Raw genomic sequence first — 113,680 nt, forward strand, 5'->3', positions numbered from 1 at the left:
TTTGATGTCTCTGACATCTTTATTGTTTCATTGACAGAATCTTAAATAAGATCCCGCTGGTCGCTTAGCTTTTTGTTTAGTTTTCAAAGGTCAGTTGAACTCATCAATAATGGTGGGCCTGAGTGGACTTGAACCACCGACCTCACGCTTATCAGGCGTGCGCTCTGACCAACTGAGCTACAGGCCCATTATGGAGCGGGTGATGGGAATCGAACCCACGACATCAGCTTGGAAGGCTGAGGTTTTACCACTAAACTACACCCGCAAATATAGTTTTGTCATTTCAAAATTTCACCATGTCTCTTACTCTTCTCGTTCATTCATTAGGAGATGATGCGTCGAGACAACTCGAAGTCATGCCAGTTAAGTTTCGCTCGTGGCTGAGGTTTCACCTCTAAACTACACTCACATATGATATTTGAAATGGTCGGGAAGACAGGATTTGAACCTGCGACCCCTTGGTCCCAAACCAAGTGCTCTGCCAAGCTGAGCTACTTCCCGCTTTTTTTAAAAATGGCGCGCCCGAGAAGATTCGAACTCCTAACCTTCTGATCCGTAGTCAGACGCTCTATCCAGTTGAGCTACGGGCGCAATATATGGTGCGGTCGAGAGGAGTCGAACCTCCACGGGGTTGCCCCCACTAGGCCCTCAACCTAGCGCGTCTGCCGTTCCGCCACGACCGCATATCTTAAAATTATAAGTTAATGTTTTCTGGATGTCAATAAGCTTTTTTATAAACCTTTTAACTCTAGTTAATTATTTCTTCAAATGGTGCGGGTGGAGGGAGTCGAACCCCCACGTCCGAAGACACTAGATCCTAAGTCTAGCGCGTCTGCCAATTCCGCCACACCCGCAAAAAAATGGCGGTCCCGACGGGATTCGAACCCGCGATCTCCTGCGTGACAGGCAGGCATGTTGACCGCTACACTACGGGACCTAACTTTATTCCGTTCTTTTTAAAATGGTGGAGGATGGCGGGCTCGAACCACCGACCCCTTGCTTGTAAGGCAAGTGCTCTCCCAGCTGAGCTAATCCTCCGAAGTTTTGATGTTGTTATTCCTTTGTAGCATCCCTGTTTCTTCCTCTGCAAGTACAATCAATGATGTTCATGCGTCGAAACAACTCGATGCTTTTCCTTAGGTGAATTCGCTCGTAGCTGAGCTAATCCTCCGAAGTTTTGATGTTGTATTTCAATGAAGTCTCCTACTCCTTCATCGACCTTCTTGTTTCTTCTGAACAAAATGATCTACTAGTTAAAACAACGAATCTGGAGTTTTAAATATCGGCAATGGTGACCCGTAGGGGATTCGAACCCCTGTTACCGCCGTGAAAGGGCGGTGTCTTAACCACTTGACCAACGGGCCGATAAAAAAGTTAATCTATGGCGGAGAAGGAGGGATTCGAACCCTCGCGCCGCTTTCGCGACCTACTCCCTTAGCAGGGGAGTCCCTTCAGCCACTTGGGTACTTCTCCTAAATGGCTCCACAGGCAGGATTCGAACCTGCGACCCATCGGTTAACAGCCGATTGCTCTACCACTGAGCTACTGTGGAATGCTCGTCTTCGAATCAGACTTTTTAAATTATAACTCAAACCCAAGTTTCTGTCAACAAGTATTTTTTCGAGCTTTTTCAGCCAATTTCCCTTCGCCTCAACAGCGACTTTTATAATTTATCACACATATATAACAACGTCAACTACTAAAACAATTTTTCTATAAAACCATTCATCATTAGCGCACAATCTCCTCCAACACTAGCTTCAATTGATTTTGACAACGCCCGCAAACAAACTTATTTAAGTTAATCTTTCGCTTTCTTTGATAGCGAGCTGAACATTTTTTGCATTCATAAATGTAGCGCTTAGACGACGAACGTTTTGCCCCTGGCGGCAATTGACAATACCTCGATCCGCCAACTTCATTTAATAACGCCTTAAAATCGGCATCCTTATGGCGGTACCCTTTCCCTGCAATGTGTAAATGATAATGGCAAAGTTCATGTTTAATAATTTTCACGAATTCATCATAACCGAAATACGCCAACTGCTTAGGGTTCAATTCGATGTCGTGGCTATTTAATAAATAGCGCCCCCCTGTCGTTCGCAGTCTTGCATTAAACCTCGCCTCGTGGCGAAAGGGGACACCAAAGTCTTTTATAGATATATCTTCAACGAGCTTTTGTAACTCTCGATTCTCCATTTTTAAGGCGCCCCTTTCAAAAAGGCCATTTACTAAGAAACAAGGACAAACATATTTGCATAACATATGAATATCCATGCCGTACTTTCACCTAAAAGATTAATTCAGTACGTTTGAAGGAGTGAATATCATGCCAACATGGTTAAAGCAACAATTGCGAGAAGCATATTTAAATAAAGACTTGTACCGCATTCGTTTACTTAACCAATGTTGGTTTTATTATCAAAAAATTCATGGCTCCGCTTCATCTAGATCATAGTTACGTCTGGTTCTTGGGTGGTAACATCGTCAAGGCTATCCGCCCTTTTTTCGTTTCTACCTCTTCTACCCACACTGTAACAATCTCCCCTACAGAAACGACTTCCATTGGATGTTTCACAAACCGGTTTGCTAATTTAGAAATGTGAACAAGTCCATCTTGCTTCACGCCAATATCGACAAATGCACCGAAATCGACAACATTACGAACTGTTCCTTGAAGTTCCATCCCAGGTGACAGGTCTTCCATTGAAAGAACGTCTGTTTTCAACAACGGCTTTGGTATATCATCACGGGGATCGCGCTGTGGCTGACCTAGTGCACTAATAATATCTTTGAGTGTCGGCAAACCACAACTGAGTTTTTCAGCTAAAATTCTCTCATCTAATGAAGAAAGTTTATGTTGTAGCTCACTTGTGCCAACCTGATCTACACTCGCCTCAACTTCATTTAATACTTGCTTCGCTAAAGAATAACTCTCAGGGTGAATTGGCGTTTCATCTAAAGGTTGTTCTCCTTCTGGAATTCTTAGAAACCCAACTGCTTGCTCATACGTTTTCGCACCTAGACGCGGAACATCCTTTAATTGACGTCTAGAAGTGAACTTCCCTTCTTCATCGCGTTTTTTCACGATTTGTTTAGCTACGTTTTTTGATAACCCTGAAACATATTGAAGAAGTGACACCGAAGCCGTATTCACATTCACACCGACTTGGTTTACGACCGTTTCTACAACGAAAGTTAACGAATCATTAAGCCAGCTTTGTGATACGTCATGTTGGTACTGACCGACACCCACAGATTTCGGATCAATCTTCACCAATTCAGCTAAAGGATCTTGTAACCTCCGCGCAATTGAAATGGCACTACGTTCTTCCACTTGTAAGTCAGGAAATTCTTCACGACCTAAAGAAGAGGCGGAATAGACACTAGCTCCCGCTTCATTAACGATTAAGTAAAAGACTTCCTCTTCTAGTGATTGGATCGTCTCAGCAATAAATTGCTCCGTCTCCCTAGAAGCAGTCCCATTACCTACCGCAATCACATCTACTCGATGTTTCTGAATAAAACTTTTAACAACCTTGCTTGCCGCTTCTTTTTCGTTACGAGGGGGCGTTGGGTAAATGACCTCAATATCTAACACCTTCCCTGTCTCATCAACAACTGCGAGCTTACAACCCGAACGATACGCAGGGTCCACACCAAGAACAACTTGCTCTTTTAAAGGTGGTTGTAAAAGTAAATTGCGGAGGTTTTCTGAGAAGATCTCGATGGCTTGTTGTTCAGCCTTTTCCGTTAATTCTTTTCGTAACTCCCGTTCAATCGAAGGCTGGATTAACCTTTTATAGGCATCTTCAATTGCCTCATCAATTTCAACTCCAACGATGCTCTCCTTCTCTTGAACAATACGTTTCTTTAATAATTCGGTTATGCGATCTGTCGGGGCGTTGATGGATACACGCAATACCGCTTCCTTTTCACCACGATTTAAAGCAAGGACCCTATGAGGAACAATGGATTTAACAGGCTCTTCATACTCATAATACATTTCATAAATATTTGTATCATCCACTGCGTCCTTCTTCAGATTAGAAGTCATACTTCCAGATTGGTAAGTCATTCTTCTCACTTCTTGACGAAGTTGAGGATCATCAGAGACCCTTTCACTTATAATGTCTTTGGCTCCTTGTACCGCATCTTCAACACGATGCACTTTCTTTTCTTCATCAATATATTTATTTGCTTCTTCCTCCAATGAACCTTCTCTCGGGAACGAGATCATCCAGTCCGCCAAAGGTTCAAGTCCTTTTTCTTTCGCCTTCGTTGCTCGCGTTTGGCGTTTTTGACGATAAGGACGGTATAAATCTTCTACATCTTGCAATTTCGTTGCTTGTTCAATATTTTGCTGTAATTCTTCCGTTAATTTCCCTTGTTCCTCAATGAGACGAAGCACTTCGCTCTTACGTTTCGCCACTTGATTAACGTAGGTCCACATATCGAGAATTTCGCGTAATTGAACTTCATCTAATCCACCCGTTTGCTCTTTACGGTAACGGGCGATAAAAGGAACGGTGTTCCCATCTTCATGGAGTTTCACCGTTTCTCGAACAGCTTTTTCACTGTTCCCTGTTTGCTTTGTTATTTGCTTTATCATTGTCGTTTGTTCTTCCACTGTCGCCATTGCTGGTACGACCCCTTCCAAATTCCAATTTTCGCAACTTGATGTTTTATCACTATTTCACCACTCTATTGTACACAAGCATCGTCTATCCTTCCAACATAACAAAAAAAGACCAGGGGCTCCCTGGTGAAAAGCTAAGAATATTATCGGCTTAGGTACTTAACACTACCACTCATAAACAGAACTTTCCCACCATGACCGTTACATCATCTGCCCCACTAGGCACAGACTCCGTGATCACTTCAACAGTACTTTTAGTGGAGAAAACGGGAGACATCAGCGAATGAATAACAGGATCATATAACATGCCGTCCGAATATAAAATAAAACTCACGTTCGATTCAAACGGAATATATTGAATAGGAATTTGTCGTGGACGCCCAGACAAATAGCCGCGTGTCGAAATCAGATGAGTCCATGCACCAGTTGGCGAATAGAATATACACGTTATATTCCCGATACTACTATATGAGATTTCATTCATTCTATAGTCAATTTTCACGACCATTAGAGCTGCCCCCCTTTCGTTCACAAGGGCTTCATTACACTTCTGCACCAATCGATCAACTTGTAGATTCGAATAGCGAGCAACCACCTCAATCGCCGCCTCTGATGCCTCCCTCGCCTCTCGACCACTTCCTAATCCATCTGCAATCGCACAAATAAAATAGTCTTTCGTTTCATGAACATAATAGGCATCACCACAACAAAGGTTCCCGTTTTTCGCGGCCTGGTGTACAGAGACATCTACATGTTGAAAGGTGTGCGACTGATACATTACAAACACTCCGATGGTTCAACGCGAAGGGACTCGCGCAACTTTTTAAGTGCTCGTCTTTGCAAACGCGATACATGCATTTGCGATATCCCCAAATGTTCTCCCGCTTCTTTTTGGCTATAGTTTTCAAAATATGTATAATAAAGAATTTGCTTTTCTCGCTCATTCAAAACATTAAAGGCTTTCTGTAACAACAACTGTTGGTCTGTTTTTTCAAAACCTTCATCCGTTGCACCTACTAAATCGAGTAATGTAACGGCACTTCCTTCGTCATCGGCTTCAATTGAACGGTCGACCGAGAGCGCTTGATAACTTTTACCCATTTCCATCGTTTCCAGCACTTCTTCTTCAGAAACGCCTATATGCTCAGCAATTTCATCGACTTGTGGAGAGCGTTGCATTTCAACAGTCAACTCTTCTACAGCACCCTTAATTTTTGGACCTAGTTCCTTGATCCTCCTCGGAACGTGAACACTCCACGTTTTATCGCGAATAAATCGTTTAATTTCACCAACGATTGTCGGCACTGCAAACGATTCAAAACTGCGACCATATTCAGGGTCAAAACGGCGAAGGGCCGCGAGCAGCCCGATCATTCCTACTTGGATTAAATCTTCATCATACCTTTGCCCCTTGGAAAATTTCCGTGCTAAAGAGTGAACGAGACCTTCAAATTGTTGAACAAGTTGCGTTTGAACTGCTTCGTCTCCTGTTTCTTGGAATTGACGAATTGCTTCATATAGATCTGGACTATTGCTTCGTTTTTGCTGAGATTCCGTCGTCACTCTGTTCCACCTCACCTCTTTGTAGGAACTTCGTCATCATAATAATGACGCCAGACTCCCCGCATATTTCTACGCGGTCCATCAATGTATCGATAAGGAAAAGCCCGAGACCTCCTTCCTTCATATCGCCAATCGGTTCTTGCGCATCAATCGGACCTAGATCTTTTTTTAGCGCTTCGATATCAAAGCTATTACCTCGATCTGCGACCATCATTTCAATTCGGTCCGAATAAACGCCGCACCCTACTGTCATAAAAGCTTCGGATTCCTCTCCATCATAAGCGTGATTTACGACATTGGTACATGCTTCTGCAACGGCAATTTTAATATCTTCGATGTCGTCATACGTATACCCTACACGATTTGCAACACCAGAAACTGTTAGACGAACAACACCGACATATTCCGGTTTTGCCGGCACTTTCATTTCTATAAAATCAGAAAGTTGTTGTGACATTACGCTTCCTCCCTCTTCCCTTCTTCGATGTCCATTACTTCGTTTAACCCCGTAATATCGAACAGACGGCTCACACGATCATTCAATCCTACTAATTTCAACGAACTGCCATGCTTGTCCGTTGATTTTAAAGCGCCAATAAAGATACCAAGCCCTGTGCTGTCAATATAATCAACCTCAGACAAATCAACGACGACCTTCTCATCTTGCTTTTCCGTTAACGGCAGGAGAGACTCCTTTAATGTAGATGCTGTATATACATCAACTTCCCCTTGTAAAAATACCGTACTCTCATTTTCTCGCTCTTGCACTTGCAGTTCTAGATTCATACTTTCCCTCCTTGACACGTCCATCATTTGCGTCGGTTATCTTTACCCATCGAATACGAGTATTAAACGTGCGTTACATATTGCGTCGTAAAATAAGAAGAGTGAAGTCATCACGCAATTGAAAGCTTTGCAGTCGTTCTAGGTCGCGGTACACATTTTCGACAATTTCTTGAGCAGTCAAATGAGAATACTTTCGAATGAGTGCTGTAATCTGGTCCCTCTCTATAAAGTCATTCCCATAACGGCATTCAGTTACCCCATCAGAAAGAAGAACAATCATGTCATTCAGCTCAACCTCTGCTACGTATTCGTTATATGATGTCTTTTTCGATAACCCAAGTACAAGCCCTTTCGTTTTAAGATCCTCAAATGTATCTGTTTTTGCGCGGTAAAAAAATCCAGGTTCATGCCCAGCACCTGCATAATGAAATTGGTGAACATCCGGGTCGTAAAAGCCATAAACCATCGTGATAAACATATGATTATCAATATTTTGTTCGACGACGCGATTAACATTCTCTAAAAGTGGACCTGGCTGCAAGCGCTGTTCTGGCAAACTATCGATCGCGTATTTAATCATCGACATACAAAGTGCAGCTGGAACCCCTTTACCAATAACGTCAGCAACAGCGACTCCTAAACGGCCATGATCATCAGTCATATAATGATAATAATCACCACTCATTTTTCCTGCAGGAACACTAATCAACCCTAGTTCCACGCCATTTTCATTACTTGGAGGGTCTGAAGGGAGTAAAGACTGTTGCATTTGGGCAGCCACATTTAACTCCGACTCCAATTCACGTTGACGATCACGTAAACTTTGATGCTCCCGATGCGCAAGACCATAGCCCACCATTACTTCTAATAAAACATCAAATGAATCTTCTACGTCATCTGGGACGTACTGGATGATTTCTCGAAAAACAGAAAGGTGCAAGCTAATCATATCTTCTGGTGACATGTCCTGTTCGATCATCTCTTTGCTAAATTGTTGTGCAGAATACAGCGTATGTTCATTTTTGCTTTCTAAATAGTTAGACAACATTTCCTTGTATATTTGATACAGCGAAGATTCTATTTGTTTCATGTGCCCGGCACCTCCTTATTAACGGAGCCACTTTATCGAGATGATCGTTGTTCCTTCCTCTTCTTCAGAATCAATATCAAAATCATCCATTAAACGCTTCACTCCCGGCAATCCCGCACCTAAACCTCCAGATGTAGTGAAGCCATCCTCCATGACACTGCGAACATCTTTAATACCTGGTCCACGGTCCGAGGCGACAACTTTCATTCCTCGTTTTCCAGCTGAGGCGACTTCCTCAATGGATATCTCACCTTGATTAGCATATAAATAAATATTACGGGCAAGTTCAGAAATTGCCGTCGTTATTCTAGCTTGGTCCACAGAACCAAACCCTATTTCCTTTGCTAATTTCCGTCCGGCTTGACGGGCTGCCACAATCCCCCATTCACTATGAATATCTACTCGGGTTTGCACCTGCATGTATCAACCCTCCAGTTCCCGTTGGAGTTTCTCTAACCCCTGCTCTAAATCCAGCGCTGTTGCAACATCTTCCAATGTGATACCCATGTCAATAAGCGTAATAGCTACTGACGGTTGAATGCCTGTTAAAACAACTTTCGCCCCCATTAATTTAGACATATCAACAACATCACCCAACACTTTTGCAATATATGAATCAACCATTTCCACAGATGTTAAATCGATAACAACGCCACGCGAACCTTCTTGGTGAATCTTATTAAGTACATCTTCTTGAAATTGAAGCACCGTTTGATCATCTAGTTCGACTTGAATAGAAATTAATAAATAATCATAGAGTTTTAATATCGGAATTCGCAAAGCTAGTGCCCCCTTTACTTCGACGCTAAATCAACAATTTCACGGTCGGTCATTTTAAGCGCTGTCGCCATTCCTTTTTTCAATGTACTTTTTGTCGAAAACTTGCCTAAATCAATACCTAGGTTAACAACTGTCTGCGCAATCTCAGGTCGAATACCAACGAGAATACATTCGGCGCCTACTAACCGAACCGCTTCCGCCGCTTGAATAATGTGGTGAGCCACCATGGTATCAACAACCGGAACACCTGTTATATCAATAAGAACGACTTGAGCCCTATTCTCAATCACACCCTCTAACAGGTTCTCCATAATCAATTTCGCTCGTTCACTATCGATCGTCCCGATAAGCGGCATAACACAGATCTCATCAAAAACAGGGATAAGCGGAGCTGACAATTCTTTTAATGCCATTTTTTGCGAAAAAACAGTGTTCTCCCACGAACCGCTATAATCACTTACTAGTGCATTGATGAGGTTGTCGATCCAACTTTCAATTTCTTGATAAAACTCAATGTCATAACAGTAGTTATCACCTGTGTTAGACAGCGTTTCCACAGTAATTTGTCGAAAAGACTGCAAGCCACGAGTAATATAATTGAGAGGCCATCCTAGTTGAATCAGACGCTCTGAATACTGACTAATGCGCTCGTATACATCATCAGAACAAAGGTCAACCGTTTCAAAGATTTTATCGACAAATTCACGATTTGTGCTCCGATAAACTGAATCCGAAATATTCTGCAAATAATCTTCGTACCTAAATTGCTCAATCTCTTCTAGCCATTGTTCGACAATTTCATCTTTTTTCTCTAAAATACTTTCTTTAATCGATGGATGCATCCATACTTCCCCCATTTTCTATGCTCGTATCAATATTATTTCACTGATTCCTTCGGATTGCAACGATACTTGTAGACAGTAAAAAACTTGTAATCTTTTCACTTAAAAGTTCACAATTTTTTACTTAAAATGTGTTACTCCGTCTATTTTCCGAATATTCTGTATATTAAACGGAGAATTTTCTACTCCATTTATGCTTTAAACCACCCGAGGTCATACCCGGCATATGAACAGGATTTTTAATTCATCTCTTGCGATCCACCCTAGCATTTTAATTTCTAATAAAACAAAAAAGCTGCTTGGAAAAAGCAACTTTCTGAACGGTCGATCGTATTTCTATTTACAATATCCTAAAAGTCGATCAGCCCTAGGCTGATCATGAGTGCATCATTAACTTTCACCATCATATCGTCATCCAGATGAGTGATTTTATCTGTTAGTCGCTGTTTATCGATCGTCCGAATCTGCTCTAATAAGATGACAGAGTCGCGGTCGAATCCATATCGTTTTGCACTAATTTCAACGTGCGTTGGTAATTTCGCTTTTTGAATTTGTGCAGTAATAGCTGCCACGATTACAGTCGGACTAAATCGATTGCCGATATCATTCTGAATAACTAGAACTGGTCGAACGCCCCCTTGTTCGGAGCCAACAACGGGTGAAAGATCAGCAAAATACACATCACCGCGTTTTACAATCAATGGCCTTACACCCCACTAACTAATCGATCCAAGGTATGCTCGGCCTCCTCCTCGGCAAGAAAGGCTTCCGTTGCAATATTTAAATTAATTTTCGCCATCTCCATGTAACCTTGTTGCATTGTTTCACGAATCTGTTGTTTCTTCTGCTCTCTAAGGTACATTTTTGTCGCTTGTTGAATAATCTCACTTCGCTTTAAATTATCCTCGTTTTCTAACAAACCATCCAAATCATTTAAAACATGTTGTGGTAAACTCACCATGATTCGTTTAGTGTTCTCTTCTGACACAATAACACCTCCAACGAAACTGACAACCCTGAAATTTATCCCAAAACAATCATAGCACTTGCCTACCGGGATTGCAAAGTAACTTAAGCAATCACCATAATAACTTTTCTACAAAAAACGTAAAATTCCTTCAAAAAAAGATAAAACACTAAAAAACATCGTTATCAATCTGAACCATCTTTCCGCCCTTCCATACAGCCCGAGGAACCCGATAGCTAATCATACAAGGGATTTCATAAGTGATTGTACCTAGACGCCTAGCCACTTCTGCTACAGAAATCATGTCTTCTTGCTGTCTTCCAATCAACGTAACTTTTTCGCCAACTTCCACTCTATGTGGTAGTAAGACCATCATTTGATCCATACAAATACGACCGACGATCGGACAACGAACACCATTTACAAGGACTTCACCTTGCGTAGCATTTTCTCGAATCCACCCATCTGCATATCCGATCGGCACAGTTCCAATCCACTCATCCTTTTGTGCTTGATAAGTAGCACCGTAACTAATCGCTTCACCTGCAGATAGTTTTTTAACATGCACGAGACGGCTATGCAGAGAAAATGCCTCGTGTAATTCAAAGGGTAAATGCTCCGCAATTTCATCAGCTGGCGTCAAACCATACATAGATATTCCTACACGAACCATATTATACACTTTATCTAAGTGACGAAGTGCCGTAGCACTGTTGCCTGCGTGTATATATTTTATCGGTTCTGGGTGTTCTTTTTTTAACCAACGCAGCATCCGGTCAAAACGATTCTTCTGTTCATCAGCATACGACGCATCGAGTTCATCCGCAGTCGCAAAGTGTGTATACACACCTTCCAACTGGAAGTTTTTCGAATCGCGTATCCTCTTAACTACAGCATGCCCTTCTTTTTCCGTTCGTATGCCAATTCTAGCCATACCAGTATCAATTTTTAAATGACAATTAATCAAATCGTCGTCTTCTATGACCTTGGATGCTTGATCTAGCCAATCAGCTTGAAAAACAGTCAAAGCAATTGAATATTCAGCTGCGAGTTTTGTATCTTGCGGGCGTATATAACCTAGTACAAGGACAGGGGCTGTAACACCTGTTTTACGTAATGCTAACGCTTCATCTAGTGTTGCTACACCAATATAAGGAACACCTAAACGAAGTGCGACTCGCGCTACATGTTCAGCACCATGGCCATAACCGTTCGCTTTGACAACCGCCATCATTTGCGTTTCATCGGGTAGCCAACTTTGGAAGTTGTGAATATTTTTTTCAACCTCATCCAAATTCACTTCTACCCACGTGTCTCGATAAAAGGGTTGCCTTTCCCCCAACCTTGACGCCTCCTTTGATGAGCCAACCATTCCGTTCTTTTTAAGCGCTATGTTTTATTATCCTTCGCAAAAGTCTTTATGTCAATAAAGGACAAGATGGTAAAATACGGTTCGTTAAAATTCAGTCCAAAAGTATCAAAAATAGAAGGAGGCAGACTCGCCGAACGGAAACCATTCACGAAAGTCTGCCTCTTCAGTCCAAAGGTTATTTTTCTTCCGATCCATATACACTACGAGCGATTGTTGCTAATTCTTCATCGCTTAATGTTTGTGATGCTAAGAAGAAATCTGCCCCTTGGTAAGACCATGAGATCGTTTTGTTATCTCCATCTCTAGATAATGCACCAATCGCGAAACCTAGATCAATAGGATCACCTTCGGAAATATGCATCGGCGTACTCGCATCTACCGCTTGACTTCGCTGTTGTACTAATGTGAAAGAGTCATCTCCATCATAGGACAAAATCACTCGTTCACCATCTTCTGTCTCAATTTCTTGAGACTCTTCTAAGGACGTACCTTGTGGTTGATAAGTTGGATATAAAACATTAAATGGCTCTTCTGAACCTTCTTCAGCTAACGTCGGAATTTCTTCCATGTTCAACTGTGCTCCTGCCATATTACGATCCATATCAAAGTCGGCTTCATTGAATGATGCATCGACTTCAAATCCTTCAAATTCAATTTCCACAAGTACGTCAAGGTCTGGGTCCATCACTTGCACTTTATTAGGCGCTAAGTCTTTTTTATCGAGTGCAATTTCTTGTTGGTTTAAGTTTTTATTTGTATAGTTTGTATTCGTTTGGAAAATGTATTCATCATCTGTTGCTGTAAATGTACGTTCTGGATCGACCAAAATGTCATTAATCAAAGATTCATACAAGTAGACTTGGCTATTATTCTCAGGCCAGTCGCTTTGGAATCGGAAGCTCTTATTCAATGCTGGCGTTAAAACAAACACACCCTCGTCATTACGCAAAATAATTTGTTGTTGGTCTTTTTCTGCATTATTTAGCGCAACACGATAAAATGACGGACTGTCATGCCATACTTCCACGTCGTACGTTTGCGGCTCTTCACCTGTTTCTAACGTCATCTGCGCTTCTGCTTTATAACCTGACATACTTTCAAGACGGTCCTCTAATTCTCCTATGACATCTTCTTGTGTTTTCTCGCCACATCCGGCTAATGTCAATACTGCAACAGCAAGAAACATCACGAAAGTCATCGAACGTTTCATCTGCTCAACCCCTTTGTCTCGATTGGACGACAAAGGAGGGATTCTATTCATCGTGGTCCCTGTTTTAACGAAAGGCATAAGGCCATTCATTAATAAGGTCAGATGCGACCAAACCCATTGGTGAAGCACCACACTCTACCAATTGATCAGCTACATAACCATGGATATACACAGCATTGCAAAGAGCTTCTTGTATTGATTCGTGTTGCAGGCAAAAGGCAAGGATCGCGCCTGTTAAAATATCTCCAGATCCTCCTTTAGCTAACGAAGGGTTTCCCGTCGGATTAATCCACTGCTTACCATCAGGAGCAGTAACGATCGTGTACCTCCCTTTCAACACGAGGTATACACCAAAATCCATGGCAAAAGCTTTTGCGACATGAAAACGGTCCTGCTCAACGTTCTCTACAGTTTCCCCTGTTAACACAGCCATTTCTCCTGGATGAGGAGTCAGTACAACTGGGAACGACGCTTCTTTTAAACGTTCTTTTTCATAAGCCACATTGTGGATTGCATCGGCATCCATAATGACTGGGCCTTGGAACCCTGAGAACATATCGAAAATTGAAAAACGCTGATCACGTCCGATTCCTGGGCCAATAGCTATCCCATCAAATCGATTCGACTCTAGTACAGAAACAACAGAAGACATCCATTCTTCTTGCTCATGCTCATTGGCCAATGGATGAACCATCGCTTCAGGCGCTTGTGAAGCAGCTGCTGTTGCAACAGATAAAGGTGTCGCTAATGTCGTTAAACCCGCTCCCGCTCGTAAGCATGCTCTTGTTGTTAAAATGGGAGCTCCTGGCATCGTACGACTCCCACCTATAATGAGCGCCCGACCAAAGTCCCCTTTATGTGCATGATCTGATCTCTTGGGCAACGAGTTACGCACACGCGTCTCATCCCATAGTTCCCGATGAATGTTCATTTTTTGAAAAGCAGCAGCAGGAATCCCGATATCCAACGTGATCTGTTCTCCGTAGAAAGAAGCGTAAGGAAAATGAAAAGCTGTTAATTTAGGTGCTTGCAAAGTGAAAGTTTTATCTGCTTTCACACCCAAAACTTCTCTTTGCTCATTTTCCGTACTTGACGGTATACCACTAGGAACATCAATAGAGAAAACTTTGGCTTTACTTTCGTTGACAGCTGCGATGACTTCATCATATGGCTTTCTTACCTCACCACGAATTCCTGTTCCTAACAACCCATCAACGATGACATCATAGTGATTGATGTTACGGTAGAAAGTCTCATATTCCTCTTGATACTCGCGAAACTTATAACCACATCGTTGATAAATATTTGCATGGGTTTTCGCAGTTCCACGAATCCGATCAATTGGAGGTATCGTCCATACATCTACAAGATAACCTTTTTCGTTCAGTAATCGCCCGACAACAAAGCCATCTCCTCCATTATTTCCTGCACCAATGAAAACAGCGATCCGATTAGCCTCTTGTACAGATTTTTCTTTTTCCAATGCTAAAAATAACGCTTGCCCTGCATTTTCCATCAACAACTCTTCTTGCAACCCTATCGATTCCATGGTGTAGCGGTCAATTTGGTGCATCTCCTCACCAGTTACCACCTTCATTTGATAGTTCCCTCCTATCCGCAATATCACTATATGAGACTAGCCCATTCAATATGACGAGCCTAGCCCGTTTCATTCTTCAATAATTACTTGAGCGGCTGCATGGCCTGATGTGTGCGTAATTGAAACGTGATAACTTTTATTTTTATAAGCTTGCTTCTTCACTTCTAGAAGGGGTTTACCCGACTCAGAACGTAAAACTTCAATGTCTTGAAAAGATAAAGACGCACCGATTCCACAACCTATTGCTTTCGAACATGCCTCTTTTGCCGCAAACCGGCCTGCTATGTATTCCATCTGCTTTTTTTCTGGCAATTTATCTAAGGATGTTAACTCTTTTTCTGTAAGGATGCGAAACACAAATTTCGGTTGCCGCTTTGTAAGTTTCTGTATACGTTCTATTTCTACGATATCTAAACCAATTCCTACAATCATAAACGGAACTCCTCCACAATTTTTAATTAAATGAATTTCATAATAGATGATGTAAAGATCATTTCGGAACATGGATTGTAATTTTCACTTCAGGCGGACGCTTTCCCAAGGGCTTGTCTTCAGCTAAATTCAGCTCCACAAACCGTCGCTGAATTGGATCTTCAGACTGCGCTGACCCTTTTGGAGTCGCCGCCTTTCGTTTCAATCACCCGTTTCAAAAACGAACGTTAACCTTCGTGAAGTTTGTTAAAACCCTTCATTATGATATTGGTTCAATTAAATGAAATTTAACATTGTTCACAAAACAAGAGCTTATCTTATTGTAGATAAAGTATGCTACAATAAATGGTGATCATTTCTCATATGCTTTTTACATAAAGGATCTTTCCTTAAACTTTGTTGTTTTTGATAAACTCGGTGAAGCGAAAGGTGACGGCACTAGGTTGGCTAAATGCGGTCACGTCGTCGACCATGTGGTTCGCTTGTGGTTGTCGTATCGTTCGCTTGGACATTGATTCCGTTATTTACCTGAAAAAGGCCGATTTTGAGCTTTTTGCGGACATGAGTTCCGCTATTTGCAAAAAAATTCCCTTCATTGCATGCAAAAGAGAAGATTAACGGAACGTATGCCCGGGACCACGAACCACATTTTACTTGATCAGGTTTATTTTAGAGAACAGTCAAATTTTTAAATAAAGGAACCCATCTGAAAGGAGGACTCTCTTTGTTTATTCGTAATGAAAGTTTCGATTCCTACATTCGATCTTACCCGATTGTCACTGGATTAATCGCCATTAACCTCATTTTATATGTTTGGGTTTATTTTTTCCCATGGTTAGGTGGGGACTTCATTCGTGATATGGGGATCGGATTCAATTTTGCTGTCATTATGCTCGATGAATACTGGCGCCTTGTCACTTCTATCTTTTTACATGCTGGTTTAACACATGCTTTATTTAATTCCTTTTCCTTGTTCCTTTTTGGTCCCGCTCTTGAGCAAATGCTAGGAAAAATGAGATTTATTGTTGCATACCTTGGAACGGGAATTTTAGCGAATATTGGAACACTCATCGTTGGAGGCATTGACTATAACCCTCACCTCGGTGCTTCAGGAGCAATCTTCGGCTTATTTGGTATCTATATTTACATGGTACTATTTAGAAAAGATTTAATCGATTCTGCAAATGCACAAATTATTATGACAATCGTCGTTATCGGACTTATTATGACATTTGTTAATCCACGAATTAATATTTATGGCCACTTGTTTGGCTTAATTGCAGGGGCTGCGATTGGACCTATGATTTTATATAAAATTAAGTCCTTCAACCGCTTCCGGCGTCGCCCTGACCCAGATGAAATTGCCTTCGATCCAAACCGTTGGCAGAAAAAAGAAAAACAAAAGCAGTGGTTAAAACGCGCAGGGATCGCACTCGGTATTGTTTTGTTGATCGGCTGGTTAGGCCAGTTGTTCCTATAAGTCTGGAAAAAATTGAGGCCTTGAAAAGAGCCTCTTTTTTATACCTCGATAAAGCCTACAACCGAAATAACTCCCTTTGGAAAATCTCCAAATAAAAAAACAGGCCGAAGGAAAAAACACTTTCCTCACGGCCTGTTATAAAACATAAACCTGTTATTTATTGGCCTAACGCTTCTACAATTGCTTCTACGTTATGCTCCATCATATCAATGTAACTGTATACGCCTGTGCCTTCTTCTCCAAGGGCATCAGAATATATGACTTCTTCAAAGATCGGAACACCTGCGTTTTCAGATACAGTTTCCATGTAATTAGGACTTACAGTCGTTTCGATAAATACATAAGGAATACCGCGCTCAGTCACCATATCAACAAGTCTTGAGATTTGCTGAGGTGTCCCTTCTTCATGAGCATTTAACTCCCAAATTCCCTCTGTCTCAAAACCATAAGCTTCACCAAAGTAAACTAGTGCATCTTCACTAATTGTAATGAAACGGTGCTCTTCTGGGATCTGCTCTGTTTGCTCCTCAATCCATGCATCTAGTTCATTTAATTCCTCTTTAAAGCTTTCTGCATTTTCAGTGAAAGTACTTTCACCTTCTGGGTCTAGTTCAACCAATTCTTCAACAATGTTATCAACATACGTTTTGACTAACGCCGGGTTTAACCAAGCGTGTGGGTCATCTGCATTTCCTTCGGATAATGGAATTGGCGTAATTCCACCAGTCACTTCTGCAGCTGGTGTATCTGTGACATTATCCATCATAGATTCTAACCAAGACTCTAGGCCTAATCCATTAACGAAAAACAAGTCAGAATCCGTCACTTTTTCAAAGTCACTTGGTGTTGGTTCATGCTCTTCAGGTTCTTCTCCTAGCGGTACAATATAATCCACGGTACCGCGGTCACCAACAACTTCATCTACAACATCAGCTAATACGGAGAAACTAGCTGTTAATTCCAATTGTTCTGTCTCACCTTGATTTGCTTCCTGATCATCAGTCTCTTCGGAACAACCCATTAAAATGGACCCTGAGACAAAAAGTAAACCTAGTGCACTAAGTAAAGATTTGCTTTTAAACATCTTGATGTTCTCCTCCCTTAATTTCATATTCAATAAATCTATTTATCTTCTCAGGCAAATTTAAGCTTTGCCTGTTGATAACCTCCTGCACCAACGAATGGCCACACCTTGCTTAGGTGAAAAGAAAAAGGCTAACGTAAACAAAATCGAAGCAACGACAACAATAGATGCTCCAGTAGCGACATCATAAATATATGATAAGTAGACGCCTGTAACAGCTGATACCACACCAAAGAAGGCCGATAGCACCAACATAATATGCAAACGTTCAGTCAGTAGATATGCTGTTGCTCCTGGCGTGATTAACATCGCAACGACTAAGATAATTCCAACTGTATTTAAAGATGCCACTGTAACTAGCGAAAGTACGATCATGAGGATATAGTGAATCACCTTAGTTGGTAAGCCAATCGCTTTAGCCATCGTAGGGTCAAAAGTACTTAATAACAATTGTTTATAGAACAAAATAATCGCTAATAAGACGGCAATGGTAATGCCTAATGTGACCCATAGGTCTGTTCGGGACACTGCCAGCACATTACCAAACAAGATGTGCCAAATATCCACACTCGTGCCGCTGAGCGACGTCACCATAACAATACCAATCGCAAAAGTGGCAGTAAGAAGGATCCCGATCGCAGAGTCATCTTTAATCTTACTGTTTTGACTAATGTAACCTATACCTAATGCCGATAAAGCTCCTGTAGCAACTGCGCCAATAAAGAAACTACTACTCCCTAACATGTAGGATATAACAACACCTGGTAGCACGGCATGGGATATGGCTTCTCCCATTAAAGCCATACCTCTTAAAATAATAAAGCAACCAACAACACCACAGAGTATGCCTACTAAGGCCCCTGCAATCAAAGCATGTTGTAGAAAGGGATACGTACTGACTGCATCAAAAAAGAACCGTATTTCTTCCATCACCCCGTCACCACCATCTTCCCACCTTCATCAGATAGCATGGCGATGTTTCCATTGTAGGCCTCGCTAACCAAATCTGGTTGAAAGACCTTTGCTTTATCACCATAGCCTATAAGTTTTTTATTTAATAACATGAGGCTATCAAAGTATTCCTCAACTTTGCTGAGGTCATGGTGAACAACAAAGATCGTCTTCCCCTCATCTCTTAATTTCCTTAACAAATCAATAATGATATTTTCCGATGACACATCAATACCAGCAAATGGTTCATCCAAGAAGAAAACATCTCCATCCTGTGCCAACGCCCGAGCTAAGAACACACGTTGTTGTTGGCCTCCAGATAGTTCGCCAATTTGACGCTTCCGATATTCGAGCATTCCTACTTGCCTTAAACAATCGAGGGCAATTTCACGCTCTTTTTTTCCTGGTCGTTTCCACCATTTAAGGTGAGGGTAACTTCCCATGACGACAACATCTTCAACCAATACCGGAAAGTCAAAATCAATCATGCTTCGTTGAGGAACATAAGCAATTCGTTTTCTCACTTTAGAAATTGATTGCCCTAAAGCCGTGACTTCACCGTCATTTTTAGAAACCATACCCATAATTGCTTTAATAAGCGTGGATTTGCCGGCACCATTTGGGCCAATAATACCTATTAGCTGTTTAGGACTTGCTTCAAAGGAGATATCCTCAAGTGCGGTATGTCCGTAGTAAGAAACCGATAAATTCTTCACTTGTACCGCTGAATTCATAAATAATCCTCCTCTCCGATTCTGACAAAACATTAGAGCTGCGTATTTTTCTCTGGACAATTGTTTTGCACGAAGGCAACTTTCATTCAAAAAAATTTTCGCAACCATATTAGGCATCGTATTCTTTTGTTTTGTCCACAGTGAATTAATTTTCCCTAGACCAACTTTTGAGTATAAAAAAATGATCTTTCAATCAAAAAACCAAGCACAACCACTTATTTTATATTCACCTATACATATGAATGTGCAGTCATCATTTGTATAACGTAACATTTTTTTACCTAATGCAAAATCTCCTTTTATTATAGAGGGTATGCGCCTTATTTGTCTAGAACATTTATTCATTTTTTCAAAAACCTTAATTTGAATGACTTAGGAAAAAGCACCTTCCTTTAAAAAAAGCCCCCCATCACTCGCAAACCAAATCAACGCTGTCTATCAATTACCTTATTCAATCATTGGCTAATTGTGCACTTTAATTAAAAAATGATGAATAAAGACCTTGGAAGTGGTCATTCTCATACTAAATGAGTGAGGAGATACGGCCGTTGATGTTTTATGTGAAGTAAACAACTGTAAATTTTGAACTAAAGGAAATAAATGTGCAGCAGATAGTATTTATGTCATTAGCCATACTGGAAAAGAAGCAAAAAGACAAGAAGAAACAGATTGTAAAACATTTGATCCTGAGGTTTAATCACTTTCTAAAAGCAGTCCCCAGAGTGACAGCCAATAATAGCAATCACCCAAAATAGTACCAACAACTTGTTGGTACTATTTTTAGTCAATATTAATATTTTTTTAGTAAATACCTCAATGGGATGACAGAAACTAAAATGATGAGCAAAGCTGCCGGTGCAGCTTGATGGTAAATGGATTCTGAAGCTTCCCAGTGAATTCGAACTGCCAGCGTATCAAATCCAGGCGGACGCAACATTAAAGTAGCTGGTAACTCTTTGATAGAACTCACAAATACGAGAGCACCACCTGCTAGAACACCCGGTAAAATCGTCGGAAAGATGACTTTTAACATCACCTTCCATGGAGGATACCCTAGACTTCGTGCAGCTTCATCTATCCTCGGAGAAACAAGGCTTAATGATGCTTCACCAGCTTGAATCGCTTGCGGTAAGAAGCGAACAACAAACGCTAGCGCCACCATCCATAACGTATGGTATAGAAATGGAATATGATTGTTGAAAATAAAAACAAACCCTAAAGCCACAATCACCCCTGGTAGTGCATATCCTGCATAACTCAACTTATCAACAAAACTTGAAATAACAGATGGATAACGAGACTTCAAATAAACAATCGGCATCGCTAATACCATACATAATAAAGCAGCAATACCAGAGACCGTTAAACTATTCCACGCATAACCGAAAAAGTCAGCATCTAATGCCCCACGCTCTATACCAATGATAGACCAATAAACGAGAACGAGAATCGGTAATATCACGGAAATAAGAAAAATAAAGATAACAAATAAAATGGCTAATGGCTTCCATTTTCCAAGAGGTAAAATCTCTGGCTCTCTATAGCTATTTGAGGTCTGATAATAATTGCTTTTTTTCCTTGTTCGTGCCTCAATCCACAATACAATCAGTGTGATAATAATTAATACCAGACTTAAAACGGATGCAGAAGCAATGTCAAAGCTTGAAGTTTGAAAATAAATCGCCGACGTAAATGTAGTATAACGTAGCATTGATACTGCACCAAAATCACCGAGGACATATAATATAATAAGTATAGCCCCCGCCCCAATGGCTGGACGTAAGAACGGTAAGTTCACTTTCCAAAAGATTTGCGACGTTTTAAACCCTTGCGAGCGGGCAATTTCTTCATAATTGCGATTCATTTTTCGTAAGGAAGCACTAGCGATCAAAAACACATATGGATAGGTGAACATCGTTAAAACGAAAAAGGCACCCCAAAATGAATACATATCGATAGGATAACTTCCAAATATACCTCCAAGCAACTGGGTATCCTCCCAAAATTCACGTACCCAACCACTTGGTCCAAAAATGATAATATATGTCATCGCCCCCACATAAGGGGGAATAACGAGTGGTAAAGCTAATAACCATTGCCACATTTTACGCCCTGGTATATTGGTGCGAACAACAATCCATGCTAGCGCCACACCAATCGTTACCGCAAAGGCAGCAACCGAAAAAGTTAGTGACAAAGTATTCCATAATAATCCAGGGATCCTATCATCTAAGAGCCGGAGCCATCGATCTACCCCAGCAAAGGCTGACCTCCAAGCCACATAAATAATAGGTATAGACATAATGGCCGCAATAACAAATCCGAATAAAAGTAGTATGAGCCCTGGCGGATTACCGTTCCATATATTTAGCCAATTCCTTCTCCAGTAACGGAGAAGGGTTGGGGACAATTTCTCCCCAACCTTGGCATTTTGGTCGTTATTTTGATGAGATTTGCGATTGTTGTCATTACTCATTATGCCCTCTCCTAAAGCTCATATATAGTTCTGTCCTATTTAATCTAATATAAGCTAAATGTTATCTTAGATCAAGGTCTAAGCCAGATTGTTCAATTAGGTCTTGTGTATCTTCAAAGTAGTTACCTAGCTCAGTAATCGGCATGTCTTGAACTTTTAAGTCGTCGAAATCAACAATATGAGGTTCTACCTCTTCTGGGTATTCAACACCATATTCAGAGTTAATAAGAAGCTCTAATGATTCTCCAACAAACTCAACTTGGTTTTCAGGCTCTAATAACCATTCCATGAATCCGATCGCGTTCTCTTCGTTAGGTGCTCCACTTACAAGCCCAGCACCTGCAGCATTCGCTACCGTACCCATTTGGTCCTCACCTTGGTCAAGATAAAGGAATCCTACATTGTCCTCTTCTTCTAAGAGTTGCTGATGGAAGTAATAGTTATTTACTAGACCAAATGCATGCTCACCTTGACCTACCAAACGGCGAATATCACTGTGACCTTGTGTAATCGCTGCTGCATTTTCTTGAATAGACTCTACCCATTCAGACGTTTTTTCATCCCCCCACTCATGACGAAGTGCGGAAACGTGACCAGTCATACCACCATTACCACCACGTGTAACCGCATAACCATTTGGAACATCTGCCCATTTTGGATCAAATAAATCTTCACTACTTGTTGGCATTTCATCTTCAGAAATCATATCTTTATTATAAATGAACCCACGCGCACGAGCAGAAACCGCAAAGTATTCATTATCATCTGAACGGAAGTCTTCAGGAATAGAGTCTATTCCATCGAAGTCATAACCTTCCAGTAAGTCTTGGCGCTCAAGGTAACCTAATGCACCTAGGTCATTGGAAATAAACACATCTGCTTGGACATTCCCTGCTTCTTCCTCTATTTGAAGTGGATTCGCACCATGTAAAGCCTGAACTTCCACACCTGTATCTTCTTCATATTTATTAAGGAGTGCGTCTACGAAAGTTTCGTTACGTGCTGAGTATACAACTAATTCACCTGGATCCTGATCTACTGCTTCTTCCTGTTCTGTCTCTTGTGTATCTCCAGAATCTTGCTGGTCTGCGTCGCCAGACTCAGCTTCATCTTGACCACAACCTGCCGCAACAGTCATCGCTAATGCTGACACACCGAATAATGATCGTTTAAGACTTTTTTTCATTTTTTATTTCCCCCTATAGAGTTTTTCATCACTTTGTTGAGAATGATTTTCATTATCATTTACAAGCACACTTTACATCATGTCAGAACCCTCGTCAACGAAATTTAACGAATTTCAAGAAAAAATATTGACAAGTCTGTTGTTTTTTATAATAATTATTAATAAATACATAATAGCAATAAGTTATTTGGGCAAAAAAAGAACTAACCTCTATGAGAGACTAGTTCTCAGGCGTCTATTCAACGAGGGCAACGAGTTCTGGTTTTATATCAAAAGATACTGTTGTTCCGATTTCAATGTCTTGTTCCACAGGTGCATAAATCACCATTGGTTCGTTAGACACCGCATGGTCAGCTTGTAACCGAACAGATAGTTCTTGAAACTCGCCACTGTAAGTGACATGCTCAACCGTGCCACGATACTCGCCCTCTTCTGCCAAGCGACAACCTTCTGGGCGAATAGATAATTTCACAGAACTTGATTCAGATTCTAAGTCTTCTTTCCACTGCTCAGGTAAACATACACGACCAATTTGTGTGTTTATATGTTGTAAATCATCATCCATCACACCACTAAGCAAATTGGTTTTACCGACAAATTGCGCAACAAAACAATTTTTGGGGCAACGATACATTTCCCTTGGTTCTGCGATTTGTTGAATCACACCTTCGTTCATAACAACGACGCGATCAGAGACAGCAAAAGCATCCTTTTGATCGTGTGTGACCATAATCGCAGTCACATTCGCCTTTTTCAAAATACCCATAATTTCAAAACGCATTTTTTCGCGTAAACCTGCGTCAAGGTTACTAAATGGTTCATCCATTAATACAACATGCGGCTCTGGTGCTAAAGCTCGCGCCAAAGCAATACGTTGTTGTTGCCCACCTGACAATTGCGTCGGATATCGATCGGCATATTCAGCTAAACCGACAAGTTCAAGAACTTCTTGGGCTCGTTTCTTTTTCGCTCGCGTACTCCACTTATTTAGTCCGAACATGACATTTTTTAAAATGCTCATGTGTGGGAAAAGCGCATAATCTTGAAACACCATACCGATACCACGCTTCTCTGGAGGAACTGAATAATCATCAGTCACAACTTCCTGATCTCCTATGGAAATCCGCCCTGAGCTCGGCTGCTCAAATCCAGCAATCATACGCAACGTCGTCGTCTTCCCACACCCACTCGGCCCGAGTAACGTGATAATTTCACCTTTTTCGATATTTAGTTGCATCGAATCTACAGCAGGCTTTAAAGACCCTGTAAAAAATTTCGTCATACGGTCAATTTCAATGAAACTCATGAGCGATCCTCCTCACTGAATATCGGGTGGTTCATTTTATTTAGAAACATAATAAATAAATAATTGATAAAAATTAGTTGAGAATGATTTTCATTGTAGTTGGATTATAGCACAGCCCATTTCACATGGTCAATAACACTTGTTTGACAAACGTCAGTATTTTGATAGCGTTTTCTTATTTATGTTAAAAAGAGACCTTTACTTTTAAAGGCCCCGTGGTGGTGTTCATCTTTAACGACTTTTAACGAGTAACTCAACAGCTTCTTTTATTGCATCGTCTGTCTCTTCACCTTTCTCAACTTGCTCGCGAATACACTCTTCTAAGTTTGCGCTAACAACAACACCGATCGCACGATCTAATGCATTTCGTACAGCTGACATTTGGTTGACGACGTCACGACAATCTTTACCTTCATCAACCATTTTCACAATCCCTTTAACTTGTCCTTCGATACGCTTCAGTCTATGTTTAACTTTTTCATCGTATTGATTCATACCAACTTCCCCCTTTCACGTTAACAGTGTGAACTGTCTTATCAACTATTATAATCGCTGTTTTCTAAAGAGAAAAGGAAACGATGTGCTTCAACACCATATAACTTCATTACCACTTTCCTAACATCGTTATTTGATGTTTTTTCTGTGTTGATCACAGTTTTTCTTTTGAGGACCGTCCAGACCTATTTCAAAACGGATTCCATTCGCTTCTTTAGTGACCGTTCGATCTTGCTAGCTCGAGTATTGGATAAGGTAACTTATTTTTCAGTCGGACCTTCCCAATCTGTGATACCGCCTTTGACATTATAGACATTTTCATATCCAGCACCTTTTAAAATATCCGCCGCTTCCATGCTGCGATTTCCACTTCGACAAAACACATAAATCTCTTCTTCAGGTAACTCATGATATGTGTCTTCAAACGTACTTAATGGCATATTCTCCATCCCTGGTACACGCTCTTCAGCAAACTCCCTTTCTTCACGAACATCAATAACCAGTAACGTATCATCATCACTCATTTTTTCTTCAAGTTCGTCTCCAGATAGTTGTTCAACTGCTGACCCATCTTCAGCGTCACATGCTACGATGATTAGTATAAGCATTCCCCACAATAAAACTAACCCCTTCTTCATCTCGCCGACCTCCTTCCCAAAAACGATCATATCAAAAACTGGTTGATCCTATCACAACCAGTTTCTACTCTATCTATATATTATAACCTTTATAATAATTTTTCTCCAAAAAGTGAACCCATTAATTCAACTGCAGCAACCGCGGTTTGATTTCTCACATCTAAGATGGGGTTTACTTCGACAAACTCAGCAGATGTAACCATATTTTGTTCAGCGAGCATCTCCATCGCTAAATGTGTTTCCCGGTAGGAGGTACCACCCAGAACAGCTGTCCCTACCCCTGGTGCATCTTGCGGGTCCAAAGCATCTAAATCTACGCTCAAGTGAACACCATCCGTCCCGCAAGACAAATAGGCAATCGCTTCATTCATCACTTGCGTCATCCCGAGTCGGTCGATCTCATGCATCGTATAAACGTTCATCCCTTTTTCACGTATCAATTGTTTCTCTCCAGCATCTAAAGAACGAGCACCAATAATCACAATATTTTCTGGCTTAATTTTAGGGGCATAACCACCTAGTTCCGCCAATGACTGATGACCTAACCCTAAACTTACTGCTAATGGCATTCCATGAATATTGCCAGATGGCGATGTTTCACCTGTATTTAAATCACCATGAGCATCAAACCAAATTACTCCCAGGTTTTCTCTCTCTTTGGCGACCGCAGCTAATGTACCAATTGCGATGCTATGATCTCCCCCTAACACGAGGGGGAAATCTCCTTGCTCGCCAACACTTCTCACCTTTTCATAAAGAGATTGATTCGCTTTTACTACCACTTTTAAATCTTTTAAATTGCCTTCTTCAATGACATCCAACTTAGAAGGACGACCAATTTCGATATCTCCTCTATCTACAACATCAAAACCTAAAGCTATTAATCTCTCAATGACTCCTGCATAGCGCATCGCACTCGGGCCCATATCGACACCACGTCGATTTTGTCCCAAGTCCATCGGCACACCTATCACGGAAATCCGTTTATTCATACAGTATCCCCCTTTGCCTCTCACAAGCCTTTACATTCTTACTTTGATAACAGCCCTTTTAAAGCAAAACGAACATTTTGCGGTCGCTCTGCAAGTCTGCGCATAAAATAACCGTACCAGTCAGTTCCAAATGGGACGTAAATCCTCATTTTATACCCTTCATCTACGAGTTGTTTTTGATAGTTCGTCCGAAATCCATAAAGCATTTGAAATTCGAACTGATCTTTGGAAATGTCTTTTTCTTTAACGAATTGTTTCACTTGATTAATAATATGATGATCATGTGTGGCGATAGCAGCATAACTACCATTTAATAAATGCGTACGTATAATATTCATAAAGTTCTCATCAACATCTTCTTGTTTCTGATAGGCAACTTGCGGGGATTCATTATAAGCACCTTTAATAAGTCGTAAATTCACACCTCCCAAGCGCCTCACATCGGCTTCAGCCCGATATAAATACGCTTGAATAGCTGTACCTACGTCGTCATGCGATTGCCTTAACTCGTTCAATATATCTAACGTCGCATCAAGATGTGAATAGTCTTCCATATCAATACGTACAAAGTTTTCAAGTTCTTTGGCTATTTGTAAAATATACATCATATTGTCGCGACATAAGTCACGATCGACATCAAGGCCTAACTGCGTAAGTTTCAAAGATAAATTACATTCCAATCCTTCGTCATGAATCGCCTGTAGTATCTTTACGCAATATTCCGCAGAATGTTCCGCTTCCTCTCGACGATGAACGAATTCCCCTAAATGATCCAAGGTCGCATACATACCTTGTTCATTTAACTTTCGAACCGTATTCATAGCCTCTTCCAACGTCTCACCTGCAATCACTTGTTTAGCACCAAGCTTTTGGCCCCAGCGACGAGCATTTTGCTTTAACCATTTACTCTGTGATAAAAATAAGAAAAACTGACGTGAAAGCAATATTCTCCCCCCTTCACCGTTTATATTCAAATTTTTATAGACGGGGAGACGAATTGACGTCTTCCCCCGACTAAAATATAAACACACTTAACGATGAAGAACTTCCCGAATACGCTCGAGTGCCCATTCTAAATCTTCTTCTGAAATGATCAGCGGTGGAGCAAAACGAATGACATTTTCATGTGTTTCTTTACAAAGTAGCCCTTTTTCTTTCAATTGTTCACAATAAGCACGAGCCGGTTCAGTTAGTTCCACACCAATGAATAGTCCTTTTCCACGTACTTCACGAACCTTTGGATGATCAATCTTTCCAAGCTCTGCTTTGAAGTAATCTCCTAGGCGAATAGATCTATCAACTAACTTTTCATCTTCTATTACTTCCAAAGCTGCGACAGCTGTAGCACTTGCTAATGGATTCCCTCCAAATGTCGAACCGTGAGAGCCAGGGTCGAACACACCGAGAATGTCGTCATTGGCAACCACTGCTGAAATCGGCATCACCCCACCACCTAAGGCCTTACCTAAAATATACATGTCAGGGGTAACCCCTTCCCAATCACAAGCAAACATCTTCCCTGAACGCCCCAGTCCAGATTGAATTTCATCAGCTACATAAAGAACATTTTCTTCCTTACATAAGTCGTAAGCTTGCTTTAAAAAGCCTGCTGGCGGAATATTAACACCCGCTTCTCCTTGTATCGGTTCAAAAAGAAACGCAGCTGTATTCGGTGTTATTGCCGCTTTTAATGCATCGATATCACCGTAAGGGACAACTTTAATCCCTGGTAACATTGGACCGAAGCCTCTTTTATACTTTTCATTAGAGGAAAGGGAAACCGCTGTCATTGTACGGCCATGAAAGTTATCTTCACAGACGATGATCTCCGCTTCGTCTCGAGCAACACCTTTTACTTCATATGCCCAGCGGCGAACGGCCTTCACTGCCGTTTCCACCGCTTCGGCACCTGTATTCATAGGAAGAACACGATTTTTATTTGTTAGTTGAACAACTTTTTCATAAAAGCGATTTAATTGATCATTATGAAAAGCCCTCGATGTTAAGGTGATTTTATCTGCCTGCTCTTTTAGGGCTTGAATAATCTTCGGATGCCGATGCCCTTGGTTTAATGCTGAATACGCACTAAGCATATCGATATACTTATTTCCCTCAGGATCTTCAACCCAAGACCCTTCCGCTTTTGAGATCACAATTGGTAACGGTATATAATTTCGCGCGCCATATCGATCGGTTTGCTCAATAATTCGATCAGAAATACTCATGATACCGCTCCTTCTCTATTATGATATGGTCTTCCATTTAAAATTGATCGCTTATCGTTTTCGCTTGCAAGAAGTGCAACAGGTAATCCGGCCCACCAGCCTTTGAATCTGTTCCTGACATATTAAAACCACCAAATGGTTGATAACCTACAATCGCTGCTGTACAACCTCGATTAAAGTACAAGTTGCCGACGTGGAATTCCTCACGTGCTTGCTCTAGATGTGCACGGTTGTTAGAAATGACCGCCCCAGTTAATCCGTAAACGGTGTTGTTTGCGACATCAATAGCCTCATCAAAATCTTTCGCTTTAGAAAATGCAACCACCGGACCAAAGATCTCTTCTTGCATCATACGTGCTTGTGGATCTAAATCTGCAAAGACAGTTGGTTGTACGAAGTATCCTTTAGAAACCTCCCCCTCGCCACCGACCATAAGGCGGCCTTCTTCTTTGCCTAGATCCATATAGCGCATAATCTTGTCATACCCTGCTTGGTCGATCACCGGACCCATGTACGTGTTATAATCTGTCGGATCACCAACTGTAACCTCTTTTGTCTTCGCGACAACTTTATCTAGTAGCTCATCGTATACATCTTCGTGGGCAACGACGCGGGAGCATGCTGAACATTTCTGACCAGAAAAACCGTAAGCTGAGTAAATAATTGCATCTGTCGCTACATCTAAATCTGAGTCGCTATCAACAATAATCGTATCCTTACCACCCATCTCTGCAACGACACGTTTTAGCCAAATTTGCCCTTCTTGTACTTTAGCCGCACGCTCATGTATACGTAAGCCAACTTCCTTTGAGCCTGTGAAATTAATAAAGCGAGTATTAGGGTGATCGACGAGATAGTCACCTACCTCTGAACCACTTCCTGGAATAAAATTCACGACACCAGCTGGCATCCCTGCTTGTTCCAAGACTTCTACAAATTTATAGGAAATCACCGGTGCATTACTTGCTGGTTTCAACAATACTGTATTTCCTGCTACCGCGGGTCCGATCGTTGTCCCTGCCATAATCGCAAATGCTAAGTTCCAAGGGGAAATTGTCACCCCAACACCAAGCGGAATATAACGGAATTCATTATGCTCAATCGGACGGCTATTGATCGGTATTCCATCTTTTAATCGGATCATTTGACGCGCATAATATTCTAAAAAGTCAATCGCTTCCGCTGTGTCGGCATCTGCATCAACCCACGGCTTTCCTACCTCATAAACAAGCCAAGATGAAAATTCATGCTTACGTCGCTTAATCATCGCCGAAGCACGAAATAGCACATTAGCTCGTGCTTCCGGGTCCCATTTACGCCACGTTTTAAACGCCTTGTTTGCCGACTGCATCGCCTTTTCTGCTAATTTTTGATCTGCTTTGGACACTTTTCCAACTACTTCATTCGTTGCTGGGTTTTCAGAAACAATTTTCTCTTCAGTCGTCATTCTTTCTCCACCGATGACGAGTGGATATTCCTTACCTAGTTCCGCCTTAACTTTACGAAGTGCTGTTTCAAACTCCTCACGATTTTGTTTAATTGAAAAGTCTGTAAATGGTTCATGTGTGTAAGTAACAACCATAGACAAAACACTCCTCCCTACAAAATGGAAACGCTTCCAGATTAACGCCCGTCCCTACCGCTAACAGTAGTAAAACAGGCTAACAACTGAGAATTAGTAGGTAAAACTCGCAATGTCGAATACGAGGTGAATACTCACCAATAAAAAAGCTGGTGTTATTAGGAGTTTATGATTCTCTCCTTGTTATAACACCAGCTTTTATCATATTTTAGTATTTTATTTGATCGGTTTCTTCCAAAAACCTACCATCAATGCCGTAACTACTGCTCCAGTTAAAATCGCAATCATATATAAGAGCCAACTACCTTCTACAAATGGTGATACAAACAAACCACCGTGTGGAGCCATTAAACCAATATTAAACAACATTGATAGGGCACCCGCGATAGATGAACCTACGATAATTGAAGGAATCACTCTACCTGGGTCAGCTGCAGCAAACGGAATCGCTCCTTCGGTAATGAATGACGCACCGAGCACATAATTTGTTTTTCCTGCGTCCGCTTCTTCTTTGGTAAATTTACGCTTAAAGACAGTCGTAGCAATCGCCAAACCGAGTGGTGGTACCATTCCACCTGCCATAATCGCAGCGTGAGGACCAAAAGTACCCGCTTCAATCATCGCTAAACCGAAAGCAAAGGCCGTTTTGTTAACAGGACCGCCCATGTCGACAGCCATCATGCCACCGAGAATGAGACCTAGTATCGCCGCATTAGCACCTGTCATGCCACCTAACCAATTCTCAAGTGCCATCATAATCGTACCAATTGGTTCAATAATGATAAAATGCATCGATAAACCTACAATTAAGATACTAAATAACGGATATAAAAGTACGGTTTTAATGCCATCTAAAGATTGAGGGAGATTTTTAAATACGCGCTTTAACCAAAGAACAACGTAACCAGCTAAAAACCCGGCAATAATACCACCCAAAAATCCAGCTTGCATTTCATCAGGACCTGTTGTTGACATGTAACCACCAATCATACCAGGAGCAAAACCTGGACGATCAGCAATACTCATCGCAATAAAACCTGCTAAAACAGCTACCATTAACGCTAATGCGTGTCCACCACCGATGGAACCAAGTGCTTCTGCTAATGGGTGCTCAGATTCGATACCAAACATAAATGATAAGGCAACGAGAATACCGCCACCAACGACGAATGGCAACATGTTTGAAACACCATTCATTAAATGTTTATAAAAGCCTGCACCGCCACTGCTACTCTGTCCTTCTTGCGCCTCTTCTTGATCATTTTCCCCTTGATAAATCGGGGCATCTCCGTTGATTACTTGTTGGATTAACTCTCCTGGACGTTTCATCCCGTCGGTTACTCCACGTTGTAAAACTGTTTTTCCTTTAAATGCAGATAAATCAACTTTCGTATCTGCAGCAACAATGATTCCTTCAGCTTCTGCTATGTCTTGTTCCGTCAAACGGTTTTTGACGCCATCAGATCCGTTCGTTTGAACTTTCAGGTTTACACGCATTTCTTGCCCTTTTTCTTTTAACGCATCAGCTGCCATATACGTATGAGCAATGCCTGTCGGGCAACCAGTGATCGCAAGAACTTTTCTTTCTGCTTGCCCACTTTTCGCCTCGGCACTTGTATGATGCACTCTTTCTTCACTATCAAGTTTTTCCTTTTCTTTCTTGTCTACCGCTTTTAAAATCTCATCCTCTGTTGTTGCTTCTAGCACTTCTTTTCTAAATGATGCATCCATTAGAAGCGTTGACAACCTTGATAATGCTTGTAAATGCGCATCGTTAGCTCCTTCTGGGGCAGCGATCATAAATATAAGGTGCACCGGTTGATTATCTAACGAATCAAAATCAACGCCTTTTTTTGTACGACCTAATGCGATCGTCGCCTCTTTTACAGCACTGGACTTTGCGTGCGGAATCGCTACACCTTCACCCACACCAGTACTACTTTGACTCTCTCGTTCTAAAATGCTGCCTTTAAAAGCGTTATGATCGTCAATTCTTTTCTTTTCAGATAAACAAGTAACCATTTCGTCAATAACTGTTTCTTTCGTTTCACTCTGTAAATCAAGAATGATTGTTTCTTTAAGTAACAGTTCAGTAATTTTCATCCCTCTCACCCTTTCTTACAACGAAGATTTTCTTCTAACATTTACTTGAATTTGTTTCTCTAAGTTTTGGACGTCCTCTGCTTGACAAAGCCCTTGAGAAAAAGCTGTCGCACTCCCTGCTGCTACGGCTTTAATAAAGGCCTTTTGCAAACTATCGGTATTTGACATTCCCGTGAGAAAGCCAGCAACCATTGAGTCACCAGAACCAACGGTATGAATCGGCTGGCCACTTGGGGCCTTAGCTCTTAAAATCTCGTTATCTGATAATAAAATGGCCCCTTGACCTCCCATAGAAATAAGAACGTGCTGAATACTTGATTCCTCTTGTAGTTTTTGACCGTAGTAATAAACGTCTTCTTCATTTTTGATCTCGACATCGTACAATTCGCCTAATTCATGGTGGTTTGGTTTAATAAAATGCGGACTTGCAAGAAGTGATTCTTTTAGTGCATCACCACTAGTATCGATATAAACGAGAATACCCTTGCTCTCAAGACCATTGACGATGTCTCGATAAATCGATGGTGGCAGCGTTTTAGGCACACTTCCCGCTAACACAAGCACATCCCCTGCTTCCAAATCGTTTAACTTATTTAATAAAAGCGTTTGATCCGTGTCGGTAATCGCCGGGGACGGACCATTGATTTCTGTCTCTCTTTGACTTTGTACCTTCATGTTGATACGGGTATCACCTTCGACCCGTACAAAATCAGTGTTAATTTTTTCTTCAGCTAACGCATCGGAAATGTATTTTCCTGTAAACCCACCAGCAAACCCCGTCGCTACACTATTGATGTTCAATCGTTTCAACACTCGCGAAACATTAATTCCTTTACCACCTGGGTACTTTTCATCAGAGCGCGCGCGATTCACTTCACCGACTTGAAGAGAATCAAGATTGACAACATAATCGACTGCTGGGTTAAGTGTCACGGTATATATCATTGTTGAACCACCTTTACTTCTGTAAGTTCTGCTAACTTCTTAAGTTGCTCCTCAGGTGTTGCACTAGATGTCACAACCGTCGCGGATGTCACTGAAACAATTTTTGTAAAAGCGACTTCACCCAATTTTGTGTGATCGACTAAAAAGTAACAATTTCGTGAAAGCGAGTGTGCCGTCGCCTTCACAACTGCTTCTTCAGGGTCTGGTGTTGTAAAGCCCATTTCTGAATGGATCCCATTCGCCCCGAGAAAACAATGATCAAAACGATAAGATGTTAACGTTTCGACAGCTTTCGCACCAACGAGTGCGGACGTCTTTCCTTTGACTTTCCCACCTGTCACATACGTTTCAATTCCTGCTTCGATGAGTTTTGCAACATTGGATACTCCATTTGTCACGACGACGACATCACGCCCTTTAAGATAAGGAATCAATTCCAGTGTCGTCGTTCCAGCATCTAGATATAAACAATCTCCATCCTTGACCAAATCTGCAGCAAATTTTGCAATCGCTTGTTTCTCTTGTTTATTCCTTGTCGTTTTTTCTTCCATTGTTAATTCTTCTTGACCACTTTTTAACAGTGCCGCTCCTCCGTGAATTCGTTTAAGTCGACCGTTCTCTTCCATATCCGTTAAATCACGACGGATCGTTGACTCTGAAGCACCTGTTATTTGAACAAAATCGTGTATAGCTGCTGTCTCTTTTTCCTCTAATACTTCTAAAATCTTTTGTTGCCTCTCGATTGTTAACACGAGAACACCTCCTGTGAACCGCTTACATCATGATCATACAACAAAAATCAATCACAATCAATCATTTTCGGTCATTTAGATTAAAGAAACAGTCACAATCACCACAAAATGATCAAAAACAATCACCCATAAGCTTTAGGATATCCAACCATCTTCCTCTCGACTTCAAAACGTTTGGACAAAAAAACGTCAGGAAATGATATTAGATCATTCCCCGACGCTTCTTCTTTTTTAACGTACTTCCGAAATACACCAGGCTATTATGGCTGTCGAAATATCAACAAAAATTTCCTTTTTTATTTCCTGGGAAACAATATTCGACGTTTGCCCTCATTTATGATGATGAATCGTCAAGCTCTCCCCAATCTGTCTCATGTTTCTCTACGTCTGGCAATTCAAACTCTAAGTCTTGTGTTTTCTCAATGAATTCAAATAAAATCGCTTGTCCGCCACGGAACAACCTTGGGTCATACAACCCTAACACTTCATCATCATCGACAATAACAACAAAAGGAGCCCAATCATAAAGTGTCTCTGCTTCTGGGTTTTCCTCAAATAATAAATCTAAATTCGCTGATTCGTGGCTATCGATCTCCTCTTGTAAAATAGCCTCACCCCAAGCCGTCGTTTGATAGATGTCGACTCGACCGTCAGACTTGCCGACAAAAGTGAAATGCCATGGCTTGAAACTAGCTGCCAATGCTTGTTCGTCATATACATCGCTATAATTTTGATAAATCAGATACCCTTGGGCTGTTTGGATAGCGAAGTGAGCAATGATAAAAATCCATACAATTTTATAAACAACATGCGGCTGTTTTTTTAACCATTTATGTGCAATAAAACCTGCTAACATGATCCCCCAAACGACAAAATCGATAATAGGGATTGTACCAAAGGTGATCCGAACTGATGAAAATGGCTCAAAATAGCCCGTTCCCCAAGCATTAAATAAATCAGTCGTATTATGGATGAAAACCGCTAGCATCCCCATCCAAAAAAGCCGCTTATCTCCGACTCCCCAAATAAATCGGCTTAGCCAATAAATCAATGCAGCCCACACCGGAACCATGAAAATCGAATGGGTGATGCCTCGGTGCCACATCTGATACTGGCCACTTGTATCCCAAAGTTGCGAAATCACATCGATATCAGGAATTTGGCTTCCGACAATGGTTGTAAATAATAACGCTTTTTTTGCATCTTTTGACCATTCATTTTTATTAACAGAACCGTAAAGCGTTAAACCGAAAAGGGTATGTGTTACAGTATCCAACAAATTCACCTCTGTATTGTCTCAATTATGCAAGGATCTCTTAGTGATATTACCATTTCAATCTCAACTCAAACACAAGTTAATCGGGTACTATAAGCAATGTATTTTAAAAAAAAGAGCTGGATACAAAGTATCCACCCCTTCGGTCATAAACTCTACTTGTTCTCAATCTAATCTTGAACTTCCACACAACTAAATCGAAACCTCTAATTACCATGAACAGTGTTTGAATATGTGAAAGTATGTTTATATGTTACCCTAATTCATCTTGTTTAATTTCATCAACAACCCAATTGTCACCATCAAATGTTAACACGTAAATGATATTCACATGACCGAACATTTCATTGTCATGTTCTTGTATTACGTGGTACTCCTCAGTTGAAACTTCTTCGACATCATATGGTTCTTCTTCATTCAACCATATTGGAGCATCCATTGCGAGGATATATAATTCATCACCGTCTTCTTGAAAATACATATCCACATGGCTTTTCGCTAAGTCTTCAGACATAACCGTTGTAAAATGAGACAATAAGTCATCTTTTGACTCGAAACTTGCTACCTTTCCATCTTCACCTGCACGATCAACAATATCCATAAATATGCTTTCATATTCGTCCAAAACTTGCATGACATCATCGACTTCCTTTTCTTGAACCCGTTCTGTTTGTATTCCCATATCTATATCTTCTTCCACCGTTTCGTTGACTTCGCCTGTTTCTTCACTAACTTCTGACTGTTCACTTTCTTCCTCAACATCCATTGTCATCAATTGATCATTATTTATCTCATCTTGCTCTGGGATCATTCCCGGAACAATAATGATACCCAAAATTACCGCGGCTGTTGCGGCCAAACTCGGTATTAACCAAGGAAAGCGCTGTTTACGGCGAGACTTTTGTTTTTCGTCGGTCCTCTGCTGAACTTTGTGAAAGATTTCTGCCTTTGAACGGTGATCCTTTACATCGGGGAATTGGTCAAGTTGTTTCTCTACCCTCTTGTCTGTCCATTTTTCCCGTCGCTTCATCGGCTCACCTCCTTCAATTCTTGGTCATCGTAGTCAGATAAATGTTTTTTCAATTTTTGAATCGCACGGTGTTGCGTCGTTTTCACTTTACTCTCTGTCCACCCAAGCACTTCTGCAGTTTCATTAATTGACAAACCTTGCAAATATCGCAAAACGATAACCTGTTGCTGATCAATACGACAACGACGTAGTTGTTTGTAAACATCTTTCATTTCATCACGTTGTATAACAATTTCTTCAGGTAACGGCTCTGAATCACTCACTTCAAAATCTCGTTCGTGAACATCAAACCATTTGCCTAACCATCTTCGTTTTTGACGATTTTGCTTTCTTATCCAATCAACCGCTACGTGCTTGGCGATCGAATAAAGCCAGGTCTTCTCACTACTCTCCCCTTTAAATTCATCATAAGAGTGGAGGACTTTGATATAGACTTCTTGAACTAATTCTTCCGCTACTTCACGATTGCGAACCATATAAAAAATATATTGGAATAACATTTGGTGATAATGATCATAAATCCGTTCAAACTTTTCATGCACACGAATCCCCCCTCTCCACATTACGTTTGTCGTCTTATCCTTCATTTCGTTACAGAAAAGAGAAGCAATTAACTAAAAAAGGCCCAAACCCAAAATAGTATGGCTCCTAAAAACCCTATGCCTAACAATAGAAATGCTAATTTTGTATTTGAGAGTTTCATTCTCCATTCATCCTTTCCTTATATATATTCATTGCCTCTTGAAACTTTAGTACAAGCATTAGTTGCGAATTTAAAAATATTTTATCTCTTCCATACCTTTAAAAAAAGAGATAAACGAGCCATCATCACAAAACGTTTTGCTCGATGACGCTCATTTACCTCAAAATAATTTCCCTATTACATTTTATGTTTTCGACTGCCTTTCTTCTTCGGGACGATATCAAAGATTTCTCCTGTTTCAAATAAGGAAATTACCTCATCTAGCCATTCATAATAGGCTTGGGCATCAGACAGTTTCCCCAGATCACATTGGATTTTCCCAATAATTTCCGGGTGTTCAACGCGTGCATACAAATCATTGAGCATCTCTTTTGTTTCTTCAATTGCTGACCTATTAAGTTCCGTTGCGTTTCGCCACCTATTAATGAACACATTTGTAAATGATTTATACCAATCTTCATCAGCTTGGTATAAATCTTTTCGAATTCCTTTCTCCCAAGCTCTCTCAACCATATTCGCATCTAATAATGCACGAATCCCAGTACTCATACTTGTCTTACTCATGCCTAGGGCCTCACTCATATCATCAAGCGTCATTGGACCATCTGAAAAGAACATCGTCCCATAAAGGCGACCTACAGATGGAGTGATCCCATATAAATGGACATGATTAGAAAGTTCACTAATAAACCGGTTTCTAGACTCTTCCAATTGTTCCAATTCTGCTCCATAACTACTTTGGCTACGCATTGCGTACCTCCTCAACTTTTTCCCTTTGTTTATGGTAGCAAACCGTAAAAAGGGCTGAAAAGTCAGTCATTATATCGAAATACTGCGTAATTTGGAGCAATTTTTAGAAACTCTTGGGTTATTCTGTACAGTTTTTACTGAACAAACTTTTTTTACGACATATAGAGAATGTACTGTTTGTGTTATCTACACAAAACGGTTTATAGTATAAAAGTGTTAATTGATCGCATCACTTTTTCCTTTTCTTTGTCGAAAACAAGTTTATTTTGACAAAATAAGGGTATTTCATTAGAAGGTAATCAAAAAGATTGAGGTGTCATTACGTGGCAAAACTTAAAGTGGAAAACTTAACTAAAGTCTTTGGTAAACGACCAAAACATGGCTTCAAGTTACTTCAAGATGGTAAAACGAAAAATGAAATCCTTGAAGAAACAGGCATGACAGTTGGTGTCAACCAAGCTAACTTTGAAGTTGAAGATGGGGAAATTTTTGTTATAATGGGACTTTCAGGAAGTGGTAAGTCTACAATTATTCGTATGCTAAATCGTCTGATCGATCCAACTGGAGGAAATGTTTGGGTTGATGGTGAAGACTTAGCTCAAATCAACGACCAACAACTTCGCGAAGTTCGCCGAAAGAAAATGAGTATGGTATTCCAAAAGTTTGGCTTATTTCCTTTCCGAACGATCTTACAAAATGTTGAGTACGGTTTAGAAGTCCAAGGCATTCCTAAAGAAGAACGTTCAGAAAAATGTGTTGAATCTTTAGAGCTTGTAGGACTAAAAGGATATGAAGATAAGTACCCTGATGAATTATCAGGTGGAATGCAGCAACGTGTCGGTCTAGCTCGTGCGTTAGCGAACGATCCTGACATCCTCTTAATGGACGAGGCATTTTCAGCACTTGACCCATTAATTCGAAAAGATATGCAAGATGAGTTACTGGACTTGCAACAAACAATGAAGAAAACAATCGTATTCATCACCCACGACTTAGACGAAGCTCTTCGAATCGGTGATCGAATTACAATTATGAAAGACGGTGCAATCGTTCAAATCGGTACACCTGAAGAAATCTTAACAAGTCCAGAAAATGATTACGTAGAACGATTTGTTGAAGATGTTGACCGCTCTAAAGTATTTACAGCAGAAAACATCATGGTTCGTCCTGAAACGGTTAATGTGGAAAAAGATGGACCACGCGTTGCCTTACAACGTATGCGAGACGAAAATATTTCTAGTATTTTTGTCATTAACCGTAACCGTGAATTAGAAGGAATTGTACATGCGGACGATGTTTCTAAAGCTGTAAAAGAAAATGCGACTAACTTAAAAGAATTGATTCAAACGGACATTCCGCGAGTCGAAAAAGATACACCGATGAACGAATTATTCGATATCGCCTCCACTTCTTCAATTCCTATTGCTGTTGTAGACAACAAGAAGCTTAGAGGGATCATTATTCGAAGTACAGTATTATCGGCATTATCAGGAAGTGAGGTGAACGGCAATGGGGCTAATAAATAGTTTAATCCTTGCCGCTACGTTAGATTGGTTACCAAGAATTCCATTTGGAGACTATGTTGAAGCCTTTGTCGACTGGCTGATAGACAATGCAGCTGGCTTAATCGGAGTTGTAAGATCCCTTATAGAAGTAATGCTCGATACATGGTTATGGGTCTTTGGATTAATCCCGGCAGTTCTTTTCATCCTATTAATTACTGCATTTGCATTTTGGATTTCGAAAAAGAAAAATAGTTATGGATTACCCATATTTGTATTTATCGGTTTGATATTTATTGCAAGTATCGACTATTGGGAATACCTCATTGAGACGCTAGCACTCGTTGTTACTGCAGGTATTATCTCTGTTGTCATCGGGGTTCCACTAGGTATATTAATGTCTAAAAGTAATCTCATGCAGTCAATCATTACACCTATCCTTGACTTCATGCAGACGATGCCGGCATTCGTTTACTTGATTCCTGCCGTTGCCTTCTTCAGTATTGGAATGGTACCAGGTGTTGTGGCTTCAGTTATTTTCGCAATGCCACCGACAGTCCGTTTTGCAAACCTAGGTATTCGCCAAGTACCTACGGAGATTATCGAGGCTTCTGATTCATTCGGATCCACACCTTGGCAAAAACTTTTTAAAGTTCAATTACCTATGGCGAAAGTAACCATTATGGCGGGTATTAACCAAACGATCATGCTCGCATTATCAATGGTTGTTATTGCAGCGATGATCGGTGCTGATGGTCTTGGTCGTGAAGTTTATTATGCAGTAGGACGAAATGATATTTCACAAGGTTTTGAAGCAGGTATTGCGATTGTTATCCTTGCCATTATTTTGGATAGACTTACGCAATCCGTTAATAAATAAGTTTGATACAATAACGTTTTTCCCCCTTTTTTCTTTTATGGATAAAAAGGGAGAACATAGAAAATTTAAACAAGGAGAGGGTCAAATTATGAAACTGAAGAAGTTTGGTGTAGTAACTGGTCTTTCACTCGCTCTTATCGCAGCTGGTTGTGGCGCAGAAGAAGAAGACACAACAGAAATCGATGAAAATGGTGACGAGGATCAAGTAGAGGAAAACGGTGACGGTGAAGAAGAAGCTGGCTCTGACTTCGGAGAAGAAGTAGATTACACAATCACAGGTATCGATGCAGGTGCTGGTGTTACCGCTAGTACTGAAGAAGTCCTTGAAGCATATGACCTCGAAGATTGGAGTTTACAAACTAGTTCCGGCGCTGCAATGACGCAAGCTTTAGGTGACGCGTTTGATAACGAAGAACCTATCATCGTTACTGGTTGGAACCCACACTGGAAATTCGCTGAATACGACTTAAAGTATCTTGAAGATACACAAGGCACTTTCGGTGAAGGTGAAGATATTCAAACATTCGCTCGCCAAGGACTAGAAGAAGATCATCCGGAAGCATTTGAAGTTCTTGACAACTTCTACTGGGAAGGCGAAAACATGAACGAAGTTATGCTTAATATCAACGAGGGTGCTGACGAAGAAGAAGCAGCTCGTGACTGGGTAGACGCTAATGAAGACATGGTTTCTGAATGGACAAATGGCCTTGACGCAGTAGACGGCGAAGAGATCGAGCTCGTATACGTAGCTTGGGATTCTGAAATTGCATCTACAAACGTTGTTGCACAAGTTTTAGAAGATCTTGGCTATGATGTGACGATTACACCACTTGAAGCACCATATATGTTCCAATCTGTAGCAGCAGGTGACGCTGACGGCATGGTTGCTGCGTGGTTACCAATCACTCACGAACACCTTCTAGAAGACTTCGAAGATGACATCGTAAGTCTCGGTGTAAACCTTGAAGGTGCACAAACAGGTCTTGTTGTTCCAGAATATGTGGACATTGATTCCATCGAAGACCTAAAATAATGAATTGCACGAACGGAACGGGTAATCCCGTTCCGTTTTTTTAATCCGATTTCCACTGAGCATAACGATGGAATTTATTATATAAATAAGACAAGCAAAGAAAATTATGCTATTCTTGAAATAGAAATTTGGTTGAAGATGAAAAAATATTTAGATAATAAAGGAAGGGATCGACATGAAGAGCATGAAAGGGTTTATTACAACGTTAAGTTTCTTCATGATTCTTACCGCTTGTGGACAAGGAGATTTGGAAGAAGAAACGACCATTGAAGACGGTAATGAAAGTGAAGAAGTCAATGCTGACAACGATGAAGATAATAATCAAGAAGATGACCAAGCTTCTGAAACAAATGAAGACGAACTAAGTGAAATTGAAAACCTTATCGTTTATTTTGCTGATGATGAACTCATGGATATTTACAAAATGGAAACTGGTGAAACAGTAACAGATGATGAAGGTGGTGCTAAACAAGCTCTTAACCTTTGGATAGATGATGAAAACGAGGTCGCAACGCCAGAAGGATACACGACTTCGCTTCCTGAAGGGGTGAGCGTTCAGTCCGTCTCCTTTGAGGATGACATCGCCGTTGTTTCCTTCTCAGAAGAACTATTAGAAGGAAACTTTGGTTCTGCTCCTGAAGTAGCAATTACCGAACAAATTACCATGATTATGGAACAATTCGGTTACGAGCAAACAAAAATCCTTATCGATGATGAAGAAGTTGAAACCCTTTATGGACATATCGGCCTTGATGAGCCAATTCAAGCCGATTCACAAGATGATTATGATGAGCTTGAACAATAATATTTAACCGTTTGAAGAGGTTGAACGTATGCACATAAGTCATATGTTCAACCTTTTTTGTTCTAGACTTACGACTTACAGTTAACGAGAGATACATTTAGCACCCTTTATTATTTTTCATAAATACGTAAAATCCTATCCATTTCCAGTTTAGAAAATATTATATAATAGATAGATGACGATTAGGAGGGATCATATGTTAACGAAAACGAATCAAACCTTACTCCATTGTTATCCTGGATTAATTGCACTTATAACTGCAAAGCACGAGGATGTTCAAAATGTGATGGCCGCCGGTTGGCATTCCTACATGTCTTTTGACCCACCAATTTACGGTGTCGCAATTGGAGAAGGGCGGTTTACACACGACTTGATTACACAATCCGGGGCGTATGCTGTTAACTTTCTACCAGCTGAAAAAGCGAAAGAAATTGAAGAATCAGGAAAAATGACTGGTGCAGATGGTGATAAGTTAGAAGCACTACAACTTGATTGGCAAGAAAGTGAAAACCTTGGTGTCCCTATTTTAACTGACGCATACGTTGCTTATGAGTGTGAAGTGCGGGACCAAAATACATATGGCGATCACGATTGGTTCGTTGCCGACATTCGCGGGTTTTATCAAGATGAAAAAACCTTTCAAGAAAACGGCCTTCCCAACTTCTCAAACATTACTCTTCCACTCTACCTCGGCCAATCGCACTTTATCTTCGCTGATAAAAATGCCACGATTAAAAAAGTGGATGATTAAGTTGTTTAACTGAGTAGGAATGAGTAACCTACCTAGACCAAGAATTTCAGATGTATAGATTTGCCCCATTAAAAGAGAGCGCCTCTTAAGAAGCGCTCTCTCTTTGCATGTATGCTTGTTTTTCTGGCTTCGGTGTCATAAACATGAACACGCTAGCTAAAAGTGGTAGGATCGCAAGAACTAATATCATTGGTTGATATGTACCGAACCAATCATAGGAAAGCGCCAAAGGTAGTGGACCTAAGGCTGAACCAACGACAGTCATCGTTGAACCGATACTACGAATACTAGCTAAATATTGTCGCCCAAAATAAGCTGGAAAAACATAATTAACACTAATCTTCTCAAAGCCTTCGACAACGCCACGACCAAGACCAAAAATCACGGCCATCCACGGTGATACTGCAAACGCAAGCCATATCATAATTACCGCTTGAGCAAATAACGCAAAGGCAAAAACATAGCGTACTTTGATTCGATCCAAAATATAACCTGCAACGAGTGAAACAGGAAAACTAAGAAATGCCATTAAACTTATGATAAGAGCAGCAATTTGTGTTGAAATACCGTGTTCAGCAGCAATGGCTATAAAGTGAAAAACGATCCCTGTATTCACCATCGAAGGAACACCTACACCCAATAATACAGCCCAAAATGCACGTGTTTTCACAGCCTCACGTACCGTCCAACTCTCATCGTCATTACTCTTCGAGGCCGTTTGACCTTCATTTCCATCGTTTATTGATTTTCCATCAGGAACCAATCCAACATCTTCTGGTTTATTTCTGACAAGCCAAAAAGCAAGAGGTGCAAAAAAGATGAGTAACAGGATCCCCCAAAAACGCCACGTCATCGGCCAACCAATCGTATCGATTAACCAAGCGTTTAATATCGGTAATAACGAAGCACTCGTAAACGCACCGATGGCCATAAAACTTAACGCCCGCCCTCGTTTCGCCTCAAACCATTGTGGTACAAGTGTACCTGGGATAAGCACCATCGACCCTTGCCCAAAAAGCCGAATCATAAAAAAACCTATGAACAGCATAACTGGCCCAACAATGAAACTATTAAACAATGAGGCTAAACCTAACATCACCGAAACAATCACAAGCATCTTTCTAGCGCCAAACCGATCAACAGCACGACCAATGAGAAACAATAGGCTCCCTGCTGCAAGGGTTGCAAAAGTGTACATACTAGAAACAAGTGTACTACTCCACCCAAAATCCTCTAAATACGCATCGATAAATATAGAAATTGAATACGTCTGCCCAGGTCCTGAAAAGAACACAGCAAGAGCTGAGATAACGACGATCATCCACCCATAATAAAACGGTGGATTTAAGGGTAATTGTTGTGTTTTCATATCAATACCTTTCCTTCCTTAAACAGTCACCCTTTGATTATAACAATTCATGGAAAACAACACACAGATTCATTTTCTTTGAAACTTTGCATGCAAGTATTGTTTGTACAAGCATAGTATAACTAATAAAGTGATTATCTACGGAACGGAGTGTGGACCAATGATTGTTGTAATCAGCCTCCTGCTGTTTAGCGTATGGCTATACTTATCATGCCATAAATATCATCAGCATTTATCAATGATGGATCAGATGATGGTGACGATGGCTAGTAGCATGGCTTTAAATTGGACATTCGGCTTATATATCGGCGGCATCTTTCACCATGGATCCTTTGGCTTTGCTGCACTTCTCAGTTTACTCGCTGGCGCTGTTCTCGGAACAGTGATTGGCAATGCGTTTAGTTCCATCGCTATGATTGAAGGGGGATTTTCCGGTAGCATGGCTGCGATTATGGGAGCGATGTCTGCAGTGATGATGACACTTCATGAGGTAAATAGTTTCCTACTATTCTCTTTGCTAACATCTTTCATTGTGCTCGCTCATATTGTGAAGAAAAGAGTGACAGAAAAAGACGCTCCCTACCCTATGAGAACGAAGATCATACAAATTTTAGGTTTGCTTATTTTTACATATGCTTTTATTCACTACCCGCCACTGCCTTCTAGTGATGAACCAAACGAAAATCACATGAACCATCACCCTCACGAACAACACGAAACTTCTTTTATTCATCATTAGAAGGATCTAATTCAAACTGGCGTACAATCGTTCCCAGCAAATAATTTTCTTTAACGATCACAAACCCTGCCTTTTCAATATTTTCTCGGGTTCGCCGATTAATATTTGCCCCGGAGATGCGAACAGTAAGTGGATTTACAAAATCCATTACGACACCAAGAAAACGATTTTCACTTCTCATGTGCTCAAGCAAATATACCTTCCCTGAAGGTTTGCAAACACGGCGAATCTCCTTCAACCCTGCAACTGGATCAGGAACAGAACAAAAAACGCACGAAGTGATAACAACATCAAATGTTTGATCAGGAAAATTCATCTCTTGAACATCCATGTGTTGAAGAGACAAGTTCTTTCCTGTTTGTTTTTTCTTAACACGGGCACGAGCTAACATATTTTCACTAAAATCAATCGCTGTCATCTGGACACCTTTCGGGTAAAAAGGGAAATTCCCTCCTGTACCAACCCCTACTTCCAATACACGATCACCTTGACGAACGTGCTGAAACAATTGTTCACGCCATGAATCACGAATCATACAGTCCATATAACTATAAATCGGTGCTATTCGATCATAGCGCCTCCTCGTCCGATCACGGTAAGACTTCTCCATCACTTATCCCCCTCCTCTACTTTTTTCGGCCCAAATTAAAAGCGGACTCATATCGTATCTGTGAGTCCGCTTCTTTTATATCTCATTTTTACGCTGAATGAGGTAGCGTTTTAAACTTCTTTAAACGTAACGTATTTAATACAACTGATACTGAACTAAATGCCATCGCAGCCCCAGCTAACATTGGATTGAGCAACAGGCCGAACATTGGATATAAAAGCCCCGCTGCGACTGGAATTAATACGATGTTATAACCAAACGCCCAACCTAGGTTTTGCCAAATCATACGCATCGTCGATTTCGATAATCTAAACGCCGTCACGACACTCAAGATATCACCGCGCATCAGCGTAATATTCGCTGTTTCCATGGCGACATCTGTGCCGGTACCAATGGCAATACTAATATCTGCTTGTGCAAGTGCAGGTGCATCATTAATACCATCACCCACCATGGCGACGCTTTGCCCTTGATCTTGAAGCTCTTTAACATAGGAAGATTTATCTTCTGGAAGAACTTCCGCAACAAACGTATCAATACCTGCTTCTTCAGCAATCGCTGCAGCTGTTCGTTCATTATCCCCCGTTAACATGACGACATGAATATCCATGTTTTTTAGCATTTTCACCGCTTGTTTAGCATCTTCTTTTAACGTGTCAGCTACAGCAATGACCCCTGAAAATGTTCCATCAACGGCTACATACATCGGTGTTTTTCCTTCTGAAGCGAGCTTATCCGCATCTCTTTGTTGTTCGTATCCTTGCACACCTTTTTCCTTCATTAACTTATCGTTTCCAATCAGTACTTCTTTTCCTTCAAATGTCGCGCTCAAGCCACGTCCAGTTAAAGAATTGAAGTTTGAAGGTTCAGCTAATGAAAGGCCGCGCTCTTTTGCACCATCGACAATCGCTTGACCTAGAGGATGCTCAGAAGCCGTTTCTACAGAAGCAACAGCTCTGAGTAATTCATCTTCAGCTTGGCCGTTTTCAGAAATGATGTCGGTTAACTTCGGCTTTCCTTCTGTAATCGTACCTGTTTTATCTAATATTACTGTATCGACTTTATGTGCTTGCTCTAAACTTTCCGCATCTTTAATAAGCACACCATTTTCTGCACCTTTTTCTGTCCCGACCATAATCGCAGTCGGTGTCGCTAACCCGAGCGCACAAGGACAAGCGATAATTAACACCGCAATAAACGTCGTGAGCGCAAAGATAAAGGACGGATCAGGTCCAAAAAAGAACCATACGAGAAAACTAAACGTCGCAATCGCAACAACTGCTGGCACGAAGTACGCAGAGATGACATCGACCATTCGCTGAATCGGTGCTTTCGAACCTTGCGCATCGTTAACCATACGAATGATTTGTGACAGCATCGTCTCTTTTCCAACTTTCGATGCCCGAAACGTAAACGTCCCTGTTTTATTGATCGTCGCACCAATGACTGCATCATCTACTTGCTTTTCAACAGGAATCGACTCACCTGTTAACATCGATTCATCAACAGATGACTGTCCCCGAATAATCGTTCCATCAACAGGAACTCGTTCACCTGGACGAACTTGTACTTCATCACCAACTTGTACGTCTTCAACGGCAATTTCCATCTCTTCCCCATCGCGGATAACACGCGCGGTTTTCGCTTGCAAATTCATCAATTTCTTAATCGCAGAAGACGTTTCTCCTTTGGCCTTTGCTTCAAAAAAGCGTCCTAGTAAAATCAGTGTCGTAATCACTGTTGTGACATCATAGTAAAGCTGATACGGAAATCCGACTCCTGTTAAAAACTCAGGAAATAACGTCATCGCACCACTATAAAGCCATGCTGAAGTTGTTCCCATTGCAACGAGAACGTTCATATCTGCAGACTTATTTTTTAATACTTGGTAACTATTTTTATAAAAGCGCCAACCTGGTACGAGCTGAACATACGTCGTTAAAACAAGGAGAAAGTATGGATTGGATAACCAACTAGGTACCCACGCCCCCCATGCTTCTACCATGTGTGGGATGCTTCCTATTAAAACGATCGATGTGACGATCGCTGCCCACGTGAAATCACGCAATAATTTCTTGGACTCCGCTTCTTGCTTGGCCGTCACATCCTCTTCTTCTCCCTCTTCTAAAGGACTTGCCCCAAAACCTATCTTCTCAACCGATGCAATCATTTCACCGATTTTCTCATCATCAATATCCCCTGTTACTTGGGCTTGATGTGTCGCAAGGTTGACATTAACATCTTCTATCCCTTCAACTTTTGAAAGCTTCTTTTCTACACGATTGACACATGACGCACAGTGCATGCCTTCAATCGATAATTTTACTTTCGACATGCTCCCCCTCCTGTCGCACCTTTAGTTTATGATCAAACACCATTTCTACAGCAATGAATTTCTAACACCAATATACCGTAACGGGGTATATATGTCAACGTGATACTGAATTTAGAGAACACCTTAGTTTCTTCATAAAAAAAAAGAAGGGTTATATACCCTTCCTCAGTATTGTTTGGCAATGTTTTTAACCTTGTCCTACAAGCATTTCAAAAAGCGTGATGGCTGCTTCTTTTGATTGCACGTCGGCGTCTTCGTAAATCTGGAGATCATAATAGGTGTCGTCGAAGTAAAAGTTACCGAGGTATTGATTGTCTTGTTTGGCGAGGTATGCCTCGAAGCCTGAGATCTCGATTTGTTCGGCTTCGTCTAAGTCTTTAAGGATATGAATGAAGCCGTTGCGGCTCATCGTTAGTGTTGCATACCGTTTTTCGTAATCATGGTAATACACTTGGCGATTGGATTCGCCTTGTATATGTTGTTGGTTGTTGTATTCATCGATTTCTTCAGTTGTCGTCTCATTTGTGCCAGCTTCTTCTCCAAAGGTTATGGTATATCGATACGGCACTTCTGCATAGCGGTGATTTTCTGGGTTATCCCCATCTTGATAGCGCAGGTCGACATCTTTATGGATGGTGATGACATCCCATTCTTCAGGGTATGTAAACGGCTCGTATACAAATTGTTCGTTAATCTCCGTATGCGGGAATACTTCTTCTGTTTCTTGCGTGTCTTGTGTACCTTCTGCACATCCAGCAACGAATAAACTTATAGCGATAACGAGCAATGCGTAAAACTGTTTCATTTCTATCTTCTCCTTTCATCATCATTATACCAAAGTTTTAGCCACACTCGTTAACTCAAAGCGTAATGATGTTCTTCTATGAAAGGACTATGATAGAATAGAGGTAGTTTCTGAAAGGAGCTCTAGCATGACACGAAATCATAAACATTCCTTCAAACAAAACGAAGAACAACAATATCAAAAATATATCGGCTCAAACAGCCCAACATACATCGATGCATGGAAACAAGCAAAAAATCCCGCCACATTCACTGGCTGGAATTGGAGTGCTTTCCTTTTTGCACCGGTCTGGTTTGGATACCGACACATGTACGGCTGGGCAACAGGTTATTTTCTTGTATCACTATTGATCCTTTTGCTCGTCTCATTTTGGCCATGGCTACAATTTATAGGGGTGCCAGGACCTGAATCTACAGTCCTCGTCTCTATCATTGGTCACCTTGCCATCCACGCCTTAGTTGGCATTTTTGGAAACGCGATTTACTTCCGACATATCCAACGTCGTATTCAACTTGAACACGAAAACAAAGAAAAGGAACTTCAGGCAGCGATCCCCTTGTTTCAAGCAGCAGGAGCAAGCAGATTAGCTGCGATGATAACAACCGTCACACTCATCATCGTCTTTAGCGCACCGATGACCTGGGCTGCCACCTATACGTATTCACCACCCTTACCAGAAGGGGTTTACTTGCATTTAGAAGACGACCCAGCACCAGAGAAACTCATCGACGTCCAAGACGACTTTACATTCGAACGATACAACGCAACACTACAACTGTTACTAGTACTAGACGAACCAATCGGCCAAGAATCCGTCAACATCACTATCTACAAAGATGACAAACAACATACAGAACAAAACTACACCTACTTTAGCGGCCAACACATCCACATCGACCTGCTCGATACCGACTACCCTCTAAACGAACCAGGTGAATACAACGTTCACGTTGAAGTTCCTGGTTTATATGACGAGCAGATTCCGTTCTTTTTAGAATAGCTTTCCTTTGATGGGCTTTGATTTCAGAGGGTTTTCCAATGCGAATACTAAGAAAAAACGCGGCGGTGCCTAGCGAGCACCGCCTTTTGTTATACATATCGTTAAGAAATTGACGTTCCATTTGACACCGACTCGTCAAGATTTAATAAAACAACATCATCCTTATCAGGCGTTCCACCAAGAACGAGGACTTCGGAAGAGAAGCCCGCAATTTTACGAGGGGGAAAATTAACAACCGCAACAACTTGTCGTCCAACAAGTACCCCTGGGTCGTATCGCTTCGTAATTTGTGCACTTGATTGTTTCACACCGATCTCCTCACCAAAATCAATGAACAGCTTAATCGCTGGCACACGCGCTTCTGGAAAAGGCTCAGCTTCTTGAACTGTTCCTACCCGAATATCTAACTTTGTAAAATCATCGATTGTCGGCATGACAGCACCTCCGTTTTTACCCTTATTTCTGCGGCAAGTATACCATGTCCTTCCATTTCAACATAACTACATTGAAAAAAGTACCTTCTTCTTGTTAATGATCCAGTCATTTTATACAAAAAAGGGCTACCCCATGTCCATAATGGAATAACCCTTGGGTTCAGACAAGGTTAATGCTTTTCCTACGCAAACTGTCCGAAACTCGACCTTTAGTAAAAACATCAGATGACAACTTCATCCTTTAGATAAATCCTATGATCCCTAACACAAATAAAGCGACACTACCTATAATCGAAATCATGACATAAAAAAACGACCGTAAATACGTTCGTTTACGAATTAGTTCCACCGCTTCTACACTAAATGTTGAAAATGTTGTAAATGCACCGAAAAAACCAATACCTATTAATAAAAACAAAGGATCATCATATACATCCATCGGTACCATTCCATATACAACACCGAAAAATACCCCGAGCCCCAATGAACCAAGCAAGTTTACAATCAACATCGCCAAGGGAATCGATGGGTTGTTCACTTTTTCCTTCACCCATTCACCGAGTAGGTAACGACAGATTGCCCCTAAGGCTCCTCCTAATCCAACAGAAAGTAGGCTCACGTCTGCTCACCTTCCTTTCTTTTTGACTTTGCTAACCCAACTCCGAATGCATAGCCAAGAAAGGCAAGAAGCAGACCGCCCGAAACTGAAAGTAACACATATGTCATAGACGATGTGAGGGAGAAATCTTCAGCTAAAAAGACTGTATCAGCCGCTAACGTAGACATCGTCGTTAATGTTCCGCAAAAACCTGTAGCCAAAAATGCCTTTATGTATGGATTGATCGCGCGGGCAAGTGCCCAGCCTGTTACAACACCGAGTAGTAAACTACCGAGTAAGTTTTCAAGTACTGTCCCAATTGGGTAAAGTGTTGTTAAGGTTTGTACATTAATCGCATAACGAATCGATGTACCTAGTGCACCACCTAAAGCAATGCTTAAAAGCATGAGTGATTTCTTTACATGCGGTTGTGACACCCACAACGCCTCCTAACAAGAGAAGTAGAACACTATGTGCACAAGTAGACACATCATGAATGACATGTTTTTAAACAAGCGTTTAAAAAAGAGAGACCCCTGTTTTAAACTTTTTGCAGGAGTCTTCAACCATTCACGACACGAACCACGAAGGTTACGTATACGTCCAAATTTTAGCGAACAGCTACCCCTTCGTCAAACGCTTAGTGCCCTTTTATTTTCTTGTCATGAAGGCCTAGTCTAAGTTATCAAACAATCGATCTTGGAGAAGTACGGTATCAATTGGACATTCATCTGCATCACGCCCATATTGCCAAGCCCATACATTCGCTTCACAAGGCGGGGATTCTGGTGCAAAATTTGGATAGTTATTCGCACCACTCACGCCTGGTTCTGGCTCTGCGCTCCATAAGACAGATTGAATCCGCACTTGTTCATTTTGTTCGATCGCCTGACAGTAAGCATCTGAGAATCCGCCTTCAACGGGGTCATTGTAGAAGCCGGGACGGTATTCACTATTATAAAAAGTCTCTACCCAGCCAACAAGCCAATCCGCATCTACTTCAAAAAACCTTTCAACATTAGCGAAGATGAACGTCCCCTCCGCAATGCCTATTCTTTGTGCGTTAAAAATGGCATTACGAGCGGCCACCTTTCCTTCACGTAAACCGACGGAAGCTTGAAAGTTGTTATAGATAGGCATCACCTTAACACCACGTGTGTGTAAAAACGACCGCTCTTCCTTTGTTAAGCCTACACTAACGCCTTCGATCGTATTGAGGTAGCGCCCCCAAAACTTGGGTGACCCAAACTGACTTTTGACACAATTGAATAGCTGTTCGTCAACCTTCGCTGCGGAATCAACACCCCAAAACAGCTTTGCCATTAGCTATCACACCCCTCTCGTGACAGCCTATGCAAACAGAACGAAAAAATTATATAAAATGTAGACGGTATGAGGAAAGAAGCCTTTACGCTAACTTTTCACAATCTAACTTCCCCCTCTAATGAAACATTTGACCATTAAATCGCACATTGTTTTGCTAGCGTTAATTTTTCTTTCTTTTCCTCGAGAACTCTTGGATTTACATCCTCACCTGTCTCTGATAATTTTCGTTTTGATAGACGGTTGTTTTGCCGGCCTAAAGCATAGCCTGACTCACCTTCTGCTAACATATTGACCGCTTCTGAACCCAACTTCGTCGCTAGCAACCGATCAAAACATGATGGATTGCCACCTCGTTGAATGTGACCGAGCACGGTGACGCGCACTTCTACATCAACAGCTTGCGCGATTTGATCAGCAACCTCTCCTCCTGAAGCAACCCCTTCAGCAACAATGACGATGCTATGCTTCTTACCACGGCGATATGCTCGCTCAACTCGCTCAATACATTCTTCCATAGGGGTTTCGATTTCAGGGATCAAAATACTTTCCGCCCCTGCGGCTAGCCCACACTCAATAGCAATATCACCAGCATCCCTTCCCATCACTTCCACGACATACGTTCGCAAATGAGAAGATGCCGTATCCCGTATTTTATCGACTGCCTCCATCGCTGTATTGACAGCTGTATCATAACCAATCGTAAAATCAGTGCCATAAATGTCATTATCGATCGTTCCCGGAAGGCCGATGACCGAAATACCCGCTTCTTGTAAAGCAAGCGCACCTTTATATGAACCATCTCCGCCAATGACGACGAGACCTTCTATTCCTTGAGCTTTTAATTGATCTAAGGCGTCTTGTTGCCCTTCCTTTGTTTTAAAACGTTCACTGCGGGCACTATGTAGAACCGTACCTCCACGATGCATCACATCGTCGACATCTTTCATAGTAAGCTTCTTAAAACGGCCTTCCATCATTCCTTCATACCCATTATATATACCAATTGTTTCAACACCGATATTTTCAGCGCGAACGACGACACCACGAACTGCCGCATTCATGCCTGGGGAATCTCCCCCGCTAGTCATTACCGCTATACGCTTCATATTTATCACCTCAGTTACAAAGTATGCCCTGAAGTGTTTCATAACATGTGCAATCGAGGCTTCGTGTTAGAGAATAACTTTAGATTAAACATAATGTGAGACTATTGACATAAAACGGTATGTGCTTTACGATTTAATATGGTTTAAAAATATTATACCTCGTTAGGTGAGGCTCCTGTACGAAGATACGCTGCTGCCCAAAAATGTCCAAAGACGCCAATGGGTTAACAGAATTCATCGACATAAGGTGTTTTCTAATGCAGCTGGTTTTATAAACCTATGTCGTGCAGTGCTAAAGCTCAACGAATGGAGGAACGTGTCGAAACGTATATCGTCACTTTGTTCTCGTATGCTCAAAACACCTTCATTCGTATGATGAGGGTGTTTTTTATATTTTAAAGGAGGTGATGAGGGATGGATCCCAGTCCCGACCGATCACAAAGTATTATGTATCAAATCAACCGAAAAAGAGAAATTCTAAAACAAAATGAGGATCCCTCCCTCGTTACTTAGGAAGGTCCTCGTAAGGAGGAATCGCGATGGTAAAACTTACAGAACAAAACCGCGAACAGTATGAAAAGTCGATCCTCGATGCACTGAATGCAGAAGAAATCAATGCATTTCGTGACCTTTTCCTTGAACTTCATCCAATGGATCAGATCGACATCTTTAATGATTTAAATAAAGACCAACGACAAAAAGTATATGCTTTTTTATCACCGAAGGAATTTTCCGATATATTTGAGGACTTGGAAGTAGGAGATCAAAAGAAGATTATCCAAGAGTTAGAACAACAATATACGACAGACGTCATCACTCATATGTATGCCGATGATATCGCTGACTTTTTAGGAGAAATGAAAGACGAAAATGCTGAAGAGATCTTAAAAGGCCTCGACCAAGACGATGCCGAAGATATTAAAGAATTGCTCTCCTATGAAGAAGGTACGTCCGGCGCAATAATGACGAAAGAATTCATTAGCGTTCGCTCGGAGAACCTTGTTAAAGATGTCATCGACCAACTTCGTCAGGAAGGTCCCGATGCGGAAACGATTTATTACTTATATGTCACAAACGCCAAACACGAGCTTGTAGGCGTTGTCTCCCTTCGTGACTTAATTATCGCAAATCCAGAAAAACAAGTGGAAGATGTGATGAGTACGCGCGTCGTTTCTGTTGCAACAGAAGAAGACCAAGAAGATGTCGCAAACTTAATGAAAAAATATGATTTCTTAGCAGTACCCGTTGTAACAGCGAAAAACAAACTCGTCGGGATTATTACGGTTGACGATATCCTCGATGTTATGGAAGAAGAAGCAACTGAAGACTTAGGGGAAATCGCCGCTGCACGTGGTGCAACAGACGTGAATGTATCTCCTATTAAAGCTGCTTCACGACGTGCACCTTGGATCGTTTTACTTATGTTTTTCGGTATGATTACCGCAAATGTGATCGGCCAATTTGAAGATACGTTAGAACAAATTGTCTTATTAGCAGCATTTATCCCACTTATTATGGACTCTGCCGGAAACACAGGTACTCAGTCACTTGCTGTCGCCGTACGTGGTCTTGCTCTTGGCACACTCGAGAAAAAAGGTGTCGGCAAAATGATCTTACGGGAATTTAGTACCGGTATTATGCTTGGACTTTTGTGTGCGGTTGTGCTAATGATTATTGTACCAATCTTTTATGATCCAAACGTTTGGCTTGCATTTACTGTCGGAATCTCAATTTTCTTCTCTTTAAGTATTGCAACAGTGATCGGTACGATTGTACCGCTTGTCATTAACAAATTGAAGCTCGACCCAGCTATTGCGTCTGGTCCTTTCATTACAACAGTGAATGACATCCTTGGTTTAATGGTTTACTTCTCCATCGCAACAGCGATGATGGATTTACTCCTATAAATATTTACTGAACAGCGTAAGTGAGACGGGACACTCGTCTGCTTACGCTGTTATAATGATACATAAGTTTTCACCCTCTGATTGAACTCCCGCACTGTTTACCCTCACCCATTCAAAGATATCCTTATCCAATGTCTTACGAAAATTGTTCTCTTCACATATCTAAAAAAAGAGGTGATGATGTGATTTATAAGCCACGTTCGTTCCCTGTCGTTATTCATCAGCTTGAGTCTTTGCAGAATAGAGTTCCTGCTGAACACCGTCATTTTGCTGATATTGAAAAAGATTTTAAGTTGTATAAGAAGGGGTATCGCGGTGAGCATTCCCTTGATTATTATTTCAACTTCCTCTCTGTAACGCCCCACTTCTTGCTTCATAACTTGAGAATTCCTAATGATAAAGGTGGCTTTTTTCAACTCGATACAGTTTTGATCACTCCTTATTTTTACGTGATTGTGGAGGTTAAAAATTTAAGTGGCACCGTGACATTTGATCCAACTTTTGAACAAGTGATACGGACTTATAATGGTCAAGAAGTAGCTCATCCTCATCCGATTCATCAAGTAAACATGCAAGTTTTTCACTTTAAAAATTGGCTCCATAAGCATCAACTGCCTTCTATGCCTGTTTATCCTCTCGTCGTTTTTAGCGATCCTAGTACAACGATTAAAGCCGTCAGTCATCATGAACAATTTGCTGATGTCGTGATACACGCCCATTCTCTCCTTTCCAGAATTGACGATTTTTCTATGATAAATGCAAATCGGGTAGGTATTGATGAATGTCAGCTACGGAAAGTGGGCGTGCCCCCATTGTAGGTGTAAATCGAAGGATGGCCATATGAGGGCGTTGCAAGATTATAGTTTGCTGATCGGAAATACAATCACAAACCAACAGTTGCGCTCGTTTCTGAGGTTGGAATCGCGGATGACTGCTCAACGCATTCTTCAAGATGTTGCGATTGGATACAAAGGGAATTATCGCGATCGCGTATACCAACTTCCAGTTTTCTTATAGTTACTCATATAGGCTTAAAGTACTAATTCGTTCGTAAGTACTGGGATTTCGTTCGTAAACACTCGATTTTCGTTCGTAAATGGTCGATTTCCGTTCGTAAATGCTAAATTTTCGTTCGTAAACATTAAATTTTCGTTCATAAACCTTCCTTATGCACTCAATTTTCACTCATAAACCCAGTTCCACCACCCACAAACTGCATGTTTCACCCCTAACCTGTACATACTACCTACAAAACATCCCAATGGTGGTGATAAAAGATGCGTAATACGCGAAACGAACAACCTTACGATGAGGAAATTGAAGCGATTCATGTTCGTGAAGCGCTAAAGGGGCTTGCTTTAGGACTAACAATGATGGTAACCACGTTTCTTGTTCTACATTTTATATTCGGCTTTCAAATGTTCGGATAAAAAAAGATCCCTCATTAAAAAGGGATCTTTTTCTATCCTCCTATTGTTAGGACAACACTTGTGTTAACTGCGGAACAATCTGCTTTTTGCGGGAAACAACACCTTCAAGTGTCGCTTGACCATCTTCCAGTGAAACATCAAACGCTTTTTCGACTGCTTGTTGTTGCTCACCCACAGCTAACGCAACGGTGTTGTTGGACAGAATATTTGTCACCGCTAGAACGAACAAATCGAGTTCATTCCCATCAACAGAACGATTCATCTCTTCTTCTACTTCTTTTTTACGAATCAAGATATCATTCTCATCGATCACATTAACTTGTGCGACTTGTACTTTATGTTCTCCCATCGAAAATTCTTTCTTGTCCATCGTAAGTATTTCTTCGATAGATTTTCCTTGCATATCTGCGCCAGCTTTCAACATGTCTAGCCCATATTCTTCTAAGTTCACATTTGCGATAGAAGCTAACTCTTGTGCAACTTTTTCATCTTCCGGTGTACACGTTGGCGATTTAAATAACAAAGTATCAGAAATGATCGCTGACAACATTAATCCTGCGATTTTCGGTTCTATCTCAACTTGCTGCTCTTTGAATAACTTGTACAAGATCGTCGTCGTACATCCTACCGGTTCTGCTCGATAATAAAGTGGACTTTCTGTTTCAAAGTTTGCAATACGATGGTGATCAATCACTTCAAGAATTTGTACCTTATCTAAGTCTGAGACACTTTGTTGACGTTCATTGTGATCAACTAAAATAACTTGGCTGACTTCCTCAGATACTTCATCTCGAAGCTGAGGTTCTTCAACCTCAAAATAATTCAAAACATACTCTGTTTCTTTATTTATTTCACCAAGGCGTACGGGTTCAGCATTTAATCCTAATACTTTTTTCAAATGTGTATAAACGATCGCCGAACAAATCGAATCTGTATCTGGACTTTGATGGCCGAAAACAAATACTTTTTCTTCTCTCATATTCACGGACCCCTCTATATAAGATTTCTTTTTCCATACAAAAGATCCTACTTCAACCTACTCAATTTGTCACTGATATTTAGGTTTTTGAACCTTTTACATTTTTGTTTATCCTTTGGCACGTCGACCTTTCTTATCATTCAACATACGCTTTAACTTCTTCAAACTCTTGCGCGATACGAGAATATACAAGATATCACCGCCATGGATGACCGTTTCACCATAGGGGGTGATCAAATCTCCATCTCGAATGACCGCATTAATCAGCACATCATCAGGAAATTCAATATCAGTCAAAGAGCGACCGACAACTGCCGCGTCTTCTGGCACGTGATATTCAATGATCTCCGCATTGGCTTGCCCAATTGAAACTAACTCCAAAGAATGGAAAGGGGTGACTTTTTTCGGTCCTGTTAAGCCTAACTTCTCTGCAAATGTTGAAATCGTTGAACCTTGTACGAGTGCTGATGCTAGTACAACGAAGAAAACGACATTGAAAAAGAGTTGACTCGACTCATAACCTGCAACCATTGGGTATGTCGCTAATACGATTGGGACTGCTCCGCGCAAACCAGCCCAAGAGATAAAAACACGTTCCTTTAACCCAAAGCCAAAACCGATTGTTGATAAAAATACAGCGACGGGACGTGCGATAAACATTAAAATAATCGCTAGTAAAATACCTCTCCATATGACATCGAATGTAAATAATTGCACAGGGAAAACGAGTAAACCGAGGATCACAAACATTGTGATTTGCATCATCCAGGCGAAGCCTTCATTAAAACGGAAAATAGAATGTCGATATGTTAAATCGGAATTTCCAATCACGAGCGCCGCTACATAGACTGCGAGTAGCCCACTTGCTTCACTAAGAGAAACGACACTATATGTAAATAACGCAAATCCTAGCGCGAAAACAGGATATAAACCTCCTGAATCTAAATTGACACGATTAATCGACCAGGAAGCTACCCAACCAAGTGCTAATCCTGCGACAAGACCCATTCCCATTTGCCATAAAAAGGAACCTACTAAACCGAAAAAGCCTTCTCCACCGAAGGTAATCCATTCAACAAGTCCGATCGTCAAAAACATCGCCATCGGATCGTTCGTACCTGACTCTGCTTCAAGTGTCGCCTCTAGGTTATCTTTAATATTTTGGTTTTTTAAAGAAGCAAAAACCGCTGCCGCATCGGTGGACCCAACAATCGCACCGAACAACAGCCCTTCCAACCAAGTGACATTCAAGATCATCATTGCAGCGACAGAAACGAGCGCGGTTGTCAACAAGACACCGACTGTTGCAAGTATAAGTGAAGGGGCAACAACCGGGCGAACCGTCGTCCATTTTGTTTGCATACCACCTTCAAACAAAATGATGACAAGGGCAATCATACCAATCAACTGGGCATGCTGTGGATTATCAAAATAAATAAGACCAAGTCCATCACTTCCCGCTAACATACCGACGACAATAAAGAGCACGAGCGCTGGAACTCCCAGACGGCTTGAAAACTTTGTCGTTAATACACCTACAATAAATAATAATGCGAGTAGTAAAATGATGCCATCAGTTGTGATGATTTGTTCAAACATGCAGCATAAATTCTCCCCTCTTTATAACAACCAATACGTAATACTCTCCTTATATCATTATTATACCATTATGAAAAAAAGATGAAAAATCATTCACACAAAGATAAAAATCGTTCCACAAGTACATAACGCTGAAATCACCTAAAAAAAGACCGCCTTCAGCGGTCTTCCTCCCTAAGATGAAATCTCAAACATTCTTTCAATCGCTTGCACGGCTTTGGATGAAACGTCTTTATCTACGCGAATCGTGTTGTTCGCACTACCTGCTTCGATTCTCTCTAAAGACCATACGAAATGCGGTAAGTCAATCCGATTCATTGTCACACATGGGCACATGTTAGGGTTTAAAGAAACGATGTCTTGTTCTGGGTGTTCATGGCGGATTCGTTCAACGAGGTTCATTTCTGTCCCGATCGCCCATTTTGTTCCTGGCGCCGCTTCGCGGACAGATTTGATAATCGTACTCGTCGAACCGCTTTGGTCACTGGCTTGAACGACGTCAAACGTACACTCCGGATGAACAAGAATCTTACGTTCTGGCTCACTTTCTCGAAGTTGACGAACATGTTCAATTGTGAACATTTCATGTACTGAACAATGACCTTTCCAAAGAATCATACGCTTATCTTCTTCTCCAGATGAACTTAAGGTTTCTGATATTGGGTCCCATACTGTCATTTGTTCTAAAGGGATGCCTAAGTCATAAGCGGTATTTCTTCCTAGGTGCTGGTCGGGTAAAAATAGGATGCGCTCTTTTTGGTTAAATGCCCATTGCAACACTTTTTTTGCGTTGGAAGATGTGACAGTAGCGCCTCCGCGTTCAGCGACAAATGCTTTAATCTCAGCGGTGGAGTTGACGTAAGTGAGCGGGATGATTGTATCGCCAAATTGTGCCGTGAGCTTCTCCCACGCGCGTTCTGCTTGCTTGATATCGGCCATATCAGCCATTGAGCAGCCTGCGCGCATATCGGGTAAGACGACGGTTTGATCGGCGCGGGTAAGCATGTCAGCTGTTTCGGCCATAAAGTGAACGCCACAAAATACGATGTATTCTGCCTGGGACATCTGCGATGACATCTTTGCAAGCTGGAGTGAGTCACCTGTAGCATCGGCAAATTGAATGACCTCATCTTTTTGATAATGATGACCTGGGATAAACAAACGGTCTCCCAACTTCTCCTTCACCCTCTTAGCGCGCTTAATCAGTGCGTCAGTCGACAAGTGTTTATACTCTTCTGGCATCATTGATGTTTTTGCTTCTAATTCGTGAAGTATACTCAATACAATCACTCCTCTTTTTTGATCACATCAAAACTTATATCTAAAGACTTATAGGAATGGGTGAGCGCGCCAACGGAAAGAAAATCGACACCTGTTTCGGCATACTGCGCCACTTGTTCTTCATCAATACCACCTGATACTTCGGTGTATATCGATGACGGAACTTCCTTCGCCCATTTCTCTACAGTAGCTGGGGTGACGTTATCAAACATGATGATATCAGCACCTGCTTCAATCGCTTCATGCAACTGCTTCTCGTTTTCAACTTCCACTTCTACTCGCACCATATGACCAACATGACGTTTCACAGCTTCAACTGCTTTTGTGATTGATCCTGCTTGCGCGATATGATTATCTTTTATCAACGCACCATCATCGAGACGTAAGCGATGATTAGCGCCACCCCCACACACAACAGCATGCTTTTCAAACATTCGCAGACCAGGAGTCGTTTTGCGTGTGTCAATCACACGCGTGGAACCAGATGCTTGTAACACTTTCGTCATGCGGTTTGTCATCGTTGCAATACCACTCATACGTTGAACAACATTTAACAACACGCGTTCACTTGTGAGCAAATCATTAATCGGTCCATACACTTCACATATTGGCTCTCCCTTTTTGACAAAAGTTCCGTCTGGAAGGTTGTGTGAGATTTCAATATTGTTATTGAAAAGTCGATAGCCTTCCTTTAATACTTCTTCCCCTACAAAGATGCCTTCTTCTTTCGCAATAAACCTTCCTTGGCTCCACTCATTTTCAAACATTGATTCGGTCGTTACATCTCCATATCCAATATCCTCTACAAAAAACTGTTCCAATTGTTTGCGAAGCGCGATTTTATTCATAAAATCTCCTCCTGTTATCCTTAAAGCATCGCTGCTTGTTTCATAGACTGAGTGATTTCGACTTGTTCCCAGCTACGTGAAGACTTCGGGAAATCACTTCGATAATGGGCACCTCGACTTTCTTTACGCTCATATGCACTACAGGCGATGAGATAAGAAACAATCGCCATATTACTCCGCTCAAGCTGATCAAGGGATAAGCCACTACGATCTTCCAAATGAATATAAGCTTCTGCAACAGGCTTTAGCCAATCAACAAATGAGCGTAGGCTTTTTCGATCACGTATGATGCCAATATGTTTTTCTACCATTTCACGCAGCTCACTACGTGTTGGAAGTTTTTCTGAACAGAAGGTAGGGTGAACGGTTTTAGGTGTAATCGCCACGCGGGATGTTTTCGGGTCATTCATTAATGCGTGTGCTGTGCGCCTTGCAAAAACGAGTGCTTCTAAAAGCGAATTACTTGCTAAACGATTGGCACCATGAACCCCCGTGCGAGCGACTTCACCAACTGCATAAAGGCCAGGTACGGTTGTCCGACCATATAGATCCGTCTTCACGCCTCCCATCATAAAGTGAGCAGCTGGACGAATCGGAAGCATTCCAAGCGACAGAGATTCGCGTCGCCGCATGTCCTCGATCGACGGGAAACGTTCTGCAAATTGCTGTACGTTACGCGCATCTAAATATAACTCCTCGCCTTGCATCATCCGCTCGTAAATGGTCCGAGCAACAATATCCCGAGGCGCTAAATCCCCAAGTGGATGAACCCCATCCATAACTGAATCCCCATCTTGGTTTATAACCGTCGCACCTTCTCCTCGAACGGCTTCGGATAGTAACCCGACACTTTGATCTTCGTGAACACACATCGTCGGGTGAAACTGAAGGAATTCCATATCTGACAATGCCGCACCTGCCCTGTAAGCAACAGCAAAACCATCACCAGTGATCCCTTCGCTATTTGACGTATACGGAAATAATCCCCCACACCCTCCAGTCGCAAAAACCACTGCTTCTGCTTCGTACGTTTTTACTCGACCATCTCTATCCTTTGTAAACACGCCAGTACAGGCGCCATTTTCGATTCGAACATCAATAAGCGTTTCATCACTTCGCCGAGTAACATTTGAAGATACTCTTTTCGTCAAAAAGGACATGATCTTTTTCCCTGTCTGGTCACCACCTGCATGTAAAATGCGCCGAGATGAATGGGCACCTTCTCTTCCTAATAACAGTTCCCCTTGATTATCACAATCAAAAATCATTCCTTCATCAATCAAGGACTGAATAGAAGAAACGCCTTCTTCAGCTAACATCGTGATCGCCTGTATATCTCCATGATGACACCCGGCATTCATCGTATCTTTTACGTGTGACGACACAGAGTCTCTCTTACCAAACGCCCCGGCAACTCCTCCTTGCGCGAGCCAAGAATTCCCTCTATCAGATTTTGAAATGATGATCAGCGGTTGTTCCTTGGAAATAAAGTTGATGATAGCAAGTGCCGAAATTCCAGTTCCGATAATAACAATTGGTCTTTTAGACACTCCCCCACCCCCTTAACTTTACATATGTCTTGACACCTATATTTACATAAATTTAAAGTAAAGACAACAACTTTTTTACAGGAGGAGATCATTTTTGATTTACCTAGACCATGCAGCCACATCACCCATGAGTGACGAAGCCATACACACATATTGCGAAACGGCAAGACTTTTCACAGGCAACCCAAGCAGCCTACACGACACCGGCAGTAAAGCCGCCACTCTACTAGAACACTGTCGTGAAAAGCTAGCAACTACCATCAACGCCAAACGAGACAACATCTATTTCACAAGCGGCGGCACTGAGTCAAACCAACGAATCATCCGCTCCCTTTTAAAACCATATCGCAACCAACGACCACACATCATCACATCACACCTTGAACACGCATCAACCCGCACACTTTGCCAAGAATTAAAAGCAGAAAATATTGAAGTTAGCTTTATTGACATTGACAAATCAGGACACATTCGTTTAGATGAACTTGAGGCAGCCATTCAACCGAATACCATACTCGCAACCCTCCCTTTTGTGAACGGGGACATTGGGACCATTCAACCGGTTGAAAAAGCCGTTTCTCTTTTACACCAATACAATGTGAAACTTCACTGCGACGCCGTTCAAGCTTATGGCAAGTTACCGATTGATGTCACTCACATACCAATTGATGCATTGTCTGTAAGTGCTCATAAACTTGGCGGCCCTAAAGGGATTGGATTTGCTTATTTATCGGAAAACGTACAATGGGAAAGTTTAGAGAGAGGAACAACACACGAGCGCGGGTTTCGCCCTGGGACCGTTGACATACCAAGCGTCGCCTCTTTTACCGATGCTGCCACAACAGCCTGCCACAATATTCAGACCAATAATAAAGGCGTAAGCGCTCTACGGGATCAAATCATCGAATCCTTGAAAGCCAATCCCGCGATTGTGATCGAAAGCCCGCAATCATCTTCGTCACCTTATATTGTCGGTTTTCGAATAAAAGAAATGGACGGAACCGTCGCGATGCTCTATATGAACAGGTATGGTGTGGCCGTCTCAACAGGTAGTGCTTGCCAAGTTCAAGAAGATCACCCTGCAGAGACGCTAACCGCACTTGGGCGTTCAAGGGATGAAGCTCAACAATTTATCCGCATCTCCCTTTCTCCATCAACGACAGAAAACGAGGTTAATACTTTTTTAGATACACTTGAAAAACTAATAAAAACGCGAGGGATGACAAATGGAGAAACAAAAGAAGTGGCGCGGTGAAACAAGGCGCCAAAAAATTATAGAAGAATTACAAACGATGGACAGTCCTTTATCAGGAACAAAACTCGCTGAGCAATTAAATGTAAGCAGACAAGTGATTGTCAATGACATGAGTTTATTGAAAGCACGCGGGGAACCGCTTATGGCTACAAGTCAAGGCTACATTTGGAATGAAGAGAAGCCTGCATCAAACCTTATCTCCCGAGTGGTTGCTTGCTTTCATTCCCCAGAACAAACAGAAGAAGAACTACTTTTACTTGTAGACCACGGCATTCACGTGAAAGACGTCAAAATTGAACACCCCGTTTATGGTGATATCACCGCTTCTGTTATGGTTAAAAATCGAAAAGATGTAGAAAAGTTTATGGATAAAATTAGATCAACAAACGCCAGCTTCTTATCAAAATTAACGGACGGCGTTCACTTACACACCTTGGAAGCCGAAGATGAAGATCAGTTAAACGAGGCGATTAATGCCTTGAGCAAAAATGGTTTTCTCCTCGATCATTCTTCTTAAACGTTTTGAATCAACAGTGAGCATACGGAACAAAAAAAGTGCCAAATTTCTTTTGCAAGGAATTTGGCACTTTTTAACTTATTTGAATGAATTTCATAATAGATAATGTAAATCTCATATCCGAACATGGATTGTGATTTTCACTGCAGGTGGACGCTTTCCCAAGGGCTTGTCTTCAGCTAAATTCAGCTCCACAAACCGTCGCTGAATTGGATCTTCAAACTGCGCTTATCCTTTGGGCGTCGCCGCCTTTCGTTTCAATCAGTTTCAAAAACGAACGTTAACCTTCGTAATAACTGATTACATTTGTGATGTTTGTTAAAACCCTTCATTATGAAATTCATTCATTTATCAATTGTCGATAGCTTCTTTCATCTTGTCGCTATAGCCAATCGTCCACGTTAGACCAGTTGCCCATTCTGCAACACGTCTTAGAATTGTCCACATACAGGTATTCTATCCGGCGTAATAAAAGATCATTACCATATGAACAATTTTAAGTTTTAACACCTACAGAATCCACTCTTCTTTACATGATTTTTTTTGCTTGTTCCAAACTAAACTTAGTTTGACCCATGTAAAAAGGAGAGAAACTGTATGAGCTCTTATGAATTAATGCGTAAATTAACCGAAACAGAAGGGTTACCTGGTTTTGAAGATCGAATTTACAATGTCATGGATCAAGAAATCAAAAACCATACGAACGACCTTGTACACGATCATTTAGGCAGTATTACTGGAAAAGTAGGAAATGGTGCTTCAAAAGTTTTGCTAGCTGGGCACTTAGATGAAGTCGGATTTATCGTCAGTCAAATCACTGAAAAAGGCTTTTTGAAAATCAAGCCTCTTGGCGGTTGGTGGCCACACGTCATGTTAGCTCAACGCGTGAAAGTCCTTACAGACAGCGGGGACCTTACTGGCGTTATTGGTGCAAAGCCTCCTCACTTGTTAGAAACTGACGAACGAAAGAAGGTCCTCGATATCGATGATATGTTCATCGACATCGGTGCAACGAGCCGTGAAGAAGCTAAATCTTACGGAGTCAATGTCGGTAACCCTGTCGCAACGATTTGTCCTTTCGAGCCGCTTCCAAACGAGAAAATGTTACTCGCTCGCACTTGGGATAACCGTGCTGGTTGCTATGTGGCTTTAAAAGTACTTGAACGTTTGAAATCGGCACAGCTTCCTAACACGCTTTATGCAGGTGCAACGGTTCAAGAAGAAGTAGGACTGCGTGGTGCACAAACGTTAGCTGAAACAATCCTACCAGATATCGCATTTGCTACTGATGTCGGTGTCGCAACAGATACGCCGGGAATTAATAAAGGAAAAGCTGGTGATATTCAACTTGGCAAAGGCCCAATTCTCGGGTTCCTTGATCGTTCGATGATTCCACATCGAAAACTTCGTGATTTTGTCGTAAACACCGCAGAACAAAAAGACATCCCTTATCAAATTGAACTGATGACAGGTGGTGCCACGGATGGTGGTAGACTTCATTTAGCTGGCAGCGGTGTTCCGACAATGGTTGTAAGTGTGCCTTCTCGTTATATTCATAGCCATGTTTCCGTTATTCACGAAGACGACATAGAAAATGCCGTTGAATTGCTATGTGCCGTTATTCAATCTTTGGATGAAGAGACTGTTAACGGAATGAAAGGATTATAATGAAGAAAGGGACGTTACCGTAGACAATCAAATGTTACGTAACGTCCCTTTTATTATGCTATAGACATTTATACTTTTTTACTCACGCGTTTCGCGAGTCCATTGGCAGCTTCTTGTGCATCTTTAACAACTTGTTCTTCGCTCGCCGTGACAATTTGACGATGTTCCATTACCACTTTTCCATCAATAATTGATGTTTCCACTTCATGTCCGCGTGCCGAATAGACAAGGTTTGGGATTACATTGGAGGTTGGCTTCGTTATGACCGGCGATAAGGAAGGTTCTTGAAAATTGATGACGATGATATCAGCCTTCTTCCCTTTTTCTAGTGATCCAACTTCATGATCAATCCCTAATACTTTCGCAGCTTCAATTGTTGCTGCACGGAGTGCTAGTTCGGCAGGGAAAACAGCAGGGTCTTGGTATTTTACTTTATTGACGATCGCTGCAAATTTCATTTCATTAAACATATTGTTACTATTATTGCCCGGCGCTTGGTCTGAACCTAATGAAGCTGTCCCACCCGCTTGTAAAAATGAATACATCGGAGGAACGATTCCGTCAATGATACCGATACTTCCAGGACAACAAATCATCGAAGCACCACTGTGAGCAGCCTTTTCCGTTTCCTTCTTTGTCGCTTCTGTTAAATGAACCGCTATTAAACGTTCGTTTAAAAATCCTTCTCTTTCTAGAAATGGGATGGTTCGCAGGTCATAGCGTTTTTCCATTTGCTCAATTTCGCGGTCCCCTTGCGCCACATGCATATGTAATTTCGTATCATACGTTTCCGCAAGGTCGGCGATTTGTTTCATGCGATTCAGTGAAAGCATATCTGCCCCTTGAGGGCCGAGCATACAAGTGATTCTTCCATCTTCTGCACCGTGGTAACGTTCAATTAAATCAACGTTTTTTTGCAGTTTCTGTTCCCCTACCTTGGCATCAAGTGGGTAAAGCTCACCCACAGATAGGTCATCAATATCATCTGGCATTTCATTGACCATTTCAGCAACACACGCTCGCGCACCGATTTTGACATAGTGCTGAACAATATCCTGCATATCTGTATCATAGTCTGCAAATGTCGTCGTTCCTGCTTTGATCCCTTCTAAAATATTGACGAGCGATCCCTTTATGCGCTCCTCTTTTGTCACATGTTTCATAAAAGGCCAAATGCCTTTTTGCATCCAGTGACTCATATCTTGAGCGACACCTCGGAGAATGGCCAAACCCGTGTGGATATGAGAATCAATAAGCCCTGGCATGATAAGCTGATTGTTCGCATCAATGATTCGTTCTGCATGATAATTAGCTCGTAAATCATCACTTTTTCCTACCGCTTCAATCGTCTGTCCTATAATGGCCACTGCTCCATTTTCAATCAGCTGATTTGATTCATCTTCCATCGTCAATACATAACCATTTACGATCAATAGATCTACATTCATGACACACTCTCCTCACGTTTTGTTGTCATATGGAATGAATTAGACAATCGAAACAAATGACCTTTTAAAAACTAGACAAATCATGAAATGAATGAATTTCATCATAGATGATGTAAAGATCATATCCGAACATGGATTGTGATTTTCACTGCAGGCGGACGCTTTCCCGAGGGCTTGTCTTCAGCTAAATTCAGCTCCACAAACCGTCGCTGAATTGGATCTTCAGACTGCGCTCTATCCTCAGGGAGTCGCCGCCTTTCGTTTCAATCAGTTTCCAAAACAGACGTTCACCTTCGTGATAACTAATTACATTCGTGATGTTTGTTAAAACCCTTCATTATGAAATTGGTTCAAGTATCTAAAATTTAACAATTGTCACCTTCACAATGAAAACTCGCGCATATACAATAGACAGAGCACTATTGAACGGATCACTCAAGGAGGACATATATCATGATTTCAAGGGGATTTGCGACATTACGCAATAATCTTCATACGATTCTATATCCAGTCAGCTTGGATATGATCACGCTAACCGTTGGTGCTTTATTGATGGGCATATCTATGCAGCCAACACAAACACTGCAATTAACGCTTAACCCCGGTCTTTCGTTATTAAATGATCTTTTAGCTGACGATAATCAATTTCTCTCTTTCACCATTGATCGTGGCATCCATGGAGTACAGGGAAGTTCTGTGCTTATGTTTTTATCATTACTAATTGTTGTTGTGGTCATCTCTGCATTTTTTCATGCTGGTGTTATTGGCTTGCTCTATGAAGGTGTTCAAGGAAACAGTACGGCTTTTTCAACACTCGCTTTGTACGGTAAAGCTCACTTTCTACGTTTCATTGGACTTTATGTATTTATCACGATTCTTTTATTGTTGGGTACATTTTTTCTCTCGATATTTTTCACTCTCGGATTTCTAGGGTTCTTGATTATAAGTATTCTTTTCCTCGTTTTACGGATTTTGTTTATCTTTTTAGAATTCACAATTGTGACAGACAAAATCAATGTTTTAAACGCATTAACGAAGAGTCTTGATTATTTTCGCCAAAGAGTGCCTGGTACATTGGAAGTTATCTTTGCTATGCTTGTATTTAACACCGTTATTGCGTTTATACTCAACAATTGGGCACACCCATTCACATTTTTATTATTGCTTGTTCCCTATGCTTATATCATTTTTGGATTACAATTCTCTTTAATGCACGCTTTGCATGACATACAAACGAAAGAAATCGATTCACAAGAAAACGCAAGGGTATAACCCCTTGCGCTTTTCGTTCATGTGACGTTTATTAAAATCTGTTATTCCGCAAACCCATTTTCAATATCATCAAGACGTCGATGATTCTGGTGTTTTATCATAGGGAACATTATTATTTCGGTCACGATCGATTAGAAAGATTCCTCGGTCGCGGTATAAAAAGGCAACAGATAATAAAAACGCGAGTATATCTGATATTGGGAATGCAAGCCACACACCTACCACACCAAAGAAATGAGGTAAAATGAGTACAAGTGGGATCAAAAATAATATTTGACGTGCCATCGATAAAACAAGTGCTGGACGCGCCATCCCTAATGCTTGATACAGCCCTCCACTAACAACTTGCACGCCAATCAAGAAAGCCAAAGCAAACATCATTCTCATACCTTCTGCTCCTGCATCAATAACGGCTTGATCTGCTGTAAATATGAGCATAAACCAATTCGGAAATGCCATCATGACAACAAAGATAAACACAGAAATCCCTGTCGTCACTTTCAAACCTAGCCACACCGTTTCCCGCAAACGACCATAATTGCCCGCACCATAATTGTATCCGATCATCGGTTGCATTCCTTGCAAAACACCCATCATTGGCATCAACACAAACATCGACATCCGTTGTACAATACCAAATACACCAACATAAAATTCCCCGCCAAAACGAATCAACATCGCATTGATCGCGACCATCATCACACTCCCTGCTGATTGGCGAACGAATGCTGGAAAACCTACAACCGTTACTTCTTTAATCAAATCATAGCGTGGTTTAAAATTTGGAAGACGAATGCTTAATGAACTCGCCCCTGATAAGAAATAAAAAACGACAACAATGGATACCGTCGCTTGAGATATCACCGTTGCAACTGCAGCCCCTTGCACACCCATATCTAATACAAAAATAAAAATCGGGTCTAATAAGATGTTAAGCACAGCAGGGATAACCATTGTGATCATCGCAAAACGTGCATTTCCTTCAGAACGAATAATATGATTTGTTGAGAATGCGAACGCAAAAAAGAATGAGCCGAGCATGATTGGGAACATGTAATCATACGCGTAAGGCATAATACCTGGTGTCGCACCAAAAAGTCGGAGCAACGGTTCCAAAAATGTTAACCCTAGGATAAAGGAAACAACACTGATCGCTAGTATCATGTTTAACACATTGCTAAATACTTGATCAGCAACTTCAGTGCGCTCTTCTCCTAACCTACGAGATATCACAGAAGCGCCACCGATTCCCATCGCGGCTGAAACAGCCATGATGACCATCATAAGAGGAAAAGCAATTGTCAAACCTGAGACACCTTCAATACCTACACCCCAGGAAATAAAGATTGTATCAACGACATTATAAAGCGCCATGACGAACATACCAATCATAGCTGGCACAGATAAATTCCGAAGTAATTTCGGTATTGGCTCACTTCCTAAGCGTTGACTTTGCTGCTTTTGCTCCATTTATTTTCCTTCTTTCTTCATGAAATTAACAATCAAGTTTGTCTTTCATATTTGTTTCAATTCGTTTTAACCATGAAATCATTAACTGTTGTTCTTCATTTGTAAAACCTTCTAACAACTCTTCATCTTGTATTTCAACTTCAGACCACAGTTGTTTCTCTAAATCAGATCCTTTATCTGTTAATTGAATCACTTTTGTACGGCCATCGTTTGGATGGTTCCGTTTTTCAATTAAATCATTTTTTCGCATCGAATCGATAATCCCATTCATCGATGATGCTTGAATATATAAACGCCTTTGTAGTTCCACCTGCGTTTGTTCTCCGTGTTTTGTCAAAAAGTAGAGCACCTTTGCTTGAGATGTTGTCAAATCATACTTCGCTAAATTTTGATTATGTCGCTTTTGTATAAGATGAGAAACAACACCTATATGGTAACCTAGCATTTGATCTAATTCTCTTGCCATAAAAGTTAGCCTCCTAATAAAATGAACGATGATAACTATAACAGAAAAACAAGTTTATCCGCAATAGAATATTTCACCTTTCACAAATTCTCTTCGCCCCCTAAGTATATAAAATCAAAAAAAGAGAGGGGATATCCCTCTCTTCATTATCCGTTATAGTGGATTGGTGAACCAGGCCCAAGGTCAACGCCAAACAGCATCCATACAACGAGCATGATTGTCCAAATAATTGTAAATACAACCGTGTATGGGAACATAACGGAAATCATTGTACCGATTCCCATTTTCTTGTCATACTTTTGTGCAAACGCGATAATGATCGCAAAGTACGTCATAAGTGGTGTAATGATGTTTGTCGTTGAGTCCGCAATACGGTAAGCCATCTGTGTCATCTCTGGTGAATAACCAAGATCCATCATAATTGGTACGAAAATTGGCGCCATCATCGCCCATTTTGCAGATGCACTTCCGATGAATAAGTTAATGATACCCGCGACAACGATAAATGCTAAAATAAGCGGAATACCTGTTAAGTTGACGCTGTCTAAGAACTCTGCACCATAAACACCTAATACAAGCCCCATATTTGACTCAGCAAAATAAGCAACGAATTGACCTGCTGTAAAGGCTAGTACGATAAACATTCCCATTGATGCCATTGTGTCAGACATTTGGTTTGCAACATCTTTATCGTTTTTAATGTTTCGTACAGCAATGCCATAAATTATTCCTGGAACGAAGAATAAAATCATGATAATGGGAACGAGCGAGTCCATAAATGGTGATTGAATAATGTCCCCATCGTCACCTCGCAATGGCGCATTCTCAGGTGCAATGAGCATAAGCATAGCAACAGAAGTAACGATAAATGAAACAACCGCCCAAATAATTCCTTTTTTCTCTTCTCCAGTTAAACCGTGAATGTCCTCTTGGTATTCACCTGTATATTTACCAAGGCGTGGTTCAACAATACGTTCAGTAACCCACGCACCTACGATTGTTAGAATAAATACAGAAGCAATGATGAAGTAATAGTTCATCGCAATGTTCATTGTTTCTGCATATGCAGAGTCATACGTTGCTGCAGCTTCAATTGTCAATTCCCCAAGCATTGGATCTGTTGCCGATAAGAATAAGTTTGCACTAAAACCAGCCGAAACACCAGCAAATGCAGCAGCAAGACCTGCTAATGGGTGACGTCCAATGGCCGCAAATATGACCGCACCTAATGGAGGTAAAACAACATAACCTGCATCAGAAGCAACACTGGACATAATACCTGCGAAAACTAATCCAGCCGTGATCAATCGACTCGGTACGGATAAAACAAAACCTCGAAGTACAGCACTAATTAGCCCGGACCGCTCCGCAACTCCAATCCCGATCATTGTCGCTAAAACAACACCAAGAGGAGCGAAGCCGATGAAGTTATCGACCATACTCGTAAATATATACTCAATTCCTTCTGAACTCATTAAGTTCATGACCTCTACAGTGCCTTCCCCTTCACCAGGGTGGTCAACACTAATACCCATTGCTCCAAAAATTGACGAAGCGATAATAACAAGTACAGCTAAAATTGCAAATAATGTGATTGGATGCGGTAGCTTATTTCCAACGTATTCTATCATGTCAAGAAAGCGTTGGAAAAACCCCCTCTTTTTCTCCCCCATTTTTTGAACTCCTTTCTTCATAACTTTTTCGTTCCGTTGCTCAATGTGATGCTTGTACAATTCCTGTTTATTATTTTCGAATAGTTATCTAATTTAACAATTTAGTAAGATAACGTTTTAAAACAAAACAGAAAAAGTATAGAATCGCACAATTGATTGATTTTTCTGAAATCATGGAGCGACGAATTTTATTTGTTTATAATAATAATCGACAAATTTCTTATCGTAAAGTATTAATTTTAAAAATGTCGCATTTTCAAAAAATTAACTTGGATAAAGGGGAGGTTCTCTAAGATCATAACCAATATGTACACGGGACATTCCTTCCCATGATATATAGTGGTGTCATCATTTTCGCATAAAAACTTTCGGATAAATCAATATCTACAAATCCTGTTCTCGCATTGCGAGTGCTTTTTGTTCATTGCATATCATCATTCATTAGCATTTCTAAATCGTTCATACATATACTTGATATACTTGAACACTTCCTCATGAAAAGTCCAATTCATTTAATGAGCAACAAAGAAGAGTTCATTATAAAACAAACATTTCGAAAACATTTTTTTCACTTCGCAAGTAAAACCTTCATTTTCAAAATAAGACAAATACGTTGGCTGATCTTGGATATACCGACCTTTATCAAAGGTTCTCATAAACCAATTACTTATATTACACTTTTTATAAATACACGGTTCAATAACGATAATTTGCCGATTTTCAGGCTTTAAAACACGACGAAATTCTTCAATAATATTTGGCATTTCTTTTGGATCAATATGATGAAGTACCGCTATGATCATGATTGTATCAATTGACTGACTTTCAATAGGTAATTGATTTCCACTAAGTGGTTTGAATTGGTAATTTGGGTAGACTGTTTTTGCATAATTCACCCGTTCGTGATTTGGGTCAACACCAAGGTATTGATCTGGGGAGCATAAAACACAATTCGATCCTGTCCCCGCTCCAAAATCCAAGACGGTACGTTGACTTAACGGTGTATGTTCCTCGACACAACGGTGAATATATGCTTCGGTCACCCATTTCGGACGAACAAATCGATCATATAAAACGGGCGGCAATTCCAAGCGCAACATCAACACGTCCTCTTTTTAACTTTTACAATAAATGCTTTGTTTCAGTCTTTATTTTGTGAACTTAACAGCAACTTATGTATGATGTATAACATAAAAAAAGAGACGATTTACGCTTTTCTTAGCGCTCGCCTCTCCGCATATGGAACACACTGTAAACAAATATCGATCGGTTTACCATCATCATTCAAGTAACCTTGATATGACTTCGTTTTCTTTTTACAAATCCCGCATGTTGTTCCAAAGAGCTTCTTAAACATCGCTCTCCCCCCCCTCGATGAAATTCTAACCTGAAAAAGCCGGTACATACTCACAGAGTATAACCGGCCTTGAATAGGACAATGAATACCGCTAACGCAGATGTGTTGTCAATGTACCCAGTTGATCAATGTGCAAATCTATACGATCGCCTTGTTTCAAAAATTCACGCGTCTCTTCTGGTTCACCCATGATCACGCCTTCAGGTGTACCCGTTAAAATAATATCTCCTGGTTTTAAAGTCATATGGTGAGAAATATGGCTAATAATTTCGGCACAAGAAAAAATCATATCCGCGGTTGTTGATGACTGTTTTACTTCTCCGTTGACAACAGTTTGAAGAGATAATGTTTGTGGATCAGGAATTTCATCAGTCGTAACAACACTTGGACCAATTGGACAAAAACCATCACAAGATTTTCCTAAAACCCATTGTGATGTGCGTTTTTGCAAGTCTCTTGCTGACAAATCATTAGCAATTGTATAACCAAATACGTGTTCAAGTGCACGTTCTACTGAAACACTCTTTGCCGTTTCACCAATAATGATCGCTAACTCCACTTCATGATCGACTTTGTCTGTGATTTCGGGAATAGAAACCGTTTCTTCGTGCGCCGATAGCGCATTAGAAAATTTACTAAAGACAACTGGAATTTCCGGGATCGGCGAATTCATCTCGTTTGCGTGCTGACGGTAGTTTAGCCCAACGCAAAGAATCTTCTCTGGATTCGATACTGGAGGGGCCAAATTCACGTCATTTGCTGCCAACATTTCTTCATTTGTAGCACTTTCAAGTAATTTACCTATCGCGTCCATAGCACTTTCATCACTATTGATACATGCGTCCAATGACTGAGGTACAGAATGATTGAGGCGGTTTGCCACTTGTCCAATATCAACGATTGCTTCATCTTTTAAAATGCCTAACTTTTTTTCTTCACCTTGATAAAACGTAACAAAATTCATTGTCTTCCCCCCCTGACTTGTTCATTACACCATTCAATGTAACAAATCAGGAATCCTGCTTTTCTTCCCCTACAATTTTTACTTCTAATTCTAATTCAACACCAAAAGTTTCCTTAACCGTCTTTCTCACCATATTAATAGTAGAAATGTAATCTGTTGCTGTCGCATTTCCTTTGTTGACAATAAATCCAGCATGTTTTGTGGATACTTCCGCTCCTCCAAATCCTTTTCCTTGTAACTCACTATCTTGAATAAGTTTTCCTGCGAAGTATCCGGGTGGGCGTTTAAAAACACTGCCAGCGGAAGGGTACTCTAAAGGCTGTTTTGACTCACGGCGGTGTGTCAAATCTTCCATCGTTTCTTTGATGACGGATGGATCGCCTTTTTCTAGGTGAAAAACGGTTTCTAAAACGATATAACCTTTTTTTGACACAATACTTTTCCGATAATCGAAAGACATATCTTCATTTGAGAGTGTAAAAATCTCTCCTTCTTTAGAAACGACTGTCACCGTCTCTACAACGTCTTTCACTTCACCACCGTAAGCACCTGCATTCATCACCATCGCACCACCAATAGTGCCTGGAATACCGCAAGCAAATTCTAATCCTGTCAATTCACATTCAAGGGCTTTTTCAGAAGCATCGATAATATCAGCGCCACCTTGGGCGATCATCCGCTCTCCATCGACTTTAATATTCGCTAATTTTTTTAATGACAAGACAATGCCTCTCACACCACCATCCCGAACGATCATGTTCGAACCATTTCCTAAAAATAAAAAAGGAATATCATGATCATAAACAATTCGGATCACTTGCCTTGTTTGTTCATACGTCACAGGTGTGACAAAGAAATCAGCCTTACCACCCAATTTTGTTAATGTGTGGTTACTCATCGGTTCATCTCGCAAGACATTTTCTTCCCCACAATACTTACAGAGCTCTTGATAGAGTATATCGTCTTTTATATTCATGGCTATCCCTCTTCTGATCTTGTTTCTATTCATCACATATACTTACTATCCATTTCACCTCATTATAACGAAAAACGAATCACCATTCATGAGAATTTTGATAGAAAAGCAAAAGGCACCTTGTTCATGAGCGGCAAAAAAGGATTGAAGCGACTTCGATGGCTCAGAGGGGCGGAAATGTCCGCAAAAATTCAAAATCAGATTTTTCAATTGAATAACGGAATCAATGTTCGGAGCGAACGCACGGTGAACGTAACCGTTTTCAGATGACAAGAAGTCGCCACCTTTTACTTCTCAGAATTTACTAAAAACAACATCTTCTCCCAAAGTTTTCAACTTTCTATTCTTCTCGAATATACGTATGTGCGAATGCCTTAATCCGTTACTCGAATGGCCTATTCTAACTTCTCAGGCGTGTTATTATTTTTCTCTTTACTTTTCACTTCAGAAAAAATTGCCTCCTCATGATTTGGTTGAACAATTTTATCACTGCTGGAGGGAGTAGGTATTTTCGTTTCAATTAAATCCATAATCATCTGTAAATCAGCTTTTGTTGCATATTGTGCTTCTGGTTTTAATAAAATCCCAATTTCACCGTTCGGTTCAAGCGTGGCTAACTGCACATCCCCAATCCTTTGCACGTCTTTCTGCCTTAACCTCATTTCTAGCTTATCAACTGTCAACCGAATTTTTTGCAGATTTTTTTGATGCAACTGCCCGTTTTCAATAATCACCACGGCTTGTCCACTAAAAAATTTTTCTAACGCATTTATTTTTATTTGAGAAAACTCAATGATGAGTAAAGTTAATATAAGAATTCCTGCAATACAAAATGTAATCCAAATACTTTTCTCACTGACCGGCTGGATCATTAACGTTCCAATGGAAATCATGATGACCGTTTGTGCGACAGTCATTTGTGAAATTGATTTCCGGCCCGCTAACCTTAAAAGTAACGTACCAACAAACACAATCAATATCGCTTTCCAAATCCAATGAAAATCCATAATCATCCCCCTTACCATCTTTTACCTTTATGATGCACACCGAAAAACATACCTATTCGAAAAGCACTGATCTCAAATATCTTTCCTTACATAGTCACAGGCCTCATGCAAATATTAAAGATAAAGTTGAAATTCATCACATATGAAAGTAGGAATGCCGCCATGAAAGCAGTCACCTATCAAGGGGTTAAAGATGTAAAGGTAAAAGAGGTGCCGAATGCAAAAATAGAAAAACCTGACGATGTACTCGTACGCGTAACGAGTACTGCGATATGTGGATCAGATCTACATTTAGTTCACGGAATGATGCCGAATTTTCCTGAAGGATACATCATCGGCCACGAACCGATGGGCATCGTTGAAGAAGTAGGACCTGAAGTTGAAAAAGTGAAAAAAGGAGACCGAGTCATTGTCCCTTTTAACATTGCTTGCGGGGAATGTTTTTATTGTCAAAATCATCTCGAAAGCCAATGCGATGAATCAAACCCTAATGGAGAAGCTGGGGCTTACTTTGGTTATTCTGGAACATTCGGAGGCTATCCAGGAGGACAAGCTGAGTTATTACGCGTTCCTTATGGAAACTTCACACCATTTGTCGTTCCTGAAGAGTGCGAACTAGAAGATGAAAGCCTTCTCTTCCTCTCTGATATCATTCCTACCGCTTATTGGGGTGTTAAACAAGCAGATGTGAAACCTGGAGACACTGTATGTATACTCGGTTGCGGACCTGTGGGACTCTTGGCACAAAAATTTGCTTGGCTTGCAGGTGCTGAAAGAGTCATCGCTGTTGATTATGTTGGCTACCGCCTCGAGCATGCGAAACGAACCAATAAGGTAGAAGTATTCGATTTCTCCAAAATTGACAACACCGGCGAGTATATAAAAGAAATGACTAAAGGCGGCGCTGATGCTGTCATTGATTGCGTCGGCATGGACGGTAAAAAGTCAGCTGCTGAAATGATTGGCTCAGCGCTAAAACTACATGGTGGTGCCATGGGCGCGATCACATTAGCGAGCCAAGCCGTTCGAAAAGGTGGTACGGTAAGTCTTGTCGGTGTTTACGGAACAAGGTATAATGCATTCCCATTAGGCGACTTTTTTGCTCGTAACATTACGTTAAAAATGGGACAAGCACCGGTCATTCACTTCATGCCTGAACTATACACAAAAATTATCAATGAAGAGTTTGATCCAACCGATATGATTACGCACCGATTGTCTTTAGACGAGGCCGAGTATGGCTACGATGTATTTGACGAAAAGCACGACGATTGTATTAAGGTCGTATTAAAGCCTTAAAAAAGAGGTTGTGCCATAAGGAGGATACTCCTTCGCACAACCTCTTCATTTTATTTATTTTAAATAAGCACGTAGCATCCATACATGTTTTTCTAGGGATGCATTCATGCCAATGAACATGTCTGCCGTTCCCTCGTCTCCATTTTCTTCAGCTACTTCAATCAATTCACGATTTTCATTTACAAGCTTTGTAAAGTCATCTGCAATCGCAGCGACCATTCCTTCAGCATCCTCATCTCCAGTTGCTTCCTTTAAGGTAGCACTGTTTAAATAGTCACTCAATGTCGCTAAAGGTTGGCCGCCAATTGTTAAAATCCGCTCAGCGATTTCATCAATATGTCCTGCAGCTTCGTTGTAATATTCTTCGAACTTCTCATGCAATGTAAAAAAGTCGCGCCCTGTTACAAACCAGTGATAGTTGTGTAGTTTTGTATTTAATACATTCCAGTTCGCTAATTGTTGGTTTAACTTTTCTACTAGTGTTTTTTGACTCATTATCGCTCACCCTTTCGTTTGATCTATTTGTATTATATATCTTTTTATAATAAAAATCAATTTAGAATCATTATAAATAAGTGACGTTTTTGTGAACGATTATTCGAGGTTTTATTTTAATTCATTCAAGTCTATGGGTGGAATTACACCTTCATTGGCTGCTCGACCAAGCAATTCACGGATGGCCCGATAACCTTCTTCACCTAAGTCCATACTAAATTCATTCACGTACAATTGTATATGAGATTGGGCGACATCATAAGACATTTCTTGAGCATGTTCCATCACAAAGGATTCTGATGCTCGTGGGTCTTCCCATGCATAGGCTAGAGAGTCTTTCACCCACTTTGTCACTTGATCAGCATCTAAAGAACGATGGGCAACAATCGCACCAAGCGGTATCGGCAAGCCTGTATCTTCTTCCCACCAGTTTCCTAAATCTTTCATAAGATGTAGATCGTACTCTTGATATGTAAAACGCGCTTCATGTATGACAAGCCCCGCATCAATTTTCCCGTCACGAACGGCAGGCATAATTTGTTCAAACGGCATCACTTCAATGTTCCCAACACCACCAGGGACATTGTCAGCCGCCCAAAGACGGAAGAGAAGATAGGCTGTCGATCTTTCACTAGGTACGGCCACACGCTTTCCTGTTAATTGAGATGGGTCAGTCGCTTCGTCTGCTGTTAAGACAAGTGGACCGCAACCACGACCTAAAGCTCCACCACAAGGTATGAGTCGATATTCTTGCAATGCCCACGGAAGAGCAGCATAAGAAATTTTCATCACCTCTGGACCACCACCATCAGCCGCCCAGTTATTAGTGATATCAATGTCAGCAAAGGAGACATTTAGTTCCGGTGCACCTGGAATCATCCCTTTCGTCCAAGCATGAAAAATAAATGTATCATTCGGGCATGGCGAATAAGCAATATTCAACTTGTTCAAATTACAGCACCTCCGATAATGTCGAGCTAGCTACCGTCAATGCAGACAGCGCTTCTTCAATTTTCCACGCGTCTCGATTTCGTGGACCAACTGGATTAGAAATCGCGCGAACCTCCATATATGGAATGTTCATCTGTTCTGCTGCCGTCGCGACACCAAAGCCTTCCATTGCTTCCGCTGTAGCATAAGGGATTCTTTTTGACAAGTATTCAGCTGTTTGCCGCGTTCCAGTGACTGTTGAACTCGTTAGCACAGAACCTTGATAAACAGGTACATTTTTTGTTTGAAGAGCTTGGACAACAGGGACATTGTATCCAAATTCCGTGTGAATGATTGTCGACCCTAATCCTAATTCTTCGAGCGGTTTGAAACTTTCTTCAGATTCAGCCCCTAAATCAGCAGCGATACTGGACGTTGCCAAAACAAGCGAACCGACTTCTGCACGACCAACAAAACCACCAGCGATTCCTGCATTTATCACCAATTCATAATCTTCGCCTACCAAAGCAGTTGCCGTTCGAGCAGCAGCAGCAGTTGGCCCAACACCACTAACTATGACATCAAAACGTTGGTCATTAGCGAGCCCTTTTTGAATCGCTTCCTTTTCCGCTTCTACAGATACGACGATCAGTATTTTTGATAATTTTGACGTTTCTTCACTCATTTGAAGCTCCTTTTACTATGATATTCTATATCCCTTATTCCCCTTATTTAAAACAATGTCCATACCATTGTAACAAATCAAAAGCGGTCTGTGACGTTTCATCCCCCTTCACATCAGCTATCCAATAACCTACCAGATTTCCCTTTTTCATATTTTGTTTTCAAGTAACACCCCAAAAAGCACTCTTAAACAGTTGTTTAAAAGAAGAAAAAAGGGTGCCAGTAAGCACCCTTTTTCCTTAGCGAACGTTCATTTCTTTCGGTTCTGGCCCTTTTCTTTGGCCACAATCTAATTCATTGATCGCGCTCATTTCATCATCAGTTAATTGAAAGTCAAACACATCGAAATTTTCTTCAATACGTGAAGGCGTAACTGATTTCGGAATTACAATTGAGTGATTTTGAAGGTGCCAACGAATGATCACTTGCGCTGGCGTTTTTTGATGGGTTTTTGCGATTTGTTGAACGACATCATGATTCAACACTTCCCCACCTTGCATAAGTGGGCTCCAAGCTTCTAAGTAAATATCATGTTTTTGACAAAAATCCTTTAATTCATTCTGTGCTAAGTATGGATGACACTCTACTTGGTTTAAAACTGGCTTCACATCACACTCATCCAATAAACGTTGAAGGTGATCAATATCGAAGTTACATACACCAATAGCCTTTACACGACCATCAAGGTATAGTTTCTCCATCGCTTTAAAAGAATCAACGTAGTCGTCATACTCTGGTGTCGGCCAATGAATTAAATAAAGGTCTACATAGTCAAGTCCGAGACGGTCCAAACTTTCATCAAAAGCTTTGAGCGTATTTTCATATCCTTGATCTGCATTCCATAATTTCGTTGTGATAAATAACTCTTCACGAGGGATGCCACTTTCTGCGATCGCTTTCCCTACCCCTCGTTCGTTTTTGTAAATCATCGCCGTATCAATGGAGCGATAACCGACTTCTAAAGCTTTTTTAACAGCAGGAACTGCCGCTTCATCCTCTACTTGCCATACACCAAACCCAAGTTGGGGCATTTTTATATCGTTATTTAAAGTAACAAAATTCATAGCCAATCCTCCTTACTATGTCGTCATTTTTTTAGTATAACATAGCAAAAATGAATTCGCTTCCATTAAATATACCCTCTTCTTCTACCAAAAAATAAACCCCCGCAAAAGCGGAGGTCCATATTTCAGCCATTAATGAAATGACGAAAATGTTGACGATCTCTATTTCTTATGCCCACGCAGCTCCAATAATTACAAGCAGGATGAACAAGACAAGGATCAACGCGAAACCTGTCGTACCACGTCCATGCCCATGTCCATACATAGGATAACCGTAATGCATAGTGAAAGCCCCCTTCTTTTAAAATATTTAACTCGACGCTTTTCTTGAAGCGTCACAGTAATATACTATGCGTAATTAAATTCTTTGTTTGGATTCTCGTTTAATTTAGCATAAAAGATCAAAACCAAAGGAGAACCTATTGAAATTTGCAAAGTGAACGGCAAAGGAAAAAATGAACCACATGTAAGCGAAGGTCCATTTCCCATCCCCTGATTATCTATTTTTACGAAGCTGTTGAGAGAAACTCAACAGCTTCAGCTTCATACGTTTTTATGCCCACGCAGCTCCAATGATTACAAGCAGGATAAACAAGACAAGAATTAACGCAAACCCTGTCGCATATCCCCCTGTTGGTGCTGGCGCTGGTGCTGGTGGTGGGCAATATCCATAATGATAGTGACCCATATTGAACTCCTCCTTTAAAAGGTTACCCTGACTTTCTTTAGTCAGCGTCACACTCATATCCTATGCGTGCCGAAAATGAGTGTTTGGACTTTTGTTTATTTTAGAAAAAATGACCTCATTCCCTTTATAAGGGGTTCTCTTTTACTAGTAAGGTCCACCTACATATGCTGCTCCAATAATGACGAGCAGGATGAAGACGACCAAAATAAACGCAAATCCGCCTGCTGCTCCTGTTCTTGTGTGATCACTCATTAAAATCCCTCCTGATTGAAATGTCTTTAGTTACCTTTTCATTCATAACGTATGTATTTAACTTCTATGGTGTATGGACACTTTATTCAATTTTGGAAATTAACGATAAATTATTAATGAGGTTACACACAGGTTCATTTTGTATCGTGTAAAACCGACTTTTAGAAGGTAGTATTACGCGATCTCCCCTCCACATCAAACCGTACGTTATTTCATGATTAGAAATTGATAGATTACCGACGCGCTTCAAAAAAAATAATGAACCCCCGTTGCAAACGGAGGTTCATTTTCCATCCCCTGATTAAAAATATTGTACCCAAGCTGTTGAGAAGGACCTCAACAGCTTATTACTTTTTTATGCCCAAGCTGCTCCAATGATTACAAGCAGGATAAATAACACAAGAATTAACGCAAATCCTGTCGCGTAACCACCTGTTGGCGCTGGTGCTGGTGGTGGGCAATATCCGTAATGCATAGCGAAAGCCTCCTTTTAAAGATTTTGCTCACTGCCTTCCTCAAGGTCAGCGTCACATTAATATCTTATGCGCAACCTATAAGAGTGTTTGGACCTTCGTTTATTTTGCTTTAATGATTACCCCCTACTTAGAGTTATTTATTAATAGTAAGGACGGCTCACATATGCTGCCCCAATAATTACGAGCAGGATGAAAATAACCAAAATAAACGCGAATCCGCCTGTTGCTCCTGTTCCTGCATGTGCACCCATGAAAAATCCCCTCCTGTTTGAAACTTTGCAATGCTTAATAAACATTGCACTAATAACGTATGTTGATAAATAAACGGTGTATAGACGTTTGTTCTAGTTTAAGGAAATTTTTCAACCCCTTCTCTGTATGACTTGCTTTATAACGATTTCCGTACTCCATTTTCGCAGTTAAGAGTATGCCTTCTGACGAAGATTCTTAAACCATTTCAATAATTTAGGCGAATATACAGTCAACGAATCACCATGGTAAATAAACTGTTACAAGATCCCAGAAAAGGAGGAATCATTATGGGTTATTACGAGCTCTGTGCACAACACAGAGGGAAACCCGTTCAAATCCAAGATAAAACCGGGAATATTTACGCTGGAAACATTGCACACGTCGATCCTCAATACGTATGGATCGAACCATTTGAACGAAGTGGAAGTGTTCCAGGAGCAGGGTATGGATATCCAGGCTACGGTTATCAGGACCCTAGCTACGGCTCTCCTTATAGTCCCTACAGTACCTACCCACAATACGGAAGCTACCCTTCTTACGGCCACGGGCATGGCGTTGGAGGTTGGGGGAGCTCCGGGCTTATCCCTGTCGCACTAGCAGGTATTGGCGGATTGGCTTTAGGCGCCGCTTTCTTTCGTTAATCCATCGCCCAGACAAATGCTAGTAATAGAATATACGTTCATTAGCCCCACCTCGGCATATCACACCAAACAGGACAGAATGATTGTGATGTGCTCATTGTGGGGCCATTTCTTTTTTAGGTAACCAATTTCATTAATGAAGGGTTTTAACAAACATCACGAAGGTTAACGTTCGTTTTTGAAACTGATTGAAACGAAAGGCGGCGACGCCCAAAGGATCAGCGCAGTCTGAAGATCCAATTCAGCGACGGTTTGTGGAGCTGAATTTAGCTGAAGACAAGCCCTTGGGAAAGCGTCCGCCTGCAGTGAAAATCACAATCCATGTTCGGAAATGATCTTTACATCATCTATTATGAAATTCATTTAGGTAACTAAACAAAAAATAAAGGCCAGACATATACCTGGCCCTCATCAACATTTACAAATTATTTATCACTGCTTTTCTTTTCTGTTTCTTCCTTTTTAGATTCTTCTTTTTCTGCTTCTTCTTTTTTAGCCTCCTGAACAGGGATAAATGTACGATTTTTATCATTTTTCCCGACACGTACTGTTAAGTGATTTTTATCCGTAAATTCTGCTGTTACATCTTCAGCTGTAAACGGAAAACCTACAGGAATGAAACGCTCGAACCTAGGAGGAAGCGTTTGTGATGATGGTTGATTGTCTTCCTCTGTTGAGTCATCTGTAGGAGCGGTCGCCTCAGCTGTAATCAACAAACCGTTTGTTACAAGTTCAACTCCAACATCTTCACGTTTATAGTAAGGGAGGTTTGCCTCGACGACCAATTCGGATTCCGTCTCATAAACTTCAACGTGCGCTGTTTGCGGCGGACCTGAAAAGAATGGAAAACCAAATAAACCGCCAAATGGGTTTTGCTGAGTATTTTCTTCAGCCATGTGTATCACTCCTTTAAAGTATAATACGTATCACCAACACGACATACAATCGTGTATACGAATAGACATTAGCATCATATGCACCCAAGACAAATATGGAATAGGGCAAACGTTTAATCTTAAATGATCATTTCACTTAAGATTCCCCGTCCTTTCTTTGAAACGGACGATAACAAAACCACCAATCTAGGCAGCTATACCCTTTCACATTTGCTTCTTCGATTCTCTTTTGGGCAGCAAAAAGGTCCGTTGGTGGAGGAAGGATTAATTGGTCTCCAATATATTCATTTCTAGGCCAGTCAGCTGGCGTTGCCGCTTTATTGAAATCTGCGGTTTGCAATGCATAAACAGCACGTAAAATCTCTTCAATATTTCTCCCGACCTCTGCAGGATAGTTCATGATTAAGCGAACAGTTCCTTCATGATCTACAATATAAACAGTTCTGACTGCGCGTGTACCTGCCTTTGGTGCAATCATACCAAGTTGTTTTGATACCTTTCCTAGTTCATCTGCGATCACTGGAAACGAGATCGTTACACCGAAATGTTCTCGTACCCATTCCAGCCACTTCATATGAGAAAAAACAGTATCAATTGATAATCCTATCAATTCACAGTTTAAAGCCTTAAAACGTCGATGATTTCTTTCAAACGTCATAAATTCTGTCGTGCAAACGGGTGTAAAATCACCTGGATGACTGAATAACACAAACCAAGAACCTTGATAATCATCGGGAAGGTTCCGTTTCCCATGCGTTGTATGCACATGTATACTCGGAAATTCATCGCCAATCATCGTGACATCGTGTTTCTTCTTCCCCATCGCTATCCCCCTCTCGAAAAACAACGTGGATGATTCAAGGTTATGTTATTCGCCTAAGCATTAACGTGTGATCAAATACAAAAGAGAACTGGATCTGCTCCAGTCCTCTCAATGGTTTTAGTCGGTTCCTTTTTCAATCATAACGCTTATAACTGTTTCTTCTTTTTCATGATGACGCACCGTATGGCCTTTTTTGCTACACCAACCTTCGATATCTCTTAAAAAGTTTGGATCAGTAACACGTATATTTAATACTTGACCACGGTTCAATTCATTCATCGCTTCATTTACCTTTAAAATCGGTCCAGGACACTGTAATCCACATGCATCGATTTCTAAATCAACATCTGTATCTTTTTCGTTTTGTGAAGAGGCCAATTTTTCATCACGATGACCGTTTTGTACATTTGCATAAGTGGTATATCCACCACTAAGGTTGATCGCATCAAACCCACTCTGCTTCAAAATACGTGTGGCCAAGTAACCTCGAAGACCGACTTTACAAGTAATATAAATAGGCTCTTCTTTTGGTAGTTCAGACAAACGATCACGAAGTTGGCCTAATGGAATGTTTGTTGAACCTGAGATATCTCCCATTTCAACTTCTTCTACCTCTCGTACATCTAAAAGCATGTTCCCTTCGCGCACGATGTCATCGATTTCATCAAAATGGACAACTTTAAGCTCGCCATCAGCGATGTTGGAAGCTGTATAACCCAGCATATTGACAGGGTCTTTCGCTGATGAATAAGGCGGTGCATAAGCGAGCTCTAATTCCTGCAAGTCATATACCGTCAATCCACCTTTGATGGCCGTCGCAATCACATCAATTCTTTTATCAACACCGTCAACACCGACACCTTGCGCTCCATAAATTTCGCCGTTGTTTGGATTAAACGTTAACTTCAAGGAAATCGAAGAACCTCCCGGGTAGTAACCGGCATGTGACATTGGGTGAACATGGACAGATTCATAAGGGGCATCAAGCTGACGTAACGTTTTTTCATTATTGCCTGTTGCAGCGACAGTAAGATCAAATACTTTCGCAATGGCTGTTCCTAACGTACCTTTATATTTCGTGCTTTTACCATAAATATTGTCCGCAACGATTCTTCCTTGGCGATTTGCTGGCCATGCAAGGGGAACCATCGTCGGCGTTTGTTGCACATAATCTTTCACTTCAATCGCATCACCAATCGCATAAATATGAGGGTCTTCTGTCCTTAACTCTTCATCAACGATAATGCCCCCACGTTCTCCAACATTCAGATCTGCAGAAACTGCTAACTCATTTTCAGGGCGCACACCGATGGAAAGAATGGTAAGGTCACTCTCAAGTATTTCACCACTTTGTAATGTGATTTTATTTCCATTATCAGAAAAGGATTTTACGCCATCTTCTAAGATTAACGTTGCTTTTCCACGAATTTCTTCATGAACAATTGCCGCCATTTCAGGATCTAAAGGCGCCATTACTTGATCGGCCATCTCGACAACTGTGACATCGACTCCGCGATGGTGTAAATTCTCTGCCATTTCTAAGCCAATAAAACCACCACCGATGACAACGGCTTTTTCTGGTTTTTGTTCATCAACCCACGCCTTAATACGATCCGTATCAGGCACATTTCTTAACGTAAAGACATTTTCAGCTTCATTTAATCCCTGTATCGGTGGTACAACTGGTCGTGCGCCAGGAGATAAAATTAATTCATCATACGCTTCTGTATACTCTTCACCTGTTTGTACCTTTTTCACCGTAACTGTTTGTTCCTCACGGTTAATCGCTGTTACTTCCGTTAAATTACGGATATCGAGATTGAATTTTTGAGACATCCCTTCCACTGTTTGCACAAGTAGGGCTTCACGGTCTTGAATCACTTCTCCTATATAATAAGGCAAACCACAGTTTGCAAACGATATATGCTCTCCTTTTTCAAACATGACAATATGTGAGTCTTCATCGATACGACGAAGGCGCGCAGCAGCTGTAGCACCACCTGCTACACCACCAACAATAACAATTTTTTTAGACATAACATGACCTCCTCATTTCAATACACTATATATTATACACATACCCCTATACCTATGCAACATAACCATAACACTTTCACTTTTTGTAAATAATGATTTGTTGGTATTTTAAGTTGAATAATGTACAGCCTATAGAAATTTTTCACAAAAAACGCCCGGATTCAATAACAGTCCGAGCGTTTTATGATTATTAAACATTTGTTTAAAATAGGAATTTAATTATTTTTAACAAACGTTCTTGTGATATACTTTTCAACTTCAATAAGGATAAACACGATGACACCAAGTATTAGCGGGAATATCCAATCGTTTATCCCTAATGGTACAGTTTCAAATGCGACGTTCATAAAAGGTACATATAATATGAACGCTTGTAGGAGAATTAACACGCCAGATACGATAAAGGCGACTTTATTCTCAAAAAAGTTCTTGTTAAAGGCAAAGCCGATTTCGTTACGGCAGTTAAACAAGTGGAACAATTGTAAGAGAACAATCGTGTGTAAAACAACACTGTTAATTGTTGCTTGGTCGTAACCTTGATTTACTAAATTCATGAACATAATGAACGTTCCACCACCGATCAGAAGCGAAACAAAGATAATCCGGAAAATGTAATACCTTGTGAGAAGTGGGGTATTTGTTTCCCGTGGATTACGCGTCATTGCATCCGACTCGACCGGTTCAAAGGCCAATGCAAGCGAAACAGTTACGGCAATGACCATATTCACCCATAAAATTTGTACAGGTGTTAAAGGCATCACTGCCCCTATAAGGATACTAATCATAATCAGAAGCGCTTGGGCACCGTTTGTCGGTAAAATAAACAGGATCGTTTTCTTTAAGTTATCATAAACACGTCTTCCTTCTTCAACAGCACCGACAATCGTCTCGAAGTTGTCATCGACCAATACCATTTCCGAAGCTTCTTTAGCAACTTCTGTCCCTTTGATCCCCATAGCAACACCGATATCGGCGCGTTTTAAAGCTGGTGCGTCATTGACACCATCACCTGTCATTGCAGAGATTTTATCGTTTTCTTGAAGTGCTGACACAAGACGTAATTTGTTTTCTGGACTTGTTCTCGCAAATACGTCATATTCCATGATCGCTTTTGACAGTTCCTCATCAGACATTTGGTCGATTTCTATCCCATTTAATGCCTTTTCACCATCACCGATCCCCATTTGCTTAGCAATCGCGAGCGCAGTATCTTTATGGTCACCAGTGATCATCTTGACGCGAACACCGGCTTTTCTACAAGCCTCAATCGCTTCAATCGCCTCTTCACGTGGTGGGTCAATAATACCTGTTAAACCTAAGAAGGTAATACCTTGATTTAAATCATCGTGGTCAATTTCTGTCACGTCTTGAGATACTTTCTTATAGCCTGCACTTAGCACGCGTTCCCCTTGATCGGCACGTTCTTTTGACTTTCCTTCCCAGTATGAACGATCAAAGCTCTCGTCACCTTTTTCCGCCATATCCATCAGTCGGTCAGGTGCACCTTTAATGTAAATGTACTTTTCACCATTTTCTTCAACTAATGTAGCCATGTATTTATATTTTGAATCAAATGGGATTTTAGAGATCACTTCACGTTTTTCGATATCATCATTAGCTTTCTCGGCTAACGTAATTAAACATCCCTCTGTCGGCTCACCGTTAATTGTCCAACCTTCTTCTTCATCTTGATATAACGTTGAGTCGTTACACGTCTTCATGACAGTAAGGAGCTTGTGTAAGTTTTCGTGTTCTTTGACCTTAACTTCTTGGTCATTTTGTTTAATTTGACCTGTTGGCTCATAACCTGTACCTGTTACCTGATAGTCATCATCTTTAGTCATGACTGTCGTAACGGTCATTTCATTTTTCGTTAGCGTCCCCGTCTTATCGGAACAAATAACAGAAACAGCACCTAATGTTTCAACGGATGGTAAATTACGTACAATCGCTTTTCGGTTCGCCATCGTTTGTACACCGAGTGCCAATATGATCGAAATAATCGCAGGTAAACCTTCAGGAATCGCTGCAACAGCTAAACCAATCACAGACATGAGTAACTCTAATGGATCGAAATCTTGGAAGAACACACCGAAAGCGTAAATGAATGCAGCTAAAACCACAATCACAAATGCCACAGTTTTCCCAAAACGATCCGTTTGTTTCATTAATGGCGAACGGAGTTCTTCCACTTCAGAAATGGATTCGTTAATTTTACCAATTTCAGTATTAGACCCTGTTTCAACAACAACACCAATAGCCGTACCAGATGTAACAGCCGTACTCGAAAACGCAATATTTAAACGATCCCCTAATACCGTTTCTTCATCTAATGTATAGGAGTTTTTTTCTGCGGAAGTGGATTCTCCAGTGAGCGCAGCTTCTTCTGTCTGAAAATTTTCCGCTTTAATAATTCTCAAGTCCGCTGGTACTTTATCACCAGCGCTAAGGTACACAATATCACCTGGAACCAATTTGGCAGCATCAAGTTCTCTTTTTTCTCCATTACGGAGAACATTGGCTTCCATCGATAACATATTTTTGATACCTTCCAATGCCGCTTCAGCTCGACTTTCTTGGAAGTATCCGATCGAAGCGTTAATCACAGCGACTAACACAATGACAATCGTGTCAATAAGATGCCCCAGTAAACCGGAAATCACCGCTGCAACTAATAAAACGTAAATCAGTATGTCGTGAAAGTGCTTGATAAACTTAATAAACGCTGGTTCCCCTTTTTTCTCAGGCAACTCGTTGGGTCCAATTTCTTCAAGTCTTTTCGATGCTTCGTCTGACGTTAACCCTTTAGACTGATCGGAATCTAATTTATCTACAACTTCGTCGACATCTAAGCTATGCCACTTTTCTTGTTGCTTATCCACAATGTCTCATCCCCTTTACCTTGATCAGTTGTTCTTTATTGTTCGACTGGCATTCCGAATCCACCGTTCGGCTTTTTAGGTGTTAAGTGTTGCTCTCCTTTACAGCTTTTCAATTATGGAACAAAACAATGTTAGGTAATATGAGGTATCTTTCTTCTTCCGCAAAAAATGCATGACCTCTTGATTAGTGGCCACGCATTAATGATAGTATTTAAACTGTTGATCATCGCGATTTTTCGTTTGCCCTATACCTTCTTTAGCAACCTTTTGCCTAAATTTCTCATATAAAAATAACGACACCATATTAAAACGATCTTCCTCTGATAAATCGCGAAAAATTTTTTCAATATCTTGGTTACTAAAGTCTGCAACGACGCCTTCAATAATGATTAAGGCATCTTCCTCATCACCGGTTAACTTGTCTTTATATAAATCGTAAAGATGGTCGACGAATTCCATAATTCCCCTCCTTGTTTATTATTCGTTTGACATGATTAGTATCCAAAAAGCGGTTCGTATTTATTCTGACTAAGCGTGGAGGATAAGAAATAATTATTGAAGCGAGTGAGGTGAAAGTATGGGAAAACGTAAAGGTGAGTATTCACGTGATCAACTACGAGGACACAATAAATTAAGCGGACGTCAAACGTTAGATATCGATGAGCAATTTGCGGGCAATTCGGTGAATAATCACAAAATGCAAGAAGATGTAAATGAGGACATTGCAATAAAGGAAATTTCACAAGTGTATAATAATTCTTAACAGTCATCACTTAAAAAACCCCACCGCCTTTGTTTTGGCGATGGGGAGTTCATCATTTTATGGCGATACCTTTAATTGTACGTGATTTCCTGAAGGGTCTTCTACCTGATAAACGTCATTTTCTTTTATGACAGACACCCCGAGGGACGTTAACCGATCAACAGCGTCACTTATTTCCTCCACCGTTGGATAAGTAATATGAAATGATTGCAGACCTACGCTATGTTCTAGAGACTTCGGAGCACCTATACCATTCCACGTATTCAAGGCGATATGGTGGTGATACTTCCCGGTTGAGATAAACACCGCTTGCAAACCAAAGCGACAAACGACCTCAAACCCAAGCCCACGTGTGTAAAATTCTTCTGCTTCTTGTAGGTTTGATACGTGTAAATGAAGGTGTCCCATAACTGTATCCTCAGGAAGTCCATCCCACTCTGGTTGGTGACTTGCCTGTAGTTCTGGGATATTTAACGGATCGACGGTCATTTTTACTTCATCATTTTTCCACTCCCATGTTGAAGGGTCGCGGTCCGAATATACTTCAATACCATTGCCATCTGGGTCTGAAAAGTAGAGTGCTTCACTAACAAGATGATCCGATGACCCAACAGGTATACCTACCTTTGCAATATGTTGGACGAACTGAGCTAAGTGATCACGTGTCGGGAGAAGAATTGCAAAGTGATAAAGACCTGCTGTTCTACCGACCTTTGGTGTTAAACCATCTGGTTGATCCAAACTCAAAATACTCGTCTTTCCATCGGCCGTTAATTGTGCTGATGACCCTGATTGTTTAAGAACTTGAAAACCAATCACTTCTTGGTAAAACTTTAATGACCTTTGTAAATCTTGCACGTTGAGCTTTACATGGTCGACATATGTATGAGGGTTACTGTGAAATGACATAAGTTTTTGCCTCCGATCTTTATTAGATAAACCTTTAAAGAAGACATTAACTTGGTAGAGGGAATTTCACAAATTATATTACTTTTTCCAACCCCTCAAAGTTCGCAAGGAGAGCCCCCTGTTCGTAAAACCCTTGGCTTCGGACAGTTTTACCACTTTTGCTCCTCAAGCTGTCCGAAGTTCTCTTGGCTTCGGACAGTTTTACTGCTTTTGCTCCTCAAGCTGTCCGAAGTTCTCTTGGCTTCGGACAGTTTTACCGCTTTTGCTCCTCAAGCTGTCCGAAGTTCTCTTGGCTTCGGACAGTTTTACCGCTTTTGCTCCTCAAGCTGTCCGAAGTTCTCTTGACTTCGGACAGTTTTACCGCTTTTGCTCCTCAAGCTGTCCGAAGTTCTCTTGACTTCGGACAGTTTTACCACTTTTGCTCCTCAAGCTGTCCGAAGTTCTCTTGGCTTCGGACAGTTTTACCACTTTTGCTCCTCAAGCTGTCCGAAACGCGACCTTTAGTAGACATCTCAGCACCTTTATGAATATTGAAACTCTTCATCCATAAGATCTCTTCCTTTTCATTTTCATTTTATCCGTTTACGAGGAGGATTCCATTCGTTCTGCGGCTTCTAATAAATCGTCAACCGAAACTTCGGGTTGCTGTGTAGACAGGTTATAACGTAATCCTTCTTCCGTCCAAATGATATACCTTAAAGTATCCATATCTGTCGAATGACCGTCTTCACCTCTGATCGTATGCTCAGCTCTACCTGGAATGTCAATATCCCTTTCACTTTCTACAGGTTGCTGTTCCTCGGTCGGTTCATCAATTCTCATTTCCATGAACGGCTCTTGATTCTTTACATACGTGAACGTTAACTCTTCCTCATCAAAATTGTCATAAGAACGTTCTATATATTCAATGTTCTCCAATTCAACACCTCCTGCTTCTTCATCTAAGAGCAGGACAGGTTGACCGAAACGATCCTCTACTTCATCTACACTTAATTCTTCGACTGATTCCTCAACTTCAATTTCATTGACTTGATTGTCAACGATCTCTACGTCCTCTGGTAAATCAAGTGTGAACAACTCCTCATCATATTCAGGGTCCGTGTCAAGGTCGATGATTTCAAACGTCAAACGAAGGTCACCCATATGACTGATTTGTTTCATGAGCAGCCAATTTTCCTGGTCAATCCAGACTTCGACATCTTCATTAGCCGCTTCCTCATCGCTTGTCTCCATTAGTACATGGTATGTATCGCGACCATTGACCTCCTCTTCGCCTACGAGTTCAATGTCATGTGTGTCTTGATAATCTTCTACCATTTGCAAACGTTGGTTTAATTCACTTTCCATCTCTGCTTGTATAACTTCATTTTGTACAGCTTCTGTATCGCCTTCTTCATAAGACAACGACATGTCTCCATCACTAACAATATAAGTCGTCGTACCCTCATTACGCGTTAATTCTTTTCGATCTTTAGAAATCCCGCTGTCTTCTGGAAAGTGCCACTCTTTGGCATTCATTTTCTCCGTTTCTTCACCTTCCATTGAAATCTGCATATCTGTCTCCATATAAAAAGCGTCAAGCTCATCACTTTCTGAGAGGGCATTTGCAAGGATATCTTCTTTAGAAGGTTCACCTTCATTGCATGCACTCATTGCTACGAATGCAGCAGGAATTAACGACATCACAACTTTTCTTTTCATGAATTTTCTCCTCCTGTTTTCGGAAGTCACAATGCCATGACGATTCCTTTACCTTAACAAGGAATCATCTGCACTGTGCCACCATGTTCCTCAGTAATTTGTTTTACAAGTATCATTTTTTCAAAGCCTTTCGTTACAATGTTACAATATTAGTTGTTTGAAAGAAATTGTCAGCTCCATGATCGATTTTCATCATCGTGACATGAGATCATTCTCTCATCTCGGAAAGGAAGAAGCATTCATGACACTATGGCGTTTTTCATTTTTCTTTACGGGCATTTTTATTTTGGCACTAGGAATCGCCTTAACCATTCACTCTAATTTAGGTACAAGCCCGTTTGATGCTCTGCAAGTGGGTTTATATATCAACTTCGGTTTAACTGTTGGTAGTTGGGAAATCTTTTTAGGTACTTGTTTTGTGATTTTAAACGCGCTACTTCAATGGAAAAAACCTGAATACTTATGTATCGTCACTTCACTTTTCACAGGTGTATGTATTGACTTTTGGTTGTTTATGACGCCTTGGGTTCAACCTGAACACATCATCACACAATTTATTGTTTTACTGTTTGGTCTTATTTTTATGGGTTTAGGCATTGCGGTTAATTTACAAGCTGACTTTGCCCCTAACCCAATGGACAGAACGATGCTTGTGATCAAAAAGCTCACAGGGCTGAATGTCACGGTATCGCGAGGAATCATCAGCATTGTCCTCGTCATCCTGGCCTTTATATTAAGCGGGCCAATCGGGATCGGTACGGTCTTATCCGCACTCTTTGGAGGAATGATTATCCAGTCTTTCATGCCGTATGTTCAGTCGGTTTACGAAATGAAGAAAACCCATCGGAAAACTCATCTATCATCTTAAAAACACAACTCATTAGATGCCATTTCTTTGACAACAAATGGACCCGTTTTGTATGGTAAGACCTCAGAGAACATAAACTACCTTTGTTAAAGAAGGGAACATAGAAAGGGGATCTCATCATGGCACAATCACTACAAGGAAAGACAGCACTTATCACTGGTGCAGGAAAAGGAATCGGCAGATCAACAGCGCTTGCCCTCGCGCAAGAAGGCGTCAATGTTGGTTTACTAGCTCGCACTGAAGAAGATTTAAAAAACGTAGCAAGTGAAATTGAGGCATTAGGGGTAAAAGCTGCGTACGCAACCGTTGACGTCTCAGAACTAGAACAAGTAGAAAAAGCAGTGGAAAGCGTTACGAATGAACTCGGGTCATTCGATATTTTGATTAATAACGCTGGAATTGCCAAGTTCGGTGGATTTCTAGACCTTACACCTGAAGAAGTAAAAAATATCATAGATGTCAACTTAATGGGTGCTTACAATGTGACACAGGCCGTCCTCCCACAGCTTATCGAGAAAAATGGCGGCGACATTATTAACGTTGCATCAACGGCTGGTCAAAAAGGTGCACCAAAGACAAGCGCGTATAGTGCATCCAAGTTCGGCCTGATCGGCTTAACGGAATCACTTGCAATGGAAGTACGCAAACACAATATCCGCGTATCTGCCTTAACGCCAAGTACAGTGACAACTGAATTAGCTTTAAGAGAAAACTTAACAGACGGAAACCCAGAAAAAGCGATGCAACCTGAGGATATCGCTGAATACATCGTTTCCCAACTAAAGCTCCACCCGCGTGTATTTATTAAATCAGCTAGCCTCTTGGCAACAAACCCTTAAAAAGTTGTTAATGCGGACATTGGTTCCGTTATGGACGTAAAATTGCCTTATTTTTGAGGTCAGGTGGACATACGTTCCGTTATTGAGTGATTATCACCCTTTTTTACAGTGATTTTGAGCAAATAACGGAACACATGTCCGCGCACCCTACAAAATCAACCGATTTTTTGAAAATAACGGATCATATGTCCGCTCAACTTCTTTTTCCTGACCATTCAACTTCTCGCACTTCTATAGGCCTTCCAAATGTAAATGATCGGTATGACAAGGACTAAAACTGTCAACAAAATCACGTCCGAACCTAAATCTTGCTGCTTCTCCAAGGCTCCAATGTATTAAATCATCAATGTACTATAAAAAAACACGCAATGGTTTACTCTTAATGTAAACGACATTGCGTGCGAAAGTATCAAATTTTATTTTTTTGCGTCCGAGAAAAAAGTCTACGCTATGTCTTAAACCGCTTCAACGTTTCCTGCATTTCCTCAGCCAACTCAACTAACGATTCAGATGACTTTGTAATATCTTCCATCGCTGCAGTTTGCTCTTCACTTGTTGCAGAATATTGATCACTCATTTCCGTCCCTTGGCGAACAGACTCCTGAAACGTCTGTAGCGATTCGGTCATTTCTAAAGCGTCATTGCTTAAAACATTGAGGTTATTCGTTATTCCTTCCAGTGCATCACGGACTTTCCACCCATAATCATGAATGGTCGTAAAACTTTCTGTTACATCAGATGTTTGTTTTGTACTCTTTGCCACCTGTTCAGACGAATCATTCATAGAAGAGACAGCCACTTCTACATCTGCTTGCATTTTCTCGACAAGCGCTTGAATTTGATGAGCTGATTGCCCTGACTGTTCGGCTAATTTCCGAACCTCGTCGGCAACAACCGCAAAACCTTTACCATATTCCCCAGCTCGCGCAGCTTCAATCGCTGCATTGAGTGCGAGGAGGTTCGTTTGTTCTGAAATATCGGTAATCATTTCTGTGATCTTTCCAACTTCACTTGAACGATCGCGTAATTGTTCAATTTTTTCAGATGTAGATTGAACAGACTGGTTGAGCGTTTTCATTTGTTCTGTTGCTGTTCTTAGATTTTCTGCTCCTTCTTCGGAGTGAGTTTGTGTTTTTTGTGCTAAGGCTCGTGCTTCTTCACTTTCTTTAGACGATTGAACAATGGACTCTGTTTGACCATTAATTTGATGAGCAATGCCTTTAAGCCCTTCTGCATTTTCATTCGTTTGCTCGGCAAATTGCCCGGAACTTTCAGCTAACTGCTCCATTGAACTTGTGCTTTCTTGAGCACTTGCAGACAGTTCTTCAGAAGAAGCCGCCAATTGCTCTGCATAACCTTTCACATCATTAAGAAGGTACCTTAAGTTATCTGTCACCGTGTTAAATGATTGAGAAAGGGATTGAAGTTCATCACGATTTTTGATGTGAGGATGTTCATGATTAAGGTTACCATTTGCAACATTTTGCATATATTCATCCAGTACTCGGATTGGCCTAGATATATGACGTGAAAAGAAAAATAACGCCACACCACCAACTAAAAGTGATCCACCAAGTGTCCATATTGTAATAGCAAATAACGTATTCGCTCCACTATTATAATCAGACATATAGGAACTTGCTGTTACAATCCAACCCCAGTGCGGATCTTCAGCCGCATAAGCAATTTTTGTTTCTGTCGGAGGATTTTCTTGATCTCCATACCCTGGGAGTGCCCATTCATAGTAGTCAAAACCACCACCAGAATGTGCGAGCGCAATCTGGTCTTGGACAAAGTACCGTCCATCTTCATCTTGAACATCCCAAACATTTTCCCCTTCTAATTCCGGGTGAGCAACTTCCAAACCTTCTTGATCATATACGATAAAATAGCCATTTTCGCCGAGGTCAATCTCATCGGTAATTGGACGGGTACCATCTTCTTGCATTTCCCCTAGAATATGTACCTTCACCTGTTCTTCCGCTTCTTCTTGCGAAAGATTTCCTTCCTCAACTTGCTCATTTAAAGCGTCGATCATTTGTAATACTTGATTCACGCTGTTTTCTAGCATCACTTGTCCCGACTCATCCAACTCTTCAGTGGCTGTTTGATAACCAGTAAGACCGATGATCGAACTTGGAATGATAAGGATCGCAAGAGCGAATAATGCCACTTTCTTGCCTATTGTCATTTGCATACTAAATTCATTTGCCCCTTTCATTTAAGCGCTTCCATTTTTCTGCGAAATCCGTCGGAATTTGTTTGTTTAGTGCGTATATATTTTATCATGCTTGAATAGGTAAATGATAAGTTTTTTTAATTTAAAAATAAAAATTTATATTTATTATACTAAACAGAAAAGGCACCAAAAGGATGATCCCTTTTGGTACCTTTCGTAGAGAGAGCAAAGCGTTTTTCTCTTACAGTTAATATTCTACCTATATATATTAGTAATAGTTTGTGTCAAGTTTTTTTCCGAGGGTGCTTTTATAAATGACGGTCTGAAAATTACCAATTATTACATTAGTCCTACCAATATTGTGGTATAATAAATTTGTTCAAAAATATGGAAAAGAAAGGAAGATCGGTTTGAACAAAAAAATATTATTTACAATCTTTATGGCCGTTGTTATGTTTTTAGCAGCTTGTACGTCATCATCTGGTCTCCTATTAAAGGAATCAACGTTAAAGCAAATGGAGCTTGAATCCTTTGAAGGAAAATCGACATTAGCAGTTGATATTGACACCACATCTATGAATCAATCATTTGAAGTAGAAATGGATACGAAACAAGTTGATTTACTAAATTCCGTTGTTGATTTTCAGGTTGGCACTGATTTACTCGCATTATTAGGACTTCACGTTGAACCAACAAACGATGGAAGTGTTACACTTTCGATGATATCAAAAGATGGAGAATCAATCATCACCTCTTCAGAAGATGATATTGGCATTCAGCTTTCAGACATCTCTGCAGAGGAAGAGTTTGGTATAGGAAATGAGGAAGAATATGTAGAATTCCTTACCAGTTTCCAAGATATCCTTCATCAACTTATGGAAGATTACCTTGAAAACTATGACTTTTCCCTTAATCATATTGAAAGTCACGGTGAAGTATTGATCGACCTTCCTAATGGCGAAAGTATGAACACAGAGCATATCGAAGTTGAGTTATCGGGAGCAGAAATTTTAGATATGCTTCATTATTCCCTTTCTCACTTTTTAGAGAACGAGGAATTACAAGAGCAGTTCTTCAAGGAATTTTCTAATCTACAATTGTTAATGCTCGACTTTGTAAATATGAATGAAGAGATTAGCGAAGAAGAAATTCAGGAAGAATTACAAATGATCGAAACAGAGCTAACTTCCGCTATCGAAGAATTAGTCATCACATTAGAAGAATTCCAATCTGAACATGTGGCAGAAAATGAAGACATGTTAAACGATTTCGCTAGTGTATCACTTGACACATATATTGGTGTAGACGATACCGAGACATATCAAATGGAATATGCAACTGAGTTTACATTTACAGAAGAACTTGCAGACCTAATATTAGAAGATACTAATGAGCCTTTACCATTCTCTATCGGGGATTCGATAACATTATCTTCTAAAGACCAAATTTGGAACCACAATCAAGATGTTGGTCCAATTGAAGTACCTGACGAATTAATCACACCAGACATGTTAATGGAGCTAGAGAGTGTGGAAGACTTTAAAGAGATTGCCGGAGAAGACGCCCTCTTTTCCCAAATCGCAGAACAACTTGCCCCTCTATTTGAGGCTGGCGAATTCGGTTTTATTGAATTGAAAGTAAACGAAAATAAAGCTGAAACAATCGAAGGAGAAGTAGACACTCACTTATACATTGATGATGGACAATTAATGGCTCCACTTGCTCTCGTTAGCGAACAACTAGGAGCGGATGTTCAATGGCTTGAGGAAACGCGACAAATCATTGTAGATAATCATAACAATGTACTAGAAATAGATGTTCAAAGTCGTAGCGATAATACTGTGAAATTAAACGGAGAAGTATCACATGATATTCATGTGGAAGTTATCGATGGCACAAGTTATGTTAACGTAAGAAACTACGCTGAATCGATGGGATGGACCGTCATGTGGATGGATGAAACCCACTCAGCTGTTGTGTTGCCATAGTTCGTTCTAAAAAACGGTTCGACCACCCAGAAGATAAGGGGCCTGTGTGGCTCTTTTTGCTTAGTATTTGTTCTTTGTAAATCACTTCCATTGCATAAATGCTAAAATTTTGGTTCTAAGTCAAATGTTGGGGTAGGGGCTTATCTCCTACTCCTCACCCTACTTGAAATTCCGTTGATTTATATTGGTGAAGTAATAAAATGCGTAGCCTTAAACGGTCATAACGCTTAAAACCAAATGCATTCCTTTTTATCACCTTTGTTTGGTTGTTTTGTCCTTCTATAAAACCATTGCTATAACCAAAAGCAAAACTGTTTAATGTCTCTACCTGCCAATTCTTTAGGGTCTGAATAGCTTAAGTGAACTCTTTCATCTCTTCGTTATGGATTTGTCTATAAAACGTATATAATTTCTCCTTAACTTCCCTCGGAGCCGTTGGCCTGTTAAAATCCATCTACACGCACTCCTATCCTATTCTTGTTTCTCGACCATTCAAGTTTATAGGAATTTGGAGTTTGCGTGTTTTTTATGCTCAAATTTTATTAAGACCCCAACAAATATAATAGAGCCAAAATTTTTATCGGATAACAAAAAAAACGACGGAAAAGGTTTCCTTTTTCGTCGTTTTTGAAGTTTCACAGTATATAACTCTTTGTTATCAGCAGCTTGGGGTCACTTGAATTCCATCTATTGTCTACATTCAAATTATTACTCGCTTCCTCTGACGCAAGTTAAACAACATGAAGGATAGCTTCGGAACTGTAAGTCGCACCAGAGACACCACCAATGTCCAGCGAGCTCAACTACTTGTGCACAATATTACTTCGCTTCCTCCAACGCACCTTGAACAGCGTCAAGAATAGCTTCGGAACTGTGAGTCGCACCAGAGATACCATCAATGTCAGGGCTGTTATTGTCAACAATTAAGCTAGGTAAATCGTTAATTGCGTCATCGCTAATACCATCTGACTCATCGTGAGAGAGGATTTCAACGTTTTCGATCACATCGTCAGTGATTGTAGTTTCCACAACAATATCGTCGTTGAATCCTTCAGCAGATGTTTCATAAACTCCGTCAGAATACTCGTTACATGCCATAATAATAACTGCCATACCAATAATAAGGAAGGTAAGTATCATTTTCTTCATTGCAGCGTCCTCCTCTTGTATTCATTTTATTTACACATGATAAAATCTATTGTTTATTAGTTATATGTTGGGAATACCTTAATAAGAAAACCATAGTGGAAGTATATGGTTTCAATAATACGCTTTGCCTAGCAGTTACAAGGTTATGTCTTGTAAAACTTCATTCGAAATAATACATCACTGCTGCAACAAGTAACATTCTAGGACTTTTTACAAGTAACAAAATATCCAATGGAATGAGTAAACCTATCCCTGCTTCACACACCCCAAAGCTTATATAATGTAATTATCATTTCCTTAAATTATTTTTTATATGATTTAAATAATTGCTAGTCTGTAATTAACAGGGAAAGACCTTATAAAAGGGATATTCAGAAAGAGAGGACACGATTTAGATTCCGTGTCCCATCTTCACTTTTCCACTCTCATTTACGACAATTTTTAATAGATACCACGATTTAAACCATCTTGTATAGCTGAGAAAATTTTATTTCCTCGAATAGTAGCACCAGTAAATCGATCAACATCGTCAACGAAATCACCTGGTGAATGTAAATCAGCAATAGCATCAAGTGGTTGTCCAACTAGATAATCAAGTACTTCCTCATGCTGCATTCGAAGGTCATAAAAATCTTCGCCTTCTTATAGGTCAAGGTAGTCTACATCACCATATTGCTAAGTGTCTAAATCCAAGCTCTTTAAACGCATTTCCTTCAATTGTAAATTGGACATTTACTTGCATATTTTCTCCATCTGCAAAGACACCATGGTAAGTCCCATCATCATAATCATCCATAGCTAAAGTTACATCATTCCCTGCAGAATAGATGCCCCGATTTAATGCATCATTTAGAGCAGAAATGATTTATTAAAATCTACCTTTAATAACATCTTCTTCACTAATGATCCCAGCTTCAACTAAAGCTCTTTGGTAAGCTGTTGATTCTCTTGTAACTCTTACTGTTGCTCCCGAAATACCATCCATTGAATCTTGTACCGTTCTTGTCGCACCCGATACATCGTCAACACCAAAGAAATTGTCATCATTAATTCCTTCATTATATCGGTCAATATCCCAGTCAATTAATGAAGTCAGTTCTGTAGCATTTTCGCCGATTAAAGATTCTTCAATTGCTTTGTAGTTACCTTCCCAACCACCTAGGCCGAAAAAGTCATAAGTAAGTTCCATTGGAGCAGGCGCATCACCATCAAATTCAACGCCAGCATTTTCTAAAAATTCTTTCATGCTAGACTCTTTATCCAATCCTTCAAAAACTCCCTGATCTGTAATTGGATCGCCCCAAAGACTGAAACTTAACAAATTATCGTCTTCATCCCAACCCTCAGGACCAGAACCTGATGTTCTAACTGTGGGAACAGCTAACCCACTTCCGATAGTCATATCTTTCATCGGGGTCGAAAAATCAAAGTCACTGTCCATCTTGTATTCAAATAAATATCTTGTATATGGTTCGACGATTCCAAAAGCGACATCGCCATCTTCATTCACTGTTAGTGCGTAAAATGACATCTTATTTGCAGTGTCGATTTCAAACATTGAATCTCCGGCTGCGTATTCCTGATCTTCATTTTCAGGAGTGGCAAGAGTTGGCGCAACTGAAAAATCTACATTAACGTCAGCATCAGTATCTTGTCTTGCAAACCAACTTCCTTCGCCATCATCATGTAAGTAAAGACTGCTAACATCTGTAATAACACCATCATCATCAAGAGTAATTTCTGTTTCGATCTTTCTCTCTGCTTCTTCAAGAGTTACTCCGTCAGCTTCTCCCCCCCATGAATAACCTACATATGTTCCTGCGTAACTTTCTTCTTTATCCACGTTAACTTCTTGATTTTCGTTTTCTTCTTTATTAACATCTTCGTTTCCTGTTGCTTCTTCATTTGCAGAACAAGCAGTAAATAAACTAACAACTACACCAAGCGATAAAACTTTCAATGCTCTTACTTTCATCGTAATCCCCCTCAAAAATAATTTTTTTGTAACTACCTTCACATGAATGTGTTCAATTAAGATCACGCTCGAATGAAATTTTATCATACACTTAACCTTTATAAATTTAATAAATATGAAAATTCAATGAAAGAATTCATAAATCTGAGTCCTACGTTATACAAATTGCCAGTAAAAAATACAACGTTTTATATTCATTTTTAAGCAAGTGAATTATGAAATTGACTCCAATAAAAATCCTTCATAAGCAAATTGCTCATAAAGGATTTCACGTAAAGCTGACCTATTTATTAAACTACCATATACGTTTCTAAAAAAAAGAAAGTGTATAATAATGCAACGAAACTTATAAATAAAAACAATTCCGATTTTGAAATAACGACCTTATAAGTGAATAAGTCTTCTGCTTCGACTTGATTGACATACTCTTCTACTTCATCCAATCGTTTAAAGGAATCCACAATGAAAGCGACGAGTATATTGCTTATTACTCTGATCTTTGTTCTCCAACTACTTTTTTCCGATAGCTTTGTCATGCTATTAGTGAAGCTTTCCTTAACTCCTGGACCTAAATGTTTTAATTCATTTACCACACACATAATGACTTTAAGAAAATCTCGAACTGGAACACCTAAACGCTTCAATGGCGTTAATACGCGATCAAATACTCCAACAATTTCTTCGGTAGGTGTTGAGAAGAAAAATAGACTAGTCGCATACCATAACAAAAAGAGTTGAACTAATCGTAAACCAACATCTTGATAGGACCCGTACACCATCGACATATCAGTTCCAGATACAGTGGAGACGACGGTTGCCATAAGTAACCCAAACATATACGGCACAATGATAATGATTAAATAGGCAACCATACTTTTCATCATCTCTCGTAATCGAGCCCCATATATATACGTAGAGAGGAACAAATATAAACTTAAAAGTATAAAACTAAGATAATGATCAATAAAAAAAGGAATAACACCTAAAGTAACTGCTATAAAAAATTTATAGCCGCTATCGATTGGCCAAAACCCCTTGTTCTTCCATCTCATCAATAACCCTCTCTCCTATACTACCTGTAATATAACCTGTGACAACCGCTGAAATTAGTAAAATAGGTAAATAATAAAAGATAACGATTTGTCCAAGAACAAACGCTGCTACTGTAATTTGCGTTGTATTATGAACGAGAGCCCCTGCAATACTAATACCTTTAATACTAAAGAATCTCCTAAATCTTTTATACAAAATCGCCATAACAATGGCACTTAATACGCCTCCAGTCAAACTAAATGCTAGCGTTAAAACACCTCGTGTTAAAACAGCAACCACTAAACACCGAATCACAACGACATTTATAACATAGCGGAAGTTTAAAAATACGATGGCAAGAAGCGTAATAATGTTTGCCAATCCAAGTTTTATCCCGGGAATAGGTAACGGAATAAAAACAAAAAACTCTAGAAGTGATATTAAGATGGCGTTTGTAACAAGTATAACAATAATTGCATTCCGTTTATGTTTACTCATATAAGTCCCCCTGCCATTATTGGCAATTGATATTACACGACAGAGACGACTGTACGTGCAGGTAGGCAAACGGCATTTTGTCCTTCTTGCGATAACCAACCTGTATTAATGCAGATATTATCTCGACAATCAGAATTCAGGAAACGAATGCGACCTGTTTCCACTTCAATAATCACATTATTGTCGTCTTCTAAATGAATTTGTTCCCTTTCGGTCACTTTTGTAAGGTCAATTTCTCGAATCAATTCCCTATCTTTTTCTATTTTAGCGATTAAAGGGGCCTCATCTGACCTCGCCATTCGTCGAAACATATTTGTGCTCCCAGTCCATAAAAACAAACCAACAGCGACAAGCCCTGTTGCCATAAGCATAATAAAGTCGCCACGTTTCATTTTTTTATTCATATCCATGCTTAGCCCTCCTCAGGTATGATAGCGTCTTATTGTAATCTTTCTTCCATACCATCTGTCATCTTAATTTTATCATGATCGATGACCCAAAGTGCTTCAACCCCATCAAAGCTATTGACAAGGTCACGGCCTTTTTCATATGTTAATAGAAATAACTCGGTGGTTAAATACTCTGTTACCACTGCACTGTCTGCAATGACAGTGACACCACGGTGATGATTAGCTGGCATCATCGTGTCCATATCAATAATGTGATGCACTCTTAAATCATCAACCATAACAAAACGTTGATAGTCCCCACTCGTATCAATCGATTGATTTTGAAGTTTAATTCTTTTTAAAACCGCACTTTCATCTGCTTGATGAGGGTGTTCCGGGTCTTGAATACCAACCTTCCAATAATCCCTTTCAGGATCTTTGGGTTCCCCCAACACTTCCCAATTACCTCCAGAAATAATAGCTCCAGAAGTAAAACCTTTCTCTTTCATGTCTTCCCCAACAATTTCCGCTACAAATCCTTTGGTGATGGCACCAAAATCTAAGCTCATATTTTCATCAGCTAAGAAAACGGTCTTCTCATCCTCATTAACAATAATTTGATCAATATCGGTAGACTCACGGGCTTTTTCTAACTCTTCCATTGAAGGGAGTTCCGTATTTTCAGGGTCTTTTTTGACCTCATCCATTATTTCTTTCCAGATTGTAATTAAGCTTCCACCAGCAATATTCATTTTTCCATTTGTTTTTTCGTACCACTTTTTTGAAAAGTTAATAATATCAATGATTTCTTGATCAACCTCAACGGCTTCATGTCCTGCATTATCGTTGATTGTTTTTACATTATTCATACCTTCATATTCATTGTATTTATCGAATAATTTATGGTATCTTGTAAAACGTTCTTCGATCTTATCGGTATAATTATAAAACTCTTCTTCTGAAGTAGTGTAACCAATCACTTGCACGACTGTATCAAAATAATCGAAGAGATGAGTGGAATAACGTTCATAACCTTCTACTTGTTGCTCACTTTCAGTATTACAGGCTGTAGTAATTAATAACAACCCAATAAACAGTCCTAAGATGTATTTATTCATTGCAAAACCCCACTTTACATATGTGTAATTTATAGATAACAATTATAATATATATATATATATCTATATAGCCCGTATAAAAAAGAGTCATTTCCTTCAAAAATGAGCAAACAGCCTAGTATAAAAGGGTTTACGTTAATGATCACTAAATAAATCTGTGTTTTAGATGAAAGAAATGTTGAAAAAAAGTCATATTTTCATGATCTTTGGTAAAATAAAACCTTCACGAAAATCATTAAATGAGGCCTGGGGAAATAGAGAAAAGCCAGCCTCCTTTTACGGAATGACTGGCTCAATATCGAATAGTTTTTGGACATGTTTCACCTGGAAACTCTTTATTGAGCAGGGTAAAACTCATCACTAATATTAAAGAATCCTACTCAACTGTGACACTTTTTGCGAGGTTACGCGGCTTATCAACATCACAATCACGGTGAAGAGCTGCGTAATAAGAAATCAATTGCATTGGAATGACTGAGACGAGCGGTGTTAGGTAATCGTGAACACGTGGTAACACGATTTGATCACCTTCTTGATACGTTTCGTCCGTACTAATAATGCATGTCGACGCACCTCGTGCTTCAACTTCTTGAAGGTTTCCGCGAATGTTTAAGTTTACGTGTGGTTGTGTCGCAAGACCGACCACTGGGGTTCCTTCTTCAATTAATGCAATTGTTCCGTGTTTTAATTCTCCACCTGCAAATCCTTCTGCTTGAATATAGGAAATTTCTTTCAGCTTTAAGGCACCTTCCAAGCAAACGAAATAGTCCTCTGCACGGCCAATAAAGAAACAACTTCGAGAGACGCTCAAATATTCACGAGCAACTTTTTCTAACTCTTCTTTTTTATCTGTGAGTGCCTCCATAGCATTAGCAACGATCGCTAACTCTTGGAGTGGGTTGAATTCCATTTCAAGCCCAGATGCACGTGCTGTATCAACAGCAAGAATCGCTAACACTGCCATTTGCGCCGTGTACGCTTTCGTTGAAGCAACAGCGATTTCCGGACCTGCATACGTGTGAAGGGTATAATCCGCTTCTCGAGACAATGTAGATCCTGGAACGTTTGTAATCGTCAACGCTCTGTGACCGATTTGCTTGACGTTCACGAGAACACCTCGAGAATCCGCTGTTTCTCCACTTTGTGAAATAAAGATAAAGAGTGGGTTTTCCGATAAAAGTGGCATATTGTAAAGGAACTCACTCGCAATATGCGTTTCTACCGGTACTTCTGCTATTTTTTCAATCAATTGTTTACCGACTAAACCGGCATGATAACTCGTTCCCGCTGCAATAATATAAATTCGATCCGCTTCTTGCATCGCTTGGCGAATGTCATCATCTAGTTTAATTTGGTCGTTTTCGTCTTGATACTTAGAAATAATATTTCGCATGACGTAAGGTTGCTCATCAATTTCTTTGAGCATGTAGTGTGGATACGTCCCTTTTTCAATATCACTCGCATCGACTTCCGCAACGTAAGGTTCTCTTTCTAAAGCTTCTCCGTCAAGGTTTTTAATCGTCGCTGCTTCACGAGTGACAACCGCAATTTCACCGTCCATTAGTTCAAGGAATGTGTCCGTTACATTTAGCATAGCTAGAGCATCACTAGCAACAACATTAGCGTCATCGGAAACACCGATGAGAAGCGGGCTTTTATTTTTCGCTGCATAGACGGTTTCAGGATCTGCATTATCAACTAAAGCAATCGCATAAGACCCTTCTAATTTCTTAAGGACTTGGCGAAAAGCTTCCTCTGTTGTAGCCGTTTCTTTAGCAAAACGTTCAACAAGTTGAACAACGACTTCTGTATCTGTAGAACTAACAAGTTCGACATCTGACAAAAGTTCACGTTGCAATTGTTGATAGTTTTCAATAACACCGTTATGCACGAGCGTATAACGTTTCGTCGCACTTTGATGAGGATGAGCGTTCAATTGACTTGGAGCACCGTGAGTTGCCCAGCGGGTATGACCAATTCCTACCGTTCCATCCACTGCTGGGTCTACAGCATCCCGAAGTGAAGCAATTCGACCTTTCTCTTTAAACACTTGAACGCCTGCATCATTAACAATCGCAACACCTGCTGAATCGTAGCCGCGATACTCTAACTTTTCTAGACCTTTAAGCAAAATTTCTTTCGTATTTTCCGTTCCGATATATCCAACAATTCCACACATTGTGCATTTCCTCCCTTTGTGGGACAAGAAATGCGCGGGGCACTCTTGCCCCACTCTTTAATCATTTGATCACTAATGGTTCACCATTGTTTTAGCTTTTGTCCAACGAGTCACCTCGTTGTTTTCGGCTAAAACTTGCGGTTGTGGTGAAAACAACCGAGAGGCATCCGCCGAGTGCTCGATCAACCTCTTCCTCGTCAACTATTCGTTTTTACGTTCAACGAATAGCCCTGGCGCTTTTAAAAACTTACTTTCCGCTATCCTCCTTCCTTTTTGAATCAGATTCAATAATACTACATTGAAACAACCTCGGTCAATCAAACCTTTGCTGGATTCACAATTGTTTCAAGAAGTTTGTATTACATATCTTTTACGGATATATTCATATATATGAAAAAACAGCACGATAAGTGCTGTTTTGACATATCCCTATTCCTATTGTGCGCCTAGATTTTGTTTTACAACGTTGACGATGCGGTCTATGTATTGATCACATAATTCAAGCGTCGCTGCTTCGACCATGACGCGTACAAGTGGTTCAGTTCCTGAAGGTCGTACAAGAATTCGACCTTCCCCTTGCATTTCCGCTTCTACTGCACGGATTTCTTCAGTAATCAGTTCATCATTATATAATGCATTTTTATCTGTAACACGAACATTGACCAACTTTTGTGGATAGGTTTTCATCTCATCTGCTAATTCAGACAACGGTTTATTCGTTGCTTTCAATATGTTGACTAGCTGTAGTGCTGTAAGTAGGCCATCCCCAGTTGTTATATAATCAAGGAAGATAATATGACCAGACTGTTCACCGCCGAGGTTATAGCCGCCTTTACGCATCTCCTCCATGACATATCGATCACCAACAGCAGTCTTTTTTGTCTCCACACTGATTGTCTCTAACGCTTTTTCGAAGCCTAGATTACTCATGACCGTGGAAACAACAGTTCCATGCTTAAGTCGGCCTTGTTCTTTTAAAAACTTGGCACAGATAAACATGATTTTATCTCCATCGACGACGTTTCCTTTTTCATCAATCGCGATGAGTCGGTCAGCATCTCCATCAAATGATAAGCCAATATCTGCTCCTTTTTCCTTTACAAACTCTGCAAGTGTTTCAGGGTGAGTTGAACCGACATTATCATTAATATTAATACCGTCTGGTTGCGTACCTATCGTTGAAATATCAGCTTCAAGGTCAGCAAACAAATGCGGTGCTAAAGAAGATGCGGCACCATTTGCACAGTCAAGCGCAATGTGAAGCCCTGTAAAATCGTCATCTAATGTTTGTTTCAAGAACTGTAAATACTTTTGTTTCCCTTCAAAATAGTCATTGACGACACCTAATCCAGCCCCCGATGGCCGTGGTAAATCATCTTTACCTTCATTTAAATGTTTTTCAATTTCCTCTTCTTGACTATCTAGAAGTTTAAAACCATCAGAGCCGAAAAACTTAATACCATTATCTTCAACTGGGTTATGAGATGCGGAAATCATTACCCCTGCGTTAGCACTCACTGCTCTTGTTAAATGGGCTACACCAGGTGTTGAGATTACACCTAAACGCATTACTTCTGCTCCCATTGATAATAGACCACTAATGAGCGCATGTTCTAACATAGGACCTGACATTCTTGGGTCACGCCCGACTAAGATCTTTGGATTATCTGTTTCTTTTGTTAATACATAAGCACCATATCGACCTAATTGAAAAGCTAACTCTGGGGTTAATTCTTTATTCGCAACGCCTCGGACTCCGTCCGTTCCAAAATATTTACCCATCTTTATCTCTCCTTCATCATTTCATCGATCATTTATCTCATTAAATATTGTTGAGTTATTCATCGTCGTCATCATTTATCATTACAACCGCTTCGGATAATTCGGTCATGATTTGCACATTTTCAGGTACACGATATTGGAGCGCGACCTCATGTTCTCCTGTTTCAAGGCCTTCTACATCTATAGATATATTCACATCTTCGGTTTCTAACCCTTCTAAAACAGTAGAAGTTGCAATCACAGTCACATTGATTTCTCCACCCTCAGGGTCCAAAAATTCCAATTCTGATGTTTCAGATAAGCCGATCACTTCTATTGGGAACGACTCCCACACCTCTTCTTCGGCTTCTTCTAATGTGATATTCACTTCGACCATTTCTGGAGAAACTTCTTTCACACGATCTGGAATATTAATAGGCATTTCTAGCGTTGTATCTTCATCAATCGAAGTTAGATCAATTGTTCCTGCATTAACGGAAGATGTATCTTCCAGAACATCATTCGGACCGAATATCGTCACGCTTTCTGGATTCATTTCAATCGAATCAATGGTATGCCCATCAGGTGATTGGCCCTCGTGATCAATTTCTACTGGTACAGCTTTAGAAGGAGCTGTAATCGGAATCTCAACATCTACAACAGATGGATCAGACTCCAAAGGGACCTCACTACCTAATGAGTTGTAAAACGTAACAGAACTACTGATTTCAAAAGTGGCGTCTTCACCTTCTAGATCGACTTGTACTTGAGCTGAATCTATGTGTTCTACCACGCTTTCCGCTCCAGTTACTTGAACAGTTTCTGGTTCAATACGTGGGGTACCAATAGTATATCCATCTTCGTTAAGGTCTTGATCATTAATGAAATCTACTTCAACAGGTATTGATGCCGTCACTTTCTCTTCTAACGTGACACGTGCATTCATTGGCACTATTGAAACTGAAAGTTCTGTAGGAAATCCTCGATGTTGTATTTGTTCATAATGTGAACCTGCCCCTTCATCTTGAAGGTCAATGTATGCTTCGTAATCGGGATGAGACAATTGTACGAGTGTCAATACATTTTGCGGGCCCCGCAAGTTAACTTGAACGGACTCTGGTGCTTCAGTAACAACATATTTCTCTTTATCATAATAAATGTTTAAATCAACATCTTCTAAAACTTCGGATCCGTCAGTTACTCCTGGTATCCCACCAACTTTACTATCTCCTACATTATCCATATTGACAACAAGGAAGAGTAAAATAGCAATCAACAACGAAATGATTTTTAATACCCAGCGATTATTTAACCATTTATCCATTTTTCTTCCCTCCCCACTGCCAACGGGAAGAAGAATTCGTTGTTTGTACTGATAATAATTCCGATGTTAATAGCTCACGTAGACCTTGTGCGTCAAGGTCGCGATGTAATTCGCCGTTTTTTGTAACGGAAATTCCGCCAGTCTCCTCGGATACTGCTACGGTAATGGCGTCTGTCACTTCACTAACACCTAGTGCTGCACGGTGTCTTGTGCCTAAATCTTTAGAAATAAACGGGTTTTCCGAAAGGGGTAAGTAACAGCCAGCAGCTGATATTTCATTTCCCTTCATAATAACAGCACCATCATGTAACGGAGTGTTCGGAATAAATACGTTAATTAAAAGCTCTGAAGTGATATGTGCGTTTAAAGGGATTCCGGTTTCTATGTAATCATTCATTCCTGTCTCTCTCTCAATAGATATAAGTGCACCGATCCGCCGTTTCCCCATATATGATGTTGCTTTAACAATGTGTTCAATCAATTGTTGCGTTTCTTCTTCTTTCGCTGTAGTACTGCTTGCAAAGAAACGTCCTCGACCTAATTGTTCAAGTGCGCGACGTAACTCAGGCTGAAAAATAATAATAATGGCCAATAAACCATATGTCACCATTTGAGACATAATCCATTGCAAAGTTTGTAACCCTAAATAGCTACTAAAAAACCATACCGCGAGAATAACAGTAATTCCTTTTACGAGTTGAACAGCACGGGTTCCACGGATGACCATAATTAGTTTATAAACAACAAAAGCAACCAACAATATATCAATAATTACAATAAGAACATTTAAAAGTTCTAGATCTTTTGGAAGCATCTTTTTTCCTCCATTTATTACATTTCCAAAGGTCATCGGTTCCCTATTCCAAAATTTATTATAACATAGAAAACGACAATAATCGGAACCTGGTTACAAGGTTTTGAAGGAAAAGGATTGACCCTTTGGGATTTAGTTTCATGACATAATAACGGGATTATATTATAGTGTAAGGACTTGTCCAGTCCTTATTCATGATGGGGAGTCACTAAAGTATTAAACGCAGATTGGTCTGATATCATACCTCTTTTGATGGATATATCCTTTTATCACCTTAAATGAACAAAAATAGCGTAACATTTTAACTACAGCCTTTTCACTTCTCACCATTTCTGTTGTTCAATTTCATTTATCGGAAACTGTCCACTTTAGTTTATCAATCACAACTATTGAGTGAAGACTGTTATTGTTTGTTTGTATTATCTGCGTTTTATTTTAACATTAACCATAAACAAATATATAATAAAAGTTTATGTATTAAAAAAGTAGGGTATTTTTTCAAACACGAGCTCTTAAAAAAAGGAGGGCGTACATTTGGAAGATAAACATTACCAGATGCAATTATTGGAGAAAATCGAGAATACGCGACTAAAGATGTATCGTTTAGCACTATGCTCTAACACAACAAGAGAAGAAGTTCTTAATGTAAGCTCAGAGCTGGACAAGCTGTTGAACCAATATCAATTATACAAAAATAAAGAAAATATGTATTAAATGGTAGTATCAAGCTACCATTTTTTGCATTACTCTTCAAACGGTCAACATATAGCAGGTGAATAAATAAAAAAAGCTAGATCTTATTTGATCTAGTCGTTAACAATTATCATATAATGGTGGAGCCTAGCGGGATCGAACCGCTGACCTCCTGCGTGCAAGGCAGGCGCTCTCCCAGCTGAGCTAAGGCCCCGTTGTGTTTTCGATGTTGTTTATTCCGTCGTTTACGGACGATGTCTTGCTTCGTGGTCTTCCTGTCTCTTCCTCTTCCAGCTTTGCTTTCGGAGTAAATGCGTCGAGACAACTCGATGTTTTTTCGAGGAGGTTTCGCTCGTAGCTGAGCTAAGGCCCCGTTGTGTTTTCGATGTTGTTTATTCCGTCGTTTACGGACGATGTCTTGCTTCGTGGTCTTCCTGTCTCTTCCTCTTCCAGCTTTGCTTTCGGAGTAAATGCGTCGAGACAACTCGGTGTTTTTTCAAGGAGGTTTCGCTCGTAGCTGAGCTAAGGCCCCGTTGTGTTTTCGATGTTGTTTATTCCGTCGTTTACGGACGATGTCTTGCTTCGTGGTCTTCTTGTCTCTTCCTCTTCCAGCTTTGCTTTCGGAGTAAATGCGTCGAGACAACTCGATGTTTTTTCGAGGAGGTTTCGCTCGTAGCTGAGCTAAGGCCCCGTTGTATTTTCGATGTTGTTTATTCCGTCGTTTACGGACGATGTCTTGCTTCGTGGTCTTCCTGTCTCTTCCTCTTCCAGCTTTGCTTTCGGAGTAAATGCGTCGAGACAACTCGATGTTTTTTCGAGGAGGTTTCGCTCGTAGCTGAGCTAAGGCCCCGTTGTATTTTCGATGTTGTTTAAACGATTAAACGAAATAATATGGAGCGGAAGACGAGATTCGAACTCGCGACCCCCACCTTGGCAAGGTGGTGTTCTACCGCTGAACTACTCCCGCAAATGGTGAGCCATGAAGGATTCGAACCTTCGACCCTCTGATTAAAAGTCAGATGCTCTGCCAGCTGAGCTAATGGCTCGTTGTATTTTCAATGTGGATGATTCATGTTGATTACGGACGATGCTTTGCTTCGAAGTCTACCTGTCTCTTCCTCTTCTAGCTTTTT

112 protein-coding genes, 14 tRNA genes, 2 pseudogenes and 1 riboswitch are annotated in these 113,680 nt (G+C 40.6%); of the genes and pseudogenes, 25 read left to right on the forward strand and 103 right to left on the reverse strand.

Annotation, left to right across the window (positions count from 1 at the left end; all coding sequences use genetic code 11):
* Window positions 1-110: 110 nt before the first annotated feature.
* From HNQ41_RS11720 to HNQ41_RS11775, 12 genes are all read right to left on the reverse strand, one after another.
* Window positions 111-187: transfer RNA gene (locus tag HNQ41_RS11720), tRNA-Ile, on the reverse strand.
* A gap of 4 nt (window positions 188-191) precedes the next feature.
* A tRNA-Gly gene (locus HNQ41_RS11725) sits at window positions 192-265 on the reverse strand.
* 159 nt (window positions 266-424) lie between these two features.
* A tRNA-Pro gene (locus HNQ41_RS11730) sits at window positions 425-501 on the reverse strand.
* Window positions 502-514: 13 nt separating this feature from the next.
* Window positions 515-591: transfer RNA gene (locus HNQ41_RS11735), tRNA-Arg, on the reverse strand.
* Between the two features lie 6 nt (window positions 592-597).
* Window positions 598-683 (reverse strand) — tRNA-Leu (locus HNQ41_RS11740).
* Window positions 684-769: 86 nt separating this feature from the next.
* A tRNA-Leu gene (locus HNQ41_RS11745) sits at window positions 770-854 on the reverse strand.
* Window positions 855-861: 7 nt separating this feature from the next.
* Window positions 862-937 (reverse strand) — tRNA-Asp (locus HNQ41_RS11750).
* 25 nt (window positions 938-962) lie between these two features.
* Window positions 963-1,038: transfer RNA gene (locus HNQ41_RS11755), tRNA-Val, on the reverse strand.
* Between the two features lie 251 nt (window positions 1,039-1,289).
* Window positions 1,290-1,364: transfer RNA gene (locus HNQ41_RS11760), tRNA-Glu, on the reverse strand.
* A gap of 18 nt (window positions 1,365-1,382) precedes the next feature.
* Window positions 1,383-1,473: transfer RNA gene (locus HNQ41_RS11765), tRNA-Ser, on the reverse strand.
* 4 nt (window positions 1,474-1,477) lie between these two features.
* Window positions 1,478-1,552 (reverse strand) — tRNA-Asn (locus HNQ41_RS11770).
* Between the two features lie 179 nt (window positions 1,553-1,731).
* Window positions 1,732-2,199 carry a SprT family protein gene (locus HNQ41_RS11775; protein WP_184664638.1) on the reverse strand — a complete coding sequence of 156 codons (468 nt, stop codon included), beginning with the start codon at window positions 2,197-2,199 and terminating at the stop codon, window positions 1,732-1,734.
* 130 nt (window positions 2,200-2,329) lie between these two features.
* On the opposite strand from HNQ41_RS11775, the gene cmpA reads away from it, so the two are divergent.
* On the forward strand, window positions 2,330-2,458 hold the full coding sequence (gene cmpA, locus HNQ41_RS11780) for a cortex morphogenetic protein CmpA (protein WP_184664639.1): 129 nt from the start codon (window positions 2,330-2,332) through the stop codon (window positions 2,456-2,458).
* Here the strand turns inward: cmpA and HNQ41_RS11785 are convergent, their stop codons facing one another.
* From HNQ41_RS11785 to acpS, 15 genes are all read right to left on the reverse strand, one after another.
* Window positions 2,459-4,639 carry a Tex family protein gene (locus tag HNQ41_RS11785; RefSeq protein WP_184664640.1) on the reverse strand — a complete coding sequence of 727 codons (2,181 nt, stop codon included), beginning with the start codon at window positions 4,637-4,639 and terminating at the stop codon, window positions 2,459-2,461.
* Window positions 4,640-4,811: 172 nt separating this feature from the next.
* Entirely contained in the window at window positions 4,812-5,417 is a 606-nt protein-coding gene (locus HNQ41_RS11790; RefSeq protein ID WP_184664641.1) for a SpoIIE family protein phosphatase, read from the reverse strand.
* Window positions 5,417-6,202: an RNA polymerase sigma factor SigB gene (gene sigB / locus HNQ41_RS11795; RefSeq protein ID WP_184664642.1), complete on the reverse strand. Its 786-nt coding sequence runs from the start codon at window positions 6,200-6,202 to the stop codon at window positions 5,417-5,419. The genes HNQ41_RS11790 and sigB overlap by 1 nt, the downstream gene beginning before the upstream one ends.
* Window positions 6,168-6,659 carry an anti-sigma B factor RsbW gene (gene rsbW / locus HNQ41_RS11800; RefSeq protein WP_184664643.1) on the reverse strand — a complete coding sequence of 164 codons (492 nt, stop codon included), beginning with the start codon at window positions 6,657-6,659 and terminating at the stop codon, window positions 6,168-6,170. Before rsbW ends, sigB begins: the two co-directional genes overlap by 35 nt.
* Entirely contained in the window at window positions 6,659-6,988 is a 330-nt protein-coding gene (locus HNQ41_RS11805) for an STAS domain-containing protein (protein ID WP_184664644.1), read from the reverse strand. The genes rsbW and HNQ41_RS11805 overlap by 1 nt, the downstream gene beginning before the upstream one ends.
* Before the next feature lie 73 nt (window positions 6,989-7,061).
* On the reverse strand, window positions 7,062-8,078 hold the full coding sequence (locus HNQ41_RS11810) for a PP2C family protein-serine/threonine phosphatase (RefSeq protein ID WP_184664645.1): 1,017 nt from the start codon (window positions 8,076-8,078) through the stop codon (window positions 7,062-7,064).
* A gap of 18 nt (window positions 8,079-8,096) precedes the next feature.
* The gene (locus tag HNQ41_RS11815) at window positions 8,097-8,498 is read right to left on the reverse strand and encodes an anti-sigma regulatory factor (protein WP_184664646.1); all 402 of its coding nucleotides are present in this window, start codon (window positions 8,496-8,498) and stop codon (window positions 8,097-8,099) included.
* Window positions 8,499-8,501: 3 nt separating this feature from the next.
* Window positions 8,502-8,858 carry an STAS domain-containing protein gene (locus tag HNQ41_RS11820; protein ID WP_184664647.1) on the reverse strand — a complete coding sequence of 119 codons (357 nt, stop codon included), beginning with the start codon at window positions 8,856-8,858 and terminating at the stop codon, window positions 8,502-8,504.
* A gap of 14 nt (window positions 8,859-8,872) precedes the next feature.
* Window positions 8,873-9,700 carry an RsbT co-antagonist protein RsbRA gene (locus HNQ41_RS11825; protein ID WP_184664648.1) on the reverse strand — a complete coding sequence of 276 codons (828 nt, stop codon included), beginning with the start codon at window positions 9,698-9,700 and terminating at the stop codon, window positions 8,873-8,875.
* 350 nt (window positions 9,701-10,050) lie between these two features.
* Complete coding sequence (locus HNQ41_RS11830) at window positions 10,051-10,401, reverse strand: type II toxin-antitoxin system PemK/MazF family toxin (RefSeq protein ID WP_184664649.1); 351 nt, start codon at window positions 10,399-10,401, stop codon at window positions 10,051-10,053.
* A gap of 5 nt (window positions 10,402-10,406) precedes the next feature.
* The gene (locus HNQ41_RS11835; RefSeq protein ID WP_184664650.1) at window positions 10,407-10,688 is read right to left on the reverse strand and encodes an antitoxin; all 282 of its coding nucleotides are present in this window, start codon (window positions 10,686-10,688) and stop codon (window positions 10,407-10,409) included.
* Between the two features lie 148 nt (window positions 10,689-10,836).
* Window positions 10,837-12,009 (reverse strand): alanine racemase, encoded by a 1,173-nt coding sequence (gene alr, locus HNQ41_RS11840; protein WP_246421660.1) that lies wholly within the window; start codon window positions 12,007-12,009, stop codon window positions 10,837-10,839.
* A 205-nt stretch (window positions 12,010-12,214) separates the two neighbouring features.
* Window positions 12,215-13,249, reverse strand: coding sequence for a LolA family protein (locus tag HNQ41_RS11845; RefSeq protein WP_184664652.1), 1,035 nt, complete (start codon window positions 13,247-13,249; stop codon window positions 12,215-12,217).
* Window positions 13,250-13,313: 64 nt separating this feature from the next.
* Window positions 13,314-14,846 carry an NAD(P)H-hydrate dehydratase gene (locus HNQ41_RS11850; protein ID WP_184664653.1) on the reverse strand — a complete coding sequence of 511 codons (1,533 nt, stop codon included), beginning with the start codon at window positions 14,844-14,846 and terminating at the stop codon, window positions 13,314-13,316.
* A 72-nt stretch (window positions 14,847-14,918) separates the two neighbouring features.
* Window positions 14,919-15,281, reverse strand: coding sequence for a holo-ACP synthase (gene acpS / locus HNQ41_RS11855; RefSeq protein ID WP_184664654.1), 363 nt, complete (start codon window positions 15,279-15,281; stop codon window positions 14,919-14,921).
* A 724-nt stretch (window positions 15,282-16,005) separates the two neighbouring features.
* Here acpS and HNQ41_RS11860 point away from each other — a divergent pair.
* Entirely contained in the window at window positions 16,006-16,761 is a 756-nt protein-coding gene (locus tag HNQ41_RS11860; RefSeq protein ID WP_184664655.1) for a rhomboid family intramembrane serine protease, read from the forward strand.
* A gap of 157 nt (window positions 16,762-16,918) precedes the next feature.
* Here the strand turns inward: HNQ41_RS11860 and HNQ41_RS11865 are convergent, their stop codons facing one another.
* Genes HNQ41_RS11865 through HNQ41_RS11875 form a run of 3 tightly spaced genes read right to left on the reverse strand, consistent with a single transcriptional unit; the run spans window position 16,919 to window position 19,530 of the window.
* Window positions 16,919-17,845, reverse strand: coding sequence for a metal ABC transporter solute-binding protein, Zn/Mn family (locus HNQ41_RS11865; RefSeq protein ID WP_184664656.1), 927 nt, complete (start codon window positions 17,843-17,845; stop codon window positions 16,919-16,921).
* Window positions 17,846-17,905: 60 nt separating this feature from the next.
* Window positions 17,906-18,775, reverse strand: a complete 870-nt coding sequence (locus HNQ41_RS11870; RefSeq protein WP_184664742.1) for a metal ABC transporter permease — start codon at window positions 18,773-18,775, stop codon at window positions 17,906-17,908.
* Window positions 18,775-19,530 (reverse strand): metal ABC transporter ATP-binding protein, encoded by a 756-nt coding sequence (locus HNQ41_RS11875; protein ID WP_184664657.1) that lies wholly within the window; start codon window positions 19,528-19,530, stop codon window positions 18,775-18,777. Before HNQ41_RS11875 ends, HNQ41_RS11870 begins: the two co-directional genes overlap by 1 nt.
* 544 nt (window positions 19,531-20,074) lie before the next feature.
* On the opposite strand from HNQ41_RS11875, the pseudogene HNQ41_RS11880 reads away from it, so the two are divergent.
* Window positions 20,075-20,227, forward strand: a pseudogene (locus HNQ41_RS11880) (DUF1540 domain-containing protein); the annotation flags it as partial.
* 93 nt (window positions 20,228-20,320) lie between these two features.
* Here HNQ41_RS11880 and HNQ41_RS11885 read toward each other — a convergent pair.
* From HNQ41_RS11885 to HNQ41_RS11960, 16 genes are all read right to left on the reverse strand, one after another.
* Complete coding sequence (locus tag HNQ41_RS11885) at window positions 20,321-22,006, reverse strand: ABC transporter permease (protein ID WP_184664658.1); 1,686 nt, start codon at window positions 22,004-22,006, stop codon at window positions 20,321-20,323.
* Window positions 22,007-22,067: 61 nt separating this feature from the next.
* Complete coding sequence (locus tag HNQ41_RS11890) at window positions 22,068-23,192, reverse strand: extracellular solute-binding protein (RefSeq protein WP_184664659.1); 1,125 nt, start codon at window positions 23,190-23,192, stop codon at window positions 22,068-22,070.
* A 235-nt stretch (window positions 23,193-23,427) separates the two neighbouring features.
* Window positions 23,428-24,498, reverse strand: a complete 1,071-nt coding sequence (locus HNQ41_RS11895) for an ABC transporter ATP-binding protein (RefSeq protein WP_184664660.1) — start codon at window positions 24,496-24,498, stop codon at window positions 23,428-23,430.
* A gap of 231 nt (window positions 24,499-24,729) precedes the next feature.
* Window positions 24,730-24,993, reverse strand: coding sequence for a metal-sensitive transcriptional regulator (locus HNQ41_RS11900; protein WP_184664661.1), 264 nt, complete (start codon window positions 24,991-24,993; stop codon window positions 24,730-24,732).
* A gap of 260 nt (window positions 24,994-25,253) precedes the next feature.
* Complete coding sequence (locus tag HNQ41_RS11905; RefSeq protein ID WP_184664662.1) at window positions 25,254-25,631, reverse strand: rhodanese-like domain-containing protein; 378 nt, start codon at window positions 25,629-25,631, stop codon at window positions 25,254-25,256.
* Window positions 25,632-25,720: 89 nt separating this feature from the next.
* The gene (rocF, locus tag HNQ41_RS11910; RefSeq protein WP_184664663.1) at window positions 25,721-26,623 is read right to left on the reverse strand and encodes an arginase; all 903 of its coding nucleotides are present in this window, start codon (window positions 26,621-26,623) and stop codon (window positions 25,721-25,723) included.
* Between the two features lie 38 nt (window positions 26,624-26,661).
* Window positions 26,662-27,567 carry a proline dehydrogenase family protein gene (locus HNQ41_RS11915; protein ID WP_221301934.1) on the reverse strand — a complete coding sequence of 302 codons (906 nt, stop codon included), beginning with the start codon at window positions 27,565-27,567 and terminating at the stop codon, window positions 26,662-26,664.
* Between the two features lie 87 nt (window positions 27,568-27,654).
* Complete coding sequence (locus HNQ41_RS11920; RefSeq protein ID WP_184664664.1) at window positions 27,655-28,848, reverse strand: ornithine--oxo-acid transaminase; 1,194 nt, start codon at window positions 28,846-28,848, stop codon at window positions 27,655-27,657.
* A gap of 37 nt (window positions 28,849-28,885) precedes the next feature.
* Window positions 28,886-30,430 carry an L-glutamate gamma-semialdehyde dehydrogenase gene (pruA, locus tag HNQ41_RS11925; protein WP_184664665.1) on the reverse strand — a complete coding sequence of 515 codons (1,545 nt, stop codon included), beginning with the start codon at window positions 30,428-30,430 and terminating at the stop codon, window positions 28,886-28,888.
* Window positions 30,431-30,646: 216 nt separating this feature from the next.
* Window positions 30,647-32,533, reverse strand: coding sequence for a PTS fructose transporter subunit IIABC (locus HNQ41_RS11930; protein ID WP_184664666.1), 1,887 nt, complete (start codon window positions 32,531-32,533; stop codon window positions 30,647-30,649).
* A 15-nt stretch (window positions 32,534-32,548) separates the two neighbouring features.
* A complete protein-coding gene (gene pfkB / locus HNQ41_RS11935) occupies window positions 32,549-33,478 on the reverse strand; it encodes a 1-phosphofructokinase (RefSeq protein WP_184664667.1) in 930 nt (309 codons plus the stop codon).
* A complete protein-coding gene (locus tag HNQ41_RS11940) occupies window positions 33,475-34,230 on the reverse strand; it encodes a DeoR family transcriptional regulator (RefSeq protein ID WP_184664668.1) in 756 nt (251 codons plus the stop codon). The genes pfkB and HNQ41_RS11940 overlap by 4 nt, the downstream gene beginning before the upstream one ends.
* A 334-nt stretch (window positions 34,231-34,564) precedes the next feature.
* Window positions 34,565-35,506 (reverse strand): metal-dependent hydrolase, encoded by a 942-nt coding sequence (locus HNQ41_RS11945; protein WP_184664669.1) that lies wholly within the window; start codon window positions 35,504-35,506, stop codon window positions 34,565-34,567.
* Window positions 35,507-35,759: 253 nt separating this feature from the next.
* Complete coding sequence (locus tag HNQ41_RS11950) at window positions 35,760-36,536, reverse strand: hypothetical protein (protein WP_184664670.1); 777 nt, start codon at window positions 36,534-36,536, stop codon at window positions 35,760-35,762.
* Window positions 36,533-37,078, reverse strand: coding sequence for an RNA polymerase sigma factor SigX (gene sigX / locus HNQ41_RS11955; RefSeq protein ID WP_184664671.1), 546 nt, complete (start codon window positions 37,076-37,078; stop codon window positions 36,533-36,535). Before sigX ends, HNQ41_RS11950 begins: the two co-directional genes overlap by 4 nt.
* Before the next feature lie 338 nt (window positions 37,079-37,416).
* Window positions 37,417-37,989 carry a GbsR/MarR family transcriptional regulator gene (locus tag HNQ41_RS11960; protein ID WP_184664672.1) on the reverse strand — a complete coding sequence of 191 codons (573 nt, stop codon included), beginning with the start codon at window positions 37,987-37,989 and terminating at the stop codon, window positions 37,417-37,419.
* A gap of 323 nt (window positions 37,990-38,312) precedes the next feature.
* On the opposite strand from HNQ41_RS11960, the gene HNQ41_RS11965 reads away from it, so the two are divergent.
* The 5 genes from HNQ41_RS11965 (at window position 38,313) to HNQ41_RS11985 (ending at window position 42,960) form a co-directional block, all read left to right on the forward strand.
* Window positions 38,313-39,515, forward strand: a complete 1,203-nt coding sequence (locus HNQ41_RS11965) for a betaine/proline/choline family ABC transporter ATP-binding protein (RefSeq protein WP_184664673.1) — start codon at window positions 38,313-38,315, stop codon at window positions 39,513-39,515.
* Window positions 39,499-40,371 (forward strand): ABC transporter permease, encoded by an 873-nt coding sequence (locus HNQ41_RS11970; protein WP_184664674.1) that lies wholly within the window; start codon window positions 39,499-39,501, stop codon window positions 40,369-40,371. Before HNQ41_RS11965 ends, HNQ41_RS11970 begins: the two co-directional genes overlap by 17 nt.
* Before the next feature lie 88 nt (window positions 40,372-40,459).
* Complete coding sequence (locus tag HNQ41_RS11975) at window positions 40,460-41,404, forward strand: glycine betaine ABC transporter substrate-binding protein (RefSeq protein WP_184664675.1); 945 nt, start codon at window positions 40,460-40,462, stop codon at window positions 41,402-41,404.
* Window positions 41,405-41,579: 175 nt separating this feature from the next.
* Complete coding sequence (locus HNQ41_RS11980; RefSeq protein WP_184664676.1) at window positions 41,580-42,209, forward strand: GerMN domain-containing protein; 630 nt, start codon at window positions 41,580-41,582, stop codon at window positions 42,207-42,209.
* 196 nt (window positions 42,210-42,405) lie between these two features.
* On the forward strand, window positions 42,406-42,960 hold the full coding sequence (locus tag HNQ41_RS11985) for a flavin reductase family protein (RefSeq protein ID WP_184664677.1): 555 nt from the start codon (window positions 42,406-42,408) through the stop codon (window positions 42,958-42,960).
* Between the two features lie 85 nt (window positions 42,961-43,045).
* On the opposite strand, the gene HNQ41_RS11990 is transcribed toward HNQ41_RS11985, so the two are convergent.
* Entirely contained in the window at window positions 43,046-44,329 is a 1,284-nt protein-coding gene (locus tag HNQ41_RS11990; RefSeq protein ID WP_184664678.1) for an MFS transporter, read from the reverse strand.
* Between the two features lie 160 nt (window positions 44,330-44,489).
* On the opposite strand from HNQ41_RS11990, the gene HNQ41_RS11995 reads away from it, so the two are divergent.
* Window positions 44,490-45,068, forward strand: a complete 579-nt coding sequence (locus tag HNQ41_RS11995; RefSeq protein ID WP_184664679.1) for a hypothetical protein — start codon at window positions 44,490-44,492, stop codon at window positions 45,066-45,068.
* On the opposite strand, the gene HNQ41_RS12000 is transcribed toward HNQ41_RS11995, so the two are convergent.
* The 3 genes from HNQ41_RS12000 to HNQ41_RS12010 form a co-directional block, all read right to left on the reverse strand.
* Window positions 45,055-45,678: a class I SAM-dependent methyltransferase gene (locus tag HNQ41_RS12000; RefSeq protein ID WP_184664744.1), complete on the reverse strand. Its 624-nt coding sequence runs from the start codon at window positions 45,676-45,678 to the stop codon at window positions 45,055-45,057. The genes HNQ41_RS11995 and HNQ41_RS12000 overlap by 14 nt on opposite strands.
* Before the next feature lie 88 nt (window positions 45,679-45,766).
* Complete coding sequence (locus HNQ41_RS12005; RefSeq protein ID WP_184664680.1) at window positions 45,767-48,013, reverse strand: heavy metal translocating P-type ATPase; 2,247 nt, start codon at window positions 48,011-48,013, stop codon at window positions 45,767-45,769.
* A gap of 187 nt (window positions 48,014-48,200) precedes the next feature.
* Complete coding sequence (locus tag HNQ41_RS12010) at window positions 48,201-48,818, reverse strand: hypothetical protein (RefSeq protein WP_184664681.1); 618 nt, start codon at window positions 48,816-48,818, stop codon at window positions 48,201-48,203.
* 127 nt (window positions 48,819-48,945) lie between these two features.
* Here HNQ41_RS12010 and HNQ41_RS12015 point away from each other — a divergent pair, with 127 nt between their 5' ends.
* Window positions 48,946-49,818 (forward strand): DUF2628 domain-containing protein, encoded by an 873-nt coding sequence (locus HNQ41_RS12015; protein ID WP_184664682.1) that lies wholly within the window; start codon window positions 48,946-48,948, stop codon window positions 49,816-49,818.
* Window positions 49,819-49,919: 101 nt separating this feature from the next.
* Here HNQ41_RS12015 and csaA read toward each other — a convergent pair whose 3' ends face one another.
* The 5 genes from csaA to pfkA form a co-directional block, all read right to left on the reverse strand.
* Window positions 49,920-50,252, reverse strand: a complete 333-nt coding sequence (gene csaA / locus HNQ41_RS12020; RefSeq protein WP_184664683.1) for a chaperone CsaA — start codon at window positions 50,250-50,252, stop codon at window positions 49,920-49,922.
* A gap of 241 nt (window positions 50,253-50,493) precedes the next feature.
* Entirely contained in the window at window positions 50,494-50,871 is a 378-nt protein-coding gene (gene crcB / locus HNQ41_RS12025) for a fluoride efflux transporter CrcB (protein WP_184664684.1), read from the reverse strand.
* Window positions 50,868-51,287, reverse strand: a complete 420-nt coding sequence (locus tag HNQ41_RS12030) for a FluC/FEX family fluoride channel (protein WP_343043362.1) — start codon at window positions 51,285-51,287, stop codon at window positions 50,868-50,870. Before HNQ41_RS12030 ends, crcB begins: the two co-directional genes overlap by 4 nt.
* 235 nt (window positions 51,288-51,522) lie before the next feature.
* On the reverse strand, window positions 51,523-52,173 hold the full coding sequence (locus HNQ41_RS12035) for a glycoside hydrolase domain-containing protein (RefSeq protein WP_184664685.1): 651 nt from the start codon (window positions 52,171-52,173) through the stop codon (window positions 51,523-51,525).
* Window positions 52,174-52,310: 137 nt separating this feature from the next.
* The gene (gene pfkA, locus HNQ41_RS12040) at window positions 52,311-53,282 is read right to left on the reverse strand and encodes a 6-phosphofructokinase (RefSeq protein WP_184664686.1); all 972 of its coding nucleotides are present in this window, start codon (window positions 53,280-53,282) and stop codon (window positions 52,311-52,313) included.
* Window positions 53,283-53,433: 151 nt separating this feature from the next.
* A riboswitch (M-box (ykoK) riboswitch) is annotated at window positions 53,434-53,601 on the forward strand.
* Between the two features lie 220 nt (window positions 53,602-53,821).
* On the opposite strand from pfkA, the gene mgtE reads away from it, so the two are divergent.
* From mgtE to HNQ41_RS12055, 3 genes are all read left to right on the forward strand, one after another.
* Entirely contained in the window at window positions 53,822-55,189 is a 1,368-nt protein-coding gene (gene mgtE / locus HNQ41_RS12045) for a magnesium transporter (protein WP_184664687.1), read from the forward strand.
* 182 nt (window positions 55,190-55,371) lie between these two features.
* Window positions 55,372-56,007, forward strand: a complete 636-nt coding sequence (locus tag HNQ41_RS12050; protein WP_184664688.1) for an NERD domain-containing protein — start codon at window positions 55,372-55,374, stop codon at window positions 56,005-56,007.
* 22 nt (window positions 56,008-56,029) lie between these two features.
* Complete coding sequence (locus HNQ41_RS12055) at window positions 56,030-56,206, forward strand: hypothetical protein (RefSeq protein ID WP_184664689.1); 177 nt, start codon at window positions 56,030-56,032, stop codon at window positions 56,204-56,206.
* Between the two features lie 14 nt (window positions 56,207-56,220).
* Here HNQ41_RS12055 and HNQ41_RS16790 read toward each other — a convergent pair whose 3' ends face one another.
* Window positions 56,221-56,346: a hypothetical protein gene (locus HNQ41_RS16790; RefSeq protein ID WP_281394016.1), complete on the reverse strand. Its 126-nt coding sequence runs from the start codon at window positions 56,344-56,346 to the stop codon at window positions 56,221-56,223.
* Window positions 56,347-56,466: 120 nt separating this feature from the next.
* On the opposite strand from HNQ41_RS16790, the gene HNQ41_RS12060 reads away from it, so the two are divergent.
* Complete coding sequence (locus tag HNQ41_RS12060; RefSeq protein ID WP_184664690.1) at window positions 56,467-56,619, forward strand: hypothetical protein; 153 nt, start codon at window positions 56,467-56,469, stop codon at window positions 56,617-56,619.
* 46 nt (window positions 56,620-56,665) lie between these two features.
* Here the strand turns inward: HNQ41_RS12060 and HNQ41_RS12065 are convergent, their stop codons facing one another.
* From HNQ41_RS12065 to nadB, 5 genes are all read right to left on the reverse strand, one after another.
* Complete coding sequence (locus HNQ41_RS12065) at window positions 56,666-57,598, reverse strand: manganese-dependent inorganic pyrophosphatase (RefSeq protein WP_184664691.1); 933 nt, start codon at window positions 57,596-57,598, stop codon at window positions 56,666-56,668.
* Between the two features lie 108 nt (window positions 57,599-57,706).
* Window positions 57,707-59,197, reverse strand: coding sequence for a potassium/proton antiporter (locus HNQ41_RS12070; protein WP_184664692.1), 1,491 nt, complete (start codon window positions 59,195-59,197; stop codon window positions 57,707-57,709).
* Window positions 59,198-59,371: 174 nt separating this feature from the next.
* Window positions 59,372-60,478 (reverse strand): quinolinate synthase NadA, encoded by a 1,107-nt coding sequence (gene nadA, locus HNQ41_RS12075; RefSeq protein ID WP_184664693.1) that lies wholly within the window; start codon window positions 60,476-60,478, stop codon window positions 59,372-59,374.
* Window positions 60,479-60,483: 5 nt separating this feature from the next.
* Entirely contained in the window at window positions 60,484-61,326 is an 843-nt protein-coding gene (gene nadC / locus HNQ41_RS12080) for a carboxylating nicotinate-nucleotide diphosphorylase (protein WP_184664694.1), read from the reverse strand.
* Window positions 61,327-61,346: 20 nt separating this feature from the next.
* Window positions 61,347-62,876: an L-aspartate oxidase gene (gene nadB, locus HNQ41_RS12085; protein WP_184664695.1), complete on the reverse strand. Its 1,530-nt coding sequence runs from the start codon at window positions 62,874-62,876 to the stop codon at window positions 61,347-61,349.
* Window positions 62,877-62,970: 94 nt separating this feature from the next.
* On the opposite strand from nadB, the gene HNQ41_RS12090 reads away from it, so the two are divergent.
* The 3 genes from HNQ41_RS12090 (at window position 62,971) to HNQ41_RS12100 (ending at window position 66,316) form a co-directional block, all read left to right on the forward strand.
* Window positions 62,971-64,131: a cysteine desulfurase family protein gene (locus HNQ41_RS12090; RefSeq protein ID WP_184664696.1), complete on the forward strand. Its 1,161-nt coding sequence runs from the start codon at window positions 62,971-62,973 to the stop codon at window positions 64,129-64,131.
* Window positions 64,103-64,648 (forward strand): transcription repressor NadR, encoded by a 546-nt coding sequence (locus HNQ41_RS12095; RefSeq protein WP_184664697.1) that lies wholly within the window; start codon window positions 64,103-64,105, stop codon window positions 64,646-64,648. The genes HNQ41_RS12090 and HNQ41_RS12095 overlap by 29 nt, the downstream gene beginning before the upstream one ends.
* Before the next feature lie 597 nt (window positions 64,649-65,245).
* Window positions 65,246-66,316, forward strand: coding sequence for a M42 family metallopeptidase (locus HNQ41_RS12100; RefSeq protein WP_184664698.1), 1,071 nt, complete (start codon window positions 65,246-65,248; stop codon window positions 66,314-66,316).
* 68 nt (window positions 66,317-66,384) lie between these two features.
* Here the strand turns inward: HNQ41_RS12100 and HNQ41_RS12105 are convergent, their stop codons facing one another.
* The gene (locus HNQ41_RS12105) at window positions 66,385-67,764 is read right to left on the reverse strand and encodes an amidohydrolase family protein (protein WP_184664699.1); all 1,380 of its coding nucleotides are present in this window, start codon (window positions 67,762-67,764) and stop codon (window positions 66,385-66,387) included.
* Window positions 67,765-68,217: 453 nt separating this feature from the next.
* On the opposite strand from HNQ41_RS12105, the gene HNQ41_RS12110 reads away from it, so the two are divergent.
* On the forward strand, window positions 68,218-69,036 hold the full coding sequence (locus tag HNQ41_RS12110; RefSeq protein ID WP_184664700.1) for a hypothetical protein: 819 nt from the start codon (window positions 68,218-68,220) through the stop codon (window positions 69,034-69,036).
* Between the two features lie 69 nt (window positions 69,037-69,105).
* Here HNQ41_RS12110 and HNQ41_RS12115 read toward each other — a convergent pair whose 3' ends face one another.
* The 8 genes from HNQ41_RS12115 to HNQ41_RS12150 form a co-directional block, all read right to left on the reverse strand.
* Window positions 69,106-70,506, reverse strand: a complete 1,401-nt coding sequence (locus HNQ41_RS12115; protein WP_184664701.1) for an MATE family efflux transporter — start codon at window positions 70,504-70,506, stop codon at window positions 69,106-69,108.
* Window positions 70,507-70,531: 25 nt separating this feature from the next.
* Window positions 70,532-70,972 (reverse strand): MarR family winged helix-turn-helix transcriptional regulator, encoded by a 441-nt coding sequence (locus HNQ41_RS12120; RefSeq protein WP_184664702.1) that lies wholly within the window; start codon window positions 70,970-70,972, stop codon window positions 70,532-70,534.
* 146 nt (window positions 70,973-71,118) lie between these two features.
* On the reverse strand, window positions 71,119-72,645 hold the full coding sequence (locus tag HNQ41_RS12125) for an AbgT family transporter (protein ID WP_184664703.1): 1,527 nt from the start codon (window positions 72,643-72,645) through the stop codon (window positions 71,119-71,121).
* Window positions 72,646-73,157: 512 nt separating this feature from the next.
* Window positions 73,158-73,745 carry a class I SAM-dependent methyltransferase gene (locus HNQ41_RS12130; RefSeq protein ID WP_184664704.1) on the reverse strand — a complete coding sequence of 196 codons (588 nt, stop codon included), beginning with the start codon at window positions 73,743-73,745 and terminating at the stop codon, window positions 73,158-73,160.
* Between the two features lie 107 nt (window positions 73,746-73,852).
* Complete coding sequence (locus tag HNQ41_RS12135; RefSeq protein WP_184664705.1) at window positions 73,853-74,002, reverse strand: hypothetical protein; 150 nt, start codon at window positions 74,000-74,002, stop codon at window positions 73,853-73,855.
* A gap of 91 nt (window positions 74,003-74,093) precedes the next feature.
* On the reverse strand, window positions 74,094-74,966 hold the full coding sequence (locus tag HNQ41_RS12140; RefSeq protein ID WP_184664706.1) for a fumarylacetoacetate hydrolase family protein: 873 nt from the start codon (window positions 74,964-74,966) through the stop codon (window positions 74,094-74,096).
* A 46-nt stretch (window positions 74,967-75,012) separates the two neighbouring features.
* The gene (gene murB / locus HNQ41_RS12145; RefSeq protein WP_184664707.1) at window positions 75,013-75,942 is read right to left on the reverse strand and encodes a UDP-N-acetylmuramate dehydrogenase; all 930 of its coding nucleotides are present in this window, start codon (window positions 75,940-75,942) and stop codon (window positions 75,013-75,015) included.
* A 395-nt stretch (window positions 75,943-76,337) separates the two neighbouring features.
* Complete coding sequence (locus tag HNQ41_RS12150) at window positions 76,338-76,949, reverse strand: DUF421 domain-containing protein (protein WP_184664708.1); 612 nt, start codon at window positions 76,947-76,949, stop codon at window positions 76,338-76,340.
* 162 nt (window positions 76,950-77,111) lie between these two features.
* Between HNQ41_RS12150 and HNQ41_RS12155 the strand changes: the two genes are divergently transcribed.
* Window positions 77,112-78,248 (forward strand): zinc-dependent alcohol dehydrogenase, encoded by a 1,137-nt coding sequence (locus HNQ41_RS12155; RefSeq protein ID WP_184664709.1) that lies wholly within the window; start codon window positions 77,112-77,114, stop codon window positions 78,246-78,248.
* A gap of 54 nt (window positions 78,249-78,302) precedes the next feature.
* On the opposite strand, the gene HNQ41_RS12160 is transcribed toward HNQ41_RS12155, so the two are convergent.
* The 9 genes from HNQ41_RS12160 to HNQ41_RS12200 form a co-directional block, all read right to left on the reverse strand.
* The gene (locus HNQ41_RS12160) at window positions 78,303-78,743 is read right to left on the reverse strand and encodes a Dps family protein (protein WP_184664710.1); all 441 of its coding nucleotides are present in this window, start codon (window positions 78,741-78,743) and stop codon (window positions 78,303-78,305) included.
* A gap of 111 nt (window positions 78,744-78,854) precedes the next feature.
* Entirely contained in the window at window positions 78,855-79,685 is an 831-nt protein-coding gene (locus HNQ41_RS12165; RefSeq protein WP_184664746.1) for a 1,4-dihydroxy-6-naphtoate synthase, read from the reverse strand.
* 10 nt (window positions 79,686-79,695) lie between these two features.
* Entirely contained in the window at window positions 79,696-80,358 is a 663-nt protein-coding gene (locus HNQ41_RS12170) for a futalosine hydrolase (protein WP_184664711.1), read from the reverse strand.
* A 238-nt stretch (window positions 80,359-80,596) separates the two neighbouring features.
* Entirely contained in the window at window positions 80,597-81,421 is an 825-nt protein-coding gene (locus HNQ41_RS12175; protein WP_184664712.1) for an aldo/keto reductase, read from the reverse strand.
* 169 nt (window positions 81,422-81,590) lie between these two features.
* Entirely contained in the window at window positions 81,591-81,704 is a 114-nt protein-coding gene (locus HNQ41_RS12180) for a YjcZ family sporulation protein (RefSeq protein WP_184664713.1), read from the reverse strand.
* Window positions 81,705-81,974: 270 nt separating this feature from the next.
* Window positions 81,975-82,109: a YjcZ family sporulation protein gene (locus HNQ41_RS12185; protein WP_184664714.1), complete on the reverse strand. Its 135-nt coding sequence runs from the start codon at window positions 82,107-82,109 to the stop codon at window positions 81,975-81,977.
* A 144-nt stretch (window positions 82,110-82,253) separates the two neighbouring features.
* Window positions 82,254-82,361, reverse strand: coding sequence for a YjcZ family sporulation protein (locus HNQ41_RS12190; RefSeq protein ID WP_184664715.1), 108 nt, complete (start codon window positions 82,359-82,361; stop codon window positions 82,254-82,256).
* Window positions 82,362-82,716: 355 nt separating this feature from the next.
* Window positions 82,717-82,836, reverse strand: coding sequence for a YjcZ family sporulation protein (locus HNQ41_RS12195; protein ID WP_184664716.1), 120 nt, complete (start codon window positions 82,834-82,836; stop codon window positions 82,717-82,719).
* Between the two features lie 141 nt (window positions 82,837-82,977).
* Window positions 82,978-83,088, reverse strand: a complete 111-nt coding sequence (locus HNQ41_RS12200) for a YjcZ family sporulation protein (RefSeq protein WP_184664717.1) — start codon at window positions 83,086-83,088, stop codon at window positions 82,978-82,980.
* A gap of 288 nt (window positions 83,089-83,376) precedes the next feature.
* On the opposite strand from HNQ41_RS12200, the gene HNQ41_RS12205 reads away from it, so the two are divergent.
* Entirely contained in the window at window positions 83,377-83,730 is a 354-nt protein-coding gene (locus HNQ41_RS12205; RefSeq protein ID WP_184664718.1) for a hypothetical protein, read from the forward strand.
* Between the two features lie 425 nt (window positions 83,731-84,155).
* Here the strand turns inward: HNQ41_RS12205 and HNQ41_RS12210 are convergent, their stop codons facing one another.
* From HNQ41_RS12210 to HNQ41_RS12230, 5 genes are all read right to left on the reverse strand, one after another.
* Entirely contained in the window at window positions 84,156-84,626 is a 471-nt protein-coding gene (locus HNQ41_RS12210) for an Hsp20/alpha crystallin family protein (protein WP_184664719.1), read from the reverse strand.
* A gap of 136 nt (window positions 84,627-84,762) precedes the next feature.
* On the reverse strand, window positions 84,763-85,449 hold the full coding sequence (locus HNQ41_RS12215; RefSeq protein ID WP_184664720.1) for a peroxiredoxin: 687 nt from the start codon (window positions 85,447-85,449) through the stop codon (window positions 84,763-84,765).
* 117 nt (window positions 85,450-85,566) lie between these two features.
* Window positions 85,567-87,486, reverse strand: coding sequence for a CoA-disulfide reductase (locus HNQ41_RS12220; protein WP_184664721.1), 1,920 nt, complete (start codon window positions 87,484-87,486; stop codon window positions 85,567-85,569).
* Between the two features lie 215 nt (window positions 87,487-87,701).
* Window positions 87,702-90,368, reverse strand: a complete 2,667-nt coding sequence (locus tag HNQ41_RS12225) for an HAD-IC family P-type ATPase (RefSeq protein WP_184664722.1) — start codon at window positions 90,366-90,368, stop codon at window positions 87,702-87,704.
* Between the two features lie 198 nt (window positions 90,369-90,566).
* Complete coding sequence (locus HNQ41_RS12230) at window positions 90,567-90,827, reverse strand: DUF6154 family protein (protein ID WP_184664723.1); 261 nt, start codon at window positions 90,825-90,827, stop codon at window positions 90,567-90,569.
* Window positions 90,828-90,945: 118 nt separating this feature from the next.
* Between HNQ41_RS12230 and HNQ41_RS12235 the strand changes: the two genes are divergently transcribed.
* Window positions 90,946-91,131: a hypothetical protein gene (locus HNQ41_RS12235; RefSeq protein WP_184664724.1), complete on the forward strand. Its 186-nt coding sequence runs from the start codon at window positions 90,946-90,948 to the stop codon at window positions 91,129-91,131.
* Between the two features lie 57 nt (window positions 91,132-91,188).
* Here HNQ41_RS12235 and HNQ41_RS12240 read toward each other — a convergent pair whose 3' ends face one another.
* Together HNQ41_RS12240 and HNQ41_RS12245 are read right to left on the reverse strand one after the other, a co-directional pair.
* Window positions 91,189-92,040: a VOC family protein gene (locus tag HNQ41_RS12240; RefSeq protein WP_184664725.1), complete on the reverse strand. Its 852-nt coding sequence runs from the start codon at window positions 92,038-92,040 to the stop codon at window positions 91,189-91,191.
* A 582-nt stretch (window positions 92,041-92,622) separates the two neighbouring features.
* On the reverse strand, window positions 92,623-93,741 hold the full coding sequence (locus HNQ41_RS12245; protein WP_184664726.1) for a LolA family protein: 1,119 nt from the start codon (window positions 93,739-93,741) through the stop codon (window positions 92,623-92,625).
* A 241-nt stretch (window positions 93,742-93,982) separates the two neighbouring features.
* On the opposite strand from HNQ41_RS12245, the gene HNQ41_RS12250 reads away from it, so the two are divergent.
* The gene (locus HNQ41_RS12250) at window positions 93,983-94,609 is read left to right on the forward strand and encodes a YczE/YyaS/YitT family protein (RefSeq protein ID WP_184664727.1); all 627 of its coding nucleotides are present in this window, start codon (window positions 93,983-93,985) and stop codon (window positions 94,607-94,609) included.
* Window positions 94,610-94,728: 119 nt separating this feature from the next.
* Window positions 94,729-95,448 carry a 3-ketoacyl-ACP reductase gene (locus HNQ41_RS12255; RefSeq protein WP_184664728.1) on the forward strand — a complete coding sequence of 240 codons (720 nt, stop codon included), beginning with the start codon at window positions 94,729-94,731 and terminating at the stop codon, window positions 95,446-95,448.
* A gap of 448 nt (window positions 95,449-95,896) precedes the next feature.
* On the opposite strand, the gene HNQ41_RS12260 is transcribed toward HNQ41_RS12255, so the two are convergent.
* A complete protein-coding gene (locus HNQ41_RS12260) occupies window positions 95,897-97,669 on the reverse strand; it encodes a methyl-accepting chemotaxis protein (RefSeq protein ID WP_184664729.1) in 1,773 nt (590 codons plus the stop codon).
* 368 nt (window positions 97,670-98,037) lie between these two features.
* Between HNQ41_RS12260 and HNQ41_RS12265 the strand changes: the two genes are divergently transcribed.
* Complete coding sequence (locus HNQ41_RS12265) at window positions 98,038-99,615, forward strand: copper amine oxidase N-terminal domain-containing protein (protein ID WP_184664730.1); 1,578 nt, start codon at window positions 98,038-98,040, stop codon at window positions 99,613-99,615.
* 154 nt (window positions 99,616-99,769) lie between these two features.
* On the opposite strand, the pseudogene HNQ41_RS12270 reads toward HNQ41_RS12265, so the two are convergent.
* The 13 genes and pseudogenes from HNQ41_RS12270 to cdaA form a co-directional block, all read right to left on the reverse strand.
* Window positions 99,770-100,045, reverse strand: a pseudogene (locus HNQ41_RS12270) (transposase); the annotation flags it as partial.
* A 389-nt stretch (window positions 100,046-100,434) separates the two neighbouring features.
* The gene (locus HNQ41_RS12275) at window positions 100,435-100,764 is read right to left on the reverse strand and encodes an FMN-binding protein (protein WP_184664731.1); all 330 of its coding nucleotides are present in this window, start codon (window positions 100,762-100,764) and stop codon (window positions 100,435-100,437) included.
* A gap of 441 nt (window positions 100,765-101,205) precedes the next feature.
* A complete protein-coding gene (locus HNQ41_RS12280) occupies window positions 101,206-101,379 on the reverse strand; it encodes a hypothetical protein (RefSeq protein WP_184664732.1) in 174 nt (57 codons plus the stop codon).
* 49 nt (window positions 101,380-101,428) lie between these two features.
* Window positions 101,429-101,560 (reverse strand): hypothetical protein, encoded by a 132-nt coding sequence (locus HNQ41_RS16795; protein ID WP_281394017.1) that lies wholly within the window; start codon window positions 101,558-101,560, stop codon window positions 101,429-101,431.
* A gap of 72 nt (window positions 101,561-101,632) precedes the next feature.
* Window positions 101,633-102,739, reverse strand: a complete 1,107-nt coding sequence (locus HNQ41_RS12285) for a hypothetical protein (protein ID WP_184664733.1) — start codon at window positions 102,737-102,739, stop codon at window positions 101,633-101,635.
* Window positions 102,740-103,029: 290 nt separating this feature from the next.
* A complete protein-coding gene (locus HNQ41_RS12290) occupies window positions 103,030-103,791 on the reverse strand; it encodes an energy-coupling factor transporter transmembrane component T family protein (protein WP_184664734.1) in 762 nt (253 codons plus the stop codon).
* Complete coding sequence (locus HNQ41_RS12295) at window positions 103,754-104,269, reverse strand: Gx transporter family protein (protein ID WP_184664735.1); 516 nt, start codon at window positions 104,267-104,269, stop codon at window positions 103,754-103,756. Before HNQ41_RS12295 ends, HNQ41_RS12290 begins: the two co-directional genes overlap by 38 nt.
* A gap of 32 nt (window positions 104,270-104,301) precedes the next feature.
* A complete protein-coding gene (locus HNQ41_RS12300) occupies window positions 104,302-104,679 on the reverse strand; it encodes a NusG domain II-containing protein (protein ID WP_184664736.1) in 378 nt (125 codons plus the stop codon).
* 29 nt (window positions 104,680-104,708) lie between these two features.
* Complete coding sequence (locus HNQ41_RS12305; RefSeq protein ID WP_184664737.1) at window positions 104,709-105,776, reverse strand: FAD:protein FMN transferase; 1,068 nt, start codon at window positions 105,774-105,776, stop codon at window positions 104,709-104,711.
* 376 nt (window positions 105,777-106,152) lie between these two features.
* Window positions 106,153-107,955, reverse strand: coding sequence for a glutamine--fructose-6-phosphate transaminase (isomerizing) (gene glmS, locus HNQ41_RS12310; RefSeq protein WP_184664738.1), 1,803 nt, complete (start codon window positions 107,953-107,955; stop codon window positions 106,153-106,155).
* Window positions 107,956-108,390: 435 nt separating this feature from the next.
* The gene (gene glmM / locus HNQ41_RS12315) at window positions 108,391-109,737 is read right to left on the reverse strand and encodes a phosphoglucosamine mutase (protein ID WP_184664739.1); all 1,347 of its coding nucleotides are present in this window, start codon (window positions 109,735-109,737) and stop codon (window positions 108,391-108,393) included.
* 55 nt (window positions 109,738-109,792) lie between these two features.
* Window positions 109,793-111,040: a CdaR family protein gene (locus HNQ41_RS12320; protein WP_184664740.1), complete on the reverse strand. Its 1,248-nt coding sequence runs from the start codon at window positions 111,038-111,040 to the stop codon at window positions 109,793-109,795.
* Window positions 111,033-111,854 carry a diadenylate cyclase CdaA gene (gene cdaA / locus HNQ41_RS12325; protein ID WP_184664741.1) on the reverse strand — a complete coding sequence of 274 codons (822 nt, stop codon included), beginning with the start codon at window positions 111,852-111,854 and terminating at the stop codon, window positions 111,033-111,035. The genes HNQ41_RS12320 and cdaA overlap by 8 nt, the downstream gene beginning before the upstream one ends.
* 534 nt (window positions 111,855-112,388) lie before the next feature.
* Between cdaA and HNQ41_RS12330 the strand changes: the two genes are divergently transcribed.
* The gene (locus tag HNQ41_RS12330; RefSeq protein WP_246421665.1) at window positions 112,389-112,568 is read left to right on the forward strand and encodes an aspartyl-phosphate phosphatase Spo0E family protein; all 180 of its coding nucleotides are present in this window, start codon (window positions 112,389-112,391) and stop codon (window positions 112,566-112,568) included.
* A gap of 117 nt (window positions 112,569-112,685) precedes the next feature.
* Here the strand turns inward: HNQ41_RS12330 and HNQ41_RS12335 are convergent.
* The 3 genes from HNQ41_RS12335 to HNQ41_RS12345 all read right to left on the reverse strand — a co-directional run bounded on the left by HNQ41_RS12335 (window position 112,686) and on the right by HNQ41_RS12345 (window position 113,593).
* Window positions 112,686-112,761 (reverse strand) — tRNA-Ala (locus tag HNQ41_RS12335).
* A gap of 678 nt (window positions 112,762-113,439) precedes the next feature.
* Window positions 113,440-113,514, reverse strand: a tRNA-Gly gene (locus HNQ41_RS12340).
* Window positions 113,515-113,517: 3 nt separating this feature from the next.
* Window positions 113,518-113,593, reverse strand: a tRNA-Lys gene (locus tag HNQ41_RS12345).
* Window positions 113,594-113,680: the final 87 nt, after the last annotated feature.

The sequence above is a fragment of the Texcoconibacillus texcoconensis genome (assembly GCF_014202575.1).
GTDB lineage: Bacteria > Bacillota > Bacilli > Bacillales > Salisediminibacteriaceae > Texcoconibacillus > Texcoconibacillus texcoconensis.

What these genes read in the sequence shown, in the direction of transcription:
- HNQ41_RS11775 (WP_184664638.1), bottom strand. Translation starts at nt 2,199, where the DNA reads ATGGAGAATCGAGAGTTACAAAAGCTCGTTGAAGATATATCTATAAAA.
- cmpA (WP_184664639.1), top strand. Translation starts at nt 2,330, where the DNA reads ATGCCAACATGGTTAAAGCAACAATTGCGAGAAGCATATTTAAATAAA.
- HNQ41_RS11785 (WP_184664640.1), bottom strand. Translation starts at nt 4,639, where the DNA reads ATGGCGACAGTGGAAGAACAAACGACAATGATAAAGCAAATAACAAAG.
- HNQ41_RS11790 (WP_184664641.1), bottom strand. Translation starts at nt 5,417, where the DNA reads ATGTATCAGTCGCACACCTTTCAACATGTAGATGTCTCTGTACACCAG.
- rsbW (WP_184664643.1), bottom strand. Translation starts at nt 6,659, where the DNA reads ATGTCACAACAACTTTCTGATTTTATAGAAATGAAAGTGCCGGCAAAA.
- HNQ41_RS11805 (WP_184664644.1), bottom strand. Translation starts at nt 6,988, where the DNA reads ATGAATCTAGAACTGCAAGTGCAAGAGCGAGAAAATGAGAGTACGGTA.
- HNQ41_RS11810 (WP_184664645.1), bottom strand. Translation starts at nt 8,078, where the DNA reads ATGAAACAAATAGAATCTTCGCTGTATCAAATATACAAGGAAATGTTG.
- HNQ41_RS11815 (WP_184664646.1), bottom strand. Translation starts at nt 8,498, where the DNA reads ATGCAGGTGCAAACCCGAGTAGATATTCATAGTGAATGGGGGATTGTG.
- HNQ41_RS11825 (WP_184664648.1), bottom strand. Translation starts at nt 9,700, where the DNA reads ATGCATCCATCGATTAAAGAAAGTATTTTAGAGAAAAAAGATGAAATT.
- HNQ41_RS11845 (WP_184664652.1), bottom strand. Translation starts at nt 13,249, where the DNA reads ATGAAACGTTCGATGACTTTCGTGATGTTTCTTGCTGTTGCAGTATTG.
- HNQ41_RS11850 (WP_184664653.1), bottom strand. Translation starts at nt 14,846, where the DNA reads ATGAAGGTGGTAACTGGTGAGGAGATGCACCAAATTGACCGCTACACC.
- acpS (WP_184664654.1), bottom strand. Translation starts at nt 15,281, where the DNA reads ATGATTGTAGGAATTGGTTTAGATATCGTAGAAATAGAACGTATACAG.
- HNQ41_RS11865 (WP_184664656.1), bottom strand. Translation starts at nt 17,845, where the DNA reads ATGTTTAAAAGCAAATCTTTACTTAGTGCACTAGGTTTACTTTTTGTC.
- HNQ41_RS11870 (WP_184664742.1), bottom strand. Translation starts at nt 18,775, where the DNA reads ATGGAAGAAATACGGTTCTTTTTTGATGCAGTCAGTACGTATCCCTTT.
- HNQ41_RS11875 (WP_184664657.1), bottom strand. Translation starts at nt 19,530, where the DNA reads ATGAATTCAGCGGTACAAGTGAAGAATTTATCGGTTTCTTACTACGGA.
- HNQ41_RS11885 (WP_184664658.1), bottom strand. Translation starts at nt 22,006, where the DNA reads ATGAGTAATGACAACAATCGCAAATCTCATCAAAATAACGACCAAAAT.
- HNQ41_RS11890 (WP_184664659.1), bottom strand. Translation starts at nt 23,192, where the DNA reads ATGAAAAAAAGTCTTAAACGATCATTATTCGGTGTGTCAGCATTAGCG.
- HNQ41_RS11895 (WP_184664660.1), bottom strand. Translation starts at nt 24,498, where the DNA reads ATGAGTTTCATTGAAATTGACCGTATGACGAAATTTTTTACAGGGTCT.
- HNQ41_RS11900 (WP_184664661.1), bottom strand. Translation starts at nt 24,993, where the DNA reads ATGAATCAATACGATGAAAAAGTTAAACATAGACTGAAGCGTATCGAA.
- HNQ41_RS11905 (WP_184664662.1), bottom strand. Translation starts at nt 25,631, where the DNA reads ATGAAGAAGGGGTTAGTTTTATTGTGGGGAATGCTTATACTAATCATC.
- rocF (WP_184664663.1), bottom strand. Translation starts at nt 26,623, where the DNA reads ATGAATAAACGGATTTCCGTGATAGGTGTGCCGATGGACTTGGGACAA.
- HNQ41_RS11920 (WP_184664664.1), bottom strand. Translation starts at nt 28,848, where the DNA reads ATGAGTATTTCTGATCGAATTATTGAGCAAACCGATCGATATGGCGCG.
- pruA (WP_184664665.1), bottom strand. Translation starts at nt 30,430, where the DNA reads ATGGTTGTTACTTACACACATGAACCATTTACAGACTTTTCAATTAAA.
- HNQ41_RS11930 (WP_184664666.1), bottom strand. Translation starts at nt 32,533, where the DNA reads ATGAAAATTACTGAACTGTTACTTAAAGAAACAATCATTCTTGATTTA.
- pfkB (WP_184664667.1), bottom strand. Translation starts at nt 33,478, where the DNA reads ATGATATATACCGTGACACTTAACCCAGCAGTCGATTATGTTGTCAAT.
- HNQ41_RS11950 (WP_184664670.1), bottom strand. Translation starts at nt 36,536, where the DNA reads ATGAAGCGACGGGAAAAATGGACAGACAAGAGGGTAGAGAAACAACTT.
- HNQ41_RS11960 (WP_184664672.1), bottom strand. Translation starts at nt 37,989, where the DNA reads ATGCGTAGCCAAAGTAGTTATGGAGCAGAATTGGAACAATTGGAAGAG.
- HNQ41_RS11970 (WP_184664674.1), top strand. Translation starts at nt 39,499, where the DNA reads ATGGGGCTAATAAATAGTTTAATCCTTGCCGCTACGTTAGATTGGTTA.
- HNQ41_RS11975 (WP_184664675.1), top strand. Translation starts at nt 40,460, where the DNA reads ATGAAACTGAAGAAGTTTGGTGTAGTAACTGGTCTTTCACTCGCTCTT.
- HNQ41_RS11980 (WP_184664676.1), top strand. Translation starts at nt 41,580, where the DNA reads ATGAAGAGCATGAAAGGGTTTATTACAACGTTAAGTTTCTTCATGATT.
- HNQ41_RS11985 (WP_184664677.1), top strand. Translation starts at nt 42,406, where the DNA reads ATGTTAACGAAAACGAATCAAACCTTACTCCATTGTTATCCTGGATTA.
- HNQ41_RS11990 (WP_184664678.1), bottom strand. Translation starts at nt 44,329, where the DNA reads ATGAAAACACAACAATTACCCTTAAATCCACCGTTTTATTATGGGTGG.
- HNQ41_RS11995 (WP_184664679.1), top strand. Translation starts at nt 44,490, where the DNA reads ATGATTGTTGTAATCAGCCTCCTGCTGTTTAGCGTATGGCTATACTTA.
- HNQ41_RS12000 (WP_184664744.1), bottom strand. Translation starts at nt 45,678, where the DNA reads ATGGAGAAGTCTTACCGTGATCGGACGAGGAGGCGCTATGATCGAATA.
- HNQ41_RS12005 (WP_184664680.1), bottom strand. Translation starts at nt 48,013, where the DNA reads ATGTCGAAAGTAAAATTATCGATTGAAGGCATGCACTGTGCGTCATGT.
- HNQ41_RS12010 (WP_184664681.1), bottom strand. Translation starts at nt 48,818, where the DNA reads ATGAAACAGTTTTACGCATTGCTCGTTATCGCTATAAGTTTATTCGTT.
- HNQ41_RS12015 (WP_184664682.1), top strand. Translation starts at nt 48,946, where the DNA reads ATGACACGAAATCATAAACATTCCTTCAAACAAAACGAAGAACAACAA.
- csaA (WP_184664683.1), bottom strand. Translation starts at nt 50,252, where the DNA reads ATGCCGACAATCGATGATTTTACAAAGTTAGATATTCGGGTAGGAACA.
- HNQ41_RS12035 (WP_184664685.1), bottom strand. Translation starts at nt 52,173, where the DNA reads ATGGCAAAGCTGTTTTGGGGTGTTGATTCCGCAGCGAAGGTTGACGAA.
- pfkA (WP_184664686.1), bottom strand. Translation starts at nt 53,282, where the DNA reads ATGAAGCGTATAGCGGTAATGACTAGCGGGGGAGATTCCCCAGGCATG.
- mgtE (WP_184664687.1), top strand. Translation starts at nt 53,822, where the DNA reads ATGGTAAAACTTACAGAACAAAACCGCGAACAGTATGAAAAGTCGATC.
- HNQ41_RS12055 (WP_184664689.1), top strand. Translation starts at nt 56,030, where the DNA reads ATGAGGGCGTTGCAAGATTATAGTTTGCTGATCGGAAATACAATCACA.
- HNQ41_RS16790 (WP_281394016.1), bottom strand. Translation starts at nt 56,346, where the DNA reads ATGAACGAAAATTTAATGTTTACGAACGAAAATTTAGCATTTACGAAC.
- HNQ41_RS12060 (WP_184664690.1), top strand. Translation starts at nt 56,467, where the DNA reads ATGCGTAATACGCGAAACGAACAACCTTACGATGAGGAAATTGAAGCG.
- HNQ41_RS12065 (WP_184664691.1), bottom strand. Translation starts at nt 57,598, where the DNA reads ATGAGAGAAGAAAAAGTATTTGTTTTCGGCCATCAAAGTCCAGATACA.
- HNQ41_RS12070 (WP_184664692.1), bottom strand. Translation starts at nt 59,197, where the DNA reads ATGTTTGAACAAATCATCACAACTGATGGCATCATTTTACTACTCGCA.
- nadC (WP_184664694.1), bottom strand. Translation starts at nt 61,326, where the DNA reads ATGAATAAAATCGCGCTTCGCAAACAATTGGAACAGTTTTTTGTAGAG.
- HNQ41_RS12095 (WP_184664697.1), top strand. Translation starts at nt 64,103, where the DNA reads ATGGAGAAACAAAAGAAGTGGCGCGGTGAAACAAGGCGCCAAAAAATT.
- HNQ41_RS12100 (WP_184664698.1), top strand. Translation starts at nt 65,246, where the DNA reads ATGAGCTCTTATGAATTAATGCGTAAATTAACCGAAACAGAAGGGTTA.
- HNQ41_RS12105 (WP_184664699.1), bottom strand. Translation starts at nt 67,764, where the DNA reads ATGAATGTAGATCTATTGATCGTAAATGGTTATGTATTGACGATGGAA.
- HNQ41_RS12110 (WP_184664700.1), top strand. Translation starts at nt 68,218, where the DNA reads ATGATTTCAAGGGGATTTGCGACATTACGCAATAATCTTCATACGATT.
- HNQ41_RS12115 (WP_184664701.1), bottom strand. Translation starts at nt 70,506, where the DNA reads ATGGAGCAAAAGCAGCAAAGTCAACGCTTAGGAAGTGAGCCAATACCG.
- HNQ41_RS12120 (WP_184664702.1), bottom strand. Translation starts at nt 70,972, where the DNA reads ATGGCAAGAGAATTAGATCAAATGCTAGGTTACCATATAGGTGTTGTT.
- HNQ41_RS12125 (WP_184664703.1), bottom strand. Translation starts at nt 72,645, where the DNA reads ATGGGGGAGAAAAAGAGGGGGTTTTTCCAACGCTTTCTTGACATGATA.
- HNQ41_RS12130 (WP_184664704.1), bottom strand. Translation starts at nt 73,745, where the DNA reads ATGTTGCGCTTGGAATTGCCGCCCGTTTTATATGATCGATTTGTTCGT.
- HNQ41_RS12135 (WP_184664705.1), bottom strand. Translation starts at nt 74,002, where the DNA reads ATGTTTAAGAAGCTCTTTGGAACAACATGCGGGATTTGTAAAAAGAAA.
- HNQ41_RS12140 (WP_184664706.1), bottom strand. Translation starts at nt 74,966, where the DNA reads ATGAATTTTGTTACGTTTTATCAAGGTGAAGAAAAAAAGTTAGGCATT.
- murB (WP_184664707.1), bottom strand. Translation starts at nt 75,942, where the DNA reads ATGAATATAAAAGACGATATACTCTATCAAGAGCTCTGTAAGTATTGT.
- HNQ41_RS12150 (WP_184664708.1), bottom strand. Translation starts at nt 76,949, where the DNA reads ATGGATTTTCATTGGATTTGGAAAGCGATATTGATTGTGTTTGTTGGT.
- HNQ41_RS12155 (WP_184664709.1), top strand. Translation starts at nt 77,112, where the DNA reads ATGAAAGCAGTCACCTATCAAGGGGTTAAAGATGTAAAGGTAAAAGAG.
- HNQ41_RS12160 (WP_184664710.1), bottom strand. Translation starts at nt 78,743, where the DNA reads ATGAGTCAAAAAACACTAGTAGAAAAGTTAAACCAACAATTAGCGAAC.
- HNQ41_RS12170 (WP_184664711.1), bottom strand. Translation starts at nt 80,358, where the DNA reads ATGAGTGAAGAAACGTCAAAATTATCAAAAATACTGATCGTCGTATCT.
- HNQ41_RS12175 (WP_184664712.1), bottom strand. Translation starts at nt 81,421, where the DNA reads ATGAATTTTGTTACTTTAAATAACGATATAAAAATGCCCCAACTTGGG.
- HNQ41_RS12180 (WP_184664713.1), bottom strand. Translation starts at nt 81,704, where the DNA reads ATGCATTACGGTTATCCTATGTATGGACATGGGCATGGACGTGGTACG.
- HNQ41_RS12185 (WP_184664714.1), bottom strand. Translation starts at nt 82,109, where the DNA reads ATGGGTCACTATCATTATGGATATTGCCCACCACCAGCACCAGCGCCA.
- HNQ41_RS12190 (WP_184664715.1), bottom strand. Translation starts at nt 82,361, where the DNA reads ATGAGTGATCACACAAGAACAGGAGCAGCAGGCGGATTTGCGTTTATT.
- HNQ41_RS12195 (WP_184664716.1), bottom strand. Translation starts at nt 82,836, where the DNA reads ATGCATTACGGATATTGCCCACCACCAGCACCAGCGCCAACAGGTGGT.
- HNQ41_RS12200 (WP_184664717.1), bottom strand. Translation starts at nt 83,088, where the DNA reads ATGGGTGCACATGCAGGAACAGGAGCAACAGGCGGATTCGCGTTTATT.
- HNQ41_RS12205 (WP_184664718.1), top strand. Translation starts at nt 83,377, where the DNA reads ATGGGTTATTACGAGCTCTGTGCACAACACAGAGGGAAACCCGTTCAA.
- HNQ41_RS12210 (WP_184664719.1), bottom strand. Translation starts at nt 84,626, where the DNA reads ATGGCTGAAGAAAATACTCAGCAAAACCCATTTGGCGGTTTATTTGGT.
- HNQ41_RS12215 (WP_184664720.1), bottom strand. Translation starts at nt 85,449, where the DNA reads ATGGGGAAGAAGAAACACGATGTCACGATGATTGGCGATGAATTTCCG.
- HNQ41_RS12220 (WP_184664721.1), bottom strand. Translation starts at nt 87,486, where the DNA reads ATGTCTAAAAAAATTGTTATTGTTGGTGGTGTAGCAGGTGGTGCTACA.
- HNQ41_RS12230 (WP_184664723.1), bottom strand. Translation starts at nt 90,827, where the DNA reads ATGGAATTCGTCGACCATCTTTACGATTTATATAAAGACAAGTTAACC.
- HNQ41_RS12235 (WP_184664724.1), top strand. Translation starts at nt 90,946, where the DNA reads ATGGGAAAACGTAAAGGTGAGTATTCACGTGATCAACTACGAGGACAC.
- HNQ41_RS12240 (WP_184664725.1), bottom strand. Translation starts at nt 92,040, where the DNA reads ATGTCATTTCACAGTAACCCTCATACATATGTCGACCATGTAAAGCTC.
- HNQ41_RS12245 (WP_184664726.1), bottom strand. Translation starts at nt 93,741, where the DNA reads ATGAAAAGAAAAGTTGTGATGTCGTTAATTCCTGCTGCATTCGTAGCA.
- HNQ41_RS12250 (WP_184664727.1), top strand. Translation starts at nt 93,983, where the DNA reads ATGACACTATGGCGTTTTTCATTTTTCTTTACGGGCATTTTTATTTTG.
- HNQ41_RS12255 (WP_184664728.1), top strand. Translation starts at nt 94,729, where the DNA reads ATGGCACAATCACTACAAGGAAAGACAGCACTTATCACTGGTGCAGGA.
- HNQ41_RS12260 (WP_184664729.1), bottom strand. Translation starts at nt 97,669, where the DNA reads ATGAAAGGGGCAAATGAATTTAGTATGCAAATGACAATAGGCAAGAAA.
- HNQ41_RS12275 (WP_184664731.1), bottom strand. Translation starts at nt 100,764, where the DNA reads ATGAAGAAAATGATACTTACCTTCCTTATTATTGGTATGGCAGTTATT.
- HNQ41_RS12280 (WP_184664732.1), bottom strand. Translation starts at nt 101,379, where the DNA reads ATGCAGCATGAGGAAGTACTTGATTATCTAGTTGGACAACCACTTGAT.
- HNQ41_RS16795 (WP_281394017.1), bottom strand. Translation starts at nt 101,560, where the DNA reads ATGGATGATTATGATGATGGGACTTACCATGGTGTCTTTGCAGATGGA.
- HNQ41_RS12285 (WP_184664733.1), bottom strand. Translation starts at nt 102,739, where the DNA reads ATGAAAGTAAGAGCATTGAAAGTTTTATCGCTTGGTGTAGTTGTTAGT.
- HNQ41_RS12290 (WP_184664734.1), bottom strand. Translation starts at nt 103,791, where the DNA reads ATGAGATGGAAGAACAAGGGGTTTTGGCCAATCGATAGCGGCTATAAA.
- HNQ41_RS12295 (WP_184664735.1), bottom strand. Translation starts at nt 104,269, where the DNA reads ATGAGTAAACATAAACGGAATGCAATTATTGTTATACTTGTTACAAAC.
- HNQ41_RS12300 (WP_184664736.1), bottom strand. Translation starts at nt 104,679, where the DNA reads ATGGATATGAATAAAAAAATGAAACGTGGCGACTTTATTATGCTTATG.
- HNQ41_RS12305 (WP_184664737.1), bottom strand. Translation starts at nt 105,776, where the DNA reads ATGAATAAATACATCTTAGGACTGTTTATTGGGTTGTTATTAATTACT.
- glmS (WP_184664738.1), bottom strand. Translation starts at nt 107,955, where the DNA reads ATGTGTGGAATTGTTGGATATATCGGAACGGAAAATACGAAAGAAATT.
- glmM (WP_184664739.1), bottom strand. Translation starts at nt 109,737, where the DNA reads ATGGGTAAATATTTTGGAACGGACGGAGTCCGAGGCGTTGCGAATAAA.
- HNQ41_RS12320 (WP_184664740.1), bottom strand. Translation starts at nt 111,040, where the DNA reads ATGGATAAATGGTTAAATAATCGCTGGGTATTAAAAATCATTTCGTTG.
- cdaA (WP_184664741.1), bottom strand. Translation starts at nt 111,854, where the DNA reads ATGCTTCCAAAAGATCTAGAACTTTTAAATGTTCTTATTGTAATTATT.